At 71.8% G+C, this 112,908-nt stretch carries 98 protein-coding genes and 8 pseudogenes (1 of these 106 only partly in view); 54 read left to right on the plus strand and 52 right to left on the minus strand.

Annotated elements, in window-relative coordinates; genetic code table 11:
* From AB0M99_RS22100 to AB0M99_RS22115, 4 genes and pseudogenes are all read left to right on the plus strand, one after another.
* Nucleotides 1-384: pseudogene (locus tag AB0M99_RS22100) on the plus strand (ABC transporter); the annotation flags it as partial.
* On the plus strand, nucleotides 381-1,172 hold the full coding sequence (locus AB0M99_RS22105; protein ID WP_365922922.1) for an ABC transporter permease: 792 nt from the start codon (nucleotides 381-383) through the stop codon (nucleotides 1,170-1,172). The pseudogene AB0M99_RS22100 and the gene AB0M99_RS22105, both read left to right, overlap by 4 nt.
* Before the next feature lie 62 nt (nucleotides 1,173-1,234).
* Nucleotides 1,235-1,915 carry a helix-turn-helix domain-containing protein gene (locus AB0M99_RS22110; protein ID WP_365922924.1) on the plus strand — a complete coding sequence of 227 codons (681 nt, stop codon included), beginning with the start codon at nucleotides 1,235-1,237 and terminating at the stop codon, nucleotides 1,913-1,915.
* 32 nt (nucleotides 1,916-1,947) lie between these two features.
* Nucleotides 1,948-2,463: a DUF3291 domain-containing protein gene (locus tag AB0M99_RS22115; protein ID WP_365922926.1), complete on the plus strand. Its 516-nt coding sequence runs from the start codon at nucleotides 1,948-1,950 to the stop codon at nucleotides 2,461-2,463.
* An 82-nt stretch (nucleotides 2,464-2,545) separates the two neighbouring features.
* Here the strand turns inward: AB0M99_RS22115 and AB0M99_RS22120 are convergent, their stop codons facing one another.
* Nucleotides 2,546-3,298 (minus strand): DeoR/GlpR family DNA-binding transcription regulator, encoded by a 753-nt coding sequence (locus tag AB0M99_RS22120; protein ID WP_365922928.1) that lies wholly within the window; start codon nucleotides 3,296-3,298, stop codon nucleotides 2,546-2,548.
* A gap of 80 nt (nucleotides 3,299-3,378) precedes the next feature.
* On the opposite strand from AB0M99_RS22120, the gene AB0M99_RS22125 reads away from it, so the two are divergent.
* Nucleotides 3,379-4,206, plus strand: coding sequence for an HAD family hydrolase (locus AB0M99_RS22125; protein ID WP_365922930.1), 828 nt, complete (start codon nucleotides 3,379-3,381; stop codon nucleotides 4,204-4,206).
* 65 nt (nucleotides 4,207-4,271) lie between these two features.
* Here AB0M99_RS22125 and AB0M99_RS22130 read toward each other — a convergent pair whose 3' ends face one another.
* On the minus strand, nucleotides 4,272-4,679 hold the full coding sequence (locus tag AB0M99_RS22130; protein ID WP_365922931.1) for a RidA family protein: 408 nt from the start codon (nucleotides 4,677-4,679) through the stop codon (nucleotides 4,272-4,274).
* A gap of 74 nt (nucleotides 4,680-4,753) precedes the next feature.
* Between AB0M99_RS22130 and AB0M99_RS22135 the strand changes: the two genes are divergently transcribed.
* The 5 genes and pseudogenes from AB0M99_RS22135 (at nucleotide 4,754) to AB0M99_RS22155 (ending at nucleotide 10,049) form a co-directional block, all read left to right on the plus strand.
* A complete protein-coding gene (locus AB0M99_RS22135) occupies nucleotides 4,754-5,371 on the plus strand; it encodes a TetR/AcrR family transcriptional regulator (RefSeq protein WP_365922933.1) in 618 nt (205 codons plus the stop codon).
* Nucleotides 5,372-5,750: 379 nt separating this feature from the next.
* On the plus strand, nucleotides 5,751-6,329 hold the full coding sequence (locus AB0M99_RS22140) for a sigma-70 family RNA polymerase sigma factor (protein WP_365922935.1): 579 nt from the start codon (nucleotides 5,751-5,753) through the stop codon (nucleotides 6,327-6,329).
* Nucleotides 6,330-7,243: 914 nt separating this feature from the next.
* Nucleotides 7,244-7,960 (plus strand): annotated as a pseudogene (locus tag AB0M99_RS22145) (IclR family transcriptional regulator C-terminal domain-containing protein); the annotation flags it as partial.
* Between the two features lie 282 nt (nucleotides 7,961-8,242).
* Nucleotides 8,243-9,526 carry an NAD(P)/FAD-dependent oxidoreductase gene (locus tag AB0M99_RS22150; protein ID WP_365922937.1) on the plus strand — a complete coding sequence of 428 codons (1,284 nt, stop codon included), beginning with the start codon at nucleotides 8,243-8,245 and terminating at the stop codon, nucleotides 9,524-9,526.
* Nucleotides 9,527-9,608: 82 nt separating this feature from the next.
* Nucleotides 9,609-10,049 (plus strand): GNAT family N-acetyltransferase, encoded by a 441-nt coding sequence (locus AB0M99_RS22155; RefSeq protein ID WP_365922939.1) that lies wholly within the window; start codon nucleotides 9,609-9,611, stop codon nucleotides 10,047-10,049.
* On the opposite strand, the gene AB0M99_RS22160 is transcribed toward AB0M99_RS22155, so the two are convergent.
* Complete coding sequence (locus AB0M99_RS22160; RefSeq protein ID WP_365922940.1) at nucleotides 10,046-10,621, minus strand: hypothetical protein; 576 nt, start codon at nucleotides 10,619-10,621, stop codon at nucleotides 10,046-10,048. The genes AB0M99_RS22155 and AB0M99_RS22160 overlap by 4 nt on opposite strands.
* A 298-nt stretch (nucleotides 10,622-10,919) precedes the next feature.
* Here AB0M99_RS22160 and AB0M99_RS22165 point away from each other — a divergent pair, with 298 nt between their 5' ends.
* Complete coding sequence (locus AB0M99_RS22165) at nucleotides 10,920-11,588, plus strand: DUF4232 domain-containing protein (protein WP_365922942.1); 669 nt, start codon at nucleotides 10,920-10,922, stop codon at nucleotides 11,586-11,588.
* Between the two features lie 5 nt (nucleotides 11,589-11,593).
* Here the strand turns inward: AB0M99_RS22165 and AB0M99_RS22170 are convergent, their stop codons facing one another.
* On the minus strand, nucleotides 11,594-12,040 hold the full coding sequence (locus AB0M99_RS22170) for a hypothetical protein (RefSeq protein ID WP_365922944.1): 447 nt from the start codon (nucleotides 12,038-12,040) through the stop codon (nucleotides 11,594-11,596).
* 95 nt (nucleotides 12,041-12,135) lie between these two features.
* A complete protein-coding gene (locus AB0M99_RS22175; RefSeq protein ID WP_365922946.1) occupies nucleotides 12,136-12,747 on the minus strand; it encodes a GPP34 family phosphoprotein in 612 nt (203 codons plus the stop codon).
* Nucleotides 12,748-12,993: 246 nt separating this feature from the next.
* Here AB0M99_RS22175 and AB0M99_RS22180 point away from each other — a divergent pair, with 246 nt between their 5' ends.
* Nucleotides 12,994-13,401, plus strand: coding sequence for a YciI family protein (locus AB0M99_RS22180; protein WP_365922948.1), 408 nt, complete (start codon nucleotides 12,994-12,996; stop codon nucleotides 13,399-13,401).
* Between the two features lie 8 nt (nucleotides 13,402-13,409).
* Nucleotides 13,410-14,606 (plus strand): DUF6596 domain-containing protein, encoded by a 1,197-nt coding sequence (locus AB0M99_RS22185; RefSeq protein ID WP_365923112.1) that lies wholly within the window; start codon nucleotides 13,410-13,412, stop codon nucleotides 14,604-14,606.
* A gap of 19 nt (nucleotides 14,607-14,625) precedes the next feature.
* On the opposite strand, the gene AB0M99_RS22190 is transcribed toward AB0M99_RS22185, so the two are convergent.
* The 3 genes from AB0M99_RS22190 to AB0M99_RS22200 form a co-directional block, all read right to left on the minus strand.
* Nucleotides 14,626-15,993: a pyridoxal-dependent decarboxylase gene (locus AB0M99_RS22190; protein WP_365922950.1), complete on the minus strand. Its 1,368-nt coding sequence runs from the start codon at nucleotides 15,991-15,993 to the stop codon at nucleotides 14,626-14,628.
* Nucleotides 15,994-16,091: 98 nt separating this feature from the next.
* The gene (locus tag AB0M99_RS22195; protein ID WP_365922952.1) at nucleotides 16,092-16,454 is read right to left on the minus strand and encodes a hypothetical protein; all 363 of its coding nucleotides are present in this window, start codon (nucleotides 16,452-16,454) and stop codon (nucleotides 16,092-16,094) included.
* A 151-nt stretch (nucleotides 16,455-16,605) separates the two neighbouring features.
* Nucleotides 16,606-17,646: a sulfotransferase gene (locus AB0M99_RS22200; RefSeq protein WP_365922954.1), complete on the minus strand. Its 1,041-nt coding sequence runs from the start codon at nucleotides 17,644-17,646 to the stop codon at nucleotides 16,606-16,608.
* Between the two features lie 204 nt (nucleotides 17,647-17,850).
* Between AB0M99_RS22200 and AB0M99_RS22205 the strand changes: the two genes are divergently transcribed.
* The 4 genes from AB0M99_RS22205 to AB0M99_RS22220 all read left to right on the plus strand — a co-directional run bounded on the left by AB0M99_RS22205 (nucleotide 17,851) and on the right by AB0M99_RS22220 (nucleotide 21,906).
* Complete coding sequence (locus AB0M99_RS22205; RefSeq protein WP_365922956.1) at nucleotides 17,851-18,852, plus strand: hypothetical protein; 1,002 nt, start codon at nucleotides 17,851-17,853, stop codon at nucleotides 18,850-18,852.
* Nucleotides 18,853-18,950: 98 nt separating this feature from the next.
* Nucleotides 18,951-19,280, plus strand: coding sequence for a hypothetical protein (locus AB0M99_RS22210; protein ID WP_365923114.1), 330 nt, complete (start codon nucleotides 18,951-18,953; stop codon nucleotides 19,278-19,280).
* Between the two features lie 135 nt (nucleotides 19,281-19,415).
* On the plus strand, nucleotides 19,416-21,119 hold the full coding sequence (locus tag AB0M99_RS22215) for an amidohydrolase (RefSeq protein ID WP_365922958.1): 1,704 nt from the start codon (nucleotides 19,416-19,418) through the stop codon (nucleotides 21,117-21,119).
* A 31-nt stretch (nucleotides 21,120-21,150) separates the two neighbouring features.
* Nucleotides 21,151-21,906 carry a LuxR C-terminal-related transcriptional regulator gene (locus tag AB0M99_RS22220; protein WP_365922960.1) on the plus strand — a complete coding sequence of 252 codons (756 nt, stop codon included), beginning with the start codon at nucleotides 21,151-21,153 and terminating at the stop codon, nucleotides 21,904-21,906.
* 45 nt (nucleotides 21,907-21,951) lie between these two features.
* On the opposite strand, the gene AB0M99_RS22225 is transcribed toward AB0M99_RS22220, so the two are convergent.
* Nucleotides 21,952-22,992, minus strand: a complete 1,041-nt coding sequence (locus AB0M99_RS22225) for a vWA domain-containing protein (protein ID WP_365922962.1) — start codon at nucleotides 22,990-22,992, stop codon at nucleotides 21,952-21,954.
* 376 nt (nucleotides 22,993-23,368) lie between these two features.
* On the opposite strand from AB0M99_RS22225, the gene AB0M99_RS22230 reads away from it, so the two are divergent.
* On the plus strand, nucleotides 23,369-24,097 hold the full coding sequence (locus tag AB0M99_RS22230) for a sodium:proton exchanger (RefSeq protein WP_365922964.1): 729 nt from the start codon (nucleotides 23,369-23,371) through the stop codon (nucleotides 24,095-24,097).
* Here AB0M99_RS22230 and AB0M99_RS22235 read toward each other — a convergent pair.
* The 3 genes and pseudogenes from AB0M99_RS22235 to AB0M99_RS22245 form a co-directional block, all read right to left on the minus strand.
* Complete coding sequence (locus tag AB0M99_RS22235) at nucleotides 24,089-24,457, minus strand: ALF repeat-containing protein (protein ID WP_365922966.1); 369 nt, start codon at nucleotides 24,455-24,457, stop codon at nucleotides 24,089-24,091. The two genes, AB0M99_RS22230 and AB0M99_RS22235, sit on opposite strands and share 9 nt — an antisense overlap.
* Nucleotides 24,458-24,493: 36 nt before the next feature.
* Nucleotides 24,494-24,613: pseudogene (locus AB0M99_RS22240) on the minus strand (hypothetical protein); the annotation flags it as partial.
* A 35-nt stretch (nucleotides 24,614-24,648) separates the two neighbouring features.
* A pseudogene (locus AB0M99_RS22245) lies at nucleotides 24,649-24,702 on the minus strand (hypothetical protein); the annotation flags it as partial.
* A gap of 94 nt (nucleotides 24,703-24,796) precedes the next feature.
* On the opposite strand from AB0M99_RS22245, the gene AB0M99_RS22250 reads away from it, so the two are divergent.
* Both AB0M99_RS22250 and AB0M99_RS22255 read left to right on the plus strand, forming a co-directional pair.
* Nucleotides 24,797-25,132, plus strand: coding sequence for a hypothetical protein (locus tag AB0M99_RS22250; protein WP_365923122.1), 336 nt, complete (start codon nucleotides 24,797-24,799; stop codon nucleotides 25,130-25,132).
* A complete protein-coding gene (locus AB0M99_RS22255) occupies nucleotides 25,129-25,629 on the plus strand; it encodes a hypothetical protein (protein WP_365922968.1) in 501 nt (166 codons plus the stop codon). The genes AB0M99_RS22250 and AB0M99_RS22255 overlap by 4 nt, the downstream gene beginning before the upstream one ends.
* 90 nt (nucleotides 25,630-25,719) lie before the next feature.
* On the opposite strand, the gene AB0M99_RS22260 is transcribed toward AB0M99_RS22255, so the two are convergent.
* Both AB0M99_RS22260 and AB0M99_RS22265 read right to left on the minus strand, forming a co-directional pair.
* A complete protein-coding gene (locus AB0M99_RS22260) occupies nucleotides 25,720-27,261 on the minus strand; it encodes an FG-GAP-like repeat-containing protein (protein ID WP_365922970.1) in 1,542 nt (513 codons plus the stop codon).
* Between the two features lie 380 nt (nucleotides 27,262-27,641).
* Complete coding sequence (locus AB0M99_RS22265; protein WP_365922972.1) at nucleotides 27,642-28,499, minus strand: GntR family transcriptional regulator; 858 nt, start codon at nucleotides 28,497-28,499, stop codon at nucleotides 27,642-27,644.
* Nucleotides 28,500-28,735: 236 nt separating this feature from the next.
* On the opposite strand from AB0M99_RS22265, the gene AB0M99_RS22270 reads away from it, so the two are divergent.
* On the plus strand, nucleotides 28,736-30,325 hold the full coding sequence (locus AB0M99_RS22270; protein WP_365922974.1) for a beta-N-acetylhexosaminidase: 1,590 nt from the start codon (nucleotides 28,736-28,738) through the stop codon (nucleotides 30,323-30,325).
* Entirely contained in the window at nucleotides 30,295-31,743 is a 1,449-nt protein-coding gene (locus tag AB0M99_RS22275) for a cellulose binding domain-containing protein (protein ID WP_365922976.1), read from the plus strand. The genes AB0M99_RS22270 and AB0M99_RS22275 overlap by 31 nt, the downstream gene beginning before the upstream one ends.
* A gap of 111 nt (nucleotides 31,744-31,854) precedes the next feature.
* Here the strand turns inward: AB0M99_RS22275 and AB0M99_RS22280 are convergent, their stop codons facing one another.
* Entirely contained in the window at nucleotides 31,855-32,190 is a 336-nt protein-coding gene (locus AB0M99_RS22280) for a hypothetical protein (protein ID WP_365922978.1), read from the minus strand.
* 121 nt (nucleotides 32,191-32,311) lie between these two features.
* Nucleotides 32,312-33,265, minus strand: coding sequence for an AraC family transcriptional regulator (locus tag AB0M99_RS22285; protein WP_365922980.1), 954 nt, complete (start codon nucleotides 33,263-33,265; stop codon nucleotides 32,312-32,314).
* Nucleotides 33,266-33,370: 105 nt separating this feature from the next.
* Here AB0M99_RS22285 and AB0M99_RS22290 point away from each other — a divergent pair, with 105 nt between their 5' ends.
* Nucleotides 33,371-34,285: an MBL fold metallo-hydrolase gene (locus AB0M99_RS22290; RefSeq protein ID WP_365922982.1), complete on the plus strand. Its 915-nt coding sequence runs from the start codon at nucleotides 33,371-33,373 to the stop codon at nucleotides 34,283-34,285.
* Nucleotides 34,286-34,395: 110 nt separating this feature from the next.
* Nucleotides 34,396-35,208: a DUF817 domain-containing protein gene (locus tag AB0M99_RS22295; protein ID WP_365922984.1), complete on the plus strand. Its 813-nt coding sequence runs from the start codon at nucleotides 34,396-34,398 to the stop codon at nucleotides 35,206-35,208.
* Between the two features lie 22 nt (nucleotides 35,209-35,230).
* On the opposite strand, the gene AB0M99_RS22300 is transcribed toward AB0M99_RS22295, so the two are convergent.
* Nucleotides 35,231-35,863 (minus strand): pyridoxamine 5'-phosphate oxidase family protein, encoded by a 633-nt coding sequence (locus AB0M99_RS22300; protein WP_365922986.1) that lies wholly within the window; start codon nucleotides 35,861-35,863, stop codon nucleotides 35,231-35,233.
* Between the two features lie 453 nt (nucleotides 35,864-36,316).
* On the opposite strand from AB0M99_RS22300, the gene AB0M99_RS22305 reads away from it, so the two are divergent.
* From AB0M99_RS22305 to AB0M99_RS22320, 4 genes are all read left to right on the plus strand, one after another.
* Nucleotides 36,317-37,621 (plus strand): serine hydrolase domain-containing protein, encoded by a 1,305-nt coding sequence (locus tag AB0M99_RS22305; RefSeq protein ID WP_365922988.1) that lies wholly within the window; start codon nucleotides 36,317-36,319, stop codon nucleotides 37,619-37,621.
* A 21-nt stretch (nucleotides 37,622-37,642) separates the two neighbouring features.
* The gene (locus tag AB0M99_RS22310) at nucleotides 37,643-38,536 is read left to right on the plus strand and encodes an RNA polymerase sigma-70 factor (RefSeq protein ID WP_365922990.1); all 894 of its coding nucleotides are present in this window, start codon (nucleotides 37,643-37,645) and stop codon (nucleotides 38,534-38,536) included.
* Between the two features lie 48 nt (nucleotides 38,537-38,584).
* Nucleotides 38,585-39,388, plus strand: a complete 804-nt coding sequence (locus tag AB0M99_RS22315) for an NAD(P)H-binding protein (protein ID WP_365922992.1) — start codon at nucleotides 38,585-38,587, stop codon at nucleotides 39,386-39,388.
* 223 nt (nucleotides 39,389-39,611) lie between these two features.
* Nucleotides 39,612-40,175 (plus strand): hypothetical protein, encoded by a 564-nt coding sequence (locus AB0M99_RS22320; protein WP_365922994.1) that lies wholly within the window; start codon nucleotides 39,612-39,614, stop codon nucleotides 40,173-40,175.
* On the opposite strand, the gene AB0M99_RS22325 is transcribed toward AB0M99_RS22320, so the two are convergent.
* The 3 genes and pseudogenes from AB0M99_RS22325 to AB0M99_RS22335 form a co-directional block, all read right to left on the minus strand.
* Nucleotides 40,155-40,886: a DUF4232 domain-containing protein gene (locus AB0M99_RS22325; protein ID WP_365922996.1), complete on the minus strand. Its 732-nt coding sequence runs from the start codon at nucleotides 40,884-40,886 to the stop codon at nucleotides 40,155-40,157. The two genes, AB0M99_RS22320 and AB0M99_RS22325, sit on opposite strands and share 21 nt — an antisense overlap.
* A gap of 173 nt (nucleotides 40,887-41,059) precedes the next feature.
* A pseudogene (locus tag AB0M99_RS22330) lies at nucleotides 41,060-42,271 on the minus strand (alpha/beta hydrolase); the annotation flags it as partial.
* Nucleotides 42,272-42,299: 28 nt separating this feature from the next.
* A complete protein-coding gene (locus tag AB0M99_RS22335) occupies nucleotides 42,300-43,517 on the minus strand; it encodes an RNA-guided endonuclease TnpB family protein (RefSeq protein ID WP_365922998.1) in 1,218 nt (405 codons plus the stop codon).
* Nucleotides 43,518-43,543: 26 nt separating this feature from the next.
* On the opposite strand from AB0M99_RS22335, the pseudogene tnpA reads away from it, so the two are divergent.
* Nucleotides 43,544-43,958 (plus strand): annotated as a pseudogene (gene tnpA / locus AB0M99_RS22340) (IS200/IS605 family transposase).
* Nucleotides 43,959-44,523: 565 nt separating this feature from the next.
* Here the strand turns inward: tnpA and AB0M99_RS22345 are convergent.
* From AB0M99_RS22345 to AB0M99_RS22355, 3 genes are read right to left on the minus strand one after another with little or no spacing between them, the layout of a single operon-like run.
* Nucleotides 44,524-44,922 carry a VOC family protein gene (locus AB0M99_RS22345; RefSeq protein WP_365923000.1) on the minus strand — a complete coding sequence of 133 codons (399 nt, stop codon included), beginning with the start codon at nucleotides 44,920-44,922 and terminating at the stop codon, nucleotides 44,524-44,526.
* Nucleotides 44,919-45,257, minus strand: a complete 339-nt coding sequence (locus AB0M99_RS22350) for a metalloregulator ArsR/SmtB family transcription factor (protein ID WP_365923002.1) — start codon at nucleotides 45,255-45,257, stop codon at nucleotides 44,919-44,921. Before AB0M99_RS22350 ends, AB0M99_RS22345 begins: the two co-directional genes overlap by 4 nt.
* A 32-nt stretch (nucleotides 45,258-45,289) precedes the next feature.
* Nucleotides 45,290-45,793 (minus strand): Lrp/AsnC family transcriptional regulator, encoded by a 504-nt coding sequence (locus AB0M99_RS22355; RefSeq protein ID WP_365923004.1) that lies wholly within the window; start codon nucleotides 45,791-45,793, stop codon nucleotides 45,290-45,292.
* Between the two features lie 157 nt (nucleotides 45,794-45,950).
* Here AB0M99_RS22355 and AB0M99_RS22360 point away from each other — a divergent pair, with 157 nt between their 5' ends.
* From AB0M99_RS22360 to AB0M99_RS22370, 3 genes are all read left to right on the plus strand, one after another.
* Nucleotides 45,951-46,928: a DMT family transporter gene (locus AB0M99_RS22360; protein ID WP_365923006.1), complete on the plus strand. Its 978-nt coding sequence runs from the start codon at nucleotides 45,951-45,953 to the stop codon at nucleotides 46,926-46,928.
* Complete coding sequence (locus AB0M99_RS22365; protein WP_365923008.1) at nucleotides 46,921-48,141, plus strand: aromatic amino acid transaminase; 1,221 nt, start codon at nucleotides 46,921-46,923, stop codon at nucleotides 48,139-48,141. Before AB0M99_RS22360 ends, AB0M99_RS22365 begins: the two co-directional genes overlap by 8 nt.
* A gap of 115 nt (nucleotides 48,142-48,256) precedes the next feature.
* Nucleotides 48,257-48,598, plus strand: coding sequence for a DUF6422 family protein (locus AB0M99_RS22370; RefSeq protein ID WP_365923010.1), 342 nt, complete (start codon nucleotides 48,257-48,259; stop codon nucleotides 48,596-48,598).
* A gap of 24 nt (nucleotides 48,599-48,622) precedes the next feature.
* On the opposite strand, the gene AB0M99_RS22375 is transcribed toward AB0M99_RS22370, so the two are convergent.
* Nucleotides 48,623-49,693, minus strand: coding sequence for an NAD-dependent epimerase/dehydratase family protein (locus AB0M99_RS22375; RefSeq protein WP_365923012.1), 1,071 nt, complete (start codon nucleotides 49,691-49,693; stop codon nucleotides 48,623-48,625).
* Between the two features lie 183 nt (nucleotides 49,694-49,876).
* Here AB0M99_RS22375 and AB0M99_RS22380 point away from each other — a divergent pair, with 183 nt between their 5' ends.
* Both AB0M99_RS22380 and AB0M99_RS22385 read left to right on the plus strand, forming a co-directional pair.
* Nucleotides 49,877-52,450, plus strand: a complete 2,574-nt coding sequence (locus AB0M99_RS22380; protein ID WP_365923014.1) for a molybdopterin cofactor-binding domain-containing protein — start codon at nucleotides 49,877-49,879, stop codon at nucleotides 52,448-52,450.
* Complete coding sequence (locus tag AB0M99_RS22385; protein WP_365923016.1) at nucleotides 52,447-53,409, plus strand: FAD binding domain-containing protein; 963 nt, start codon at nucleotides 52,447-52,449, stop codon at nucleotides 53,407-53,409. Before AB0M99_RS22380 ends, AB0M99_RS22385 begins: the two co-directional genes overlap by 4 nt.
* A gap of 28 nt (nucleotides 53,410-53,437) precedes the next feature.
* On the opposite strand, the gene AB0M99_RS22390 is transcribed toward AB0M99_RS22385, so the two are convergent.
* Together AB0M99_RS22390 and AB0M99_RS22395 are read right to left on the minus strand one after the other, a co-directional pair.
* Complete coding sequence (locus AB0M99_RS22390; RefSeq protein ID WP_365923018.1) at nucleotides 53,438-53,674, minus strand: DUF2283 domain-containing protein; 237 nt, start codon at nucleotides 53,672-53,674, stop codon at nucleotides 53,438-53,440.
* 2 nt (nucleotides 53,675-53,676) lie between these two features.
* Entirely contained in the window at nucleotides 53,677-62,448 is an 8,772-nt protein-coding gene (locus AB0M99_RS22395; protein WP_365923020.1) for a SpvB/TcaC N-terminal domain-containing protein, read from the minus strand.
* Between the two features lie 253 nt (nucleotides 62,449-62,701).
* Between AB0M99_RS22395 and AB0M99_RS22400 the strand changes: the two genes are divergently transcribed.
* On the plus strand, nucleotides 62,702-64,321 hold the full coding sequence (locus tag AB0M99_RS22400) for an ATP-binding cassette domain-containing protein (protein ID WP_365923022.1): 1,620 nt from the start codon (nucleotides 62,702-62,704) through the stop codon (nucleotides 64,319-64,321).
* A 51-nt stretch (nucleotides 64,322-64,372) separates the two neighbouring features.
* On the opposite strand, the gene AB0M99_RS22405 is transcribed toward AB0M99_RS22400, so the two are convergent.
* Nucleotides 64,373-64,558, minus strand: coding sequence for a hypothetical protein (locus tag AB0M99_RS22405; protein ID WP_365923024.1), 186 nt, complete (start codon nucleotides 64,556-64,558; stop codon nucleotides 64,373-64,375).
* 10 nt (nucleotides 64,559-64,568) lie between these two features.
* Between AB0M99_RS22405 and AB0M99_RS22410 the strand changes: the two are divergent.
* Both AB0M99_RS22410 and AB0M99_RS22415 read left to right on the plus strand, forming a co-directional pair.
* A pseudogene (locus tag AB0M99_RS22410) lies at nucleotides 64,569-64,673 on the plus strand (hypothetical protein); the annotation flags it as partial.
* 37 nt (nucleotides 64,674-64,710) lie between these two features.
* Nucleotides 64,711-64,923 carry a CHAT domain-containing protein gene (locus AB0M99_RS22415; protein WP_365923026.1) on the plus strand — a complete coding sequence of 71 codons (213 nt, stop codon included), beginning with the start codon at nucleotides 64,711-64,713 and terminating at the stop codon, nucleotides 64,921-64,923.
* Between the two features lie 16 nt (nucleotides 64,924-64,939).
* On the opposite strand, the gene AB0M99_RS22420 is transcribed toward AB0M99_RS22415, so the two are convergent.
* Together AB0M99_RS22420 and AB0M99_RS22425 are read right to left on the minus strand one after the other, a co-directional pair.
* The gene (locus AB0M99_RS22420) at nucleotides 64,940-65,185 is read right to left on the minus strand and encodes a DUF6213 family protein (protein WP_365923028.1); all 246 of its coding nucleotides are present in this window, start codon (nucleotides 65,183-65,185) and stop codon (nucleotides 64,940-64,942) included.
* Entirely contained in the window at nucleotides 65,185-65,658 is a 474-nt protein-coding gene (locus tag AB0M99_RS22425; RefSeq protein ID WP_365923030.1) for a universal stress protein, read from the minus strand. Before AB0M99_RS22425 ends, AB0M99_RS22420 begins: the two co-directional genes overlap by 1 nt.
* Before the next feature lie 96 nt (nucleotides 65,659-65,754).
* On the opposite strand from AB0M99_RS22425, the gene AB0M99_RS22430 reads away from it, so the two are divergent.
* Both AB0M99_RS22430 and AB0M99_RS22435 read left to right on the plus strand, forming a co-directional pair.
* On the plus strand, nucleotides 65,755-66,993 hold the full coding sequence (locus tag AB0M99_RS22430) for a hypothetical protein (RefSeq protein WP_365923032.1): 1,239 nt from the start codon (nucleotides 65,755-65,757) through the stop codon (nucleotides 66,991-66,993).
* 484 nt (nucleotides 66,994-67,477) lie between these two features.
* A pseudogene (locus AB0M99_RS22435) lies at nucleotides 67,478-67,714 on the plus strand (hypothetical protein); the annotation flags it as partial.
* A 16-nt stretch (nucleotides 67,715-67,730) separates the two neighbouring features.
* Here the strand turns inward: AB0M99_RS22435 and AB0M99_RS22440 are convergent.
* Nucleotides 67,731-67,967: a hypothetical protein gene (locus AB0M99_RS22440; RefSeq protein ID WP_365923034.1), complete on the minus strand. Its 237-nt coding sequence runs from the start codon at nucleotides 67,965-67,967 to the stop codon at nucleotides 67,731-67,733.
* A 527-nt stretch (nucleotides 67,968-68,494) separates the two neighbouring features.
* Between AB0M99_RS22440 and AB0M99_RS22445 the strand changes: the two genes are divergently transcribed.
* The 5 genes from AB0M99_RS22445 to AB0M99_RS22465 all read left to right on the plus strand — a co-directional run bounded on the left by AB0M99_RS22445 (nucleotide 68,495) and on the right by AB0M99_RS22465 (nucleotide 73,105).
* Nucleotides 68,495-69,388: a ParA family protein gene (locus AB0M99_RS22445; protein ID WP_365923035.1), complete on the plus strand. Its 894-nt coding sequence runs from the start codon at nucleotides 68,495-68,497 to the stop codon at nucleotides 69,386-69,388.
* Nucleotides 69,389-69,689: 301 nt separating this feature from the next.
* Nucleotides 69,690-70,124 carry a hypothetical protein gene (locus AB0M99_RS22450; RefSeq protein WP_365923037.1) on the plus strand — a complete coding sequence of 145 codons (435 nt, stop codon included), beginning with the start codon at nucleotides 69,690-69,692 and terminating at the stop codon, nucleotides 70,122-70,124.
* A 284-nt stretch (nucleotides 70,125-70,408) separates the two neighbouring features.
* Complete coding sequence (locus AB0M99_RS22455; protein ID WP_365923039.1) at nucleotides 70,409-70,924, plus strand: hypothetical protein; 516 nt, start codon at nucleotides 70,409-70,411, stop codon at nucleotides 70,922-70,924.
* A gap of 218 nt (nucleotides 70,925-71,142) precedes the next feature.
* Entirely contained in the window at nucleotides 71,143-72,531 is a 1,389-nt protein-coding gene (locus tag AB0M99_RS22460; protein ID WP_365923041.1) for a helix-turn-helix domain-containing protein, read from the plus strand.
* On the plus strand, nucleotides 72,524-73,105 hold the full coding sequence (locus AB0M99_RS22465) for a DciA family protein (protein ID WP_365923043.1): 582 nt from the start codon (nucleotides 72,524-72,526) through the stop codon (nucleotides 73,103-73,105). Before AB0M99_RS22460 ends, AB0M99_RS22465 begins: the two co-directional genes overlap by 8 nt.
* A gap of 28 nt (nucleotides 73,106-73,133) precedes the next feature.
* On the opposite strand, the gene AB0M99_RS22470 is transcribed toward AB0M99_RS22465, so the two are convergent.
* On the minus strand, nucleotides 73,134-73,721 hold the full coding sequence (locus tag AB0M99_RS22470; RefSeq protein ID WP_365923045.1) for a hypothetical protein: 588 nt from the start codon (nucleotides 73,719-73,721) through the stop codon (nucleotides 73,134-73,136).
* A gap of 56 nt (nucleotides 73,722-73,777) precedes the next feature.
* Between AB0M99_RS22470 and AB0M99_RS22475 the strand changes: the two genes are divergently transcribed.
* Both AB0M99_RS22475 and AB0M99_RS22480 read left to right on the plus strand, forming a co-directional pair.
* Nucleotides 73,778-74,560: a response regulator transcription factor gene (locus tag AB0M99_RS22475; protein ID WP_365923116.1), complete on the plus strand. Its 783-nt coding sequence runs from the start codon at nucleotides 73,778-73,780 to the stop codon at nucleotides 74,558-74,560.
* Nucleotides 74,557-76,125 carry a HAMP domain-containing sensor histidine kinase gene (locus AB0M99_RS22480; protein WP_365923047.1) on the plus strand — a complete coding sequence of 523 codons (1,569 nt, stop codon included), beginning with the start codon at nucleotides 74,557-74,559 and terminating at the stop codon, nucleotides 76,123-76,125. Before AB0M99_RS22475 ends, AB0M99_RS22480 begins: the two co-directional genes overlap by 4 nt.
* A gap of 4 nt (nucleotides 76,126-76,129) precedes the next feature.
* Here the strand turns inward: AB0M99_RS22480 and AB0M99_RS22485 are convergent, their stop codons facing one another.
* From AB0M99_RS22485 to AB0M99_RS22520, 8 genes are all read right to left on the minus strand, one after another.
* Nucleotides 76,130-76,849 (minus strand): response regulator transcription factor, encoded by a 720-nt coding sequence (locus tag AB0M99_RS22485; RefSeq protein ID WP_365923049.1) that lies wholly within the window; start codon nucleotides 76,847-76,849, stop codon nucleotides 76,130-76,132.
* Entirely contained in the window at nucleotides 76,846-78,054 is a 1,209-nt protein-coding gene (locus AB0M99_RS22490) for a histidine kinase (protein WP_365923051.1), read from the minus strand. The genes AB0M99_RS22485 and AB0M99_RS22490 overlap by 4 nt, the downstream gene beginning before the upstream one ends.
* A 5-nt stretch (nucleotides 78,055-78,059) precedes the next feature.
* Nucleotides 78,060-79,925, minus strand: coding sequence for a nitrate- and nitrite sensing domain-containing protein (locus tag AB0M99_RS22495; RefSeq protein WP_365923053.1), 1,866 nt, complete (start codon nucleotides 79,923-79,925; stop codon nucleotides 78,060-78,062).
* A gap of 30 nt (nucleotides 79,926-79,955) precedes the next feature.
* Nucleotides 79,956-80,429: a roadblock/LC7 domain-containing protein gene (locus AB0M99_RS22500; protein ID WP_365923055.1), complete on the minus strand. Its 474-nt coding sequence runs from the start codon at nucleotides 80,427-80,429 to the stop codon at nucleotides 79,956-79,958.
* Nucleotides 80,430-80,464: 35 nt separating this feature from the next.
* A complete protein-coding gene (locus AB0M99_RS22505; protein ID WP_365923118.1) occupies nucleotides 80,465-81,028 on the minus strand; it encodes an ATP/GTP-binding protein in 564 nt (187 codons plus the stop codon).
* A 64-nt stretch (nucleotides 81,029-81,092) separates the two neighbouring features.
* Entirely contained in the window at nucleotides 81,093-81,362 is a 270-nt protein-coding gene (locus AB0M99_RS22510) for a DUF742 domain-containing protein (RefSeq protein WP_365923057.1), read from the minus strand.
* A 76-nt stretch (nucleotides 81,363-81,438) separates the two neighbouring features.
* A complete protein-coding gene (locus AB0M99_RS22515) occupies nucleotides 81,439-81,918 on the minus strand; it encodes a roadblock/LC7 domain-containing protein (protein ID WP_365923059.1) in 480 nt (159 codons plus the stop codon).
* Nucleotides 81,919-81,922: 4 nt separating this feature from the next.
* Complete coding sequence (locus AB0M99_RS22520) at nucleotides 81,923-84,295, minus strand: nitrate- and nitrite sensing domain-containing protein (RefSeq protein WP_365923061.1); 2,373 nt, start codon at nucleotides 84,293-84,295, stop codon at nucleotides 81,923-81,925.
* 722 nt (nucleotides 84,296-85,017) lie between these two features.
* Between AB0M99_RS22520 and AB0M99_RS22525 the strand changes: the two genes are divergently transcribed.
* The 3 genes from AB0M99_RS22525 to AB0M99_RS22535 all read left to right on the plus strand — a co-directional run bounded on the left by AB0M99_RS22525 (nucleotide 85,018) and on the right by AB0M99_RS22535 (nucleotide 87,414).
* Nucleotides 85,018-85,734 carry a response regulator transcription factor gene (locus tag AB0M99_RS22525; protein ID WP_365923063.1) on the plus strand — a complete coding sequence of 239 codons (717 nt, stop codon included), beginning with the start codon at nucleotides 85,018-85,020 and terminating at the stop codon, nucleotides 85,732-85,734.
* A 180-nt stretch (nucleotides 85,735-85,914) separates the two neighbouring features.
* Nucleotides 85,915-86,574: a peptidoglycan-binding protein gene (locus AB0M99_RS22530; protein WP_365923065.1), complete on the plus strand. Its 660-nt coding sequence runs from the start codon at nucleotides 85,915-85,917 to the stop codon at nucleotides 86,572-86,574.
* 291 nt (nucleotides 86,575-86,865) lie between these two features.
* Entirely contained in the window at nucleotides 86,866-87,414 is a 549-nt protein-coding gene (locus tag AB0M99_RS22535) for a hypothetical protein (protein WP_365923067.1), read from the plus strand.
* 90 nt (nucleotides 87,415-87,504) lie between these two features.
* Here AB0M99_RS22535 and AB0M99_RS22540 read toward each other — a convergent pair whose 3' ends face one another.
* Complete coding sequence (locus AB0M99_RS22540) at nucleotides 87,505-88,167, minus strand: response regulator transcription factor (RefSeq protein WP_365923069.1); 663 nt, start codon at nucleotides 88,165-88,167, stop codon at nucleotides 87,505-87,507.
* A gap of 274 nt (nucleotides 88,168-88,441) precedes the next feature.
* Between AB0M99_RS22540 and AB0M99_RS22545 the strand changes: the two genes are divergently transcribed.
* The 5 genes from AB0M99_RS22545 (at nucleotide 88,442) to AB0M99_RS22565 (ending at nucleotide 94,714) form a co-directional block, all read left to right on the plus strand.
* Complete coding sequence (locus AB0M99_RS22545; protein ID WP_365923071.1) at nucleotides 88,442-89,773, plus strand: choice-of-anchor A family protein; 1,332 nt, start codon at nucleotides 88,442-88,444, stop codon at nucleotides 89,771-89,773.
* A gap of 85 nt (nucleotides 89,774-89,858) precedes the next feature.
* Nucleotides 89,859-91,667: a chitinase gene (locus AB0M99_RS22550; protein ID WP_365923073.1), complete on the plus strand. Its 1,809-nt coding sequence runs from the start codon at nucleotides 89,859-89,861 to the stop codon at nucleotides 91,665-91,667.
* 188 nt (nucleotides 91,668-91,855) lie between these two features.
* The gene (locus AB0M99_RS22555) at nucleotides 91,856-92,113 is read left to right on the plus strand and encodes a PAAR domain-containing protein (RefSeq protein WP_365923120.1); all 258 of its coding nucleotides are present in this window, start codon (nucleotides 91,856-91,858) and stop codon (nucleotides 92,111-92,113) included.
* A gap of 207 nt (nucleotides 92,114-92,320) precedes the next feature.
* Entirely contained in the window at nucleotides 92,321-94,324 is a 2,004-nt protein-coding gene (locus AB0M99_RS22560; RefSeq protein WP_365923075.1) for an ATP-binding protein, read from the plus strand.
* A gap of 24 nt (nucleotides 94,325-94,348) precedes the next feature.
* The gene (locus tag AB0M99_RS22565; protein WP_365923077.1) at nucleotides 94,349-94,714 is read left to right on the plus strand and encodes a contact-dependent growth inhibition system immunity protein; all 366 of its coding nucleotides are present in this window, start codon (nucleotides 94,349-94,351) and stop codon (nucleotides 94,712-94,714) included.
* A gap of 230 nt (nucleotides 94,715-94,944) precedes the next feature.
* On the opposite strand, the gene AB0M99_RS22570 is transcribed toward AB0M99_RS22565, so the two are convergent.
* From AB0M99_RS22570 to AB0M99_RS22625, 12 genes are all read right to left on the minus strand, one after another.
* Nucleotides 94,945-99,306: an alpha/beta hydrolase gene (locus AB0M99_RS22570; protein WP_365923079.1), complete on the minus strand. Its 4,362-nt coding sequence runs from the start codon at nucleotides 99,304-99,306 to the stop codon at nucleotides 94,945-94,947.
* 144 nt (nucleotides 99,307-99,450) lie between these two features.
* Entirely contained in the window at nucleotides 99,451-100,521 is a 1,071-nt protein-coding gene (locus tag AB0M99_RS22575; RefSeq protein WP_365923081.1) for a lantibiotic dehydratase C-terminal domain-containing protein, read from the minus strand.
* Complete coding sequence (locus tag AB0M99_RS22580; RefSeq protein ID WP_365923083.1) at nucleotides 100,514-103,336, minus strand: lantibiotic dehydratase; 2,823 nt, start codon at nucleotides 103,334-103,336, stop codon at nucleotides 100,514-100,516. Before AB0M99_RS22580 ends, AB0M99_RS22575 begins: the two co-directional genes overlap by 8 nt.
* 177 nt (nucleotides 103,337-103,513) lie before the next feature.
* Nucleotides 103,514-104,245 carry a DUF4255 domain-containing protein gene (locus AB0M99_RS22585; protein ID WP_365923085.1) on the minus strand — a complete coding sequence of 244 codons (732 nt, stop codon included), beginning with the start codon at nucleotides 104,243-104,245 and terminating at the stop codon, nucleotides 103,514-103,516.
* A gap of 52 nt (nucleotides 104,246-104,297) precedes the next feature.
* Entirely contained in the window at nucleotides 104,298-105,626 is a 1,329-nt protein-coding gene (locus tag AB0M99_RS22590) for a hypothetical protein (protein ID WP_365923087.1), read from the minus strand.
* A complete protein-coding gene (locus tag AB0M99_RS22595; protein WP_365923089.1) occupies nucleotides 105,623-107,254 on the minus strand; it encodes a hypothetical protein in 1,632 nt (543 codons plus the stop codon). Before AB0M99_RS22595 ends, AB0M99_RS22590 begins: the two co-directional genes overlap by 4 nt.
* 35 nt (nucleotides 107,255-107,289) lie before the next feature.
* On the minus strand, nucleotides 107,290-107,937 hold the full coding sequence (locus tag AB0M99_RS22600; protein WP_365923090.1) for a hypothetical protein: 648 nt from the start codon (nucleotides 107,935-107,937) through the stop codon (nucleotides 107,290-107,292).
* A 26-nt stretch (nucleotides 107,938-107,963) separates the two neighbouring features.
* Nucleotides 107,964-109,943 carry a putative baseplate assembly protein gene (locus AB0M99_RS22605; protein WP_365923092.1) on the minus strand — a complete coding sequence of 660 codons (1,980 nt, stop codon included), beginning with the start codon at nucleotides 109,941-109,943 and terminating at the stop codon, nucleotides 107,964-107,966.
* Entirely contained in the window at nucleotides 109,930-110,379 is a 450-nt protein-coding gene (locus AB0M99_RS22610; protein ID WP_365923094.1) for a GPW/gp25 family protein, read from the minus strand. The genes AB0M99_RS22605 and AB0M99_RS22610 overlap by 14 nt, the downstream gene beginning before the upstream one ends.
* Before the next feature lie 79 nt (nucleotides 110,380-110,458).
* Nucleotides 110,459-112,231, minus strand: coding sequence for a VgrG-related protein (locus AB0M99_RS22615; RefSeq protein ID WP_365923096.1), 1,773 nt, complete (start codon nucleotides 112,229-112,231; stop codon nucleotides 110,459-110,461).
* Nucleotides 112,232-112,294: 63 nt separating this feature from the next.
* Entirely contained in the window at nucleotides 112,295-112,519 is a 225-nt protein-coding gene (locus AB0M99_RS22620) for a LysM domain-containing protein (RefSeq protein ID WP_365923098.1), read from the minus strand.
* On the minus strand, nucleotides 112,516-112,908 hold the 3' portion of the coding sequence (locus AB0M99_RS22625) for a hypothetical protein (RefSeq protein WP_365923100.1). The gene runs 108 nt beyond the window's last position; 393 of the gene's 501 nt are visible here — the last part of the coding sequence; the start codon falls outside the window, past its right edge — the gene reads right to left on this strand; the stop codon is at nucleotides 112,516-112,518. The genes AB0M99_RS22620 and AB0M99_RS22625 overlap by 4 nt, the downstream gene beginning before the upstream one ends.

Genomic DNA, 112,908 nt, shown 5'->3' on the forward strand with positions numbered 1-112,908 from the left:
GTCTTCCTCACCACCCAGTACCTGGAGGAGGCGGACCAACTCGCCGACCGCATCGCCGTCCTCAACGACGGCAAGATCGCCGCCGAAGGCACCGCGGAAGAGCTCAAGCGGCTCGTTCCCGGCGGCCATGTCCGGCTCCGTTTCTCGGACCCGTCCGCCTATCGGAGTGCCGCCCTCGCCCTGCGCGAGGCCACCCGCGACGACGAGGCGCAGTCGCTCCAGATCCCCAGTGACGGCACTCAGCGCGAGCTGCGTTCCATCCTCGACTGGCTGGACTCGACGGGCATCGAGGCGGACGAGCTGACCGTGCACACCCCGGACCTCGACGACGTGTTCTTCGCCCTCACCGGCGCCACCGACCAGCGCAAGGAAGACCTCCGATGAGCTCCCTCTCCCTCGCCGTACGCGACACGAACACGATGCTGCGCCGCAACCTCCTGCACGCGCGCCGCTACCCGTCCCTCACCCTCAACCTGCTGCTGACCCCGGTCATGCTGCTGTTGCTCTTCGTCTACATCTTCGGCGGCGTGATGAGCGCCGGCATCGGAGGCGGTGGCGCGGACCGCTCCGCGTACATCGCCTACCTCGTCCCGGGTCTGCTGCTGATGACCATCGGCAGCACCACGATCGGCACCGCGGTGTCGGTCTCCACCGACATGTCCGAGGGCGTCATCGCCCGCTTCCGCACCATGGCCATCCACCGCGGCTCGGTCCTCATCGGACACGTCGTCGGCAGCGTCCTGCAATCGATCGCCAGCGTGGTCCTCGTCGGCGCCGTCGCCGTGGCCATCGGTTTCCGGTCCACGGGGGCCACCGCCCTGGAATGGCTCGCGGCGTTCGGGCTGCTCACGCTGTTCGCCCTGGCGCTCACCTGGATCGCCGTGGGGATGGGCATGGTGAGCCCGAACGCAGAGGCCGCCAGCAACAACGCACTTCCGCTGATCTTCCTCCCGCTCATCTCCAGCACCTTCGTCCCGATCGACGCGATGCCGGGCTGGTTCCAGCCCATCGCCGAGTACCAGCCCTTCACCCCCGCCATCGAAACCCTGCGCGGCCTCCTCCTCGGCACCGAGATCGGCCACAACGGCTGGCTCGCGGTCGCCTGGTGCCTGGCCCTCTCCCTGCTCGGCCACTACTGGTCGAAGGCGACTTTCAACCGCGACCCGAAGTAGCCGAGGGACCGCGCGGGCGCCGCCCTTCTATCTCCAACACGGGTTGTTCATAGAATGACCGTGTGAAGGACATCGATGTGATCGCACTGCTGCAGGATCCGGTGCGCCGCCGCCTGTACGAGTACGTGGCCGCGCAGGGCCGGGAGGTCGGCCGCAACGAGGCTGCCGAGGCGGCCGGGGTGGCGCGCACCCTCGCCGCGCACCACCTGGACAGGCTGGCCGAGGCCGGACTGCTGGAGAGCGGGAGCCGCCGCCTGACGGGCCGCTCGGGGCCGGGGGCGGGCCGTCCCGCCAAGGTGTACACGCGGGCGCGGGTCGAGCGGTCGGTGTCGCTGCCCGCCCGCGACTACGGCACCGCCGCCGAACTGCTCGCCGAAGTCGCCGAGCAGGCCGGCCTGGACGCCGGGCTCTGCACGGCCGCGCGCCGCCGGGGCGAGGCCCTGCGCGGCTCGGCGGAGCCCTGCGGCGGCCTCGAAGAGGCCGTGGAGATGCTGGCCGCCCGAGGGTACGAACCACACCTGGAACACGCCGAAGGAGAGGGCGGGGAGCTCGCACCCGTCGTTCGTATGCGCAACTGCCCCTTCCATGCCGTCGCCGAACGCTTCCCGCCGCTCGTGTGCGGAATGAACCTCGCGCTGCTGGAGGGGCTGCTCGGCGCGGACGGTCCCGTCCGCGCCCGCATGGACGCCAGGCCGGGGGAGTGCTGTGTGGTGGTCGAGACTTCTAAAAACAATGGTGATTGACATAGAAAAGCGGGCCGTGCTGGGATGAGGCCATGACCGCATCCGCGCACCCCGCCCAGCACGCCGCCGCCCACCTCGCCCAGCTCAACGTCGCCACGCTCCGCCACCCCCTCGACGACCCGCGCGTGGCGCCGTTCGTGGAGATGCTCGACCCGGTCAACACCGCCGCCGACGGCGCGCCCGGCTTCGTTTGGCGGCTCGTGGAGGAGGGGGCGCCCGATGCCACCGGCCTGCGCCCGGCGGGCGAGCACGTCATCGTCAACCTGTCCGTGTGGGAGAACCAGGAGGCCCTGTGGGACTTCGCCTACCGCAGCGGGCACCTGGAAGTGATGCGGCGGCGCCGCGAATGGTTCGAAAAGCACGTCGAGGCGCACCTGGTGCTCTGGTGGGTCCCCGCCGGACACCTCCCGACCGTCGGCGAGGCCCTGGAGCGGCTGGCGGACCTGCGTGCGCACGGGCCGTCCCCGCGCGCGTTCGCCTTTTCCCCCTCCTACACCGCCGCAGAGGCGGCCCGACACCTTCAGGCGGGGGACTCGGCAGGGGTCTGAAGTCCGGACGCCCGAACCGATGGGGCCGCGCCGAGGCGGGGGCCGGGTTCCGGGCGCCGGCTTCGTCCGGCCGTCGCGCGCGTCAGCAGGTGATGACCTGAACACCCCGAGCGGTGAGCTCGTCGCGCTGGTCCGCCGGCGCCCGGTCGTCGGTCACCACGACCGTGACGCGGTCGACGGGGCAGACGTGGGCGAAGCCCCGGCGCCCCCACTTGGAGCCGTCGGCCACGACGATGACCCGGGCCGCCACGGCCAGCATCGCCTGCTTGATGTCGGCATCCGCCAGGTTGTCGGTGGCCAGGCCGTCTCCGACGGTGAACGCGCTCGGGCTCACCACCGCCGCGTCGAACCGAAGGGCCCGTAGCGACCGTACGGCCAGCGGCCCGCGCAAGGAGAGCTCCCCCGGCTGCGGTTCTCCGCCCGGGACCAGCAGACGGGCGGTCGGGGCGTCGGCCAGTGCCGTGACGGCGTGCAGGGACATCGGCATCACCGTCACCGGGCGCTCCCGCAGCCTCCGGGCCACCTTCAGGCAGGTGGTGCCGCTGTCCAGGACCACGCTGTCGTGATCGGCGAGGAGCTTTGCGACGGCGTCGGCGATCCGGGACTTGGCGTCCCCCGCCTCGGTGAGACGGTCGGGGAAGGGGGCGACGGCGTGGTGAACCGCCGCCGCGCCGCCGCGGACCCGGCGCAGCAGGCCGAGGGCGGCCATCTGGTCCAGATCCCGGCGCACGGTCATCTCGGAGGCGCCCGTGGTCGCGGCCAGTTCCGCGACCTCGACGTAGCCGTCCTCGCGCAGTCTCTCGGTGATCAGCTGATGCCGCTCGTTCCCTTTCACGCAACCAGGGTGCCACATAGTGTTCGAAATCAAACAATGTATGGTCGATAGCGAACATTCCCTGTGGAAATGAGGCCCCCGTGCGCTCCGAGTCGCTGCCCTACCGCCTGATCGCCACCGACCTGGACGGCACCCTGCTCGGTGGCGACCACGTCACCGTCTCCGAGCGGACCCGGGAGGCGCTGGCCCACGCGACCGCGCAGGGCGCCGCGCACATCATCGTCACCGGCCGTCCGGTCATGCTGTGCAAGGACGTGCTGGACAGCCTCGACTACCGGGGCCTGGCCGTGTGCGGGCAGGGTGCTCAGGTCTACGACGCGGGTGAGCACCGCCTGTTGACCTCCGTCGACCTCGACCGGCAGCGGGTGGGAATCGCGCTGGCCAAGATCGAGGCGGAGGTCGGACCGCTCTTCCTGGCCGCCGAGCGCTCGGGTCTCGACGGTGCGACGGTCTACGCGCCCGGCTACATGGACGGCTTCGACCTCGGCCTGGGCCGACTGGAGAGCGAGGAGGAGCTGTGGCGTACGCCGCTGAGCCGGGTCTACATCCAGCACCCGACCCTCGCCGACGACGTGCTCGTCGAGGCGGCCCGTCGGTGCGGGGCGGGCCTGGTCGACGTGGTGCTGGCCGGCGCCGGGATCGTGGAACTGCTGCCTCCGGGCCTGACCAAGGCCACGGGGCTGGCCGTCGCCGCCGAGCTGCTGGGGATGAGGGCGCAGGAGACCATCGCCTTCGGCGACATGCCGAACGACATCCCGATGTTCCGTTGGGCAGGGCACTCCGTCGCGATGAGCGCCGCCCACGATGACCTCAAGGCAGTGGCGGACGAGGTCACCGCGGGCAACGACGAGGACGGCATCGCCCTCGTCCTGGAGCGCCTCTACGGGCGGACGCCGGTCAGCCGCTGACGGCAGACACCGGTCAGCGCTGACGGCGGGCGGGCAAACGGAAGCCGGAGCCGGCGAGCCGGCGGCTACTCCAATACGGCGGTGGCTTCGACCTCGACGAGGAGGTCCGGTTCGCCCAGCGCCGCAACACCCAGCAGGGTGATCGGTTTGACCGGGTCGATGCCCAGTTTCGCCGCCGCCCGGCCCACCCCCTCGCCCAGCAGCGGCATCTTCTCCGGATTCCAGTCGACGACGTAGACGGTCAGCTTCGCCACGTCGTCGAACGAGCCGCCGATCGCGGTCAGGGCGGTGTTGATGTTGAGGTAGCACTGTTCGACCTGCGCGGCGAAGTCTCCGTCACCGACCGGCCGGCCATCGGCGTCGCGGGCGACCTGCCCCGCGAGGAACACCAGCTTCGATCCGGTGGCGACCGACAACTGCCGGTAGACATCGGGCTTCGGCAATCCCTCGGGATTGACCAGCGTCACGGACATGACCCCTCCTTCGTGTCCAGGGCGGCAAGAGCAGCAGCCCGCGAAAGCATAGCGATGCTATGTAATATGCCGCCATGGCGAGGGCGAAAGATCCGAAGGTCCGTTCCCAACTGCTGGACCGGGCGGCGCACATGCTGCGGATGCGGCAACCGGTCACGCTCCGCTCGCTCGTGGCCGACACGGGTGTGTCGACGATGGCTGTCTACACCTACTTCGGCGGCATGGACGGCCTGTGGAAGGCCCTGCGGCAGGAAGGCTTCACTCGCCTGGCCGTCAAACTCGCCGCGGTGTCGCAGTCCGCGGATCCGGTGCGGGATCTCGCCGCCCTGGGAGTCGCCTACCAGGCCAACGCCCTGGAGAACCCCGATCTCTACCGCGTCATGTTCGACGCGGGCTTCGAACTCGAAGACGCGGACGCGGCGGACGAAGCCCTGCACTGCCTCGTTCGCGCCATCGAACGGGCCAAGACGGCCGGTCGCTTCCGCGATGACGTCGACCTGTTGGAACTCGCGACGCGAAGCTGGACGATCGGCCACGGACTCGCCTCGCTCGTCGCCACGGGACCCTTGCCGCACGAAGCGCTCTCCCACGGCGCCCCCATGATGATCGCCTTGTTCGTCAGCGCGGGAGACGACCCCGACCGATGCCGCCGATCGGTCGAGCGAGGCTGGGGAAGAGGCGCTCAGCCGTAACCCTCGGGCCCAAGGCGAGGAGCGGGCAGTCCGGGCACGGGGCGTATGAGGACCCTGCGCCGGGGCGTGCGCGGGTGTGTGGGGGCGCGAGGGGAAGCGGATGCGACCTTTGCGAAAGATTTTTGGGTACCGGCGTGCACGATCGGGCGTGTTTTTCGATGGGGTGGTGTGTGGGAGCACTTGGTGTTCCGCGGCTGCCGGAGCCGGGGTAGGGCCCCGGCCGGTCCGTCCACTTCACTGGAAGGTTTCGCGTCGGCATGAATGTTGTTGAGATGGTCGCCTCCGTCCTGATAGTCGCCACTGCGCTCCGTGTTTTCGTCTCTGACCGTTTGGTACGAGCCGTCCTTGCGTGCGGCGGATTGCAGCCATGGGGGAGTGTGTGAGCGAAGGGGAGTTCGACCCATCGGGGGACCAGGCGGTCTCCAGCGAGCTGGCTGGTGTCCTGCCGGTGGAATTCACAGCGTTCCACTCCCAACAGCACCGCGCCTACCTGCGCTACGCGCACCTTCAACTGGGCTCGCGCCAGGATGCGGAGGACATCGTCGACGACGTGTTCACCTTCCTGCTGAAGGTGTGGCGCCAAGCGCTGAAGGAGGCGAGCCTCCACGGCTTCGCCTGGGCCGTGCTGCGTGAGCACGTCGAGCGGCGGCTGGCGGTCCTGGGCAGGCCGAGGGCCATGGTGGAGACGGCCTGGTTCGCCGCCCTGCGCCGCTCCTCCAGAGAGCGGATGGAACTGCTGGAGTCCAAACTCGGCCTGTACGCCGCCATCGCGGGCCTGCCCGAGCGGCACTACGACGTGGTGCTGCTCGCGTTCCTGCTCGGCTACGACTACGACTCGGTCGCCCGGATGATGGGGATCTCCCCGGCCACCGTGCGTTCACACATCCGGGGAGCGCGTCGAACCCTGTCCCAGAAATTAGGGGTGGCCTGGGCGCCTGGAGAGGAGAAGAACCAGTGAGCGACGTGACTCGCGACCGCGACGCCGTGATGTGGGAGCAGTTGGACGCCGCGCTGGAGGAGGCGCAGGTGCTGGTGGAGGAATACGCCGGCTACGACGAGGGCGCGGCCCGGCGCCGCATCGCCCGCAGGATCGCCGCCGACCGTACCCGCTCGGCGATCGGAGTCACCGGCCGCGGGGTTGCCCCGGTGGCGGGGCCGGTGGCGTCGGACGACCTCGTACTGGATGCGGCCTGCCACGTACGGGCCGCACGGTGCCTGGACGACCTGGCGTGGTCCCTGGTGGAGAGCAGGGCCTTCGCCGAACTGGCCCTGGACGCGGGCTCATGGCCCCACGGAGTGGACTCGGCGCTGCTGTTCGGATGCCTCCTGCACCTGGCCGATCAGATGGAGGGCGCACAGTTCTGGTTCCAGTACGCGGCTGGGGCGGGTTCGCAGACCGCTGCCCAGTGCCTCTACCTCCACCACCTCACCCGCGCCGAAGTCACCACGGCCCGCCACTGGGGGTGCCAGGCCAAGGAGTTGTCCCCGGACGAGCACCTGCCTCCGCTGCCGCCGATGCCGGCGGACCTGGAGGACGCGCTCGGGGCCTCGGTCATCTGGACCTCCCCCCCCATCACGACCCAGGACCTCACGTCCCTCGCCACCGGACCCGGCCGCGCGAGCCGGCCCCCGTACCGGCTGCCCGCGCGACTGCACCGCGCCGTCACCGCTCGCCTCTGGTCGGAGGACCCGGACTTCGGAGAGGTTCCCCTCCCCGGCCCGCAGATCGCGGTGGCCATCGCCCAGCACGCACGCCTCAACCCGCTGCACCTGACGGACGAGGCGAGCGCGTGGACGCTCGACGCACTGAAGCAGCCACAGCTGACACACGCCGCCCGCACCTCGCCCGAAGGGCGCCCGGCGCCGGCCGCGCTGGAATCCGTCCACCAGGCGCTACGGGTCCTGGAGGTCATCAACCGCTACTCGGGCGGCGTGAGCCTGACCCAGATCGCCCGCGAGACCCAGCTGCCCCAGCTGATCCTGGCCCGGACCATGGAACAGCTGATCAGGGCGAACCTGGCCACCCCGATCGGACCCGACGCATACGTCGCCGGTACGGCCCTGCTCCTGACCGAAGCGGTCAACGAGAACGGGCGGGGGCGCCTGCAGGAAACCCTCGCCTGGGTCCGGGACGCGGTCGGGGCCGCCGTCTACGTCGCCCGCTACACCGACGGCGAGGTCTCCATCACCCAGTACGCCGACGGCCCTGCCGCACCGGTGGTGGAGGAGTGGGTGGACTTCCGTGTCGCCGCGCACGCCTCCGCCGTGGGCAAGGCCCTGCTGACCCAGCTCGGTTACGACGGTCGCAAGGACCACCTGTCCCGCCACAAACCCGTCCGGTTCACCTCCCGCACCATCACGAGCCAGCAGGCCCTCTTCTACCAGCTCGACACACGACAGCCCAACGCCCCGCTGCTCGACATGCAGGAGTACGCGCTCGGCACGGTGTGTGCGGCGGTCCCGATCACCGCGGGCCCCAACCCCGAGTGCGTGGCCCTGTCCATTCCCGCCACGGACCCACGCCGTCTGAGGCAGGCCGCCCGGATCCTGCAGAGCGAAGCGGCCGCGGTCCTGCTCGCCCTCATCGTCACCGGCAGCGCCCAGCTGGCACCGCGAAGGGCGGACGAGGCCGAGGGCGGCGAGGCGCACCAGCGCCGGACACCGCAGGCAGGCGCGGGTGACCCGGGGAGCAGCATCCTGACCTCGACCGCCTAGGAACACCGCCCGGCAACGACAACTCGCCACGAGGACGGGCCCACCGCGCACGACGCGGTGGGCCCGTCCTTCCCTACAATTGGTCATGTGCCTGACAGAGTTGGCACTGCACCACTCCCATGAACGGCACCACACCCCAAAGGGAGCGACCAGTACATGACCAAGTCTGAGAGCACGGGATACGACTACGACGTCGTCATCAGCGGAGCCAGCCTCGCCGGTAGCGCCGCGGCGATCCTGCTCGCTCGCCGCGGCGTCCGCGTCGCCCTGCTGGAGCGCCGCTCGGACCCCGAAGCGTACAAAGTGCTCTGCACCCACTCCATCACGGCCAACGCCTACCCGGTGCTGGACGAACTCGGCCTCATCCCCGCCCTCGAGAACGCGGGCGCCGTGCGCAACGAGGCGCGCTGGTACACCCGCTGGGGATGGATCGAGCCGAAGGCCGCGCCGACGGGCCCCGAGCTGCCGTACGCGTACAACATCCGGCGCAGCACCCTCGACCCGCTGATCAGATCCAGTGCGGCGCAGACCCCTGGCGTCGATCTGCTCCTCGGTCACCGCGTGACCGGACTGGTCCGGGAAGCCGGGCGCACCCTGGGCGTACGCGTGTCGACACCGCAGGGCGAGCGCGAGATACGGGCCCGCCTGGTGGTCGGCGCCGACGGCAAGGACTCGGACGTGGCGAAGTTCGCCGAGGTGCCCACCCGGCAGTACGAGAACATGCGGTTCGGCTACCTCGCGCACTTCCGCAATCTCCCGCTGCCGGGCGGGATCGGCCAGACCTGGTTCCTGGAGCCCGACATGGCGTACGCGTTTCCGAACGACGACGGGGTGACGGTCCTCGCGGTACTCCCGGACAAGAAGCGGCTGCCGGAGTTCCGGGAGGACCTGGAGGGCAGCTTCCTCAAGTTCGTGCGCGCCCTGCCCGAGGCGCCGCCCATCGACTCCGCCGAGCGCATCACCAAGATCATCGGAACCGTCAACTACCCGCTGATCAGCCGCGATCCGACCGCGCCGGGCGTCGCGCTGATCGGTGACGCCGCCCTGACCGGAGACCCCCTGTGGGGCGTGGGGTGCGGGTGGGCCCTGGAGTCCGCGCAGTGGCTGGCGGAGGCGGTCGCCCCGGCCGCAGCCGGTCGCGGTGACCTCGACCGGTCGCTCGCTGCGTACTCGCGCACGCACCGGCGCCGACTGCGCGGCCACCAGAACCTGGCCGTCGACTTCGCCAAGGCCCGCCCGCTCAACCCCGGCGAGCGGCTGATGTTCTCGGCGGCGGCGCGCGACGAGTCGATGGCGCGGCACATGTACTTCTTCGGATCCCGCCTGATCGGGCCGCTGCGCTTCTTGAGCCCCGTGGCGCTGGCCAAGGCCTCGGCCGTCAACTTCAAGCACCGCGGGTCCGCAGTGCCACCCGCGAACCTGTCACGTACGGGGTCGTGACCCAGGGCCGATCCGGGGCGGCCGAAGGGCCGGGTTGCGATGTCTGGTGACCAGGCTCGTACGCGTGTGCCAAACTCTGCGCATGGTGCATGATCACACTGGCGCAGCGCTGAGCATCGGCCACCGTGACCCCGAACTCAACGAGAGCCTGTCCAGAGGGCTGGACGAGCTGAACTTTCCTGCCACCGGAACCACTGCCGCCGACCAGGGCGAGCTGTCGGTGAAGGCCGTCGACGACGCGGGCGAGCTCATCGGGGGGCTGACCGCCTGGACGTGGGGCGGGCTGCTCGGCATCGAGATGCTCTGGGTCCGGGAGGACAGCCGGAGGGACGGCTGGGGAAGCAAGCTCCTCCTCGCCGCGGAGGAGGAGGCGCGGCGGCGCGGCTGCGACCGCGCGAGCGTCTCCTCCTTCACCTTCCAGGCCCCCGCGTTCTACCAGCGCCACGGTTACGTCGAAACGGGCAGAACGCTGGGGATCCCCGGCGGCGCCGAGGACGTTCACCTGTACAAGACGCTGGCCTAGTGCCGGCTGTTCAGGAAGCCGATGGCGACCGCGCCCCACCAGGCGACCTGCGATACCGACGCCGTCACTGCGCCGCGGATCATCAGCGGGCGGGGGACGGGGCCGTCGACGGCGGCCAGTCGGCGGTGCAGGGCGGAGGCCTGGACACCGTTGAGGGAGAGCACCAGGACGAGGCCGAGTTTGACGCACGTCAGCGGTGAGCCGAGGTCGGGGTGGAGGAAGGCTCCACTGAAGAGCAGACCGCCCAGGCCGGCCCAGACGGGCAGGTGCAGGGGGGCGGTGAAGTCGAGAACCTCGCGGAGGGTCTTGCGGCCCGTGAGCCACAGGGCGCCGTAGTAGTCGATGGCGAGTACCGCGCCGAAGCCCACGACCAGGGAGGCGAGGTGCACGAACAGCGCCGCGGTGTGAAGCGTGACATCGGCGCGCAGGTGCACGGCGATCCACGTCGTGGCTGCCCACCCGAGGCATACGGCGAGGGACGCCGCCGCGTTCCCGCACCACGAGGGGAGCTGGAGGAGCTCTGCTTCCGCGCCTGGTCTCCGGCGGGTCGAGGCGGCGTCGGCGGTGGACATGGCGGTGCTCCAGGGATGGTTTCGCAGGGTGTGCCCACACCAGCCGGGAGCGAGCAAAGGTAAGGCTGACCTAAGGCCCGGAGGCCGTCAAGGTGACCGTCCGCACAGTGGACACCCCACCGCGTTGCCACGGGATGCACGCCTCCACGGTCACCGCCCGGCGCCGGTGATCGCGGGTCCGTCCCGGACCCGTCACGGAACCGCCACAGCGCGGCGGCCCGCAGAACCGGGCGCGATGCGGTGCTGTGTTCTGCGATGCGCGCCGGTGCGGGATCGGTCGTGGACCTCGGGAGAGCTCATGAAGTACGCAGCAGACATCGGCAGGACCGCGGCAGCGCTGGTCGTGGCGGCGGCGGTCACCGCCCTGGCCGGGGGCTGCACCCCGTCCGGGGACGACGGTGCGAACGCCCAGCCGCCGTCGCCGTCCGCGGGTACGGCGTCAGCGTCGCCGACGGCGAAGCCCACGCCGACCGCGACCGCGACCGCAGGATCCCCCTCCACAGGCGGCTCGGGCGGCGGCGCGAAGCCCTGCAAGGCGGACCAGGTCAAGGTCTCCGAGGCCCACCAGGCCGACGTCCGGCCGACGGGCACGGGAACCGGCGCCGCCGTCGTCTCGGTCACCAACTCCTCGGCGCACGCCTGCACGATCAGCGGATTCCCGACGGTCGCCGGAGCCGGCAACGGTTCCCCCGACCGAAACGTCCCGCTCGCCACCACCCACACCGGCTCGGCCTCCACGGTGTCCCTGGCCCCGGGCGCCCGTGCCTGGACGAAGCTGACCTTCGTCAACGTCCAGGGCGAGGCAGATGGCTACTGCGTATCCGGCGCCACGCCCGTCACCTTCCCCACGATCGTCCTCGGCGTCCCCGGCGCCGGCTCGCACCAGATCGCCATGGACGACGGGGTCTTCGCGGAGTGCGACAACAAGGTGACCGTCACCGCCTTCACCTCGGCCAAACCCTCCTGAGGCCGTTACCAGGAGCTCGAAGGAGCCACAGGCGATCCGGACTCGCCGGTGAGGCAGGCGTGGCACAGGCACCGGTCCGGGTGGGGACGGGACGGCGCGATCTCGGCGCGGTACTGGCGCGCGTACCGCTCCAGTACGGCGGAAGCCTCCGCCGCCCTGTCCGCGCCGAGCCCGGCTCCGTGCCGCCGCGTCTCACGCAGCCGCTCCAGGACGCGCGGGGTGTGCACGAGCTTCGGCCGGAAGCTGTGGAGGTGGCGCGTCGCGGTGTCGATGACGATCCACCGGCCGGTGTGCCGTTCGCGGCCGACCACCGCGACCCGGTCGCCTCCCGGACCCCAGTACGCGCCGGCCACGTACACCTTCGCCCCGCCTTTGAAGCACTTCGTGCCCGGCCGCAGTTCCTGGCCGCCGGTTCCGCACCGACGCCAGGCCACGACGTTCGCCGCTATCAACCAGACAGGCTCCCCCGGGACATCCGTCTCGCCCAACCGCCCCGCCCCCCCTTACGGATTCGCCGTACAGCCCAGAGCGGTCATGCTAATGGGGCCTACCCGGCGGCGCCCCGCCAGATGTTGTCGAAGGCCGCGTTCTCGACGGCCTTGCGCTGCCGTACGGACGCCAGTTCCACCACCGCGGCATTGACGGCCGCCAGCACCGCCGCGACGGCGTCGTCCGTCACGTCCGGTGAGTCCTCCGTCCGCTCGCCACGGACCCCCATGGCCTCCACGAGGCTGACGAGGACGGGTTCATCGGCAGCCAAGCGGTCAGCCGCCCGGCTGCGGGCGGGTGAATCGACCAGCACCAACTGACCGGCCCGGAAGGAGATCCCGCGCCGGGGCTGCCGGACGAGCTGCCCTTCCGCCTCCAGCGCGGCCTGGTAGGCCGCCGACAGGCCGCGGCCCCTGCGCCACAGCCAGTCACCGACCGTCTCGTAGGGCGCCTCCCGGACGAGCGACGCGGCTGCTCCACCCAGCAACTGATCGGCCGGCTCCGGCTGGTGGCCCGGCACGAGGCGATCCCCGTCCAGCGTGACGGCCCGGGCGGAGAGCAGATCGATCACCTCGGCCCCCGCGAGCGCGAGCGACAGGTCGCCCTGCTCCACAGGGGCACCGGACCCCGCTTCCATGGCGACGATCAACAGGTCCCGCGTGGTGGTCATCAAGGGCTCCTCTCAACTCTCAACCGTGACGGAAGGGCATCGATCCCCGATCCAAGAGGCCCGATCCCCGAGGCCCGCAGCTTACGGGCCAGGTGATCGATCGGGTCCACCCCGAGGCACGCCCGTCCTGCCTCATCGAAGAGACGCGAAAGAATTTCGGCTGACGATGTCGAGAAGCCGTGGCTGGCTCCGTCCCCGGAGTGAAGGCGGCCAGAATGGGTCGCACCCGCACCGAGGAGAGACATCATGGCCAAGTACCTGCTGCTCAAGCACTACCGGGGCGCCCCGGCCGCGGTCAACGACGTCCCCATGGACCAGTGGAAGCCGGAGGAGATTTCGGCCCACGTGCAGTACATGAACGACTTCGCGGCCCGCCTGGAGGGCACGGGCGAGTTCGTCGACGGTCAGGCGCTCGCCCCCGAGGGCGCGTGGGTCCGGTACGACGGTGAGGGGCGTCCGCCGGTCACCGACGGACCGTTCGCCGAGACCAAGGACCTCATCGCCGGCTGGATGGTGATCGACGTCGACACCTACGAGCGCGCGGTCGAGCTGGCCGGGGAGCTGTCGGCCGCCCCCGGGGCGGGCGGGAAGCCGATCCACGAATGGCTGGAGGTACGCCCCTTCCTGGCGGCTCCGCCCACCATCACGGAGTGAGCCCCGAGGTGAACGAGAGCCTGCTCCGGAGCCTCACGCCGAGCGTGCTCGGGGTCCTCGTCCGCCGCGGAGCCGACTTCGCGGCGGCCGAGGACGCCGTTCAGGACGCGCTGGTCGAGGCGGTCCGCGTCTGGCCGGCCGACCCGCCGCGAGACCCGAAGGGCTGGCTGGTCACCGTGGCCTGGCGCAGGTTCCTCGACGCGACCCGGGCGGACACCGCCCGCCGCCGGCGCGAGGACCGCGTCGAAGAGGAGCCGGCGCCCGGGCCGGCGCCCGCGGTGGACGACACGCTCCAGCTGTACTTCCTGTGCGCCTACCCGTCGCTGACGCCTTCCTCCGCGGTCGCGCTCACGTTGCGCGCCGTCGGAGGGCTGACCACCCGCCAGATCGCCCAGGCCTACCTGGTGCCCGAGGCAACCATGGCGCAGCGCATCAGCCGGGCCAAGCGCACCGTCTCCGGCAATGGGGTCTCCCCTGCTCGAGCGAAGCCGAGAGCTTGGGGAAGGCTCGACCGGCCCGGCGATGTCGCCACCGTGCTGCGCGTCCTCTACCTGGTCTTCAACGAGGGCTACTCCGGCGACGTCGACCTCGCCGCCGAGGCCATCCGGCTCACCCGGCAGCTCGCGGCCCGGGTCGACCATCCCGAGGTGGCGGGGCTGCTCGCCCTCATGCTGCTCCACCACGCCCGGCGCGCCGCCCGGACCACGGCCGACGGGCGTCTGGTGCCGCTCGCCGAGCAGGACCGCGGCCGGTGGGACACCGGGGCGATCGCCGAGGGCATCGGGATCCTGCAGGCGGCCCTCGCCCGCGACCGGCTGGGCCAGTTCCAGGCCCAGGCCGCCATCGCGGCACTCCACGCCGACGCGCCCACCGCCGAGGCCACCGACTGGGTGCAGATCGTCGAGTGGTACGACGAGCTCGCCGGCCTGACCGACAGCCCGGTGGTCCGGCTCAACCGCGCGGTCGCCGTCGGCGAGGCCGACGGTCCGCGCGCCGGCCTGGCGGCGCTCGCGGAGGTGGACGGCTCACTGCCGCGCCACGCCGCGGTGGCGGCGTACCTCCACGAGCGTGACGGCGACCTGGTGACGGCTGCGGGGCTGTACGCGGAGGCGGCCCGAACGGCCCCGAACCTTGCCGAACGCGACCACCTGACGCGCCAAGCCGCACGGCTCAACGCCGGCCGCCATGACCGACCGACGGCCTGAACGTCCCCTGGCCGCCGCATCAGGCCCCGGCGGAGGCGCGGCGGATCGCGTCGAGCGTGCGCGCCACGTCGTCGTCGGTCGTCGACCAGTTGCTCACCGAGATCCGCATGACACGGCGGCCTCTCCAGGTGGAGCCGCTGATCCAGGCCGTGCCGTCGTCGAGCAGTCGGGTCAGCACCCGTTCCGTGCGCTCGTCGCTGCCGAACTCCGCGCAGACCTGGGTGAACACCACCTCGTTGAGGACCGTCGCGCCGTCGATCTCCGCGATGCCGGTGGCGAACGCGGAGGCGTGGCGGCACAGCCGCTCGACGAGGTCGGCCACGCCCGAGCGGCCGAGCGCCCTGAGCGCGGCCCACACGGTGAAGGCCCTGCCCCGCCGGGAGAGCTCGGGAACCTTGTCGATGGGGTCGCCCTGCTCGTCCTGGATCAGGTAGTCGCCGCGCAGGCCCATCGCCGCGCGGACCGCGAGCGGGTCACGCACGACGGCGAGGCCGCAGTCGTAGGGGACGTTGAGGGTCTTGTGGGCATCCGTCGCCCAGGAGTCGGCGTCCGCGCAGCCCGCCGTCAGGTGTGCGTATGCCGGGGAGGCTGCCGCCCACAGGCCGAAGGCGCCGTCGATGTGCACCCACGCGTCGGCTTCGCGAGCCGCGCGGATCGCCGCGGCGAAGGGATCGAAGGCGCCGGAGTGGATGTCCCCGGCCTGGAGGACCACGATCGTGGGGGCCGGCCCGCCGGCCGCCAGAGCGTGCCGTAGGGCTTCGGGATCGATACGCCCTTGACCGTCCGCCCTGACCAGTTCGGGTCGGCCGAGCCCCAGGTAGCGCAGCGCCAGGTCAACGGCCATGTGGCGGTCCTCGCCGGCGAGGACGCGGACGCCGGGCCCGCCGGTGAGTCCGTCGCGGGCGACGTTCCAGCCGGTGCGCCGCAGCACCGCGTCGCGCCCGGCGGCGAGGCAGGTGAAGTTCGCCATGGTGGCACCTGTGGTGAAGCCGACGGCGCTGTTGCCCGGCAGGCCGAGAAGGTTGAGCAACCACGCGCCGGCAACCTCCTCCACCGCCGCGTACGCGGGTGAGGCTGCGCGCATCACGCAGTTCTGGTCCCAGGCGCTGACCAGCCAGTCCGCCGCCAGCGCGGCCGGCTCGGTGCCACCGACCACGAACCCGTAGAAGCGGCCACTGGGAAACGCGGTGAGCCCCGGCTCGCAGGCCGTCGCCAGCAGGTCGACGACGTCGACGGGCGCGCTGGGGCCGTCGGGCAGTTCGGCGCCGAGCGCGCGCACGATCTCCTCGACCGAGGCGCGGGCGGGAACCCCGCGGTCGGACAGGCTCGCCAGCCAACGGACGGCATGTCCGTATGCCTGCCGCAGCGCCGTCTCGCGCGCGTCCATACCTCGGACTATGGGACAGCCGCCACCACCCCGCAAGCCGCGGGCGGGATGCCCGGGGCCGTCGTCAGGGGCCACGGCCACCCCGCCGACGCCCAGGTTCAGCGCACCCTCGGCACCACGCGCGCGTTGTCGATCAGCAGGCGCCGCTCACCGTCGACCGGACACCGCAGGCCGACCGAAAGGCTGCGGACCCGCCCATCGGGCGCGAACGTGAACGTGACGGCCACGTGGAACACATCGTGTTCCGCAGGACAACCGACCGTGTCCGCCGGCGTGAGAGCGTCGGACGGCACGAGCTCCCACTCCGGGGCACCGGGGTACACGTCTCCGTCCTGGATGCCGAGCGCCAGGCAGCAGCCCTCGCAGAAGCATTCGTCCAGAGCCACCTGGAACCGGTCCCAACCGCAGTAGCGGCAGGCGATGGGCGCGCTCACCATCCGCCCCGCGTCTATGCCCTCCATGACCGGGATCCTCGCACGACCCTGGTCGGGTGCCCGGCGCGGGGCGGTCAGGCGGGACGCAGCCGGGCGGCGGCCGCGAAGCGGTGGGCGGCGTACGGCAGGAAGCCGCCCGCGTGGGGCCCGGTCGGCGATCGCATCCGGTGCCCGATGCCTACCCCCGGCTGCCGGCCAGGGCCTCTGCACCGGGGGCGCACGCCTCTCGCAGCGCCGCGAGTTCCGCTGCGGGCAGCCGGCGGGAGGCGCCCCGCCGACTGCCGTCCAGGCACGCGGCTCCGGCGTCGAGCCACTGGGGGAGCGGCTCGACGCCGATGAAGCCGGCCAGCCGGGCCAGCTCCTCGCGGGGCTCGTCGAGCAGATCCTCGTAGGCCAGCGTGGTCCGCAGCGGTTCGGGCAGCTCGCCGAGACGGGCCACGCCCTGGACGACGAGTTGCGACCACAGCGCCGCGAAGCCCGTCGACGGCAGGTCGCGGTCCAGCACCAGCGCGGAATCGAAGCGCTCGGCCAGCAACGGCGACAGCTCGGGCGGCAGGGAGCGGACCTGGTCCTCGGTCAGTTCCTCGACGCGCTCGGCGCCGGTGCGGGCGAGGATCTCCCGCAGCAGGAAGATCAGCCGGTAGCCCGTGTGCCGGCTCATGGACAGCGCGCAGTCGGGCCCGTCCCTGAACAGGTGCACGAAGCGCGCCCGCGGGAAGGCCTTGCGCAGGAGCGGCACCCGGTCCAGCGAATAGCCGGAGCGTTCAACCACCGCCGAACGCCCGAACCGCGTACACAGCAGGCCGAACAGAGCTTCGTAGTGGCCTGCGGCGGTTCGGTTCGGCCAGCCGCGCACCTGCTTCTCCAACTCGTCGAAGAGGCCGTCCGGGTCATCGGTCAGGTGGGGGAGCACCATCAGGGACAGAGAGGGGATGCCGGTGGTGTCGGTCGCGAAGCGTCCGGGACGGTGCGTGTAGACGAACTCCGGCATCGGCACCCCGTTGCGGATCATCCGCTCGAACAGCGGATTGGGATCGGCCAGCAGCCGCCAGAACTCCCCGCCGTCCAGGAGGCCTTCCGGGAAGCCGCGGCTCTGCACCGAGGCCAGGAGCTCGTTCAGACTGAGCACGTCCGGGTGCGCGTTGACGATGCCCGACAGCGCGGTCGAACCGCTGCGGCCCGTACCGACAACGAAGGTCAAAGTGCGCACGTCATCCATCTCCTCCGGCGACGACCGTAGCGATCGCGAACAGGCTTCCCGCAAGCGCGGAATTTGACGCCTCTCCCGCGCGGGGCTCCCGCGCGGGTCGAAGCCCCCGTCGTCCAGAGCGTGTTGGAGTCGCGCGGGACTCTGGGCAAAGCCGCGCCGGTTCCGTAGCGTCGGCGGCGCGCATGCCGACGGCCACGACTGCGGGGGCGGACGATGAGACGGACCGGGCACACCATCGCGGCCATGGCGCTCGCGGCACTCCTGGGGGTGACCGGGCTCGGCGCCCCGGCCTCCGCGGACTCCGGGAGCGGCACCGCGCGCGCCGCCGTGGGCGCCGAGCGCGCCGCGGGCGCTGTCGGCGCCGCCCCCTCCCAGCCCGCGTACGACGTCGCCCTGCGCGCGGACGCCACCGGCAGCCACTGGACCGGCCGCGAGACGGTGACGTTCGGCAACCTTTCCGCCCGCCCGCTGCGCGAGGTATACGTCCGCCTGTGGGGCAACGGAACCGACGGCTGCGGCACCCCGCAGACGCCCTCCCCGGTCCGGATCAGCCGGGTGACCGGCGGTGTGCAGGGCGCCTCGTCGGTCAGGTGCAGCGCGGTGCGGATCGTGCTGCCCGCCCCGCTGCCGCCCGGAGGCCGCGCCACCGTCGGCTTCGACGTCTCGATCACCGTCCCCGACCGCCTGCACCGCTTCGGCCGCGACGGCGCCCACCGCTACCTCGGCAACGCCCTGCCGGTACTGGCCGTCCGGGACGCGGGGGGCTGGCACCTGGACCCCGACGTCGGCCGCGGCGAGAGCTACTACACGCTGGCCTCCGACTTCCTGGTCGCCCTCGACCACCCGGCCGCGCTGAAGGTCCCGGCCACCGGTACGACCACCACCCGGCCGGGTGCCCACGGCCGCACCGTCACCACCAGCGTCGCCCGCCGGGTACGGGACTTCGCATGGGCGGCGGGCCCGTTCCGCAGCGGTGTGGCGACCTCGCCGGGCGGCGCACGGTGCGTTCCTACTGGACGGACGACACCCCGGACGCCTGGGTGGCGAGCGCCCGCGCCGAGGCGGTCCGCGCCATCGACGACCTCGGGGACCGGTTCGGCCGCTACCCCTACGGCGAGGTCGACGCGGTCGTCAGCCCACGGTTCGCGCCCATCGGCAGCATGGAATTCCCCGGCCTGGTCCTGGTCGCGCTGGACGAGACCGCCAGCGGCATGATCCACGAGCTGGCCCACCAGTGGCGGTAAGGGATCGTCGGCAACGACGAGTACGCGTGGCCGTGGCTGGACGAGTCCTTCGCCACCTACTCCAACGACCTGCTCATCGGCGACCACGGCGCATCGTGTGCGCAGGACGTCGTCTGGGAGGACGACACCGAGGCGGTCACCAACTCGATGGACTACTGGGCCGCCTACGGTCCGGGCTGGAGCCGCCTCGTCTACTTCAACGGCGCGTGCGTCCTGCACGACCTGGAGAGGGTGCTGGGCGGTCCGGCGATGGCCGCCATGCTCAAACGCTACGCACGCGACCACTGGTACGGGGTCTCCACGACCGCCGAGTTCCAGCAGGCCGCGCAAGCGGCGACGCCCACCGACCTCACGCCGTTCTGGCGCGAGCACCGCATCCGTACGGGAACGGCCCCGTGACGGCGGGAGGCTGACGGCGGATCCGTGCGCGTATCGGTGGGATGACCGATGTGCGGGGGGTGGGAGCGCGGACATAGTCCTCGGGAGATAGTTCGCGGGCGGCCGTGGTGCGCCCGGTTTCTGAGAGGACCCCCTATGGACACGTATGCGGATCTGGTGTTTGTCGGCGGGCGGGTGGTCACCGTCGATGCCGACTTCTCCATCGCCTCGGCCCTGGCGGTGACCGGTGGGGTCATCAGCGCCGTCGGTGGGCGGGAGGACGTCGCGCCGCTCATCGGGCCCGGCACCCGCGTCGTCGACCTGAAGGGGGCGACGCTGCTGCCCGGCATCAACGATTCCCATCTGCACGGGTGCGCCTTCGGCATGGCGACGCCGCCCCTCTCCCTCGACCTCGGCCATCCGGCCGTGTCCTCCCTCGCGGACGTGGCGCGGACGGTGCGGGAGGCCGTCGAACGGGTTCCGGACGGGCAGTGGATCACGGGACACGGCTGGGACACCGGATACCTCGACGAGTGCGTCTCCGATGCGTCGCGGCTGCCCTCGCGGCGCGACCTCGACGCCGTGAGCCCGGACCACCCCGTCGTCCTGTACTCCTTCTCCGGGCATGCCACCTGGGTCAACTCCAAGGCGCTGGAGCTGATCGGCATCGACCGGCACACCGTCGCGCCGCCCGGCGGGGCCATCGTCGTGGACGAAGCCGGGGAGCCCACAGGGCTGCTCCACGAAGGGGCCCAAGCCCTGGTCCAGAACGCGCTGCCGCCGCTCAGCCTGCGGGAGCGGACCGACGCGATCAGGTCGACCCTCGCCACGCTCGCCCGGCTCGGCATCACCAGCTACACCGAGCCCGGACTCGGCCCGGGCGGCGACGGCATCATGCGGGGCGCGCTCGGCACCCGGACCCTCGACGTCTACCGCGGGCTGCTGGCCGACGGCGAACTGACCGCCCGGGTCGGCGTCCTGCTCCTGCCCACCGGAATGGCCGGCACCGCCGAGGAGTTCGGCCGGGCCCTGACCGCCCTCGGGGAGTCCGGCGGGGCCGATCCACGCCGCCTCGCCGTGCACGGCGTCAAGATCTTCGCCGACGGCATCGTCCCCAACAAGACGGCCTGGATGCACGATCCGTACGTCGGCGGCGGCTGCGGCTCCCTGTGCGTCGGCGGCGAGAGCGACACCGAACGGACCGCCGAGATCGAAACCATGATCCGCCTCGCACACGCCGCAGGGCACCAGTTGGGCGTCCACGTCACGGGCGACCGGGCCATCGACACCGTCGCGGACGCCTTCGCGGCGGCCATGGCCGAGCACCCGCGGCCCGATGCCCGCCACTACGTCATCCACGGCGACTTCCTCACCGCGCACAGCATGAAGGTGCTGGCCGCCCACGATTTCGGCGTCAACATGAACCCCACCATCAAGTGGACCGTCGCCGACATGGAGGAGGAGTTCGTCGGCGCGGAACGGGCCGCCTACGCATGGCCCTACCGCGACGCGATCAATGCCGGAGTGCGGGTCGCGAGCGGGTCCGACGCCCCCGTCACGCACCCGGACTGGCGCCAAGGCGTCGCCACCATGATGCTGCGCGAGTCGAAGGCCGCCGGCCGGGTCAGCGGCCCCGAGCAGTGCATCGGCCTGGCGGAGGCGATCCGTACGTACACGATCGCCGCGGCCTGGCAGGACTTCGCCGACGACTGGAAGGGCTCCCTGGAGCCGGGCAAGGTCGCCGACCTCTGCGTGCTCGACGGGGACCTGCTCACCGCCGACCCCCACGACATCCCGCGGATGCCCGTCGTCCTCACCGTCGTGGACGGGCAGGTGGTGCACGACACCCTTCGCGATTGACGTACTCCGGGTACATGATCATCCTGGGGGAATGGCAGCGGAGCGGAGCACGGCGGACATCCTGGACGCTGCCGTCCATGTCCGCGAGGCCGCGCGGAGCGCCACGAGCGGCGCGACCGGCGTGGAACCGGTCCTGGCGGCGCTGTCGGAGGTCATGGAGTACGACCACGCGTCCTTGACCCGGTGGGATCCGCTGCGCAGGCGCCACACCACGCTGGCCGGGAGCTACCCGGATGACGCCACGGCCTACATCGAGACCCGCCTCCACCACGATCCGGTGTTCCCCGTGCTCCGCGGCCCGGCCAGGGGAGGCCTCTGGCTCAGGGACGTCCCCGGGCAGCTCCTGGCGGCGTCCCCGGGCTTCCAGGAGGTGCTGCGTCCCCTCGGCATCGAGGACGGCGTGGCCCAGTGCCTGTTCACCGCCGATGGCCGGTACGTCGGCATGCTGAACGTCAGCACCCGTCGGCCGCGGCGCGCGCCCGATCCGGCGCGCGCCGTGGTCACGCTGCTGACCGAGGCCCTCGCCGCGGCCGTCGCCCCCCACCCGGGCCCGCAGGTCGAGGAAGCCGCCGCGGTTGCGCGGCGGCCCGGCGGACTCTCCCCGCGGGAGTTCCAGGTGCTGGGTGAACTGACCGCCGGGCGCACCAACCGGGAGATCGCCGAGCGGCTGTACATCACACCGCGCACGGTAGGAACCCACATCGAGCACATCCTCGCGAAGCTCGGCCTCCCCAACCGTGCGGCAGCCGCTGCCCGGGCCGCTGCCTGGGGAATCGAAGCCTCCTGAGGTGACGGAGGCCCCGCCGGGTGGACCGGCGGGGCTTCCAGGGCGTCAGGTCATGAGCAGCAGCCGCGTGTTCGCAACCAGCTTCCGGTTCACGCTGGTGCTCTGCACGAAGATGGTGAAGTCGTCGTTGTGGTCCGGCTTGACCCGGACTTCGGTGCCGGGCAGGCCGAGGAGGGCCCGGGCCTGCGGCCCCGTATACACCTGGTCCGTCTTCATCTCCAGTACCGCGATCTGCTTCTGCGGCTGGATCTTCTCCGTCTTGCTCAGCTGGTAGAACGCACAGCCGGTTCGGTAGGTGTGCCCCGACTCGACGACCCAGTCCCGGATCGCCGTTTCGCGGGCCACGGGAATCAACTCGTACTGCGACGGGCTGACCGGGGTGAGGCCGGCTGCCTCGATCGCGTCCTTGTTGACCGTCTCCCCACCGGTGGAGAACACTGCCCGCGATCCCCGGATGCCCTTGGAACGGCCCACCATGAAGTCCTCGGTGGCCTTCAGGATGACCTGTCCGGCTTCCTCCAGGCCCCGTGTGCTCGTGGCGTCCCAGATGGCGATGTTGTCCTTCGGGAAGCCGCACTGCATGGCCTCGCGCTTGCCCATCTGGTCCGGTACGAGAACCGCCAGGGTCCAGTTGTCCTCCTGCGTCTCGATCATCGTGGCCACGGCCTGCACCAGTGCACGAGGGTCCCGGGCAGGGGCGTCGGGGCAGCGGTGGCTCGCGTTCTCCTGACCGTCGGTCAGTACGAACGTGAGGAAGCTGTGGTCGCCGTAGAGCTGGGCGGTCTGCGCCAGCTCCCGCTGTGACTTCAGGGTGGCCGCCAGCAGGGCGGTCATTCCACCCGCCCGGTACATCTGCTTCAGGGACGGCATGCGCAGCACGTCCTTGTCGTAGATGACGCACTCCACCTTGTCGGCGAAGACGTACACCGTGACGCGGGTTTCCTGGTCCAGTTCCTGCGACCGGCGGGCCAGATAGGCGATTTGCTGGTCGGCGACTTCGACGACCTTGCCGCTCAGGTGCGACATGGACGAGCTGGCGTCCAGCACGAGAGCGACGTGATTGATGTAGTTCTGGTTTCCGGGCATGACGGCCATGACGGTTCCCCCGCTTTCCGACTCGATGCTTCGATCCTCCCACCCGCCACTGACAATCGATCTTGGACTCGGGGCGCGCCGAGGGCGAAGGCGGGTAGGGTGGGTGACTGCGAAGGGGAGTAGCCCTGCGATACCGGTCGTCGACACACTGGAACCCCCGGGTTCCCGGTGGCCGGGCCCGCGTTCTCGATGAGCGGGTGGGCGAGACCTTCGGCCCATTTGTCGACGACGCATGTCAGCGTGTCGGCGGGGTCGAAGCCGTCTGCCGCGCCTCCCACGCCGGTCGTCCTCGAAGCCCCGCCGACGCGGCAAGCGCCGCAAGGACCGTGCGGCCGTCCTCGCGGGTGCCGCCGGCTCCGGCGGGGGCTTGCCGCAGGGCGGTGGGGCGCTCGGCGACGCGAAGGACATGAAGCGCCTGGCCAGGGACCAGAAGTGGTTCCTGCCGATCTTCGTGGTGAAGGTCGGGCTCGGTCTGGCCGCCTTCGCCTTCAAGCCCGCCCTGGGCGTACTGTTCTTCGCCGCCTACGCGGTCTACTTCGTCCGCGAGATCCGCAGCAGTCGCGCGGACGGCGCCGATGGCGCCGATGGCGCGGACGAGGAGGAAGAGGAGCTGGAACCGCTCAAGCTCCAGCCCGGGACCGCCTCTCCGGCCACCTGGGCCGTGGTCGTCCAGACCCTGGCCGCACTCGTGGTGATCTTCTTCGCCGCGCACTTCTTCGTGAAGCAGCTGGACGTGATCGGCCCCATGCTGGGGCTGTCCGCGACGGTCACGGCCCTGCTGCTGTCCCCGATAGCCACCGAACTCCCCGAGATCATGAACGCGGTCATCTGGATCCGTCAGGGCAAGGTCAGGCTGGCACTCGCCAACATCTCCGGAGCCATGATGATCCAGGCCACGGTCCCCAGCGGGATCGGCCTGTTCTTCACGAGCTGGCACTTCGACGGCGCCCTGCTGTGGTCGGGGATCGTCACCACGGCCGCGATCGCCTACCTCCTGCTCACCATGCGCGCCCACAAACTCACCCCCGCCCGCCTCGCGGTCGCCGGCGCGTTCTACGCCGTCTTCGCCATCGGACTCGTCCCCCTCCTAGGCTGACACCCGCCGGAACCCCCGGAACGACGAGACGCCCGGCCGGGCCGCCGCGATGTCCGCCTCGGCCTTGGCCGCGGCGGCCTTGGCGGCGGCCTCGGCCGCGCGCCAGCGGTTCTTGTTGGCCTTCGCGGCGATCCCCGAAGCCTCGGCGATCAGACGGTCGACCTGGTTCTTGTGGTGCTCGGCCAGCTTGTCCTTGCGGTCGGCCATGAACTGGCCGACGGCGATGAAGTCGTGGAGCTGGTCGGCGGGGCCGGCGAGTGCGATCTTGGCCGCTGCCTTGACCTCGGGGCCGCCGGTGTTGACGAGCAGGGAGGCGATGACCTGCTCGTCGCTGTTGCGCGCCGAGTACTGGCCGACCATGAGGAACGTGGCCAGGGCCTTGCCGCTGCCGTTGGCGAGGGCCTTCTTCGAGGCGTCCTTGACGCTCGGGCCACCGAAGTTGTTGTACTTCGAGACCTCGACGGCGAGGTCATCGGCGCCGGCCAGGGTACCTCGTCCTGTCCGGCCTGCTTCCAGCGGGTGCGCAGGTAGGTCAGGACGTCCTCGTCGGTGCCGGTCAGGGCGGTGGCCGCGGCTTCCTGGCTCCAGGGGCCGCGCAGCTTCATGGCCAGGGCACGGCCCTTGACCGCGGTGGCCTTGACGTCCACGTCCGGCTTGGCCGCCTCGGAGGCCAGCGCCGCGGCGGTGGTGTCGAGGCCGATGACCTCGACCTGCTGGGCCGCGGTGGCCGAGACCAGGGCATCGGTCTGCGTCTTGCGGGACTTGGCCCGCTCGATCGCGGCCTCGGTCCGGTACGCGAGGTCGGCGGCCTCGGTCTCGCGGGCGATGTCACGGACCTTCTTGGCCGTCACCACCGCGGCGTCGGCTGCCTCGGCGGCCACCTTTGCCGCGTCCGCGTGCTTCTTCGCCTCGGCGGCCGCGCGGGCGTGCCGGGCGGCGGAGCGGGCCGCGTCACGTGCCTCGAAGGCCGCGTTCGCGGAACGCTGGGCCAGCGCGGACGCCTGGTCGGCGGCGCGGTTGGCGGCATTGGCGTGACGACGGGCCTCGACGGCGGCCTGAAGGGCCTCGGCGGACGAGTTGCCTGCCGCGTCCGCGTAGTCGTTCGCCTGCTCGGCGGCGGCGGCGTCGGCCGCGGCATTGGCGTTGTCGCCCGCGTACCGTACGGCCCCGGCTGGGCGCTGGTCGGAGACGCCGGGTACCTCAAGGACTTCATCACCGCACAGGGCATCCAGGAGGCCTTCCGGGACGCGGAACTGTGTGCGCAGGCCCTCGACCAGACCTTCGCCGGCAGACGGACCTTCGACACGGCCATGCAGGAGTACCAGGAGCGCAGGGACAGCCAGGTCATGCCGATGTACGAGTTCACCGCCCAGCTCGCCGCACTGGACCCACCGCCACCGGAGATGCAGCAGCTGCTCGCCGCCGTATCGCGCAGCCGTCCGGCCATGGACGGGTTCGCCAGGCTGACGGCGGGGGTCACCTCGCCCTCGGAGTTCTTCTCGGAGGCGAGCCCGGAACGGCTCCTGGCGTAGGGGCTCCGGCCCCGTAACGCCGAGAACACGGAACGGCGAGGCCCCGGACCGTTGAACGGTCCGGGGCCGGTCGCAGCCGTGGCTGTGTGGTTACACGCCGCTGGCGATCTGGCCGATGCCGCTCCAGGCGTTCGCCGTGCCGTTGCCGAGCCAGGCGCTGAAAGCGGTGCTGTTGCCGGTGCCGCGCAGCAGGTAGTCGGTGTGGGTGTCGCCGTTGAAGTCCACGAAGTGGACGCGGAGGTGTTCGGTGGTCACGCCCGAGGCGACCTGGCCGAGGTTCTGCCAGCCGCCGTGGCCGTCACCGCCGTTGTTGATGTGGACGTTGACGGAGCCGTTGGCGCTGATGGCCCAGTAGTCGGCCTTGCCGTCGCCGTTCCAGTCCGTCAGGCGTACCCGTGAGCGGTCGGTGGTCGTACCGGAGGCGATCTTGCCTACGGTGGCCCAGGCGTTGGGGCCGCGGTTCAGCCAGACGCTGACGTTGCCGTTGTCGGCGATGGTGATGTAGTCCGAGCGGCCGTCACCGTCCCAGTCGGCGAAGCGGACCTGATTGTGGTTGCTGGTGATGCCCGACGCGATGATGCCCAGGTTCTTCCAGCCGCCGTGGCCGTCGCCGCCCTGGTTGATGTGGACGTTGACGGAGCCGTTGGCGTTGATGGCCCAGTAGTCGGCCTTGCCGTCGCCGTCGAAGTCGGCGAGACGCACCCGTGAGCGGTCGGTGGTCGTACCGGAGGCGATCTTGCCTACGGTGGCCCAGGCGTTGGGGCCGCGGTTCAGCCAGACGCTGACGCTGCCGTTGTCGGCGATGCTGATGTAGTCGGGCTTGCCGTCACCGTCCCAGTCGGCGAAGCGGACCTGGTCGCTGCCGCCGATCTCGTTCACGGCGGCGGAGCGCCGCGGTTCGGTGGTCTTCGCGATCCACTGGGCGAGGTCGTCGGTGCGGGCGGCCACGGCGCCCGTACGGGTCTCGGCCGGGTCGGTGCCGAGGCAGCCGCCCTGCCAGGACCGGCTGTTGACGCCGACGAGCTCGCCCGCGGCGTTGAGGAGCGGGGCGCCGGTGTCGCCCTTGCAGATCGCGTCGGTGCCCTTGCCGGTGACGGAAAGGGTCGTGGCGTCGGACGTGTTGGTGGTGAAGGTGCCGGTGTGCAGCTTCCCGGGCACCCACTCGCTCTTCGTGCGGCCGAAGCCGGCGGAGGCGAGGTCCGTACCGGCTGCGGGGGCCGTGGCGGAGACCGGGGTCGTGGTCGCGCCCCTGGCCGGCAGTACGAGACGGGCCAGGACCAGGTCGCGCTCGGCGCGGGGGGCGAGTTCGGTCACCGCGCGGGTCTCGCCGTTGGCGAGGGTGACGGTGGCCTGCAGAACGGGCTTCCCCGCGGGAACCTGCTCGCCCGCGGTGGTGGCGAAGCAGCTGGCGGCGGTGGCGATCCACCACTCGTCCACGAGCGTGCCGGTGCAGGCACGGCTGTTCGCCTCGTCGCCGATGTTCAGCTTGACGACGGAGGCGTACTGGCCGGCCGGGGCCTCCGGGCCGGTGAGGGCGTAGGCCGGGGCGACGGCGACGAGGCCGGCGGCGACTGCGGTCGCAGTCACCACGAGGCCGGCCGTCCGCGCCGGACGGGGGCGGAGAACAGACATGCAGAGCATCCTTACTGACTGGATCGGGTGCGCGCGCGAGAGCGCAGACGCGCGAGGGCCCGGGTGGACCTGGCCGGGGTCCGGCTCGCGGCGACTGCGTGCCGGCTACGGCAGGCACGGTCGTCCGGACCGAGCGCGGCCCCCGTCTCGCGCGGCGTGGAAAGCAGTTCCTCCGCACCGGTTATCTGGGCATCGGCGTGGTCAAGGCCAATGGCGGGCTCGCCTCGAGAGGTTTGCCCGACCGCACCATGGAAGCCTTCTTGTTGATCTTTGTCTACTGCGCGAAACATCCAATAGCGGGCATATGGCTGGTTGCTTATGTGAGGCTTGACACGCTTTGCGGAGGTCGTGATTCCGCGGCGCCAACCGCTCGCCTGTCCTCACGTGTTCGTGTGGACGTCCCCCGTGGTCGTGGAGGTGATGACCGCTCGGCGGCCCAAGTCGCCCGGCGGGATCCCCGGATGGTGACCGCCCGGCCCCCCGCCTCCCGGGAGCGCGTCAGGGTTCGCCCCGAGGGCGAGGCGCGAGACGATGCGGTAGCGGTCGCCCCGGTAGACGGAGTGTACGTACTCCACCGGGCGGCCGGTGGAGTCGGTGGTGAGCCGCTCGATGAGCAGGGCGGGGGAGAGCAGCGGCACGTCCAGCAGGCCCGCCTCCGCCTCGTTCACCACCGTCGGCTCGATGGACTGCTGCGCCTCGTGCACGTACACGCCGTGATGGTCGCGCAGATGCTCGTAGAGGTCTCCGGCCTCCAGCTCCTGCGGGGTCAGGGCCGGCACCAGGTCGGCCGGGATGTGCAGGTGCTCGATCGCCATCGGGGCCCCGTCCACCAGGCGCAGCCGGGCGACGTACAGGAGCTGGGCGCCGGGGGAGATCCGCAGCCGGCGGCCGATGCGGGCACCCGCCGCCGCGGTGCTGTGCTCCAGGACCCGGCTGGACCAGTGCCCGGCGGCCCGTCGCATCGCGAACGCGGCCTCGGCGGCGGCCAGTTCCTGGGTGATCTTGGCCGGGGCGACGAACATCCCGCGCCCGTGCTCGCGTACGAGCAGGCCGGTGGCCACGAGCTCGTCCACGGCGGCGCGCAGGGTTGGCCGGGAGACCTCCAGGGCGGCGCACAGGGTGCGTTCGGAGGGGATGGCGTCGCCGGCCCGCCGGACGTCGATGAGGCCCAGCAGGTGTTCGCGGACCCGCTCCCGCTTGAGCATCGAACCCGACGCGTCGGACGCGTCCTTCGTCATGGCCCGCCCCCCACTTCTTCTGGATGCCTGCCGACTGTCCAACTGGTCATGCGCATCTAACCACTTAGATCGGGTTGATGCGAGGCGTCCGCTGGATTTCGTCAGGACTCGCGGGGTTGACGGCGAGCACGGGTCATGTCACCTTCGAGCCACTCAGATAACCAATTGGTCAGGTGGTCAACTCCGTTGTGTATGAGGAGAGTTGTCTCCGGGACCAGGTGAGGAATCCCGACGCCGTGATCGACGCCGCAGCCCGCCCAGTCCCCGACCTCGCGCTCGTCCCGCGCCCCGACTCGCTCGTCGTCCTGCCCGGCCGGTTCACCCTGGACCACCGCACCGGCCTGCGCGCCGGCCCCGGCGCCGAGACGGCGGCCGCACTCCTGCGCGAACTGCTCACCCCGGCCACCGGATTGGCCCTGCCGGCTCACTCCGACGGGCAGGTCGCCCTCCTCCTGGCCCCGGGGGAGGGCGACCTCGGCGCCGAGGGGTACGCCCTCACCGTCCGCCCCGACGCGGTCCTGCTGCGCGCCGCCCGGCCCGAAGGGCTGCTCCGCGGGATCCAGACCCTGCGCCAGCTGCTGCCGCCCGAGGCGCTGGCCGCCGAGGGCGCGCAGACCCGTATGCCCGCCGTCGGCTGGCCGGTGCCGTGCGTACGGATCACCGACCGGCCGCGGTTCGCCTGGCGCGGGGCCATGCTGGACGTGGCCCGGCACTTCCAGCCCGTGGCCCATGTGCGGCGCTTCGTGGACCTGCTCGCCCTGCACAAGCTCAACGTCCTGCACCTGCACCTCACGGACGACCAGGGCTGGCGGATGCCGGTCGCGGCCTACCCCCGCCTCACCGAGATCGGTGGACGGCGCGCCGAGAGCGCCGGGGACGGCATCCCGCACGAGGGCGCCTACACCCGGGCGGAGCTGGCCGGACTCGTCGCGTACGCGGCCCGGCGCGGGGTGAGCGTGGTGCCCGAGATCGAGATGCCCGGACACGCGCGCGCCGCCCTCGCCGCCTACCCCGAACTGGGCAACCGGCCCGGCGTCCGGCTGGAGCCGTGGACCCGCTGGGGGGTCTGCGAGAACGTATTCGGGGTCCACGACGCCGTGCTCGACTTCTGCCGAGGCGTGCTGGACGAGGTCGCGGACGTGTTCCCCGGGCCCTACGTCCACCTCGGCGGCGACGAGTGCCCCGACGCCGAATGGGAGCGTTCACGGGCCGCCCGCGCGCGGATCGCCACCGCGGGGCTGGCCGGACCGGGTGCGCTCCACGGCTGGTTCCTGGCCACCGTGGCGGCGCACCTGGCCGGGCTCGGCCGCCGTCCCCTCGGCTGGACCCGGACCGGCGCCGAACTGCCCGCCCCCTTCACGGCCATGGCCTGGCTCGACGCGGAGCACGGGCGGACCGCCGCGCTGCGCGGGCACGACGTGATCATGGCCCCGTACCGCTCCACCTACCTCGACTACCCGCAGTCCGCGGACCCCCGCGAGCCGCGCGGCCAGGACGGCGTGCTCGACCTGCGCGGGGTCTACGACAACGAGCCCGCCCCCGCGCACTGGGAGCCCGAGGCCGCCCGCCACGTACTGGGAACCCAGGCGCAGTTGTGGACCGAGTACGCGCGCACCCCGGCGGAGCTCGACTACCTGGCCTTCCCCAGGCTGTGCGCCCTGGCCGACACCGCCTGGTCGGCGCACCGCGACTGGCCGGACTTCCGCCGCCGGCTCGGCCACCACCAGACCCGGCTCGCCGCCCTCGGTGTGCGCGGCCGACCCCTTCCCTCCCCCCACCCCGAGAGGACCGCAGCATGCGAACCCACAACCGCCGTACGGCCCTAGCCCTGGCCACGGCCCTGACCGCAGGCCTCGGCTCGGCCGCCCTGACCGCCCTGCCGGCCACCGCCGCGGACGACTCCGTCAAGGTCCAGTACCGCACCAGCGCCGCCGGGGCCACCGCGGACCAGGCCGAGCCCTGGTTCAAGGTGGTCAACAACGGCTCGGCCGCCGTCTCCCTGAACCAGGTCAAGTTCCGCTACTACTTCAAGGCCGACGGCCCGGACACCCAGTACCGGTACGCCTGTTCGTGGGCGGTCAGGGGCTGCGCGAACATCACCGGCACCTTCGGCACCCTGGCCGGCCCGACGGCCACCGCCGACCGCTACCTGGAGATCGCCTTCACCGCCGGCGCGGGCACCCTCGCTCCGGGCGCCGACACCGGAGACATGCAACTGCGCTTCCACCGCGCCGACTGGCAGCCGCTGCGGCAGTCCGACGACTACTCCTTCGACGGATCCCGCACGGCATACGGGGACTGGGACAGGATGACCGCCCAGTTGGGCACCGCCACCGTCTGGGGCACCGCGCCCGGCGGCAACACCCCCGACCCGACGCCGACCCCGACTCCGACCGACCCCACGCCCACGCCGACCCCGACCGACCCCGGGCCGGCCGGTGCCACCCTCTTCGACGACTTCACGTACACCTCCTCCACGGACCCGGCGATGGCGGCCCACGGCTGGAGCGTCCGCTCGAACCCCGGCGGCCCCGGCGTCCCGGGCGCGGCCTGGTCCCCCGAGAACGTCACCTTCGCGGCGGAGGGCGGCAACTCCATCATGAACCTGGAGACCTCCACCGCCGGAACGGGCGAGAGCACCAAGCACACCGAAGTCCTGACCAGGGCGACGAAGTTCAAGAACGGCACGTACGCGGCGCGGGTGAAGTTCTCGGACGCCCCCAAGTACGGTCCGGACGGCGACCACCTCGTGCAGACGTTCTTCACCATCAACGACCTCAAGGCCCCGATGGCCGACGACTACGCCGAGTACGACTTCGAGTACCTGCCCAACGGCGGCTGGGGCGAGCCCTCGAACATCCTCTACACCACGTCCTGGGAGACGTACCGGCCCGACCCGTGGGAGGCCGTCAACCAGCACACCGAATCGCGGATCAGCTACGCGGGATGGCACGACCTGGTGCTCACCATCGACGACAACGCCATCACCTACTACGTCGACGGCCAGGTCTTCGGCACCCACGACGCGAGGTACCTGCCCGAGCGGCCCATGTCGATCAACTTCAACCAGTGGCTGATCGACCTGAACGGGCAGCCGGGCTCGTCGCCCCGCGCCTACGACCAGAAGGTCGACTACGTCCTGCACGTCAAGGACCAGGTCCTCAGCCCGGCCCAGGTGGCCGCCAGGGTCGGCGCCTACCGCACCGCGGGCACGGCCTTCGTGGACGAGGTCCCGAACGGCTGACCCGTGACCCGTGACCCGTGACCCGTGACCCGTGACCCGTGACCACGGCAGCGCGGCTGTCGTCGCTGTGCCCCGCCCCGGCGGGGCACAGCTTCCCGGCGCTCGGGTGACCTAGGAGGACCTGCGGCGCAGGGCGCGGCGGATCCCGTACAGGACCACAAGCAGCACGATGACGACGACCGCGACGATGAGGAGCTTCTTGAAGAGCCCGCCGCTCTTCTTCTTTTTCTTCTTCTTGCTCTTGTCGGACTTCTTGTCCCCGGCGACTGCCTGCTCCGGGTACGACACCGGCGCCTGGACACCGGTCACCGACCCGGCGCCCGCCGCGGGGAGAGCACCGGGCACGAACGCCGTCGCCGCGACGGTCGACTGCCGGGCGACCGGCACGGCTGCCGCGACGGGCGCCGTGGGACCGAGCAACAGCCCTGCCACTACGAGGAGCGGCACGAGAGCCGAGGCCGACGCCGATCTCCGGACCCGGAACGTCCTCGGAACGTGGTGTCTCTTCACTCTTTCCCCTGTCCAGCGTTGTCCTGACCGGGCCCGGCGGATCCGGACGGCCGGAGCCTCAGAGCATCGTCGGGGACTTCGGACGCCCGGGCAAGGACTTCGAGCGCACGGCCGATGCCCGGTACTGGCCCGGGGTGGTGCCGAATTCCCGGCTGAAGGCATGCGAGAGGGCGTACGGGGTGCTGTAGCCGACGCGGCGGGCGACGGTGGCCAGTGGGTGCGGGGTGTCGCGGAGCAGGGTGGCGGCGAAGGTCAGGCGCCACCAGGTGAGGTACGCCATCGGTGGACGGCCGACCAGAGTGGTGAAGCGGCGGGCCAGGGTGGCGCGGGACACGCCTGCCTCGGCGGCCAGCCGGTCGTTGGTCCACGGCGCGGCCAGGTCCGAGTGCAGCGCCCGCAGGGCGGCGGCCGCCACCGGGTCGCCCAGTACGGTCGGCCAGGTGCCGCTCCCTCGGGCCGCCCAGGAGCGGATCATGTAGACGAGGAGGAGGTCCAGCAGGCTCGGCACTGCGACGCAGGCGCCGGGCCTCTGTGCGCCCACCTCGTGGCCCAGCAGGTCGACGGCGGCGCGCAGTTCGACGTGGGCGCCCACCCGGTTCGGCAGATGGACGACCTCCGGCAGTTCCGCCATGAGCGGGTGCATCCGACTGCGGTCGAGCCGGTACTTGCCGCACAGCATCTCCACGTGGCGGGATGCGGCCCGGGCCGGGTCCGGCCCGTTCCCGCCGAGCCACCGCTCGAACGGCAACGCCCGGCTCACGGTTGCGGCATCGGCCGGGGCGTCGGCGATCACGTGCCCGGTGCCGTGCGGCAGCAGCACCACGTCGCCCGCGCCGAGCGAGACCGGGGAGCCGCCGTCGGGAAGCAGCCAGCAGCTGCCCTCCAGCACCACGTGGAAGCCCGCACCGTCGTACGGGGCGATGCGCGTGCACCAACTGCCGCCCACCCGCACCCGGTTCGAGGAGGGCTGCCCGATGCGTATCGCCGACACCGCGTCGCTCACCACGTCCATCGGGTCAGGATATCCGCCCGCAGCAGCAGAGATGAGACGCTCACGTATCCGAATGAGGCCAACAGGCATTGAGCGCCTCATCCTGCCCGTCCTAGGGTCGAGGACATGAAGAGCGAGAGCAGGCAGAGCATCATGCTCGGTGATGTCGAGGTCATCCGAGTCGTCGAGTGGCAAGGGGAGTTCGCACCCGCGCGCGGCCTGGTTCCGGAGTCCGGTGCCGAGGTGTGGAAGGGCAACGAGGACTGGCTGGCGCCCGACCACTGGGACGCGGACAGCGACAGGGCGGTGATGGCCCTCCAGACCTGGGTCCTGCGCAGCGGCGGACGGACCGTCCTGGTCGACACCGGCGTCGGCAACGGCCGCGAGAGGCCCGGCTCGCCGCAGTTCCACCACTGGCAGGGCGACTTCCTGGGTGCGCTCGCGCGGGCCGGTGTCCGGCCGCAGGACGTCGACGTCGTGATCAACACCCATGTCCACGGCGACCACGTCGGCTGGAACACCACCGGTGTGGACGGAGGGTGGGAGCCGACGTTCCCCAACGCCCAGTACCTCATCCCGGCCGCGGACGACTTCCACTTCGGCCCGAGCAACGCGTACGGGAACGGCGTACGGGAGGACGACCGGCTGATCTACGAGGACAGCATCGCGCCCGTCCACCGGGCCGGGCAGGCCGTCCTGTGGGACGGCGCCCACCGCATCGACGAACACCTCACCCTGGAGTCCGCGCCCGGCCACACACCCGGCTCGTCCGTCCTGCGGCTCACCTCCGGGGGCGACCGGGCGGTCTTCGTCGGCGATCTCCTGCACAGCCCGGTCCAGATCCTCACGCCCGCCTGCAACAGCTGCTTCTGCATGGACGCGGAGCGGGCGGTGGCCAGCCGTCGCCGGATTCTGGAACGGGCCGCCGCCGAAAGGGAACTGGTCATACCCGCACACTTCGGCGGGGCGGGCGCCGTGGAAGTCCGGCAGGAGGGTACCGGGTTCACGCTCGGGCGGTGGGCTGCCTACGGTACGCGGTAGGAGGCAGGGAGGCAGGGAGGCAGGGAGGCAGGAGGCAGGGAGGCAGGGAGGCACCCATCAGAATCCGGACCGCACCGAACCGCACCCGTCCCGCGCGCGTCGTGAACAGCATGCCCGCCGCGACAGCCGCCGCCATCGCCGCCCGGCTGGCGCACGCCATCCGTCAGCTGGTCCGCTTCGGCCTGCGCCAGGCGGCCAGTTGTGCCTTCGCCGTGGCCCTGCTCGCCGGGGTGGGCCTGTCCGGCGTGCTCCCCGAACTGCCGGTGGCACGGTACGACCTGCTGTTCGGATACGGGGTCCTGCTCAGCCTGTGCTTCTACCTGATCGGCTGGGAGCGCGGCCGGGACCTCGCGGTGATCGCCGGCTGCCACCTGCTGGGCCTGGTCTTCGAGTACGTGAAGGTGGCCCTCGGCTCCTGGTCGTACCCCGAGCCGGCGCTGCTGAAGTTCGGTGGCGTTCCCCTCTACGGGGGGTTCCTCTACGCGGCGGTCGGCAGCTACATCTGCGCCGTGTGGCGACTGCTCAGGATCGACCTGAGCGGATACCGCCCGGCCGCCACCGCGGCGGTGGCCGGCGCGCTGTACGTGAACTTCATCAGTCACCACTGGCTGCCGGATCTGCGCTGGCCGCTCGCCGCCCTGCTGGTCGTGGCCACCGCCTCCGCCCGGGTGCACTACACCGTGGGGAAACACGCCTACTGGATGCCGATGCCGGTGAGCTTCGTCCTGATCGGCTTCTTCCTGTGGGTCGCGGAGAACATCGCCACCTACGCCGGCGCCTGGCGCTACCCGTACCAGCTCGACGGCTGGCAGCCGGTGTCGATGCAGAAGTTCGGCGCCTGGGCGCTGCTGGTCAGCGTCCTGTGCGTACTCGGAGCCGCCGCGCAGCACCGCGACCGCCCCCGGGCCGACAGGACCTCCTGAACCCTGCCCGCCCCGACGACGGTCAGATGTACATGTTCTTGTTGTCGTACGAGGGCCCGTAGTAGCGCTCCAGCTCTTCCAAGGACTCGTGCGTGCGCTCCAGGCTCTTCGAGATCCTCGCCCTGGAGGGGGCTGCCTCGGGGTTCCAGCTCGCCGGCTTCCACAGGGCGGATCGTACGAAGGCCCGGGAGCAGTGGAAGTAGACCTGCTCGACCTCCACGAGGAGGGCGAGCGTGGGGCGGTGCCCCTTGACGGTCAGGTCGTCGAAGAAGGGCGCCTCGCGGAGCAGCCGGGCCCGGCCGTTGACGCGGAGGGTGTCGCCACGGCCCGGGATCATGAAGAGCAGGCCGACGTGGGGGTTGGTGAGGACGTTGTGGTAGCTGTCCGCACGGCGGTTGCCGGGGCGGTCGGGGATCACGAGGGTGGTGTCATCGAGGACCTTGGCGAAGCCGGGCGGGTCGCCCTTGGGCGAGACGTCGCAGGTGCCGTCGGCGGCGGAGGTGGAGATCAGGCAGAGCGGGGACGCCGCGAGCCACTGCTTGTGGTGGTCGTGGAGGGTCCGCCGTTCCTTGCTGACGGCCACGGGGCCGGGCTCGCCGAGCAGCGCGCGCAGCTCCTCCGCGGTAGTGATCTCCTCGAACGCCTCTGTGCTCACTGCCTGCCCCCGTCTTCCCGTGCACGGCCGGACGGCCGCCTCGCCGCGACTATGCCACGGCGGTCCGGACACCAGCTGCTCCTCGGAGGGTGACGTCGATCATGGGGAGCCGTCGGCGCCCTGCGCCGTGGACGCGGCTGCCGGGCAGCGCCGCCCGGCGGTGCTCCAGCCAGGTGCGGCTCAGGTCGTCCCGATCGGGACCGACACCTGCGCCACTGCTCGACTGCACTGCGCCCCCCAAAGCTCTGTCGTCATCGTACGGCTCGGGCACCGTCGGACTGCTGGCCTGTCTCCCCGACCCTTCCCTTGTCGGCCCGTCCTGCGTAGTTTCGCCGCTGCCGGGCAGCACCGCCCGGCGGTATCGACACGGGGGAGTGCCATGCGAGGCATGCGCAGAACACGCACCACACGGAGCCGCCTGCTGGCGGCCGCCGCGGCCTTCCTGTCGCGGTCATGGGTACACCGGCCACGCCGGCCGCCGCGCACGACAGCCACGAACCACTCCTCGCCGCCATGCGCGCCGAGACGGGGACCGCCGTCGGCGGCGACGGCATCCCCGGGGTGATCGCACGCACCTACAAGGACGGCGTCTCGTGGACCGGTACCGCGGCCACGGACGCGGGAACGCCCGTACGCAACCCGGACAACCCCTTCCGGGCCGCATCGATCACCAAGATCTTCACCGCGACGACCGTGCTCCAACTCGTCGCCGAAGGCCGGGTCCGCCCCGACGACGACGTGTTCGGCCTGCTGGGCCCCGTCCTGAAGACCAACCCCGTCGCGGGCTGCAACCCGGGCACCGGACAGTGCTTCAACCCGCCGCCCGGCAGCCCGCCCATCACCGTACGGAACCTGCTCCAGCACTCCAGCGGCGTCTTCAACTACCTCGGTGACCTGGGGGTGCTGGCGAGCGCCGGCAGCAGCTTCCCCAACCTGCCCGACTACCCCGCCCAGCAGCTCGTCGACGAAGGCGCCTCCCACGGACCGCAGTTCGCGCCGGGTGCCGGGATGCACTACAGCAACACCAACTACGTCCTGCTCGGCATGGTCATCGAGCGGGTGACCGGAAACCCGTGGGCCGACGAGGTGACCCGCCGCGTCATCCAGCCCCTCGGCCTCACCCGCACCGTGCTCCCCGGATCCACGTCCACCCTGCCGACGCCCCACGACCAGTTCTTCACCAACTACATGCGGCCCCGCGGGCTGTTCGGCCACCTCTCCCGTCCGGCTGCCGACTGGAACCCCTCCATCGGCGGTGCTGCCGGAGCCATCGTGTCCACCAGCGGCGACCTGATGACCTTCATCCGCGCCCTGCTCGGCGGCCGGCTCCTGCCCCCGGCGCAGCTCGCGCAGATGATGACCGACCTGAACCCCGCCGTGACCGGCACCCCCGGCCCCCAACTCCCCGGCATCCCCTGCGACCCTGCCCGGACCTGGCCCGAGTGCATGGTCAACCCGGCCATCAGCACGGCGAGTTCGGGAGACAAGGCCACGCCCGGCTACTGGTACGCGAGCCGCCCCTGGAAGGCCGTCCAGGCCGACTACGGACTCGGTCTCACCCGCCGCACCATCACCTGCGCGGACGGCTCCACCGTCGTCCTGTACGGGCACAACGGCGGCGGATTCGGCTCGCTCAGCTACCTCTACTCCACTGCGGACGGCAGCCACGCCATCGTGCTCAACATGAACGGCGACTGGCCGCTCTGGGAGCTGTACAGCCTGAGCGGCATGCTGGCGGCCGAGTTCTGCACCGCCTGACGCGGCACTAGCGTGTGACCCATGCACAAGGCACAGGAGTTTGAGGCGCACCGGCCCCGGTTGTTCTCGTTGGCGTACCGGATGCTGGGGTCGGCGACCGAGGCGGAGGACGCCGTACAGGACGCCTACCTGCGGTGGCACGGGGCCGAGAGGGGCCAGGTCGTAGCGCCGGCGCCCTGGCTGGCGAAGGTGCTCACCAACCTGTGCCTGAACCGGCTGACCTCCGCGCGGGCCCAGCGCGAGGAGTACGTCGGGCCGTGGCTGCCGGAGCCCGTACGCACCGACGGCGGGGCGCTCGGGCCCATGGAGACGGCGGAGCAGCGGGACGCGGTGTCGCTGGCGGTACTGGTCATGATGGAGCGGTTGACGCCGCCGGAGCGGGCCGCGGTGGTGCTGCGCGACGCCTTCGACTACAGCCATCGGGAGATCGCGGGCGTGCTCGACTGCTCGGAGGCGAACGCGCGGCAGCTGTACCGCAGGGCCAAGCAGCATCTGGCGGACGGCCGGCCGAGGTTCGCCTCCGCGCAGGAGCCGGGCGGGGAACTGCTGTCCCGGTTCCTGGAGGCGGCGGCGGAGGGGGCGATGGCGCAGCTGGAGGCGCTGCTCGCCGACCAGGTGGTCGCGTGGTCGGACGGCGGGGGCAAGGTGACCGCGGCGCGCCGGCCGGTCGTCGGCCGGGAGATGGTGGCCCGGTTCCTGGCGGGTCTGTTCGCCCGGTGGGTGAACGGGGTGCGCATCGAGATCGTCGAGGCGAACGGCACTCCGGTGGTGCTCGGCTGGGAGGACGGCGAGCTGACCTCGTTCGGTGCGCTGGAGGCCGGCGAGGGAGGGATCACCGGCGTCCGCATCGTCCGTAACCCGGACAAACTGGCCTTCCTGGCGAAACAGCTGCCGGGGCTGTCACAGAACGCATGAGTCGTCGGTTCTTCATGGGTGACGGCAACACGAGAAGGGCTGTGACTGATGAAGAACGACGCGATCATGGTGACCGGTGCGACAGGGGTGCTCGGCCGCCAGGTCCTGGACCGGGCGCGCCGCACCGGGCTGCCGGTGCGGGCCCTCACCCGCAGGACCACGCTGCCGGACGACCCGGGAGTGGCCTGGTTCACCGGTGACCTGGCAGCCGGTACCGGTCTGGACGAGGCGTTCACCGGCGTCGGCACGGTCATCCACTGCGCGACCGACATCCGGCACTTCAAGAACGACGTCCCGGCCTTCGAGCACCTGCTGGAGGCCGCGGGACGCGCCGGGGTCGAGCACATCGTCAACGTCTCGATCGTCGGCATCGACCGCATCCCGTACCCCTACTACCGGATCAAGCTGGAGGGGGAGCGGCTCCTGGAGGCCTCGGGCATCGGCTGGACCAATCTGCGGGCCACCCAGTTTCCCGAGCTGCTGAACATGGCCTTCGGGGTCCTGTCGAAGCTGCCGGTGGTCATCGTGCCGACCGGCACCGTCTGTCAGCCCGTGAACCAGGGCGATGTGGCGGACCGGCTGATCGAGTTGGCCCTGGGAGAGCCGGGCGAAGGGGCGCCGCCGGCCGGAGGCTGGGGCAGGGTGCCGGACCTCGCCGGGCCCACGGTGTACACGGCCGACCGCCTGGCGAAGGACTGGCTGCGAGCAGCGGGCAAGCGCCGCCCCGTCCTCCCGGTCTTCATCCCCGGGAAGATCGGTGCGGGCTTCCGGTCCGGCGCCCTGACCGCGCCCGACCGGGCGGCGGGCAAGCGGACCTGGGAGGAATACCTGGCCGAAAACGTCGCCCACTGAACGGTCAAGGGAACCGGTGGGCCACTCCGGCCCGGTCGAGGACGCCGCGCACACCCGCCGGTCCGCCGTGCTGAAACGATCGTCGCGCGCTGCTCGTCGCCCCGGCCCCGTCCGGCAGCGGCAAGAGCGCCGTGCGATCGGTGATGTGGCCCGAGGTGGTCCAGTACCCCGACGTGCCGACCGACGTCGACAGGGGCAACTACCGGAAGCTGTGGGGCTGAACGTGAGCGTGAAGGCACGGATCGGCGGGTGCCTCGCCGCCGGCGCCCCCGCCGCAGGTGCGGCCTGGTTCACCGTGGCCGCCCAGGGGCCCGGGGCGCACGCCGTGTGCGGCCCGGACCTGAGCCGGGACGAGGTCGTCGCGGCGAAGTCCCAGGGCGTGGCCGTCGTAGAGGCCGTCGAGAACGCCCGCTACCGGGAGGAGGGCGGCAGCGCCTACCTGACGACCCGGGTGAAGACCCTCGACACCCTGAAGGGCGAGTTCGGAGCCGCCCTGGACGTCACGCAGGGGGTGAAGAACGGTGGCGCCCCCGGCCGGTACGCCACGGAGGACCCGGACCGCTACGCCGTCCTGGAGCCCGGCAGCCAGTACGTCATCGCGGTGCAGTCCGGATCGACGACGGGCACCGCGGGCACCGAGGCCTGGGCGTGGTACGCCGAGCCTGCGCAGCGTGGCCTCGCCGGCGAGCGGGAGCAGTGGAAGCAGGTATTGGCCACGGGGCCCGAGGACCCCGTGACCGGCGGCTGTGAGGACGTGAGCGCGGGCTCAGTGGGCGAACAGCGGTGACACGGCAGCCTCCGAGCTGCTGTTCCAGTACGTCACGCGGGCCTTGTCGTCCACGTACACACCGCCCTGAGGCATCTGCAGGAGCAGGCCCTCGCCCGTGTTGTTGTCGGGGCGCTGGCCGTGCGGCGCGAACGCCATGTTCTTGACGAAGGTGCTGACCTCCTTGTTGCTCTGGCGCAGGAGCAGACCCGCGTACGCCTCCTTGCCCGGGGCGAGGGTCACCCACTGCTGGGGCTTGGAGTTCGCGAACACCCCCACGAGCCGGCCGTTGCCGTCATTGAGCCGGAGCACCGGGTGGCTCTTCAGCGTGCAGGGCTTGTCGCCGACGTTCTTGACGCTCAGCAGGAGCTTCGAGTCGTCCTTGGCGGGCGGCACGGCCCACTCCACCGTGACACGGGTGTTCTCGTCGGCGCAGTTGCCGTCGATGCCCGTGGCCTCGCCCTCGGCCTCGCCCGGACGGGCCGGCCGGGAGGAGGAGGCGGAGGGCCTGGGGGAGGACGGCGCGGAGGTACGGGGCGTGGCCGGCGCGGACGCGGAGGGAGACGGAGACGAGGAAGGGGATGCGGACGGGGAGGCGGAGGACTTCGGCGGCGGGGTCGGGCCGGGCTTGTCGTCGCTCGGCCCGCAGGCCGCGGTGGCCAGGAGCGTGGCCGCGGCGAGGCCGAGGGCGCCGAGCGTCCGGGCGTGGGTGGTCTTGCGGAAAGCGCGCATCGTGAGCCCCCGTGGCTGCTGACGAACTGGGATCGGTCTCGTCAGGATGCCCGCTCCGGCCCCTGATTCACGTACCCGCGAAGACCGTTACAGCTCGCTCATGCGGCGGTCACGGTTCCGTCGTCAGGGCGGGTTCGGGCGCTGGTCCCGGGGCCGCGCCGGTGCCGCCGGGCTCACCGGCCGGCCGCCTCCCGGTGATGCTCCGAGGGCCTGACGGCCTCATGGCCCTCGGCGTCGACCTCCTCGGCGGGGCACGCCGCCGTAGAGTGCGGCAGCCTGCCCTCCAGGAGGTAGCGCTCGACGTACTGGTTCACGCAGTCGGAGCGGGTGAATCCGGTGTGCCCCTCGCCCTTGTAGTCGAGGACGACGGCATTGCCGAGCACGCGCGCGGTCTGCTCCGTCCACGCGTACGGGGTGGCCGGGTCGCCCCGGACGCCGACCAGCAGGATCGGCGGGCCGTCGACGTGGCGGATGTCGGCCGTGGGGTCGACGGGCGCGGGCCAGCTGTGGCAGTAGGCGATCTCGGTGAGCTGAGCCGGTCCGAAGATCCTGGAGACACCGAGGAACTCGGGCCGCAGGGCGTCGAGTTGCCGCTGGAACGCCTTCGGATCGCCGCCGACGCCCCGGTCGGGGTAGTCGGCGCAGCTCACGGCCGCCCAGGCCGCGGCCTCGTTGTCGGCCTCGGGCTCGGCGGATTCGAGCAGCCCCGAGGGGTCCCGGTCGCGTACCAGAGCCCCGAGCCCACGGGCCAAGTCGGGCCATTGCGCCGGTGCGTACAGGTTGTTCACGAGCGCGAGCGCCAGGTCCCGCCCGTCGAACTTCCCACCGCCCTTCGCGTCGCCCTTCGTACCGCCCTTCGCATCGAGCGGCTTCTCGTCGAGCTCCGCGACGAGCGCCTCGGTCCGCTCGTTCGCCTCCGCCCGGTTCGTCCCCGCGAACACGCAGCCCTTCAGGCCGGCGCACCAGGCGAGGAAGGCGTCGTACGCGCGCTGGCGTCCCCGCGCGGTGTCCAGCGCCTGTTCGGCCAGGGAGTCGGAGAGGGTGTCCACCCCGTCGAGCACCATCCGCCCGGTGCGCTGCGGGAACTGCGCGGCGTACGTGACACCGATCCGCGTGCCGTAGGACCAGCCGAGGTAGTTCAGCTTCCGGTCCCCGAGGGCCTGGCGCAGCACGTCGAGGTCCCGGGCGACGTTGACCGTGCCGACGTACGGCAGGACGGGCCCCGAATGCTCCTGGCAGGCGCGCCGCGCCGCCTCCGTGGCGCGCAGCAGGCCGGCTCCGTCGGCGGGGTCGGAGTCTTTCAGCGGGAGCGCGCCACCGCAGCTGATCGGTGCGCTCTGGCCGATTCCCCGGGGGTCGAAGCCCACCAGGTCGTAGGACTCCGCGAGGTCCCGTTGACTTCCGCTCCTCTCCCTAGCGGGAGGGGATTCCTGCCACGGTCGTCTGACCGTCTCGGTGGGTTCCTGATTCTTCGCGCTGTGCCGGGACGAGTCCCGGTCTTACCTGCGCTCCACAGGCTGGCACCGCCAGTCCGGCGGCCTTGGCGACGTTGACCGCCGCGTTGATGTCCCTGTCCAGGACGGCCCCGCACTCTCCGCACGTCCATTCCCGGATGTTCAGGGGCTTGGGGCCGTCCTTGGCGCCGCACACGCAGCAGACCTGCGAGGTCGGTTGGAACCGTCCGATGCGGTGGAAGGTACGCCCGTACAGGGCAGCCTTGTACTCCAGCATCGCGACGAATGCCGACCATCCGGCGTCGTGGACGGACTTGGCCAGCCTGGTGCGGGCGAGCCCCTTGACCGCCAGGTCCTCCACTGCCACCGCTTGGTTATCACGGATCAGCTTGGTGGAGAGCTGGTGGTGGAACTCGCGCCGCGCATCGGCGGTCCGTGCGTGGGCGCGGGCAACCTTGATCCGGGCCTTCGCCCGGTTCGCAGATCCCTTCGCCTTCCGGCTCAGGTTCTGCTGTGCCTTCTTCAGCTTCTTCTCGGCCCGGCGCAGGAAGCGGGGGCTTTCGATCTTAGTGCCGTCCGAGAGGATCGCGAAGTGAGTCAGGCCCAGGTCGATGCCGACCACCGCGTCCGTTTCTGGCAGTGCAACGGGGTCGGTCTCGACGACGAACGACGCGAAGTACCTGCCGGACGCGTCCTTGATCACGGTCACCGTGGACGGGATCGAAGGAAGCAAACGGGACCACTTCACCCGCACATCGCCGATCCTCGGAAGCGACAGGCCTCCGCCGCGCGTGATCTTCCAGCGGGCGTTGGCGGTGAACCGAACGGCCTGGCGGTTGTCCTTCCGGGACTTGAACCGGGGCGCGCCCATACGCGGGCGCTTGCCCTTGAGGCCGTCGAAGAAGTTCCGGTACGCGGTGTCCAGGTCCCGGAGGGACTGCTGGAGAACTACAGCGGACACCTCGCAGAGCCAGGCCCGCTCCTCGGTCCTCTTCGCTTCGGTGATCAGCAGCTTGGACAGGTCTCCCGTTTTCGGGAATGCCTCACCGCCCGCACGGGCGGTCTCACGAGCGCGCAGCGCGTCGTTGTAGACCACCCGCGCACACCCGAACGCACGGGCCAGCGCGCTGCGCTGGGGCCCGTTCGGGTAGAGACGGAAGGAATACCGAAGCTGCATGTGGCTCACCGTACTGCAGTTGGTTTATGGATGAAATGCAGAACATCCGTACAGGCAAGCGCTGCATTTTCGCGCTTGATGCCCACTTGGTTTTCACAACGCAGCACCGGCACCCGGTCTTCAACGACGCGCATCTCAAGCGGATGGAGGAGATCGTGCGCACCGTCTGCGAGGACTTCGAGTGCGAGCTGATCGAGTTCAATGGTAAGAACGGCCACGTCCACCTTGTGGTGAACTTCCCGCCGAAGGTGGCCCTGTCGAAGGTGGTCAACTGGCTCAAGGGCGTCAGTTCCCGCAGGCTCCGCCAGGAGTCTCCGGAGCGTATCCGGCACTACTGGCGGGCTCAACGACTGGTCCGGCTCACGCTTCGCCGGGCCGGTCGGCGGGGCGAAGCTGTCGATCGTCCGTCAGTACATCGAGCAGCAGAATCGTCCGCTCTGACGTGCGGTCAGAGCACTTCTGAGAACCGCTTCACCACCTGGCTAAAGCCCGATGCACTGCGACCCGGCAGCCCCGTGCCGGTCCGGCGCGACCCGGAGCCCGAGCGGCGCAGGCGCGGTGGCGACGGCGTCGGCGTACCCGAGGGCCACCCGCTCATCGGCCGTCCGGGCCCTTCCTCGTCCGGCTCCGGTCGCGGGCCCAGGTCCCCGCGCCCGGGCGTCCACTCCGGGCGCCCCCGAAAGGCGAAGATCACCGCGAGCAGAGTCGCCCCGATGTACGTCGCGAACCACTGCCAGGAACCCTGCGCGAGCGAGAACGTCAGCACGGCGGCGAGTCCGATGCCGATGACTCCGGCCTGACCGGTGGTGTCACCGCCGGCTCCGGCGGATCCGGGGCTACGGGTTCCTCGGGGGCTGGGGTGGCTCACGGGCCTCTCCTGCGGGGTCGGAGGCATCGGCGCCGGCATCCACCGTGGGCCGCCGCAGGGATCGGGCGCCATGCCGGACGGGTGCGGAGGGCGCCCGGATGGGGGAGACGGCAGGCGGGTCCGAGCCGGTCCGGCCGCCTACTGCGGCTTCGGCTTCGTGGCGATCTGGATCAGGTTGCCGCAGGTGTCGTCGAAGACGGCGGTGGTGACGGGGCCCATGGCGAGCGGATCCTGGGTGAAGCGCACGCCGAGGCCGCTCAGGCGCTCGTACTCCGCTTCCACGTCGTCGACGGCGAACTGGGCGAGCGGGATGCCGTCCTCGACGAGCGTGTCGCGGTAGGTCTTGGCGGCCGGGTGGCCGCAGGGCTCCAGGAGGAGCTCGGTGCCGCGGGGCTCCTCGGGCGAGACGACGGTCAGCCACCGGTCCGTCTCACTCACCGGGACGTCGTGCTTCTTCACGAAGCCGAGGACCTCGGTGTAGAAGTGCAGGGCCTTGGCCTGGTCGTCGACGAAGACGCTGGTCAGGTGGATCTTCATGGAGCGCTCTCTTCCGGTACGAGCGGATCGGCTGGGGCGGACGGGTCGGATGGGGCGGACCGGTCGGGGACGGGCCACCGCTCGGCTATCTGCCGCAGCGGTTCCGTGTTCAGGTCGTGGAACTTGCAGCGGCCCTCCCGCCTGGTCTCGACGAGTCCGGCGGCCTCCAGCACGGCCAGGTGCTGGGAGATCCCCTGGCGCGAGATGCCGAGCCGGTGCTTCATGCTCAGTCGCGCGCAGATCTCGAACAGCGTCAGTCCGGACTTCTCCGCGAGCTCGTCGAGGATGGTGCGCCGAGTGGGGTCGGCAAGGGCTTTGAAGAGGTCGTCGGCCACGACCACAGGATAGGCAAGTGGCCGCTTGCCTATCAAGTCGCAGGGTTGGCCGGACCCCCCGGGCGTCCCGTCCCGCCCCGGGCGGGGCGCGGGTACGTACGGGACTGCTTGACGCTGCCGTACGCGAAACTCGATTCGATCGAGGCGATGCCGGGGATGGCGTGGATCCGGTGGCGGACCAGGGCCTCGTACGCCGCCAGGTCCTCGATCACCACGCGCAGCAGGTAGTCGCTGCTCCCGGCCATCAGGTAGCAGTCCTGGATGTGCTCGATGACCGCGACGTGCTGCTCGAAGAGCGCGACCGCCTCCGGCGTGTGGCGCTCCAGGCGGATGCGGACGAAGACCGTGACCGGGAGCCCGAAGGCGACCTGGTCGACCATGGCCGTGTAGCCGCGGATGAGGCCCGCCTCCTCCAGGCGCCGGACCCGGCGCAGGCAGGGCGACGGGGAGAGCCGGACGCGGTCGGCCAGGTCCTGGTTGCTCAGGCGGCCGTCGGCCTGCAATTCCCTGATGATCTGCAGATCGACTGCGTCCACGGCCACTCCTCGGTGGATCCCGCGGGATCCTTGGCAGATTCTGCCCCAAACGTATGTCCGAGAGGCAGAACTGGCAATCGGCTGCCCCGGCCGAAGCCCTAGCGTTGCCAGGGAACGGACCAGACCGGTCCGGACCCATACGGCTGGAGCAATATCCGTGGTCGCGACGAACACCACCGGGGCGACCGCGCCTCCCGATACGGCGGCCCCGCCGGCCGGAAACCCCGGCCGGCTCCGCCTCTCCCCGCAGACCGAAGGCGTACTGGCACTGGTCGTGACCGTGTCGATCTGGGCCGCCTTCGCGCTCAGCGCCCGGGCCCTCAGCACCTCCACCCTGCTGCCGGCCGACGCCGCCCTGCTGCGGTTCGGCGTCCCGCTCGTCGTCCTGCTCCCCGCGCTCTGGCGCAGGCGCCACCGCATCGCAGCCGTCCGGCCGGGCCCCGCGATAAAGATCATCTGTGGTGCCGGAGTGCCGTTCTTCCTGGCGGCCATGCACGGCGGCGCCCTGACCTCGGCCGCCTTCGTCGGCTCGATCGTGCCCGGCATGGTCCCGCTGTTCGTCTCCGCGCTCATGGCCGCCCGCGGGCACGGCGCCCCCCGGGGCACCCAGACCGCCGGGCTCGCCCTGATCGCGGTCGGCGTCGCCGCCCTCGTCTGGCGCTACGTCGTCCCGGTGGACGCGGACGTCCTGGAGGGGGCCGGCACGCTCCTGGTGGCCAGCGGACTGTGGGCCCTGTACACGGTGGGGCTGCGGGACGTGGACCTCGACCCCGTCGGATCGATCGGCCTGCTGTGCCTGCCCTCCTTCGCGGTCATCGGGCTCCTGGTCCTGACCGGAGTGCTCCCGACGGGCCTCGCGCACGCGGCGGGCAGCGACATCGCCCTGTTCCTCGTCGTGCAGGGGCTCGGAGTCGGGCTGTGCGCCGGCCTGCTCTACGCCGTCGCCATCCGCAGGCTCGGCGCCGAGCGCAGCTCCGTCGGCGGCAGCCTCAGCCCCGCGGCCGTCGTCCTGCTGGCCATCCCCCTGCTCGGGGAGACCCCGACCTTCGCCGTGCTGATCGGCGTTCCCCTCATCACCGCCGGCGTCGTCCTCGCCAACCGCCGCCCACGACCCAAGGTTCCCGCACATGCTTGAGCTCCTCCCGCCGCCGCCCACCGACCCGCTGTGGGACCTGACCGCGGAGTTCGCCGCCGACGAGCGGCCCGAGCGCCTCGGCCTCGTACTCGGCGTCTACCGCGACCACACGGGCCGCACGCCCGTCATGGCCGCCGTACGCGAGGCCGAGACGCGCCTGGCGGAACGCGCCGAGTCCAAGGAGTACCGGGGACTCTCCGGCAACACCGGCTTCAACCGCGCGATGCAGACCATGGTCCTGGGGCCCGAGGCGCCGGCCGACCGGGCCGTGACCGTACAGACCGTCGCGGGCTCCGGCGCGCTGCGGCTGCTGGCCGACCTGATCCACCGGACGCGCCCCGGCACCACGGTGTGGATCAGCGACCCGGCGTACGTCAACCACCGGCCCATCCTGGAGGCCGCCGGGCTGAAGGTGCGCACCTACGGCTGGCGCGACGCCGAGGGCGACTTCGACGCCGAGGGAGTGCTGCGGGAACTGGGCGGGGTCCGGCGCAACGACGTCGTCCTGCTCCAGGGGTGCTGCCACAACCCGACGGGAGCCGACCCCACGATGGACGCGTGGGAGGCGATGGCCGAGCTGGCCGCCCGCGACGGCTGGGTCCCCTTCGTCGACCTCGCCTACCACGGGCTCGGCGACGGGCTGGAGGCAGACCTGCTGGCCACGCGCATCCTGGCCGCGCGCGTGCCCGAGATGCTGATAGCCGTCAGCTGCTCCAAGAACTTCGGCCTCTACAGCGACCGCACCGGCTGCGCCATCGTCCTCGGCACGTCCGGCCGGGCGCTGAGGAACGCGGAGACCGCCCTGCAGAACGCCGCCCGCACGCTCTACTCGATGCCGCCGGAGCACGGCGCAGCCGTCGTGACGACGATCCTGGAGGACACCGGGCTACGGGCCGCATGGCGGGCGGAACTGGAGGTCATGCGGGGCCGGATCGTCGCCAACCGGACCGACCTGACGAGCCACCTGGGCGCCCTGGGGCACGAACCCCGAGCCCGGGCACTCGCACGGCAGAAGGGCATGTTCTCCATGCTGCCGCTCACCGCGCAGGACATGCTCGACCTGCGCCTGCGGTTCGCCGTCTACGGCACCACCTCCGGCCGGATCAACATCGCGGGGATCCCCGCGCACCGGATCCCGCAGCTCGCGCAGGCCGTCGCCGCCGTCCTGGACACGGCGCACGCGTCCCGCCCCCTCGAAGGCCTCGCGCGGTAGTTGCTCCGACCGGCTCAACACGGACCGGGGCGCGCGCCGGCTCGGGCGCGCCCCGCCCGATCCGGCGCCGGCTCTCTGGTACGACGTTGGCCTCGACCACTCGGAGGAGGGCACGGTGTCCGACGACGCGAAGCCGGACCAGCGGACCGACGGGCAGATGAAGGCGCTGGCGGAAGCCTCGGCGCTGGTCGCCGGGGCGCAGCACGAGGCCGCGGAGATCCTGCGGAGGGCCGGCACGGAGCTGCTGCCCGAGGAGCGTGACTGGTTCGTGGGGGACCGGTGCATGGGGCAGCAGAATCCGCCGCCGACCCCTCACTTCTGCCTCTGCCCGCGCTACCGGGGCAACAGCCACGAGGTGTGTGTGAACACCTTCATCGATCACACCGGCCCCGATCTCGGCACGGGATCCCCGCGCGTGCGCTGCGGACACCCGAAGGACCAGCACGGCCAGATCTGAGCGACGAGAACCGGGTGGTACCGGCTATGCCTCCGGGGAGACGCCGGACGAGGCGCGCTGCCGCGAACGCGCGAACTCCGCCATCCCCTCGGCGAAGCCCACCCGCGGCAGCCACCCGAGCTCGCGCCGCAGCCGCCCCGAGTCGGCGGTGATGTGCCGGACGTCGCCGAGCCGGAACTCACCCGTGACCACCGGCTCGGGACCACCGTGCGCGGCCGCGAGCGCCGAGGCCATCTCGCCGATCGTGTGCGGCTCGCCGCTGCCCGTGTTGTACGCGGCGAAGGAACCCGCCGGGCGGCCTCCCACCGCCTCCAGCGCCACCGCATTGGCCGAGGCCACGTCCCGTACGTGAACGAAGTCCCGGCGCTGGGCCCCGTCCTCGAACACCCGCGGCGCCTCGCCCCTGGCCAGAGCAGACCTGAAGAAGGAGGCCACCCCCGCGTACGGGGTGTCGCGGGGCATGCCGGGCCCGTACACGTTGTGGTAGCGCAGCGACACCGCCCGTCCGCCGACGCACCGGGCCCAGGCGGCCGCCAGGTGTTCCTGCGCCAGCTTCGTCGTCGCGTACACATTGCGCGGATCCGCCGGGGCGTCCTCGGCCACCAGGCCGGGGGCCAGCTCGGCCCCGCACACCGGGCAGCACGGCTCGAACCGGCCCGCCTCCAGATCGCCGACCGCACGCGGCCCCGGCCGTTGGACCCCGTCGCGGCCGCACTCGTACCGTCCCTCCCCGTAGACCACCATGGACCCCGCCAGCACCAGCCGGCCCACCCCCGCATCCGCCATCTGCGCCAGCAGCACGGCCGTCCCCAGGTCGTTGCAGCCGACGTACGCCGGCGCGTCGGCGAAGTCCTTCCCCAGCCCGACCATCGCCGCCTGATGGCACACCGCGTCCACCCCGCGCAGCGCCGAGCGCACCGCCTGCGCGTCGCGGACGTCCGCCCGCAGCAGTTCGGCATCGGGCAGGTCGGGCGGCCCGGGGTGCGCGGCCGGCAGCAGTACGTCCAGGACCACGGGCTCGTGGCCGGCCCCGGCCAGTGCCGTGACGACGTGGGCGCCGATGAACCCCGCGCCTCCGGTGACGAGTACTCGCATGACACGGACGCTACGCAACCGCCCCGCCCGCGCACCCGCTCCACGCCCGGACGTAAGGCTTCCGTCATCGCCCGTACGGACGCGCCTGCCGAACTGCGCCGCCCCCGGGATCGGGATATCAAGGACCGTGAAGGCGAGCGCGAGGCCCAGCGGTCGCCGCCCCACGGCTGAGGAGTACGTCTCGTGGAGTTCGAGGTCAATGGCGCCCGGCGCGCGGTGGACGTGGAGGACGACCCGGCCGCCGTGGAGGTGGTGCGCGACCAGTTGGGCCTGACCGGCACCAAGCTGGTCTGCGCGGGCGGGGTGTGCGGGGCCTGCACGATCCAGGTCGACGGCGAGCCCAGGGTGTCCTGCCTGACGCCGGCAGTCGTGCTCGCCGGCCGACGGGTGACGACGGTCGAGGGCCTGTCCGGCCACCCGGTGACGCGTGCCTTCGCGGGCGAGGACGCCCTCCAGTGCGGCTACTGCACCCCCGGATTCGTGGTCGAGGCGGCGGCCTTCCACGAGCGGTGGCGGGCCGCGCACGGCCGCACCAGGCCGGGACGCGAGCAGATCGCCGACGCCCTGGCCGGCCACCTGTGCCGCTGCGGGGCGTACGAGGCGATCTTCAACGCGGTGGCCGCCGCCTGCGCGGGCGACTACGACACGGCGCCGACCGGCGCCCAGGAGCCGTCGGTACCCCGCGCCGAGGCTCCCGAGAAGATCGACGGATCGGCCCGCTACACCACGGACCTGCGCCCCGAGGGACTGCTGGAGGGGGTGATCATCCGCTCGCCGCACGCGCACGCCCACGTACGCTCACTGGAAGCCGGAGACCTCCCCTTCGTCCCGCTACTGCCTCCCGACGGAGTGGTGCGGTACGTCGGCCAGCCCGTGGCAGCCGTCGCGGCGCCGGACCGGGCTTCCGCGCGGGCCGCCGCGGCGCGCGTGAAGGTGGACTACGAGGTGCTGCCGGCGGCACTCGACGTGGGCCGGTCCCGGGCCGGCGAGGGCCCGCTCGTCTACGAGGACAAGGCGGCGCGCAAACGGGCGCCGGGATCCGGCGAGACCCCCCAACTGGTGCCCGCCCGCTGGCGCGGCAACCGGCGCGGCCCGTCCGCCATGAGCAAGCGCCCCGCCACCGCCGTACGCCGCATCATCCAGGCCCGCGAACGCAGCCCCGAACGAGTGGTGGAAGGCGTGTTCACCACCGCCGCGCAGACCCACACCCCGCTCGAACCGCACGCCTGCCTGGCCCAGTGGATCGACGGCGCCCTCCACCTGGAGGTGTCCACACAGTCCGTGAAGCAGACGGCCCAACTCGCCGCCGAGCGCTTCGGCGTACCCGTCGACCAGGTCGTGGCGCGGGCCGTCCACGTGGGCGGCGGCTTCGGCTGCAAGATGGGACTGACCCCCGACGTCGTCGCCGCGGTCGAGCTGGCCCGGCTGCACGGCGCCCCGGTGCGCGTGGTGCTGGAGCGGGACGAGGAGCTCACCGACGGCGGATACCGGCCCGGGACCCGGATCCAGCTGGCCATGGTCGCGGACGGGGCCGGCGACCTGAGTGCGCTGGCCATGGACGCGGACAGCGACGGCGGGGTCTCGATCGGCGGCACCGTGGCGGCACTGGCCCGGTTCATGTACGGCAAGGCCCCGCGCCGGCTCCGCGACTTCGACACCGTCACCCACCGCCCGGCGGGCGCCCCCTTCCGCGGCCCGGGCGGACCCACGATGTGCTGGGCCCTGGAGCAGGCCGTCGACGAGATGGCCCTCCGGCTCGGCCAGGACCCGATCGCCCTGCGCCGCCGCTGGGACGGCAACCCCAAACGGCACGCCCTGTACGACCACGCCGCAGCCCTGCCCCTCTGGGCGGGCACCCGCGGCGGCACCGGGCGGTTCCGCCGCGGCGTCGGCGTCGCGGCGGCCAACTGGCTGTACTTCGTCGACCCCGTCACCGAGGTCGAGCTCACCGTCGAGGACGGCGTCGTCGTCGCCCGCTGCGCCGTGCAGGACATGGGTACGGGCTCGCGCACCGTGCTGCGCCGGGCCGTCGCCCAGGGGCTCGGCGTACCGGAGGGCAGGGTCCGCGCCGAGGTCGGCCGGAGCGACGCCGTCCACGGCCCCACCTCCGGAGGCAGCCGCACCACCCCCTCCCTCGTGCCCGCCGCCGCGGACGCCGTCGCCAAGCTCCGCGACGCGCTCGGCGGCGGCCAGGACATCGCCGCCCGGCTGGACACGGCGCACGGCATCCGGGTGACCGGCCGACGAACCCGCGACCACCGGGGCTACGTGACCCCCTTGAACTTCACCACGGGCGGTGTGGCCATCGGCCGCGGCTTCACCGGATCGGTGCAGGTCGCCGAGGTCGAGGTGGACACACGGCTCGGCCGGATCCGCCCGCTGCGGGTGTGGAGCGGCATCGCCGCCGGCCGCATCCACGAGGAGCGGCTCGCCCGCAGCCAGTGCGAGGGCGCCGTCATCCAGGGCATCGGCTACGCGCTGTTCGAGGAGCGGCGCGTCGACCCGGCCACCGGCCGGGTGCTCACCGACAACCTCGAGGACTACCGCATCCCCGGCATCGGCGACACCCCCGAGATCACCGTCCACTTCCATCAGGAGGGCTTCGAACACGTCCCCGGCGGCGGTGTCGGCCTCGGCGAGATCGCCACACTGCCCACCGCGGCGTGCCTGGCCAACGCGGTCCACGACGCGACCGGCTGGCGCCCGTACGACATGCCCATCCGCCCCGACCGGCTCCTGGAAGGACTGGGTACGTGAACACCGAGCCCGCCCTCACCGACCTCTCGGCCGCCGTCCAGGCCCGCGGCGGGGAACTGCGCGCCGGCGGTACGGACACCACCGCCCGGCAGCGCAGCGGCCTCTCCCCGGGCCCGTTCACCGACCTCGACGGCGCCGACAGCCTGCGCGGCTGCACACCGCTGCCCGGCGGCGGGCTGCGCGTCGGCGCCCTGACCACGCTCGCCACGCTGGCCACCGATCCGCGGGTGCGCGCCGGCTGGCCGGCGCTGGCGGCGGCGGCCGGGAGCGCGGCGACCCCGCAGATCCGTGCCGCGGGCACGCTGGGCGGCAACCTGCTGCAGCGCAACCGCTGCTGGTACTACCGCAATCCGCACGTCAGCTGCTTCCAGAAGGGCGGCACCGGCTGCCCCGCGCGCGAGGGCGACCACCATTTCGGCGTGGTCAGCGGCGACGGCCCGTGCGTCGCCCCGCACCCGTCCACCCTCGCGATGGCCCTGCTCACCTACGACGCCGAGGCCGAGGTCCACGGCGAATCCCCGCGCACCGTAGCCGACTTGTACGGGGACGGCGACCGGCTCTTCCGCGCCGACCACCTGCTGGCGCCGGACCGCATCCTGACCGCGGTCCGGCTGCCGGCGCCGCTGCCCGGCGAACGCGCCGCCTGCCACCGGACCATCAGCCGGGCCCACGCCGAATGGCCCCTGGTCGAGGCCACCGCCCGCCTCGCGCTGGACGGCGCCACCATCACGCACGCCGCCGTCGCGGCGGGCGGAGTCGCCCGGGTCCCGCTGCGGCTGCCCGAGGTCGAGGCCGCCCTGATCGGCCGCGAGGCCACCCCCGCGACCCTCGCGGCCGCGGCCGCGACGGTACTCACCCGCTGCCGCCCCCTGCCGCAAACCGCCTACAAGGCCACCCTGTTCCGCGACACGGTCCTGGAAGCCCTGGAACTGGCCACGACCCCGCCCGCTGCGGACTAGCCGAACACCGCACTCGACCCCGCCGGATTCATCTGTCGACTCGCTCCGCCGCATCGAGTACGTACTGCGGCAGCTTTGAACTGGCCGCCAGCACTTCGAGGCCGATGAGGCACCCGTTCTCGTCGAAGTCGAGGTTGATCATGCCTCCGACCTCAACCGGATCGCACGGGTACATGCGTGCCACCCTCGGGCGCGCATGCGGTTCGGTGAAGTAGAGGTACGCCGCATTCGCCCCCTCGTCATATGTGATCCTCACGTCTGCCACGGTCAGCGCTCTCTCTGGTTCTGGAGGCGGTTGATGTAAGCCTTGTCCACATTGGTCATCACTGTGTTCACGTTGCCGTCGATGGTCTTACCGACGAACACCTTTGAATTGGGATCGTAGTAGCCCGACTTCCATTGGCCTTCGTGGAAATAGGAGAAGGGCTCTCTCCCGAGAACACTCCGAGCGTCCTCCTCCGAGACCCCGCGCCGCTCCAGTCGCTGCATGGCGTGACCCGTAAAGGTGTCGCCCGGAGTGGTGGCCTTGGGGGTCGTCGCCTTTGGCGTGATGTCGCCGATGCCCTCACATGTGCATGAGTCGGCGTGTCCCGGGAAGTAGCCGGCGCAATTGTGGACCAGTACCGAACTATTACCCGCCAGCACATAGTACGTGTGGATGTCGTCGACGGTGAGGTTGTGGACGCGCTCGACCTCGGTCCATGCGCGGACCGCGGTGACCTGCACGTACGTGCCGCTGCCGGTCTGGAGGAGGGTGCCGGGGGTGATCTTGCCGGCGTCCACCCAGCGGCCGAGGGCCGGGATCCAGAACGGGTGGCCGTCGGTCGCGACGACCTTGCCCGCCGAGCCGTCCGGGTTGGCAACGGCGATCTCCACCAGGGACTTCTCGCCGTAGCCGGTGATCAGACGGGTGACCGTGCGGGGGCCGCTCTCCCCGGTCTGCGGGTCGGTGGCGATGACCTGATCGCCGATCTCGACCTCGTCGATCCGTTTGCGGGCGCCGTCGGCCATCAGGACCGGAGTGTCACCGGTGAAGCTGTTCGTGATGCACGAGGTCGGTGTGTCCGGCTTCGGGGCGGGCGGCGCGTCGGCGGCCTTGGCTGTTGTCGCCAAGTCGGCGGCGTTGTCGGCGTTCTTGGCCGCCTGGACGGCGTCGATGGCCCTGTTGCCGAACTTGGCCGCGTTCGCCATGTAGCCCAAGCCCGGGATGGCCGAGGCGGCGGACAGGGTGGCGTTGCCGTAGTCGCCTTCCGCCGCGTACCAGCCCGCGTTGCCCAGGTCGGCGACCTCACCGACGACCGGGACCATGCCGACCACGTCCAGGGTGGTGTGGCCGATCGTCTTCCACGACGGCATCTTCGGCCACTTGCCGGTCGGGTCGGTCAGCTTGACCGGGTTGTTGTGCGTGTACGTGTAGGCGGCGAGGTTGCGCGGTTCGCCGATGCCGCCCGCGAGGTCTTTGTCGAGGTAGTCGGGCAGCGCCGGGTCGGCGCCGGCCCACAGCTGGGTTCTCGGGTTGTAGTAGCGGGCTCCGTAGTAGTACAGCCCGGTCTCGGCGTCGAGTTCCTTGCCGGTGAACCGGTACGGGGTGTCCGCCTGCCCGGTCCGCTCCTCCACCCACGTCTCCCCGAACGGGAAGTACTCCAGGTGCTCGTTGACCGCGCCCTGCTTGTCGGTCACGTACCCCGACGAGCCGATGTGGTCGGCGTGGTAGAACGACTGGGCGTCCTCGGTCCCGGTGGCGGCGACCGTCTTGGTCGTGAGCCTGCTGTCGCCGACGAAGACGTGTTTGTAGCCCGTGGCGTCGCGTTCGCTGTAGTTGCGGTTCGGGTACAGCGACAGTCCGTCGCCCTTCTTGACGACGCGGTCGCCCTTGTCGTCGTAGGTGTAGGCGACGGTGGCGTCGGTGCAACCGGTCGGGTCCTGCGGGACGGTGGCCGTCGCGGCGTCCTGGTTGCAGGCGAGGCGGTTCTCCTCGTCCCACACGAACTGCCGCCGCTTGCCGCCGGCGGCGGTGTTGACGGTGTCGGTCAGGTTGCCGTTGGCGTCGTAGGCCTGGGTGACCGGCCCGACCTTGCTCGGCGCGTGCGGCTTGGTGCCGTCGTAGGCGTACGCGTAGTCGTAACTGGTCCTGTCCTGGACGTCGACCGGGTTCGACGGGTCGTCCACCGGCTCGATCGGGCCGGCGGACCCGCCGCCCGCCGCGAAGGCCGGGATGCCGCCCGCGACCTCGTGGCGCTGGGACTTGCTCGTGGTGTTGTGGATCGAGTCGTAGCCCAGGGTCAGCGTGTACTTGTTGACCCGGTTGTTCTTGTCGGTGTACTGCCCGGACGCCGAAGTCAACCGGTACTGGTCGTCGTACCCGTAGGTCTGGGTGCTGGGACCGCCGATCTCCCCGCCCTGCGGCGCGTTGTTCGCCAGCCCGGTGATGTTGCCGATGTTGTCGTACGTGTAGCCCAGGTTCTGGAACGCGGTCCCGTTCGGAGCCACCGACTTCAGCGCCGCGAGCCTGCGGTCCTCGGCGTCGTAGGAGTAGGTCGTGCGCACTCCGTTGCCGGTCTGCTGCAGGACCTTCTGCCCGAACTTGTCGTAGTCGAGCCGGTCCAGGTACGTGTACCCGGTCCCGTTCTTGACCCCGGTCGCGCGCGTGACCTGGCCGCCGGAGTCGTAGTCGTAGCTCAGGACCTCGCCGTCCGGGTAGGTCAGCTGCAGCACGCGGTTGAACGCGTCGTAGCGCCACGACGTGGTGTAGGTGCGCGGAGCGCCGCCGGCGGCGGTGATCGTACGGGTCTCCTTGACCACCTCGCCCAACGCCCCGTAGGCGCGGGCCGTCGTCCCCGACGCGTCGCGGACCTCGGTGACCCGCGACGCCGCGTTGTCCGGCGCGCCGGGCGCGCCGTAGGCGTAGGTGACGTTGTTGCCCGGGAACGTCGGGTACCGGATCGACTTCAGCCGCGAGTGGTCGTAGTCGTACTCGACGGTCCTGCCCACGGCCAGCAGGTTCGCGGTGGTCTTCGCCGTGATGTTCCCGGCGAGGTCGTAGCGCGTCTCGGTGCGCCCGGCGTCCGGACTGTCGAACACGGTGCGGCGCCCCATGCCGTCGTACTCGGCGCGCGTGACGTTGTTCTTGTCGTCGGTGATCGCAGTGACCTGCTTCAGCGGGTTGAGCTCGTAGCCGGTCGCGATCACCGTCGGACCGTTGAACTCCTTCACCGACGTGGTCGCGCCGCGGACGTCGGTGTAGGTACGGCGCTCCTTGCCGTTGCCGTCCGTCACCGTCCGCTCGAACCGGGTCGTCCCCGCCCGGTCCAGGCCGAACGCGTACCCGGTGCTCGTGGTGACCCCGTCCGGCTGGACCGTCTTCACCGAGCGGTCCAGCACGTCGAAGGTGTCCCTCGTCGGGGCCACGGTGTCGAACGTGGCGTTGAACGCGGTGTTCGCGGAACCCTTGGCCTCCGTGACCGGGTAGTACTTCTCCACCGCGCGGCCGAGGGCGTCGAACTTCAGCCGGCCGGACACCGTCATCACCTGGGCGGGCGCCGCCCCCGGCGACGCGGCCACCGAGGCGTCCTTCTTCGTCTGCAGCACCCGCCCCAGGCCGTCGCCGAAGGTGACCGTGTCGATGGTGTCCGCGCGCACGTCCGTCGCCGTGCGGTCGAGGTGCCTGGTCGTGGCGTACGGGACCGCCGCCTCGGGGTGGTAGTCGAAGTCGATCGTTGCCCGGCCGCCGCCCTTCTCGTACGGCCCGGTCACCGTGTCCAGGCGCCCGGCGCCGTCGTAGGACATCAGGACCGACTGGTTGTTCTGGTCGGTGTTGCGCTCCGGAAGGCCGTACTTCAGGTTGTGCGACGAGGACGACCGGTACCCGAAGCTGTCCACGACCGACTCGACGTGCACGCCGACGACGGTGTCGTAGCCGTACTCCAGCCTGTACCGCTGCCCGGTCGCGTTCGCCGGACCGGTCACCGACTTCAGGTTCCCGTCCGGGTGGTACTCCAGGTCCGAGACCGCCGGGGTGTCGTCGGTGAGGTAGTCGCGGACCTGGCGCACCGAGGCGGTCGCGCAGTCGACCGTGGACTCGCGGTGCCGCAGCAGCGCACCGGTCGCAGCCGCCTTCTGCCGCAGCACGTCGGCGATCCCTGTGATGCCGCGGTCGCGGCACGCCGGGTCGGACGCGCTGTACCGGTAGGTGGTCTCCAGGTCGTCCGCGGCGCCCTCGTCGGCCGCGTCGAAGGTGCGGACGACGTTGCCGTACCCGTCGTACGAGAGGTCGGTGTACGTGGTCTTGGCCGCCGTGGCCGCGCCCTCGTAGAACTTCTCCTCGACCCGGGTGAGTTGTGGGAACACCGTGGCGGTCAGGCTCTTCGGGTCGGCCTCCGCGCCCGAGGAAGTGTCGTGCAGCCGGTGGGTGTTGACCGTTTCGCGGTACGGGCGGCCCGCGCCGTCCGCGGTCAGCGTACGGGCGAGCAGGCCGCGGCCGTAGTAGCCGTCGGTGCGGTACTCGTCGGTCACAGTGCGGCGCACGGCGTCGCCGGCACCGGGGTCGCGGTCCTCGGTCACGACGCGGCCGAAGCCGAGGAACTCGCGCTCCAGCCGGTCGTAGCGGCCCTGCTCGTAGCGGTGGGTGGTCAGGCGCGTGTCGGCACCGTCGCCCGCGAGGCCGTCGAACACCGTGGTGCGGGAGAGCACCCAGCGGCTCTGCGGCACGGCGGTGGTGTTGCCCGACCGGCTGTAGTCGAGGTCGATGCGGGCGCCCATCGGGCGGCTGACCGAGCGCAGCAGGTTGGTGCGGCCGGTCTTGTTGACCGCGACCAGCAGTTCGTTGTCCCGGGTGGACTTGACGTGGTCGGCCAGGCCGTCGCCGTTGACGTCGCGCAGGCTGGTTTCGGCCCGGCTGATGCCGGTGGACGCGTTGACGCCGGGATTGAAGACGAAGACGCCGACGGGAGTGGGCAGGCCGACGGTGAAGTAGACGCCCGCGCCGAGACTGGCGTTCTTGTCGACGGCGATCTCGGGGAAGCTGCCGCGGAAAGGGGCGGGCGCGGTGAAGCCGGTGCCGGTGTTGAGCGCGACCTTGATCGGGTTGGCCCCGTCGGTGAACACCCGGTCGGTGAGGCCGTCGCCGTTGACGTCCGTCATGCTCGCGTTGGTGAACGAGGTTCCCAGCTCGGCGGAGACGCCGCCCGCGAAGCCGTAGCGGTCGACGTTGAAGCCGAGGTTGACGCCGACGTTGCGGGTGGACGCGTCGTTGATCGGTCCGGCAGACCAGGGTTCGCGGCCGGCGAAGGAGTAGCCGAGGTTCAACTGGATGTCGCCGTTGCCGAACACCTTGTCCGGCAACCCGTCCCCGTTGATGTCGATCAGGTCGACGCGGACGTCGGACTCGCCGCCGCCGAGGCTGCCGCCGATGCCGAGCGACGGTTGGACCGAGCCGGTGGTGGCGGTGTTGGCGCTGGTGCCCGCGTCGGGCGCGGCCATGCCCAGTGCGCTGGCGATGGTGGCGGTCTCGCTGCCCGCGGAGAACGACACGTTGCCGGAGACGTTGTCCGCCTCGCGGACGTTGCCGCCGAGGGTGCCGCGCGTGGCGCCGAGCGCGCCGGTCGTGTCGGAGAACTGGATCTCCTTGGCGCCCACGACGTCGGGGTAGCCGTCGCCGTTGAGGTCGAGGTAGTCGACCGAGCCCGCGGTGATCCCGCCGACCACGGTGCCTCCGAACGGGCCTGCCGCGAGGGTGGCCGACACCTGGCCGGTGACGCCGCGGCGCATCACCGCCCGGTCGCCCGCTACGTCGGCGTCGGTGACGATGTCGATGGTGTCCGCGCCGAGGCGGGAACTGGTCGCCATCGCGGCGGTGACCCAGGAGGACTCGTCCTGGGCGGCCCAGCCGCCCTTGGCGGGAACGGGGGCGAACACCGCGAGGCGCGGCATGGTGAGCCGGGGATTCGCGGCGAAAGGCGCGACGTCCGCTTCCTTGGGTTCCTTGGGAAGCGCGTCCTTGAAGCTCTGGTCCAGTGTGAGTTCGGCCTGCTTGAGCGGTTGGGTGGCGCGGTCGCGGTTGCCCTGGTAGCCGATCACGCCCCAGCCGCGGTAGGGCTGGGCGAAGGCGCCCTGCCCGACGGAACCGTGCATGGCGCTGGGCGCCGGGGTGAAGGCCGGCCAGCTCGACGTCACGTCGTAGGTGACCGACGCGGACTGCTCGATGAGCGCGCCGAGCAGTCTGGTCTCCGTCGTGGAGTAGTCGACGTAGAGCTCGTCGCCGGCGGTGACCGGCACGGTCAGGTCCAGGTTCTTCCTACTGAAGGGGGAGGCGTCCTTGGCTTCGAAGACCCGTTTGCCGACCAGCTGCCCGCCGCGCTTCTTCACCGTGAACGCGATCTTGGCATCACCGAAGAAGTTGAAGTTGAGGGACACCTTCGGCCGCACCTTCAACTGGCCGGTCTTGGTCGCCTTGTAGGACTGCTGCGGCGCGGCGAGGGTGTTCGCCGGGTACATGTCCAGGTCGTACGGCGGGGTGATCACCAGCGTGGGATTGCCCGCGGCGTCGACGACCGACTCGACTCCCTGCGCGGCCGTGTAGTGCGCTTTCGGAGCCCAGCTCACCGCCGAGGCGTCGATCGGGGAGTCGGTCTTCAGCTTCCACGACATCTTCTCGAACGTGCTGACCGGAATGCTCACGTCGATGGCGGAGGTGCCGGTCGACGCGGCGGGCAGGACCTTGCGGAACACCTCCGTGCCGGCGTGGACACCATTGCCCTTTTCGATCACGACGGTCACGTCGTCCGAGGTCGCCTTGGACTTGACCACGTCACCGGTCAGCCGCAACGTGCCGTTCACCGGCACGGTCACCAAGGACGGCCTGCCGCCGAAGGTGAAGTCGGCCGACGCGCGGAAAACGGTGTTCGCCAACCCGTTCGCGTCCGTGCCGGCCGGCAGGTTGGTGTAGGTGATCGCCGGGTCCCACGCCACGGTGTCGTACTTGCCGTCCAGAATGGACTGGGTGCGGAAGTAGAGCGCGTCGCCCTTCTTCACCGGAATCGACGCCACATTGCCCGGGGCGAACTCGGTGTGGTCATCGGGGCCGATCCGCTGCGCCCACAGTTCGGCGTCCTTGTGCTGGATGGTGACCCGTACGCCGTCGGCCTTGGTGTAGGCAGCCCGCGCCGGGGAGGCGTCCTGGGTCAGCTGCACGAGGCCGTCCACGCGGACGTTGCCGTCGAACGGCGCGACCCAGCGGCGCACCGAGTCCAGCAGCGGCGAGTTGTCCACCTGCTGGTTGAACTGAGCGGTCTGGTCCCCGACGATCTCGCCTGTCACCGCGCCGCCCCCGACCGGCGCCGGGGTGCGGGCGGAGTCCGCGCTGTAGGCGGGTTGCCCGTTGGCGTCCAGGTAGCCGAACAGCACGCCGCCGTTGTTCACCAGGTCGGTGATGCCGTCGCCGTTGACGTCGGTGAAGAACCGGTCCGAGGTGGTCGTGGTGCCCACGAAGTCCAGCTGGGCCGAGGTCGTGAGGACGTACGCCTCGGCGCCGATGGTGCCGGACAGCGTGCGCTCGGTCGAGATTCCCGGAAGGTTGGTGAGCTTGACCGGCGTGTCGCCGAACTTCGCCTCACCACCCGGTCCGGCCAGATTGGGCCGGTAGAACACGTCGTTGTTCTTGCGGAACACCTTGTCCGGCAGGTTGTCGCCGTTCACGTCGACCAGCGTCGACAGGCCGTCGGACTGGCCCGCGCTGAACCCGACCTTCAACCCGACCGAGCCCTCCTTGGTCGGCAGCCCCTGCACGTTGTAGCCCGCGAACAGGTGCGCGCCGAAACTGGCCGACGTGTTCGCCGAGATCGCGCTGGCCTCGCCCTCGCGGATGTTCACCCCGAGGTCGTCGTCCGGCACCGACCAACCCGCCGCATCGGCGAAGGCGTTGTAGTTGCCCGACTGGTCGCGCACGTCGTCGAAGTAGTCGAACGTGTGGGTGTTGAACAACTGGTTGCTCTCGCTGAACTGCGACACCGAGGTGAGCAGCGTCTTGGCGAACGCGCCGGCCTTGTAGTTCAGCTCGTAGGCGCGGATCAGCTGGCCGTCCAGCTTGACCTCGATGCGCCGCAGCAGGTCGGCGGTGACCCTCTTGAAGCCGTACCGCGCGTCGATCTGGACATCGCCGCGGCGCGCCTCCCCGCGGTCGCGGTCCCGGATGAAGGTGACCGAATAGCGGCCCTCGGCGGCGCCGTGCCCGGTGTAGGTGATGCGCTGCGGGTAGAGCGCCCGACCCGGGACGGAGGCGTTCGCGACGCCGCCGTCCTCGACGCGGACGTGGTGGTAGCGCAGCAGGTTGTCGTGGCCGTCGCGCACCTCGCGTACCGCCCACACCGCGATGTTGCCGGACGCGTCGGCGAGCGTGGTGTTCTCCGCCCCGCCGAAGACGGTACGGGTGCCCTGCTTGTCGGTGACCTCCCACCAGTAGTTCGACGGCTTGTCCCCGTGCCGGACGATCCGGTCGAACCGGCCCTCGACCCGGGAGTGGAACACCTTCTCCGCCGTACGCGCCTGGAGTTCGCCGCGGTGCGCCACCGGGGTCAGCTGCTCCCCGTTCAGTACGTACGACTCGGTTTCCTTGCCGCTGTCGTAGCGCGGCACACCCCACCGGGTGTCCACCGTGATCGACGGCGTGGCCAGGTCCCAGCCGACGCCCGTCCAGCCGCCGCCGCCCGCCGAGTTGTAGGCGACCGACAGCTCGGGTTGCAGGCCGGCGCGGCCCTTGGGTATCTCCAGCGGGTACGTCAGCCGTGCGTCGCCCGTGCTGTTCGCCGTCGGGGCCTGGATCAGGTTCACCCCGGCGCCGGGGTCGGCCGCCTTGATGTCCTTGATCTGGTTGGGGTTGAAGGAGGTGCCCTCCGGCCCCTCCGGCCCGGTGACCGCCGACCCCGCGTCCGGTCCCGCCGCGGCGCTCTGGAACCGCACGGGGGAGGTCAGCCCGAACATGGAGAGCACCATGACCAGGAAAACGATCACGCCGGTCCGGCCGCGGAACACGCGCTGGACAGTCACAAAGAGCCCCCACACCGTCAAACGCCCCCGGAGCGCGGGTCCTTCGACGACCCCGGCCCCCTTCGGTACCGAACGGTAGATCGGGAACCGGATCGTCCGTACGGCTTTTCGAGACAAGGTCATCTCGGGCGGTCACGATCCTGCAACGCGTGCCCGGCGCGACCGACGGCCCGGCCCGGGCCATGCCCAGTCCCTGCTCAGGCGGCCTTAATTGCCTTGCCGGTCGTCCGGGCACGAAGAAGAATGCCGCCTCATGGGACATATGGAAGCCGCACACCTGGAGTACTACCTGCCCGACGGGCGGGTGCTGCTCGGGGACGTGTCGTTCCGGGTGGGCGAAGGCGCGGTCGTGGCGCTCGTCGGGGCGAACGGTGCGGGCAAGACCACGCTGTTGCGGCTGATCTCCGGGGAGCTCAAGCCCCACGGAGGTACGGTGACGACCGGAGGCGGCCTCGGGGTGATGCCTCAGTTCGTCGGCTCCGTACGGGACGAACGGACCGTACGGGACCTGCTGGTCTCCGTGGCGCAGCCCAGGATCCGGGCCGCCGCCCAGGCCGTCGACGCAGCCGAGCACCTGATCATGACGGTCGATGACGAGGCCGCCCAGATGAAGTACGCGCAGGCGCTCAGCGACTGGGCGGAGGCACGCGGCTACGAGGCCGAAACCGTCTGGGACATGTGCACCACCGCTGCGCTCGGCATGCCGTACGAGAAGTGCCAGTGGCGCGAGGTGCGCACCCTGTCCGGCGGCGAACAGAAGCGGCTGGTGCTCGAAGCGCTGCTGCGGGGGCCGGACGAAGTGCTGCTGCTCGACGAGCCCGACAACTACCTCGACGTGCCCGGGAAGCGATGGCTGGAGGAGCAGCTGGCCGAGACCCGCAAGACCGTGCTGTTCGTCTCGCACGACCGCGAGCTGCTCTCCCGCGCGGCCCAGAAGATCGTGGCCGTCGAGCCGAGTCCGGCCGGGTCCGAGGTGTGGGTGCACGGCGGCGGCTTCAGCACCTTCCACGAGGCCCGGCGCGAGAGGTTCGCCCGCTTCGAGGAACTGAAGCGGCGCTGGGACGAGAAACACGCCCAGCTGAAGCGGCTCGTCCAGGACATGCAGCAGTACGCGGCCCGCAGCGACGTCATGGCCTCGCGCTACCAGGCGGCGCAGACCCGGCTCAGGAAGTTCGAGGAGGCGGGCCCGCCGCCCGAGCCGCCGAGGGAGCAGGAGATCCGGATGCGGCTGCGCGGCGGCCGCACCGGCGTCCGGGCGGCGACCTGCCAGGACCTGGAGCTGACGGGCCTGATGAAGCCGTTCGGCCTGGAGGTCTTCTTCGGCGAGCGGGTCGCGGTCCTCGGCTCCAACGGCTCCGGCAAATCCCACTTCCTGCGCCTGCTCGCGGGGGAGGACGTCCGGCACACCGGCCGCTGGAAGCTCGGCGCACGCGTCGTGCCGGGCCACTTCGCCCAGACCCACGCCCACCCCGAGCTGCTGGGGCGCACCCTGGCCGACATCCTGTGGACCGAGCACGCCAAGGACCGCGGCGGGGCCATGTCCGTCCTGCGGCGCTACGAACTGGAGCGCCAGGGCGACCAGCCCTTCGAGAAGCTCTCGGGCGGCCAGCAGGCCCGCTTCCAGATCCTCCTCCTGGAACTGGCCGGCACCACCATGCTGCTGCTCGACGAGCCGACCGACAACCTCGACCTGGAGTCGGCGGAGGCGCTACAGGAGGGCCTGGAGGCGTACGAGGGCACGGTCCTCGCCGTCACCCACGACCGGTGGTTCGCCAAGTCCTTCGACCGGTTCCTCGTATTCGGGTCCGACGGGGTCGTACGGGAGACGCCGGAGCCCGTGTGGGACGAAGCCCGGGTGGCCCGGGCCCGCTGAGCGGCACCGGGCGGGGTGGGCCGCGGGGCCGGATCGGCGTACGGGCGCGGCTCAGCCCGCCGCCGGCGGCATCCGGACCTGGAGGTGGTGGGGGAGGGCATCACCCAGGACGGGGGTCAGGGGTCCCGTGTGCTCCAGGCCGAGGTGGCCGGCCAACGTCGTCGCATGCAGCCGGGTGACGCTCTCCAGCAGTCCGGCGTACGTGTCGGCCGAATCCCGCACGCGGTGGCGGGCCAAGCCCCTCACCGTGGCCGCCCTGAGCGAGGTACGGCTCGACCACGCCCGACTCGCCTACCTGTCGGCGTGCAGCACGGCCCTCGCCACCCACACCGGGCTCATCGACGAGGCCATCCACCTGACCTCCGCCTTCCAGCTCGCCGGATACCCCCATGTCATCGGCACGCTCTGGCGGATCGCGGATCGCGGATCGCGGATCGCGGATCGCGGACCGCGAGGCAGTCGACATCGCCCGCGCCTTCTACGCGGCCCTGCCCACCGCGCCGGGCCCGGCCCACGCCCTGCACGAAGCCGTCCGCGTCCTCCGCGACCGCGCCCGTACCGCGCCCTCCCTGTGGGCCGCCCACCTGCACGCGGGAGCCTGAGGGAGCCCGCGCCCCGTCAGGGTGGCGGGGGCCCGTCTTCCGCGTCGCGCAGCGGAACGAAGGCGATGCATTCGACGTCGATCTGATCGGCGACCTCGGCCAGCGCTCCGGCCAGGACCTCCACAGTCTCGGGATCCAGATCCGTCTCGCCGGCATCCGTCGCCCGCACCCACCTCGCCGCGATGAGCCGCAGCAGATCCGAGACCTCGTCGGCGGGGACCAGCAGATGGCCGTCCAGGACCAGGGGTATCGACACCCGCATCAGGACGCCTCCGCAGCCGCCGTGGCGTCGTCGACCGTCCCCTGCCGCACGATGACCACCGGGCACGGCGCGTACAGGGCGCACTGCTGGCTGACCGAGCCCAGCAGGAGACTGGCGAAGCCGCCGCGGCCCCTGCTCCCCACCACCAGCACCTCGGCGCCGACCGAGGCCTTCGTCAGCACGTCGGCCGCGTTCCCCCGCACCACGTGCTGCACCAGCGGCACCTCACCGACCTGGAGGAGCACGGTTCCGATCTCGGCGGTCAGGTCCTGCCTGGCCCGCTCCTCGTCGAAACCGGTATCGACGGTCGGCGCGGACCAGCCGTCCGCCGCAGGTACGTCATAGGCCGCGACGGCGTCCACCGTCGCTCCGACGAACCGTGCGTGGCGCACCGCCCACCGCAGCGCTTCGTATGAAGCCGGTGAGCCGTCGACGCCCACGACCACGCGCGAGATCCCCTCGCTGCCGTTCATGACCGGGTCCTTCCTGCTACTAGTCGCATACCCGGACAAAAGGTCCCTACGCGCCGGGGTCGCAGGCACCTGGCGACGGGTGAAATGCTGAAGCCCATGCTGATGCCCACGGACGATGCGGAGGATCGAGTGCTGGGCCGGGAACTGCTCGCGGCGGCGGCTGCAGAAGTGGCCGGATGGCCCTCCACCAGCAAGTCCCGGGCCCGTCAGGTGACCTGGGTGGCGGGGGAGTACGGCCGGGCCCTGGAGCGGCCGGAGCACCCGCTGGGCCAGGACGCGACGGCCGAGGACCTCTTCGCCCGCGAGCACGTCGAGACGTACCTGGAACTCGCCGGGGCGGGGGCACTGCGCCTGCGAGCGGCCCGCGATCCGAAGAAGGACTCGGGCCACAGCGCGAAGATCCGGCTGGAGGTCCTGCACCTGCTGGTGAAGGCGCTCGGGGCCGAGGCTGCGGCCGACCTGCCGCCGCAGCCCGACCCGCCGGACAAGGAACCCGTCGCCGAGCGGCCGCGTGCACTGCTGCGGGAACAGCTCCGCCGGCTCGCCGACGCCCCGGGCGCCGGCGCGGGCCGGATCCGCATGCTCGCGATCGGCGCGACCGTCTGCGACACCGGGGTCCGCGCCGGGGAGCAGTGCGCCTGCACGGTGGGGGACCTCTCGCCCACGATCGAGGAACTGCGGGTCGTACGCCGCCCCCAGGGCGCCGGTGAGCCGGAGGCCCATACGGAACTGCTGGCCCTGTCGGACCTGTCACGGGACGCGGTACGCCGCTGGCTGCCCGAGCGGCGGGCACTCATGGCACGGGTCGGCGGCACGGCCACCGCGCTGTGGGTGTCCCTGCACGGCAACCACCGCGACGGGCAGCGGGTCCCCGCCGGTACGCCGCTCCAGCCGAGGGGCCTCGCGCGTGCCTGGACCCGAGCGGTGGCCGAGACCAACGAGGCGATGGCCGGGGAGCCGGGATGGGAGCCGCTACCGACGCGCATGGAACGGCTCCGGCGCGGGGTGGTCCCCGAGGCGACCGCGGCCGCGATGCAACCGGACGCGGAGAAGGCCGCAGCGCTCTTGGACCTCGTCGCCACCCGGGCGGCGGCGCTGTCGGCGCTGCGGATCGGCCAGGAGGGCACCGCGGGGGAGCGGGCCGCGCGCGTCGCGCTCCGTCAGGCGGTGCGCGACGCGTGGGCCGAGGGTGTCGAGCACGGGGTGCAGCTGGCCGTCCTGGCCGATGCGGGCCTGACCGACAACGCCTCGCTCGCGGCCGCCGGATGGGAACCGGCGCTGCTCGCGGCCGTCGACCGGCAGGAGGGCTGGGGCCGCCCGTCGCCCACTGGATGAGCGTCGGCGGTGGTGCCGGCCGTGCCGGTGTATGAGCGGTGGCCCCTAACAGGCCCTTGCGCCTCGGCGCTCCTGCGCCCGGGCCCGGGCCCGGGTGCCGGCACCCACTTCCAGGGCCGGCCGGCACAAGGCCCGGGGGGGATGAGCGTTCAAACGTTCCCCGCGCAGCGGGTGACCGGCCCGCTCCGCGGCCCGCGACGGTGGGCGCTGCGCGCCCACCCAGAGAACAGCGGCCCGCTCCGCGGCCCGCCCCCAGCGCCCACCCCGCCGCTCCGCGGCGGGCACCCGGAGGCCGGCGCCGGACGCTGCGCGCCCTTGGCGTCGAAGGGGAGGGAAGCGGGCAGCCCGGCCGGGCGCGCCGGGTGAGGCTGCTCCGACCGGTGCCCTGCCCGCCGACTGCGGGGGCGCTCAGCTCCCGCAGCCGGCGGGCAGGGGCAATCAGGGTTGCGCGCACCGGGGAGTCGGGCAGCACGGCGGTGTGCCCGAAGTGCTGGCGAACTTCCGTTTCCGTGACGACGAGGTCATCGACTTCGACGTCGACCTACGGGAGTTGCAGGGTCAGGAGCGGCTCGACGCGTTCTGCGGGTTCCTGCGGGAGATCGGGCGTCGCCTGGGCAAGCCCGTCCTGATGGATCCGGAGGGTGACTCCGGGCATCCGGTGCTCGGGTTCGGTGCCGACGCGGATCGGGTCGTCCTTCTGGCCGAACCACGGGTGCGGTGAACCCCGCGCTCGGCGCTCAACTACGGCCCGGCGCGTGGCGGTAGGGGGAGAGGCGGCGGGTGTGCAGGGCGCGGCGGACGAAGTGGGCCGTCGTCAGGGAGACGCCGTACAGGCGGGCGATCTCCGGTGCGGAGGGGACGGGGGCGTGCAGGCGGGCGATTGCGTCGGCGATCGTCAAGTAGCGCGGGCCGGCGCCCTCGTGGGGCGTCCTGCGCGGGACGGCGGGCCGCCGGGGGACGGGGGGTGTGGGCATGGTCCTCCTCCGGGGCTCGCTGGGCGTGCGTCATTGCGGCTGCGACGTTCTTATCCACTCGCAGCCTTCCGTTGGGCGTGCGGCGGTCGACAGGGTCTTTGGTCCTGTATGGGCGGGCCGAACGGTCCTCCGGGCGCAGGTCGGCCGGAAGTGCAGACATCGTGTGTGCGGGCAAGGGCCGTTGGGCCCGTGCCCTGGGATTTCGTAGGTCCTCATTCCTCTGGCCGATATTGGCTGTGTGATTCGTTGTGAACGGGAGGCTCCCAGGCTCATCAGTTCCTCCGAAACACCTGCTCTGACCAGGGGTGTCATACCCTTCGTTCGTGTCCTACGGGTGCTGTGGCGTACTTAAGGAGTGCTGTTATCGTCCTGTTTGACATTCCCGCGTCACTCGAACATCCGTGGACATTCGCCCGCTCCGGGGCGTCGAAAGTCCCGGAATCGGGCCGCGGCCGGCGATCGTTGCCCCGAGGGTGCTCTTGTGACAGGAGAGTGCCGGGGGCGGCGTCAGACACTCAAGGGCGCCCGTGAAGATCATTGCTGTTGCGACGCAGAAGGGAGGCGTCGGCAAGACCAGTTCCACCGTCAACATCGGTGCGGCCCTGGCCCTGGCGGGGCAGCGCGTGCTCATCGTGGACCTCGACCCCCAGGCCCAGGCCGGCACGGCCCTGGGCCTCAACCTCTCCAGCGAGGACCAACTGGCGCGCTCCCTCGGCTGGGTCATCCAGGGACGGCTCCAGGGCATGCGGATGGACCTGGCGTCGATCTGGTTCGACCGCAGCGAACTCGTCGCCGAGTTCGACGGCGCCGGTTCCGTGCACCTGCTCGCCTGCGAGGAGTCGACGATGACGGCTGCTCAGGACCTGATCCACAAGAAGGGCTACCAGGCCACCCCGGTGCTGCGGCGGATGCTGCTGGAGGTGGCCTCCGAGTTCGATTTCGTGGTCATCGACACCCCGCCGGCCGTGTCCTCGATGTCGGCCACCGCGCTCGCGGCCGCCGACCACGTACTGACCGTGTGCGTGCCGGAGTACCCCTCGCTGAAGGGGGCGGCCGCGACGCGCGGCACCGTGCGGTACGTCAAGGACCGCACGGGCGGAGAGTGCGACCCGCAGTACCTGGGTGCGATCGTCAACCGCTCCAATCCGCCGTCCAAGTGGCGCATGCAGGAGGTCAACATCCGCAACGGAATGCTCGACGCGGACCTCGCGCCCTTCCGGACCGACATACGCCTGGACAACCGCATCAGCGACTCGTTCGCCTTCGGGGTCCCGGCGGTCGTCCGCTTCGCCAGCCACGCCCCGGGGAAGATGTACGGCGACCTCATGTGCCAGGTGCTGACCCGGATGCGCCAGCCCCGCGACGCGTGGGAGACCCCCGCGCGCATCGAGGGCATCGAGAGCGAGGCCGCCGGTGTCTGAGGAACCCGAGCCGCAGCGGCCAGCGGCCAAGGAGGTCCGGCGCAAGACGCCGGCGCACTTCCGGATCGACGGATCCTCGCTGGTGGCGGATCTGTTGACCGGGGCGGAGGAGGTGGCCGACCGGTCGTTCCTCGGCGCGGGCGGTGGGCAGTCCGTCGGGCCCCGGCCGGAGGACTCGGACGGCCGAGCCGCGGATCGGGCACCGTCATCCGCCCCGGCACCCGGGCCTTCATCGGAACCGGCGCCCGCGTCAGCATCCGCGCCCGATCCTGCTTACTCCGGGGCCTGGGCCCACGCCGCGGTGCACGAGAGCTTCGCCGATGCCAGGCTCCGCTCCGCGAAGTGGAAGTCGTACGGGTTCCGGATCGCGCCGGAAGTGCTGACCCGGCTCAAGGCACGGGTGAACGCGGACCGCCGCGCGACCGGCAACGCCAACCTGGCGATCGGCCACTACGTCGACGCCGCGCTGCGGCACATGCCCCACGAGGTGTCCGAACTCATCACCATGGCCGAGGACTTCGGCGCCGGGCAGCTGTGGGACTCCGAGAAGACCCAGCCCTCCACCTACCGCGTGGGCGAGTCGGCGTACGGGCTCGCCGCGGGCCTGAAGATGATGCTCCAGGAGGCCGACTACGGGCGGCGCGGCACCCTCGTGGTCTCGGCGGGCGTGGAGGCGTTCCTCGACGCCCTGGAGGCCCAGGGGCCCCTGTCGAGGCCCGAGCGCCGCCGCCGCTGAATTCGCCTCCCGCCGACCGGCTGCAACGATGGATATCGCGACGGGTATCTCAATGGATATCTTGACGGGTATTGCGCTGCGACCAACGATGTTCCGGTCGATCTGTCGAGCTCGCTGTGTAATTGAATTCCGATCCTTGTAACACTAGAAAGTAGCTGCGGTAATCCCCGGAGAGTGCCCGCCAAAATGGCTGTCGGGCTCTAGTGACGCGAGATCCGTCCCCTTTTGCTGCGGTAATATGATCCGCGTATCGATCCGCAGACTTGTGACGGAGAAACCGCTCCATGTCCCTGCACACCGAGAAGAAACTCAGCACCAGCGCGGTCGCGGCCGCCGCCGGCCTCAGTGAGTCCTGGGCCTGGAAGGCCAGGGACCAGGGAGTGCTGAGCGAGCCCCACTTCGAAGAGGACATCGTCGCTCTTCGCGTCTACGCCTTCGTGTCCCAGATCGGCTGGCCCGGCACTCGTCGGCCGCGCAGCGCCCGTCAGGACCTTGAGCTCTGGCAGCAGTCGGCCGTGGAGGCCGCGCGCCAGGCGGCCACCGACGCGGGTACGACTCCGGACACCGCGCTGTGGGTGCTGGAGGACTCCGTCCACCTCATCACGACGCCCGACCAGCGGGCCGCGTTCGACCTGAAGTGCCTGGGCGGACGGGTCGCGTTCCGCATCCCGGTCGGCCTGTGGATCTCGGAACTGCCCGATGCCGTGGCCATGTTGTCCGCCCGGCGGCGCCGCAGTGCGCGCAAGCCCGGCGGTATGCCATCCCGGGGCGCCCTGCAACGAGAGGTCGGGATGACATAGGCCAGGCGGCGGCAAGGCCGCCGGGGAGATGCCGCGGGCCGGGGTGATTCGCACTCACCTCGCGCGGCGACCCCCTGACACCGGAGGGGTCCAGCCCTCCGAGGGGAACGGTCCGACCGGCTGACCGCCGGATGCGGGCTGCTCCGCCATGCCCTCGTTCACGCAGAAGGCCTCGTCATTTTGCACTACATCCATGCCTTTTTCCAGTTTGACTGCCTATGGTCAACCCCGTTGCGTGCGCCCGCACCCGGGCGGTGCCGCCGGTGAACGCGGTCGAGGAGCTGTGGGTCCCCGAGCCGCGGCAATGGCTGTCGGAGACCGCCGGCCGGACCGCTCCCGACGGCTACTCCTGGCTCCAGGCCGTGCACTGGGCCGCCGACTCCGGGCTCTACCGGCCCCGCCGTGCGCACGGCCCGCGCTTCGGCGAGACCACGGTGCGGATCGCCCGCGAGCTGAGCCGGCTGTCGCCCTGCCGCCCCGGTGTGGCCCATCTGGAGCGCGTGCTCGGGGTGAGCGAGCGGACCGTCCAGTACCACTTGCAGATGCTCCGTCAGGCCGGGCTGCTCGCCTACGTCCGGCGCGGCAGCCGTGTACGAGGGGTGGGGGCACGGGCCAGCGAGTTCGCCCGGATGATCCCGGAGGGCTTCGACCGGGCGCTGGGGATCCGTACGGCCGGGGAGGGCGTCCGGCGCCGGATGGTGGGGATCGACGGACACGGGCCCGGGCGGGAGCGGATCGCCGTCCTCGCGCGGAAGGCGGCGCGCACGCTCGGCCGCCGGGGCGGCGGGCGTCGTGGCCCGGCGCGGCGCCAGGACGCCCGCCGCCCCCGAGGGGATGTCCGTTGCACCCCAATGTGGGTGGCTTCCTCTCGTCCTTCCGGTGCGGGTGGTTCTCTCCTTCCCCCTGAGGCCGAGCTCGCGGGCGGGAAGCGGATCGGCAAGCGGGGTTCGGGGCGCGGCGGCAGGCTCAACGTCGTGGGGCGCAGGCACCAGCTGGCCGGAGAGCTCATCCGTGAGGTCGGCTGGCTCGGCCGCTGCCAGGTGCCCCGGATCGCCTGGATCGTGCGCCACGTCGCCGACGCGGGGTGGACGGCTGCCGAGGTGCGGGCCTGGCTGCACCTGCGCGGTGAGGCGGATGCCGTACGGCGGCCCTCCGGGCTGCTGGCGACGCTCCTGGCCGGAGCCGAGCGGCTGTTGGACACGCCGGCCAAGCGCGCGGACGCCGTGACGGCCTGGCGGGACTCGCCCGCAGCGGCCCGGCGCCGCCACGGGTCGTGGGCGCCCGCGCCCTGCGGGCCGCGCGGGCTCGCTGTGCGCCGCCTGGTGGCCGCGGCCCGGAACGCTCGGACGGTGGGTGCCGCGGAGTGCGGCGCTGTGGTGGCGGCGCCCGTCGCGGGCACGTTGACAACGCTGTCAGACGCCGACCGCACAGCCCTGCGGGAGACCGCCCGGGGCGAGTTCCTGCGCGGCGAGACCACCCTGATCGCCTCGGCCGTACGGGCCTGGGGGCGGGCGGCGGCCGAGGAGTTCTACGGCGCGGAGCTCGTGCACCGCGCGGCCCGGCTCGCCTCCGGAACCGCGCTGATGGCGGTGGGCAGCCGTGCCTGACGGCGGCCGGGACCTCGCCCGGGTCGTCCTCCAGGCGGCCCGCGCGGCCGCCCGGGCCGGGCGTGACCCCGAGTCGGCCGCCCGCGGTGCAAGGGCGCCCGGCCCGGCGGTGCCCGGCGGCCGGGACCCGCACGAACTGGGGCTGGTCGTCGCCGTCGTGGTCGCGGAACGGGCCTGGGACACCGCGCTGCCCTCGGACGGGGTGCTCGAACGGTGGCCCGCGGTCGTCCCGGAGCTGGCCGGACACGTGCGGGCGGTGGCCTTCGTCGAGGCCGAGGGCCGGCTCGACCTGCTGCCCGACTCCCGGGCGTACGCGGTCCAGCTGGGCCTGACCGGGGACCAACTGGCCGTCCGCCTCAACCGGACGCTGGGCGGAGAGGTGGTGCGGGCCATCCGCGTCCTGTCCCCGAGCCCCGAGGGCGTACGGATGCCCCCTGAGGGCGTACGGGCGCCCCCCGAGCCCGCCGGTCCGCCGGACCCCGCCCGGCCCGCCGGGCCCGCGCCCCGCTCGGCCGGGTACCTGCGGGCCCTTGAGGCCCACAGGGCCGCGCGCGCGGGGCGCCGCCCGGGCTGATGTCGCAGGGACCGGCTGAGCGACTCGCTCAGAGACCTTCGATCTGGATCCGGGGTGCCTGGTCGTGCCAGACGCAGAACACCGATATCTCCTGCGACCCCTTGGTGAAGGTCACCCGTATGTACGTGCTCTGGTGCCAGGTCTGCATCTGCCAGCCCGAGGCAGGCGTGGCCGAGACCAGCGAGGCCGAGCTCTCGCCCATCTCGAACACCACCCGGCCGCCCGGGACGCTGACGGGTTCGACCTTGCCCGTGGGCCGGTCCGGCGGGGGAGTGGTGTCCGGGACCGGCCTGCCCCCGCCCGCGGGCGTCCGCGGCGGCGAGGCGGGCGGGGTGTCGCCGCCCGGCGGACGGGTCTGCGGAGTGCCGGACGGCGCAGGAGGGGAGTGCCCGCCGGCGCCCGGGGACGGCGGCGGCGAGGAGACGGGCGGCGGCGGGCCGGAGGACTCCCCGTCCGACGGCGCCGGGGCGGGATCCTGCGAGCCGCCGAGCACGATCGCGCGCGGGGCGTCGCCGAGCGGGCCGGACATGACGCTGCGTACTCCCCACCAGGAGACGGCGACGGCGACTCCCATGGCCAGCAGCCAGACCGATCCGTGCATGAATCCTCGTCGCATTTTCCGGAGCCTATCCGCGAGGGTTCGCAGTCGGCAAAAGAGGATTCGGGAATTCGATCGGCCTCGGAGAATGCGGTACGGGAATGTCGCGTAGACTCCGGAGCATGGCAAGTGTGCTCGTAGTCGAAGATGATCCGGCAGTACGCTCGGCGCTCATTCGGCACCTTTCCGATGCGCGGCACACCGTCCGCAGTGTCGGCACGGCATTGGAAGCACTGCGGGAAGTTTCCTCGCAATACCTCGACGTCGTCATTCTGGATCTGGGCCTTCCCGACCTCGACGGATCGGAGGCCCTGAAGATGATGCGCGGCATCACCGACATCCCCGTGATCATCGCGACCGCGCGGGACGACGAGGCGGAGATCATCCGACTGCTCAACAGCGGTGCGGACGACTACCTCACCAAGCCGTTCTCCGTCGAGCAGCTTTCCGCCCGGCTCGCGGCGGTACTGCGCCGGTGCCGGCCGACAGCGGTCGGGCAGGGCGAGGACGGCACCGGGCTGATCCGGGTGGGCGAACTGCGCGTCGACCCGCTGCGCCGCAAGGCCGCCCTGGCCGGCACACCCCTGGAGCTCAGCCGCCGGGAGTTCGACCTGCTGGCCTTCCTTGCGCAGCGGCCGGGCGTGGTCGTCTCCCGCCGCGCACTGCTGTCGGAGGTGTGGCAGCAGGCGTACGGCGACGACCAGACGATCGACGTCCACCTGTCCTGGCTGCGCCGCAAACTCGGGGAGACGGCGGCCAGCCCGCGCTACCTGCACACCATCCGCGGAGTGGGCATCAAGCTGGAGGCACCCGCCCCGGACGGACCGTACGCGGTAACGGTGGCCCACAGCGCATGAGATGGGCGCTGGTCCGGGTGTGCCTGGCGGTGACCGTGATGGTCGTGGCGGCCTTCGCCGTGCCGCTGGGCGCCGCCGTGCAGCAGATGGCCAGGGACCGTGCGTTCACCGGTGCCGAGCGGCAGGCCGCCACGATCGGGCCGGTGCTGACGGTCACCACCGACCGCGGACAGGTGGAGAAGGCGGTCGCCTCCACGCAGCCGGGCGCCGAGTCCCGGATGGCCGTGCACATGCCCCGCGATCCGTACGGGGCGCCCGACAGCGGCTGGGACATCGGCGAGGGCCGGGCTCCCGCCTCCGACGTGGCCGCGGTCCGCGACAACGGCCAGGTGTCCCGGGCCGCCGTGCGGGGCGGCTGGGTGGTCCTGCAGCCGACGGCCCTCGGGGCCGGCCGGATGGCGGTCGTGGAGGTGTTCGTGCCGCAGGACGCGGTCGGCGAAGGAGTCGCTACCGCCTGGCTGGTGCTCGGCGCGGTGGCGGCCGCCCTGCTGCTCGGCTCTGTCGCCGTCGCCGACCGCCTCGGCGTACGGGTGGTCCGGCCCGCCGAGCGCCTGGCGCGGGCGGCGCACGAGCTGGGCGAGGGCAGACTCGCCGCACGGGTCGTGGCGGGCGGCCCGGCGGAACTACGGGCGGCCGGGGTGGCGTTCAACTCGATGGCCGACCAGGTCGTCGCGCTGCTGGAGGCCGAGCGCGAACTCGCGGCGGACCTCTCGCACCGGCTGCGCACCCCGCTGACCGTACTGCGGCTCAACGCCGCCTCCCTCGGCGACGGGCAGGCCGCAGAGCAGACCCGGGCGGCGGTGGAGCAACTGGAACGCGAGGTCGACACCATCATTCGCACCGCGCGCGAGCAGCGACCTCGGACCAGTGCCGCGCAGGGCGGGGAGATCCCGGGCTGCGACGCGGTGGAAGTCATCCGGGAGCGGATGGAGTTCTGGTCGGCCCTGGCCGAGGACGAGGGCCGCGAGGCGCGTCTGGCGGGTGTGGCTGAGCCGGTGCGCCTGCCGGTGGCGCGCGCCGAGCTGACGGCCTGCCTCGACGCGATGCTCGGCAACGTCTTCCGCCACACCCCGCTGGGCGCGGCCTTCGCGGTGGACGTGCACCGCGGGGAGGACGCCGTCATCGTCATGGTCTCGGACGCGGGCGGGGGGATCGCCGAGCCGGACGCGGCGCTGAGCCGCGGCAACGACGGGGAGCGGCAGGGCTCCACGGGACTGGGCCTGGACATCGTGCGCCGGCTCGCGGAGTCCACCGGCGGCGACGTCAGCGTCGGCCGCTCGGTGCTGGGCGGCGCGGAGATCCGGGTCCGCTTCCTGCGCGATGCGCGCCAGGCGGATGCGCGTGCGCAGGGCCGTGCGCGAGGCCGGCGCCGTGCCGGGGCGCAGTCCCCGCCCTCGGCCGGGGCGCCGTCGAAGGGAGCCGCGGCCCGCGCGCACCGTGCCCGGTCGGGCGCGGGCGAGGAGCCGGCCTCCGTGGCCGGTTCCGCAGGTGCCACTGCCTCCGGTTCCCCGGGCGCCTCCGGTTCGGCGGCCCGGCGCGGGCGTCGGCGGGCCGCCCGGCCCTGACCGGTCAGGCCGAGGTGTCGGCACCGCGGTTGCCGGGGGCAGCGGGCGCGCCGGGTGCGGCCGGGGCCGGGTGGCCGACCAGGCCCAGGGTGTACGCCACGACCGCGGCCTGCGTGCGGTTGCCCAGTTCCAGTTTGGCCAGGGTGCGCGAGACGTAGGTCTTCACGCTCGCGCCCGCCAGGTGGAGTTCCCGGGCGATCTGCTCGTTCGTCATTCCCATGCCGATGAGCCGGAGCACCTTGTGCTCGCTCTCGCTCAGCGCCGCGACCTTCGCATCGACCCCGTTGACCTGTACCGGCATCCGGCGGGCTGCCTGGCGGACCAGGTTGCGCAGGAGTTCGGGGGCGAAGACCCGACCGCCGGAGGCGATGACGTGCAGTGCGGAGAAGAGTTCCTCGCAGCGCAGGTCCTTGAGGAGGAATCCGCTGGCCCCCGCGTCGAGCGCCTCGAGGACCTGGCTGTCGCTGTTGTAGGTGCTGAGCACCAGGACCTTGGGCGGATCGGGGAGCTCCACCAGCTTGCGGGTGGCGCACACGCCGTCCAGGTTGGGCATGCGCAGGTCCATCAGGGCGATGTCCGGGCGGTGCAGTTTGGCCTGGATGATGGCGTCGGCGCCGTCGACGGCCTCGCCGACCACTTCGAAGTCGTCCGAGGACTCGATCATCATCCGAAGACCCGACCGTATGATCGCCTGATCGTCGACGATGATCACTCGAATGGTCACAGTGCCGGTTCCTTCAACTCGTGCTGGGGCAGCGGAATGACGGCCCGCACCTCGTAGCCCCCGCCCGGCACCGGTCCGGCCAGGAAGCGGCCGCCGGCCGCGGTGAGCGCCCTGCGCAGCCCCGCGTGGCCCAGGCCGCCGGAGTCGTGGGTGAGCGGCCGCTGGAGCGGGCGGCCGTTGCGGACGACAAGATTCACCGTACCGTGCCCGTACTCCAGAGCGATCCGGACGGCGGCGCCCGGAGCGTACTTGGCCGCGTTGGTCAGCGACTCGCGGCTGACCCGGTACAGCAGCCCCTCGCCGGCCGGGCCGATGTCGCACGGGGTGCCGCCGACCTCGTACCGCGCGTCCATTCCGATCGCCCGCATGTTGCGGGCCAGTCCCTCCAGGAACTCGTGGCAGCTCAGGCGCCCGCCGAGCGGTTCCTCCTCGTCGTCACCCTCGCGCAGCACGCCGATGACGCCGCGGAGTTCCTGCATGACGGTGATCGCGGCCTCCTGGATCTCCTCGAAGTCCCGGGCGACCTCGGGGGGCAGGCCCTTGCGCCGCTGGGCGGCCCCGGCCCGCAGCACCAGGTACGTGGTGTGGTGGCCGACGGTGTCGTGGATCTCGAAGGCGAGCCGGGTGCGCTTCTCCATGATCGCGAACCGTGCCGCGTGGTCGGTGGCGGCCTCCGCCCGCGCGAGGCGCTCGCGCAACTGCTCCCTCAGTCCGCGCTGGCGCCGTACGAAGGCACCGTAGAAGGCGGGCGCGACGAGGTTCAGGACCGCGCCGTAGACCCGCCAGTTCGGGTCGTCGATCAGCCCGCCGGTCAGCGACCGCGTGCCCAGGAACGCCAGCGTCGCGGCGCCAACCACCAGCGCGCGGTGGCGCCGCCCGTACAGGCCCACCGCGTACGAGGCGGCGATCATCGCGGTGCCCTCGTCGGAGGCCAGCGTCGCACCGAACGCGACGGCCACGCAGAGCTCGGGACGGGTGCGCCGCCACATCAGAGCGCCCGCGGCGATCAGTGCGCACAGGCCGCTGACCGGGTAGCTGTGGAACAGGCCGGTGCGGTAGACGGTGGACAGGGCGATCAGGGAAGCCGCGGCGACCAGGGCGACCAGCGCGGCGTCCATGACGCGCTCCCGGTGCACGGAGGGCGCGTCGCAGACCGTCAGGTAGCGCAGCCTGCGCCTGATGAGCCTGTAGGTGTGGGCCGGCATGGGGGTCACTCCGCGTGGACGGTGGCGGGCCCGCTCACCACGAGGTCCGCCGGGAGGGCCACGACGACGGTGGTGCCGTGCGGCGAGGAGTCGAGGTAGACGCGGGCTCCGTGCAGGGCGGCCAGGCAGTTGACCACGTACAGGCCGGAGCAGTCCGAGCGGACCCAGTCCACGGGCAGCTCGCTCTGCAGGGCGACGTTGAGGGTGTCGAGCTGGCCGCCCGGGATGCCCGCCCCGAAGTCGCGTACGCGGACGACGACCCCGCCGTCGGCCGCCGGCTCGGCGGACAGGTCCACGGAGCGGTCGGGCGGCGAGAACTTCAGGGCGTTCTCGATCAGCTCGGCCATCATGTGCGTCAGGCCGTGCACCGCCCGCGCCCGTACGAACACCTCCGGGACCGCCGGGTCGACGTCGGCCCGGGTGTAGTCCTCGACCTCGGCGGCCGCCGCGCGCAGGACGTCCACGAGCGGGGCGTCCTCCCGGTACATCCGCCCCGGATCCTCGCCCGCCAGGGCCAGTACGGTCTCGCCGTGGCGGCGCATCCGGGTGGCGAGGTGGTCCAGGTGGAACAGCGCCTCCAGGGCGCGGGGCTCGTGCTCGGACATCTGCAGCCACGACAGCACGTCCAGCTGCCGGTGGACCAGGACATGGCCGCGGCGGGACATCGACGCCAGCTTGGCGTGGACGGCGGCGCGCAGGACCGCCTGCTGCGAGGTCTGGTGGACGGCCTCCTTGACGACGGAGTCGAAGGCGCGGGCCAGGTCGCCGACCTCGTCGCGCGCACCGAGGTCGACGGGGGCGAAGTCCAGGGTCAGCCGGGCCGGGTCATGGGTGCTCGCCATGCGGCGGCCCAGTACGGGCAGTTCGTTCTGGGCCTTGAGGGCGGCCCGGCGCAGCCGGTGCAGGCGCCGTACGAGCCGCCGTGCCGCCAGTGCGGCGACCACCGCACACACCACGAGCGCGGCGAGGACCGCGGTGATCCGCGTGACGAGTGCGCTGCGGGCGTCCGCGTGCGCGGCGGCGGCAGCGCGCAGCGCCTCGTTGAGGAGTCCGGCCTCGATCCCGTGCATCCGGTCCAGGACGCGGGAGCTGCACGGCACCCAGTCGGCGGGTGCCGGGCGGTGGCCGGCCAGTGCGCCCGCGACGGGGCCGGCCACACAGCCGTCGTCCACGGCCGTGTCCGCGCCCGGGTCCGAATCGGCGGCCGCCGCGCGGTACTCGCCGAGCATGTGCCGCCGCACTCCCTCCTGACCGGTGAGGAAAGCCTTCTCCTCGTCGGTGAGCGAGGCAGTCGTCAGCGGGGAGTTGAGCAGCGAGCGCTGCGCCGACAGGGCCGAGCTGCCGGCGGCCAGGCTGTACGGGGCCCAGGACGCGCCGGAACCGCGTGCGCCCGGCCCGTCGGCCGGCACCAGCACGTCGACGGCCTCGATCACCGACGCGTACGCCTCGATCGCGGGCAGCAGCGCGGAACGCCGGGTCATGTCGCCGCCGCGCGCCTTCGGCAACCCCTCCAGTGCCTGACCGGCCCGCTCCAGCCGGCCCGCCAGGCGCGGGTCGGCGGCGCTGCGGGCGGCAGCCGTGCGGAAGTCGGCGAGGGCCGCGTCGGTGGCCGCCCGCCGTTTGCCCACGTCCTCGGTGGCCTTGCCGCCGGCCAGGGAGTAGGCGTCCCGCTCGTTCTCCAGGGCGCGCGCGAGACCGGCGGCCGCCACCGAGAGCAGCGCGTGCTGCTCGGCGGTGGCCGCCGCGGCGACCCGCGCCCGGCCGTCCTGCGCCTGCGGGAGGGCGAGCGCGAGGGCGAGGGTGACGGGCAGGGCCAGTACGAGGGCCAGTTGGGTGCCCAGTCGCCGCTGTCGCAGCCAGTTCATGCTCATGGGTGTGTCCGTGGGGTCATGGCGCCCGGGCTAGCCCGGCTGGAGGAAGAAGCGGCCGAGGTGCTCGCGGGTCTCGCCGTCGAGGAGGGCGGAGATCTCCGCGGCCAGCACGGCCGCGACGTACGTGATCTGGCCGGTGTCCGTACCGGAGTCGGCGAGCAGCACCAGGCCGGTGCGGTCGTCCACGGGCGCCATGCACAGGTGGTGGCGCTGCATGGTGACGACGGCGGCGCCCAGCCCGCCGCTGTCGTACGCCTGGGCGGCGGCCTTGGTCAGCGACATCAGGCTGGACGACAGGGCGGCGAGCCGCTCGGCGTCGTCCTTCGGGGCGGCGGCGTCCGTGCACAGCACCAGGCCGCCGGCCGACAGCAGCACGGCGCGGTGGATGCCGGGGGTCGCGGCGCAGCGGTCCTGGATGGCGCGGGCGATGTCCGCGGCCCGGTGCGCGGCCGGCTGCACGGCCGGCGGGATCGGCGGGGCCGGCGGGGCTTGAGTGGGGTCCATGGGGAGTCCCTCCGGGTCGGGTGTCGGGGGTCGGGTCACAGGGCGGCGGTCGCGGTCATGCGGCCCGCGGGCGCGGCGAGCCGGCGCTCCAGGGCGTGCTCGACCATCCGGATCAGCACCTCCCGCACCGCGCCCCGCTGCCGGGCGTCGGTGAGGACCACGGGCACGTCGTCGCCGATCCGCAGCGCGCTGCGGACCTGGTCCGGGCTGAACGGCTGGCGCCCGTCGAACGCGTTGAGCGCGACGACGAACGGGACGCCGCACTCCTCGAAGTAGTCGACCGCCGGGAAGGAGTCCGCCAGGCGGCGGCTGTCCGCCAGGACGACCGCCCCGATCGAGCCGGTGACCACGTCGTCCCACAGGAACCAGAACCGGTCCTGTCCGGGCGTGCCGAAGAGGTAGAGGACGAGGGAGTCCTCCAGGGTGACCCGGCCGAAGTCCACGGCCACGGTGGTGGTCCGCTTGGCGGGCACCCGGGCGGTGTCGTCCATGTCCTGGGCGGCCGTCGTCATCACGGCCTCGGTGCGCAGCGGCGGGATCTCGGAGATGCTGCCGATGAGCGTGGTCTTGCCCACCCCGAAGCCGCCCGCCACGACGATCTTGGCGGAGGACGGCCCGGCGGGGACGGCCCCGCGGCTTCCGGTGGCGAGGACGGGCGGTGGCTCAGATGCTGTGAAGTCCACTGAGGACCCTTTCCATCAACGCGGTGGTCGGCTGTTCGCCGGCGGGATCTATGACCGAGACCAGACCCGTCCCGCACAGGTCCGACAGGAGGATGCGGGCCACCCCGAGCGGCACTTGCAGCCGCGCCGACACCTCGGCGACCGAGGTGGGCCGGGCACACAGGGCCAGGATCCGGTCGTGCTCGGGCTGTCCTGTGCCGGCCTGCGGGCGGCGGCCGGTGACGACCAGGGCCTCCAGGGGGAGTTCCATGCGGATCACGGTCCGCCCCGCCGTGATCGTGTAGGGGCGGGGGGCGATCGGTGCGGGGCCGGCGGATCTGGACGGCTCATTCGGCGACCGTGGCATGGTCCCTCAGCGTGGAGCGGAGCTCGGCGGTCAGGACGTGGCCGACGCGTTGGACGAGCCGGGTCATCTCGTAGCCCAGGACGGCCCGGTCGGTGCCCTGGTCGGCCGCCACCGCCAGCAGGGAGCCGTCGGAGACCGCCACCACGGCCAGGACCCCGTGCCGCATCTCCAGGACGGTACGTCGCACCGGACCCGACCCGTGCAGCGAGGACGCGGCGAACGCCAGTGCCGCCAGGCCGCTGGTGATCGGGGAGACCAGTTCGGGGGCGGGTGCCCGGGGCGCCGAGCAGCGGGCCAGCAGCACCCCGTCGGCGGATACGACGGCCACGTCGAAGACGCCGGGCAGGTCGGTCTGGAACTTCTGGAGCAGCCATCGGAATTCGCGGACCTTGTCGGCGGCGGCGCCGCCGGGGGACTGCTGATGGGGGCGTGCGGCCTCGATCGCGTACATCGGGCTCATGGGTCTACTCCTCCTCCTTCTCGTTCTGCTTCCGCGGCCCGGCGCCGGTTTCGGCGGCCTGGGCGATGCCGTTGTCCAGCCCGCTCATCCGGCGCAGGATCTCCGCCGGGTCGGGGAACGCTGCGGCCTCCGGTGCGGGCGCGGGGGCGGGGGCGGTGATGCTTCCGGCGCGCGGACGGCGCCGGCGTACGGGCAGGCCCGCGCTGGTCGACTCGTGGACGCGGGGATCCTCGGGCTGCTGCTGCTGCGGGGCGGCGTGGTGGGCGGGCGCGGGCGCGGCGGCGGTCGTGTCCGGGTCCACCGCCCGGATGGCCAGGGTGGGATGTTCCTCGCCCGCCCGGTGCGCGTCCGGCCGGGGGGCGTCGGCATGCCCGCGGACGACGCGCCGGCCCGCTCCCGCTCCTGCCCCCGGGCCCGGGCCCGGGCGGCGGCGCGGCGCGGGTGCCGGCGCCTGCTCCGGCGCCGTCGGCGCCGCCGGCCCGAGCAGCGCCTCGGGCAGGACCAGCGCGGCCACCAGCCCGGCGGGGGAGTTCGGGTAGAGCCGTACGTCGACCCCGTGCTTGCGGGCCAGGGCCCCGACGACGTACAGGCCCATGGACTCGCTGAGGTCCGCCCGGCCGCCGGCCGACCGGTGCAGCACCTGCCCGGCGGCGGCGAGCTGCTCCTCGCCCATGCCGATGCCCGAGTCGCGGATCTCCAGCAGCACGCGTCCGTCGGGCATCCGCTGGCCGCTGACGACGACCCAGGTGTCGGGGCTGGAGAAGGAGGCCGCGTTGTCGAGCAGCTCGGCGATCAGGTGGACCAGGTCGTCGGCCGCGTACCCGACGATCGACACGGGCGGCACGGTCCGGTACGTCACCCGCTGGTACTCCTCGATCTCCGAGGTCGCCGTCCGTACCAGGGGCAGCAGTTCGGTGCTCTCGCGGCGCTCGGCGGTGATCTCCGCACCGGCCAGCACCAGCAGGTTCTCGCTGTTGCGCCGGATCCGGGTGGCCAGGTGGTCGAGGTGGAAGAGGCGGGCCAGCCCGTCGGGGGACTGCTCGTGGCCCTCCAGCTCGGTGATGACGGCCAGCTGGCGCTGGATGAGGCCCTGGTTGCGCCGGGAGAGGTTCTGGAAGAGCTGGTTGACCTCCTCGCGCATGGCGGCCTGCTGCCGGGCGAGCCCGACGGCCTCCAGGTAGACGCGGTCGAAGGCGCGTGCCACGTCGCCGATCTCGTCGCGGGTGCGCGGGGCGAGGACCTTGCCCTCCAGTGCGGCCGGCAGTGCGCTGCCCCGGCTCAGGTGGCGGGTCACCTCCGGCAGGTGGTCGTCGGCCACCTTGGCTGCGGAGCGGCGCAGCCAGCCCAGTCCGCGTACGAGGTGCCGGGAGGTGGCGAACACCAGGGCCGAAGCGAGAAGCAGCACCAGCGCGGCGAGCACCACGTCGACGACGACCTGATCGCGGGCCCGGTCCTTCTGCTGCGCGGCGCTGGCCAGCACGCGCCGCTCCACCTTCTCCTGAAGCTGCGCCAGCTGTTCGCTGACCCGGGTCAGGTCCTCGTACCAGGTCTTCGGCAGCGCCTTGGCCGGGTTGGTCTGGCCGGTGGAGGCGCCGAGGGCGGAGATGGCGGCGGTGAGGTTGCGGGCCGGCTCGTCGGCGAGGATCCGCTGGAAGGACTCGGCCTCGTGCGGGTCGGCGTACAGGCCGAACTCCATGCCGGTGATGTCGCGTACGAGCTGGGAGGCGAGGATGTTCCCCTGCTGGCCCGTGCTCAGGGAGCCGGACTGCGCCGCGCTGGCCAGGACCGAGCGCTGGCTGGTGACCATCACATTGTTCAGGGCGACCGTGTAGAGGGTCCAGCCCGCGCCGCGGGCCTCCTCGCCGATGCCGCCGACCTGGTTGTAGAGGCTGGCGATGGAGACGATGACGCCGCCGTAGTCGTGTTCGACCTCGGCGGGGGAACCCTGTGCGTCGGCCATCTTGCGGATCTTCGCCAGTGATTCGAGGCCGGCGCCGGTCACCTTGCGCTGGCGTTCCATGCCCGAGTGGGCGGGGAGGCCGCCGAGCTCCTTCAGGAACTGCCGTGCCCTCGCGTCGGTCTCGTCGCGGCCCTTGGCGTCCGTGCCCCGGGGGCGGGCGCGCGGGTCGACCGCGAGGTCCCGTTCCTGGGCGAGTGCGGCGATGAGGGCCGTTCCCGTTCGGCTGGTCTGCGCGATGCGCTCGGTGTCGCCGTACTGGCCCGCGGTGCGCAGGGCGTCGTCGATGCGTAGACCGGCGAAGCCGAGGGCCGCCAGCAGCGGGACGAGGACCACGATCAGCATGCGGGTCGGCACCCGAAGGTCGGCGAGTACGCGCTTGCGCCAGGGCAGGGGCGGACGGAAGCCGGCTGATATCACGGGAGGACCTGGTTTCGGGGGAGTGGAATAGGGCCGTCCCAGCGTACGTAGGAGGTGTACTCCTTTTACCTGACCAAAAGGCTACCGTCATCGGCCAAAGGTTGATTTCGGACGCGGAGGGGGCGGCCGTCCTGCCGAGTTGGTGAAGGCGTGCTCCGGTATCACAGAACTGGATCCAGGGACAAGGTTCTTGTGGAGTGAATCGGCCGCCAGAGGTCCCGAATGGTCGAAGTCCTGAAACGCGCGGTGATCACCTTTTCGGTGAGACTGCTCGCCCTCGGCCCGACCCGATGATTCCTGACGAGGAATCAGGAAAAGGTTTTCCTGTGTCATTGGCGGACGAATTCAGCAGAGTAGGCCTGACGGGATCCTTCGTCCCCAGTGGGATGGGCTAAAGTCCCCTCAGGCCGGGAGGTAGCCGAGATGCTCCTCCCAGAGCAGCTCCGGGGCTTCCGGTACGACGAAGTCTGTCGTCGGAGTTCCCAGATCTGCCACCACGGCGTCATAGACGGGGGTATCGCTCGCGGCGGCACGGGAATGCCGGCCGCTGCCACGGTCCGTCAGGCTGTGGGAAACGTGCATGGTGTCGGCTCGGCCTTCTGTCGGGGGATGGAAAGAAGCGGCATCGCTTCTTCGGCCCACACCATAACTCGGCTGTAGGGTTAAGGTGTTTTAAGAATTCATTACGTGACTCATAAGTCGCGATGCGCGAACATATGATCATGAACTTGACGGCGGAACTCCACGGCACGGTTACGGACGTGAGGCAGGACGCGTGCCGAAGTGCCGTTCTCATCGCGGACGGAGAAGCGATATTCCGAACGGGACTGCGGCGCGTACTCGAAAGCCTCGGCCGGTACGAGGTGGTCGCCGAGGCCTCCACCGCCCAGGAGGTGGCGCGGCTGCTGCGCAGCACCGAACCCGAACTCGTGGTCATGGACCTGGCCCTGGCCCGGCAGGTGGGCCTGAACTCCGACCGCCTGGGCGGACTCCTGCCCCGGCCGCCCAAGGTCGTCCTGCTCACCGGGGACGGCGGTCACGAGGGGCTGGAGGAGGCCCTGGACGCCGGTGCGCGAGGGTTCGTCACCCGGCAGTTGGACGCGGGCCTCCTCGACGCCGTCCTCGGTCACGTCCTGGCCAACGGGTGCGCGATCGCGCCCGAGGTCTTCGGCGGCCTGATGGACCGGCCGGCCGCGTCCCGGGCGCAGTTCGCCCGGTCCCACCACCGGATCGGCCTGCTCAACGACAGTGAGCGCCACGTCCTGGAACTGCTGGGCCACGGCTTCGAGAACGCCCGGATCGCCGAGGAACTCCATCTGTCCCGGGCGAGCGTGAAGACGTACGTCTCGCGGCTGCTCAGCAAACTCCACCTGGACAACCGCACCCAGGCGGCGCTCATCGCCAACGAGACCGGGCTGACGCTGTCGGGGCGGGCGTAGCGCTCGGAGCGGGTAGCCTGTGCGACCAATGGCCCATTGAGGCTTATTTACTGATAAAGGCGGTGATCTGACGTGCCCGGCCAGCCCAGGCCCGTGCCCACGCCCACAGCAGCATCCGCGCCCGTGACTGCGCCCGTGACTGCGCCAGTGACTGCGCCCGCGCCCGGCGACGGTGAAACGGTGGTGCTCGACCTGGGTGGGCTCACCAGCCGGCGGCGCCCCTCGCGCGCCCGGCGCTGGCGGATCCCGATGGCCGCCGCGGGCGTCCTCGCGGCCGCCGGAGCGGGCCTGTTCGCACTCGGCGGCACCGGCGACGGCCTCGCCTCCCTGATCGGCCCCGCCGGACGCGGCGCCGGCGCGCCCGACGCGCTCCCGGACGCCGGTTCCGAGGGGCCCGGCGCCGAGCACTCCGCCAACGGCTCGCGCGGGCCCGGTGCCTCGCCGTCCACGCCCGGCGGCGCCGTCCCGCCCGGCAGCACCGACCCCTCGCGGTCGCAGTCCCCGTACTCCGCGCACGCCGACGCCGACGGCCAGGGCTCCGCGACCCCCGGCCGGCCGGGCGGCGGTTCCTCCTCCCCGGCCGCCCCGCCGGACCCCTCCACCCCGAGCCCGCCGCCGCCCACCCCGGACGGCGCCTTGCGCCCCGGCGACCGCGGGGCCGAAGTGCGCACGCTCCAGCAGCGCCTGTACGGGCAGGGCTTCACGTACGTCACCGTCAACGGCGTCTACGACGACGACACCCGTCGCGGTGTCGCCCAGCTCCAGAGCGACCGCGGCCTGTCCGGCGACCCCTCGGGCATCTACGGCCCGCACACGCGGGCGGCCTTCGGCCTGGGCTGACTGTTTCGCGCCACCCGCCCGGGGTGGCCGTACGGGCGGGGTCGGAGCCTTGTGAACGCGCACGCCAGGGCGCGAAGAACCGTTGCCCCTTACACCGAGATGCGCGTACGGGCGTGCGAGACGCCTGGGGCGGATGAGGTCGGGAGATATGGGGGTTAAGCGCGAAAGAGTGGTATCACGACCGATTCCGCCCTTCATGGGTGGCGCGGCCTTCGAAAGGATGGACCGCGACAGCAGGTCGCCCGTCACGAGCGGGCGGCCCTCCGGTCGCCGAAGCAGAGGGGTACCACCATGTCAGCGCGCAAGACCCTGGCGATCACGGCCGCGGCCGCGGCCCTGTTAGCGGGGCCCGTCCTGTCCGCCCACGCCTCGACCGCCACCATTCCGACCGCCCAGCAGAGTGCCTACGGCACGCAAGTGCGGGCCGCCGGACTCACCGACGTCCAGGCAGGACAACTCCAGCAGCAGGTCGACGCCGTCCTCGCCAAGGACCCGCAGGCCCGCCAGGTTTCCGCGAACAAGCTCACCACCGCCGGCGGCAGCATGGTCCTCGCCGTCCCGGGCCGGACCGAAACCCGCGACCTGGCCGCTCCGGACGCGGCCCTGGCCTGCAACAACGGCCACCTGTGCATCGTCGACGGCCGCGGCGTCAACTATGACTACTACCGGTGCGGCTACTACAACTTCGACGGTGTCGGCAACGGCACCTTCAACAACAACCAGACCTCCGGCACCCGGGCCCGCTTCTACAACCACGACGGCAGCGAGCGCTGGTCGAACGTGGCCAAGGACACCGGCACGGCCAACTGGGACCCCGTCTTCCACATCCGCCCCTGCTGACGACCGTCCGCCGGCCCCCGTCCCGCCCCGGGACGGGGGCGCCCGTCGTCCCGTACCGTCGTCCCTTACCGGCGGCTCGGGACGCGCAGCTCAGTCGGCCGGCAGGCCGAGCTCGTGCGCCAGGACTGCCGCCTGGGTGCGGTTCTCCAGGGCCAGCTTCTGCAGCACGCGGGAGACGTGCGCCTTCACGCTGGACACCGAGAGGTAGAGTCGGCCCGCGATCTGCGCGTTGCTCAGGCCCGCCCCGACCAGGGCCAGTACGCGGTGCTCGGACTCGCTGAGGCGTGCCAGGAGTTCTTGCCGGTGGTGCGGCCGCGCGGCGGCAGCCGAGCCCCGGGAGGCCTGGGTGACCAGGAAGCCGAGCATCTCGGTGGAGACCAGGCTGCCGCCGTTCATGACGCTCTCCATCGCGAAGTGCAGTTCCTCGGGGCGGATGTCCTTCATCACGAAACCTCGGGCGCCCGCTTCCAGGGCCTCCAGTGCGTGCTCGTCGACGGCGAAGGTCGTCATCGCGATGACGGGCGGCGGGTCGTCCATCCCCATCAGCCGCCGGGTCGCCTCCACCCCGTCGACGCGCGGCATCCGCAGGTCCATCAGGACCAGGTCGACGTCGTGCTCCCGGACCTTCGCCACCACCTGGGTGCCGTCCTCGGCCTCGGCCGCGACCCGGTATCCCGGCAGGGACTCGATGATGCAGGTGAGTCCGGAGCGGGTGATCGGCTGATCGTCGACGATGAGGACGCCTGCGCCCATGCGCGCGGTCCCTTCTGTGTGTTGGGGGAGGAGGAAGGAAACGGGAGGATCGGACATTCGGATCAACTGTTATCAGGATTCGGCCTCTTCGGCGAGTGGGAGCGGCGGTCGGGAGTGATGTTGATCACCCTTTAGATCTACTTAAGGAACTTAAGGGGTCGATGTCTGAATTGTTCATAAATATCGGTAATTGACGTTGTGTTCGTGCGTGGGGGAGGGTCGGAACCAACCACCCCAATCCCCCTACTTCCCCTGTCTGATCGGGAGTTGTCGCATGCGCACGTCCGCAGTCCTCGCCGTCGCCGGAGCCGCCGCCGGTTCGCTGGCTCTGCTTCCCGCAGCCCCCGCCTCCGCGGCGCCACGGTGCGGCGACGGCAACCCCCTGGGGGCCGCGGGTGCGTACGCCGAGTTCGTCGAGGGCGACTCCACCCGGTACTCCGACTCCGAGGGGGCCGTCGCCGTCGGCGGCGAGGCGAAGTTCGGCGACAGCGCGAGCGGCCACGGCTTCTCCGTCGGCGACAAGCTCTCCCCGGGCGAACTCGGCGCCCTGCCCGGCGGCAAGTCCCTCGTCGTCGGCGGCAGGCTGAACGCCAACCAGGTCGTCATCTCCAAGGGAGAGGGCGTCTACCGGGAGCTGAAGGACACCAGCCGCCGCGGCGGCTTCGCCGTCGACGGCCGACACGCCAAGGGCTCCTCGCCCGTCGACTTCGCCAAGGAGTTCGCCGCCCTGCGCAGCGCCTCCCGCTCCTGGGCCCAGGTCCGGGGCAACGGCACGGTGGCCCGCCCCGAAGGAGGCAAGGCACTCCTGCTGACCGGCGCGGACGCCGAGCTGAACGTCTTCTCCGTCGACGCCTCCGACCTCCAGCAGACCGACCGGATCTCCCTCAAGGTGCCCGCCGGCTCCACGACGCTCGTCAACGTCCTGGGCAGCTCGTACGACATGATCGGCTCGCCCCTGTACGGGGTGGAGCTGTGGGACCCGCAGACCGGCGAGTTCGTCCTCGACGACTACGCCGCCGGCTCCGCGAAGTTCAAGGACGTCCGATCCAAGCTGCTGTGGAACTTCCCCCAGGCCACCTCGGTCAAGAAGAACCACGCCTCGTGGCCGGGGACCCTCCTCGCCCCCGACGCGGCGGTGGAGCTCGGCGGGAAGGGCGCGGGGCCGGGCCACGTCAACGGCGGCGTCATCGCCAAACGGCTCACCTCGGTGCCCGGTGCGGAGACGCACCAGATGACCTTCGCCGGCTGCCTGCCCGCCACCGGTGGTGGCGGGGGTGGTGGCGGTGGGACCGCCCAGCCGATCCCGCCGGCGCCCAGGCCCACCCCCGTCCCGCCCCAGCCGTCCACGCCCGCGACGGGCTCGCCCGCCGGCGGTACGGGCGGTGCCGGCGGCAAGGGCGGCGCCGGGGACAAGCCCTCGGCCACGCCGTCGGCGCCGCCCGGCAAGGCCTCCTCCACCGCCCAGCCCGAGGACGTGAGCGGTCGGCTCGCCGCAACCGGCGGCAGCGCCGACTCCCGGATCGTGCTCGGCGCGGTCGCAGCCCTCGCCATCGGCGGAGCCTGCGTCGCCTCGGCCGCCGTGCGCCGCCGCGCGTCCCGCCGCTGAACGGCCCCCGGCCCAGCCCCATTCCCCGTTTTCTCCCCCGTCCCCCCACCTTTCCCCCCACCCCCTCATCGGAAAGCTGAACCGCATGCGCAAGCGCACCGGCATAGCCCTCGCCACAGGACTGGCCACCGCCGGACTCATGGTCCCCGTCTCCGTCTACGCCACCGACGCCTTCACCAACGCCTCCGCCTCCTCCGGGCAGGCGGTCAACGTAAGCCTCACCGGAACCACCTGGTGGCTCAGCGGCAGCGTCAAGATCCCCGGGGCGGAGCCCGGCTGGAAGCTGGAGTTCGAGGTCCCGTCCGGCCCGATGCCGCAGGTCTACACCGGCAAGACCGAGATCTCCGGCCGCCACGTCACGGTCACGGGCGACGCGTACCAGGGCGGCGAGTTCACCTTCGGCGTCGACCTCGGCGGCAAGCAGTCCTCGTACGAGCTGAAGAACTTCAAGCTCAACGGCAAGGCCGTCGACGCCCAAGGTGCCTCCTGGAAGGACGGCGACAGCGGCTCCAAGCCGCCGGTCCCGCCGACCCCCACGCCTCCGACGCCGACCCCGACGCCGCCCACTCCCACGCCGACGCCCACCCCGGACCCGGGCGGGCTGAAGCCCGGCGAGAGCTGGGTCTCGGACAAGGGGCTGAAGCTGACGGCCGAGTTCAAGGACTGGGGCACCTCCGGGCAGCTGGACTTCACGATCACCAACACCGGGACCAAGGACATCGCCTCCTGGTCCGCCCTCTACGGCCTGGAAGCGTGGCTGCTGCCGGGCGACTCCTGGGGCGACGGGAACGTCTCCGCGCAGAAGGAGCAGAAGCGGCTCCAGATCACCGGCAAGGGGGCCCTGAAGGCGGGCGCCTCGGCGAAGGTGTCCGTGGCCACCACCCAGCCCGGCCCCGACGGGCGTCCCCCGGTGGACGCGGGCAAGCCCGCGGCCGCCTGGCGCGGCGCGAGCCCGTTCATCGACGCCGCCGCCTACCCGGTGCCCGACCTCGCGCAGATCTCCAAGGACACCGGGGTCAAGCAGTTCGTCCTCGGCTTCATCGTCGGCGACAGCCAGGGCAAGGGGCTCCCGCGCTGGGGCAGCGACGCCATCACCCCCAGCCAGCACCTCGCCAAGTCGATCGCCGAGCTGCGCGCGTCGGGCGGTGACGTGGCGGTCTCCTTCGGCGGCGAGAACGGCCACGAGCTGGCCGTGGACCACAAGTCCGCGCAGGAGCTGGCCAAGACCTACCAGGGAGTCATCGACCGCTACGCGATCAACAAGATCGACTTCGATGTCGAGGGCTCCATCCAGACCAACGCGGCCGCCAACAAGCGGCGCGCCGAGGCCGTGAAGATCCTCCAGGAGAACGCGAAGAGGAACGGCAAGCAGCTGCACGTCTCGCTGACCCTGCCGAGCCTGGCCACGGGACTGGTCCAGGACGGCAAGAACGTGCTGAAGTCCTTCACGGACGCGGGCGCCCAGCCCGACGTCGTCAACGTGATGGCCATGATGATGGGTCAGTCCGTGCCCGACATGGGCAAGTACGGGGACGCCGTCATCTCGGCGGGCGAGGGCCTGCACAAGCAGCTGAAGGAGTTCTTCCCGAACAAGTCCGACGCGGACCTGTGGCGGATGGTCGGCATCACGCCGAACATCGGCAAGAACAACGGCGACGGCGGCCAGGGCGTCGGCGACAAGGGCGTGGTCACCGTCGCCGACATGAACAAGATCCAGAAGTTCGCGGCCGAGAAGAACATCGGCATGCTGTCGATGTGGTCGGTAGGCCGCGACCAGCAGTGCGCGGGCGGCGCCGTCCAGTTCGACAGCGGCTGCAGCGGGGCCAAGCAGGAGAAGTACGACTTCTCCAAGGCCGTCTCCCAGTACAAGAAGGAGTGGCAGCTCGGCAAGTGACCGCCGACGCCGCCGCCGGAGAGGACCGGGTGTCATCCATCGGGGACACCCGGTCCTCTCCGGTCCACTGGCGTCCCGTCGGGCACGACGTACGTTCGGTCCTGACGAACCCGTACCCCGGCAAGCCGAGCCAAGGAGCCGCGCCCATGCCCCCAGCAGCACGGGTGGGTGACATGCACACCTGCCCCATGCAGTCGCCCGCCGTACCGCCTGTCCCGCACGTCGGCGGCCCGGTCATGCCGCCGGGCGCGGTGAACGTGCTCATCGGCGGCCTGCCCGCCGCCGCGGTCGGCAACATGTGCACCTGCGTGGGCCCCCCGGACAGCATCGTCAAGGGGAGCGCGACGGTCCTGATCGGCGGCCGGCCGGCCGCACGCATGGGGGACACCACCGCACACGGCGGAGTCGTCGTCGCCGGCCTGCCCACGGTGATGATCGGCGGCTGACGGGAGCCGCGGTCGCCTCGGCCACCGTGGCCACCGCGGTCACCTCCACGCGTTGTCAACCTTCGCCGGGAACCGTCCACCCGGGCCGACGGCCGCGCCACCCGCCCCTGCCTAGGGTCGAAGTGGGCCGGTCCGGCCCGCGGCCCCGGGGCGGTGCATCCCGCGCCCCGCGGCCCCGCCCCGCGCAGCGAAGGAAACCGCCCCCGCATGACGCCGACGCCCACCCCCACCCCCACGCCCCTGTTCGGGCAGCGCCTCGACGTCGTGGAGGAGCGACTGCGGCGGCTCTACCTGCGCCACGAGTCCGGCGATCCGACGGACCCGGGCTGCGGTCCGGACGGCCTCGACGATCCGGAGCCGGACGACGAGCACGGTTCCCCGGACGGCCCCCGAGCCACATCGGCCGCACCCCGATGGCCCGACGCAGGGCAACTGACGGAACTCGACGGGCAGGGCGACCGGCTGGCCCGGCTGGTTCGCGAGTTCGGCCTCACCGAGCGCGAGACCGACATCCTGCTCACCTGCCTCCTCCCGGAGATCAACCCCGTCTGCGGCACCGCGTTCCGGTTCCTGAGCGGGCGGACCTCCTCCCGTCCCACCGTCGCCGTCGCCCTCTCCACCCACGGCATCACCGTGCCCGAGGCCATCGCGGCCGGCCTGCTGCGGCCCGGCTCACCCCTGCTCGAGGCGGGCCTGCTCTCCTACGAGGACGCCGCCGAGGCCTTCCCCGACCGGCTGCTCAACGTCCCCGGCCGCCTCGTCGACTTCCTCGCCGGCCGCGACGGCGGCCCCGGAGCCGGCGGCGCCGCCTGGCTGCGGGTGCTGCCCCCGCACCCCGAAGCCGCCCACGGAGCCGACCCCGACCGCCTCGCCGCGCTCCACGAAGCGCTCGCCACCGACCCCGGCCGCACCCGCTACCTGCGCCAGGGCATCCGCGGCGAAGCCCTCCCCGCCGCCTGCGGAGCGCTCGCCGCGCGTGGGCTCGTACCCCTGCTCCTCGACCCGGAGGCGTTCCTCGCCGCCGCCACCGACACCGCGCCCGCGCTGCTGGCCGAACGGACCGCGCTCGAGGCCCGGCTGCTGGGCGCCGCCGTACTGCTGCCCGTACCGCCGCCCGGAACCGCCACCCCCGAACGCGTCGACCTGCTGCGCGGCGTTGCCGCCCGCCTGGACGCGGCGCAGCCGCCGCTGCTGCTCTACGGGGCCCAGCCCTGGTCCGCGTACGAGTGGGACGCGCCGATGCCCGACGAGACCGACCTGCGCTCCGCCGCGGCACGCCACCCCCGCGACCAGCTCGGCTCCGCCGCCTCCGCCGCCGTGGAGCGCGTGCACCGCGGCTGCGCCCTGCGCGCCGCCACCCCCGCCATGCCCGAGGTACGGGCCGCGGCCCGGCTGCGGTCGGCCGCAGAACTCGGTGCTCTGGCCCGGCACATCGAGCCCGCGGTGGGCTGGGAGGACCTGGTCCTGCCGGGGGCCGTGCGCCGCCGCCTGGACATGCTGGTCGCCCGGGTCCGCCACCGGGAGGAGGTCTTCCAGGACTGGGGCATGCGCCGGGGCGGCGGCCGCGGCCAGGGCACTGCCGCCCTCTTCGCGGGCGAGTCCGGTACCGGCAAGACCATGGCCGCCGAGGCGCTGGCCTGCGAGCTGGGCCTGGACCTCTACGTCATCAGCCTGCCGTCGATCGTCTCGAAGTACATCGGCGAGACGGAGAAGAACCTCGAACGGGTCTTCTCCGCAGCCGAAACGCTCGACGCCGTCGTCCTCTTCGACGAGGCCGACTCGATGTTCGCGAAACGCGGCGAGGTCAAGGGCTCCAACGACCGGCACGCCAACATGCAGAGCGGCTACCTCCTACAACGCCTGGAGGCCTTCAACGGGCTGGCCATCCTCACCACCAACCTCCGCTCCAACATCGACTCGGCCTTCACCCGCCGCTTCGACGAGGTCGTCCACTTCGAGAGCCCCGGCCCGGACGTCCGCGCCCGCCTGTGGCGCTCCCTGCTCGGCACCTCGGCCCCCGACGACCTCCCGATCGACACCCTCGCCCAGGCCTACGACCTGGCGGGCGGCAGCATCCGCGCCTGCGTCGAGAGCGCGGCCTTCGAAGCGGTGGCGGCAGGCCGCAAGGTCACCGCCGAGGACCTCCTCGCCGGCATCGAGACGGAATACACCAAACTGGGCCGCCTCTTCGATTTCTCAGACCGTGTGTGAGATCTGACATGGGACGATCGGCCGGTGACTCGACCCGTAAACCGTGACCGTTCCCTTGAGGAGCTTGAGCGTGACCGCTGGTCGGCCCCGTCGGACGGCGAAACCCGGCTGATGGCGACCGTGCGCGAGCTTCGGCGCAAGCCGATCGGCGGGTTGTCGGTCGAGGACCTGCGGTTGTTGATCGGGCAAGACGTCGGCCTTGCCCATCTCCTGCCCTTGGCGGTGGAGGTCCTTCAGGTCGCCCCACTGGCGGAAGGCGAGATGTACGAGGGCGATCTGCTGGCCGCCGTGCTCACGAGGAGTGCGGAGGTCTGGAGCGAGTCCCCCCGAACTGGGGCGGGACGTCCGCCTGATCGTCTCGGGGTTGGCCGACGTGCCCGCCTGCCATGAAGCACGCGATCGCGGGGCTCCTGGCCCCGTAGGCCGCCGACAACGGCTGCCGTCGGCGCCGGGCCGGGCCGACGGTCTACGGGGAGTGCCGCACGAGCGGTCGGGCGGAGCGTGTCGGTGGAGATGATCCTCCCGACGCCCGCCCTTCGGCTCCACCCGCACGGGCGGGAGCCGAAGGGCGGGCTCAACGAAGCGCCTCAACAACGGGACGCAGCAGATGAAAAACGGTCTCAGAGACCCACGACCCCCGGCTTTATGTAGCTCCTCCGGTACTCCGCCACCCATCGCTGCCCTTCGTGGGTTGCCAGCCATCCCCTGAAGGAGAACGACAGCCGATTCAATGCGTCGGGCGAAGTGTTCTGCATCTTGTTGATGCAGTACTTTGTGAGTTCATCGTAGAGCTTCAGCAGGACCCTTTCCGGAACTCGGAATCGCACGGAGGCCGGGTATCCCGAACGGTTGGGAACGACCGCTTCTATTTGGTCCTGGATATCGCTCTGGTTGGCCAGTGAAAGCCCACTGGTGACGGGTGACGAGGTGACCTGCTTGTTGAAGTTTTCGATGAGGGCCTTCGACGTGCGTGACCGCTCGGTGCTGTTCCACAGTCCCGCGATGTCGCGATCCGAGCATCCCGTGCCCTTCAGCACTTGATGAAGATTGACCCTGTGGTCCTCCAGCGAAGTGGTGACCCCGGCCACCAGTTTGCTGCCGAGAGCCTGCGCAAAATCATCGGGGTGAGGGAGTTTATTTCCCCAGTGATAGAGCATGTAAGCGATGCTCGGAATGGCGAGGGCCATGCCCAGCCCCGTGGCCAGGGGAGACAGGGCGGCAAACTTCAGGGCAAGGAGTGCCAGGACGTCTGCAGAGATGCCCATGAGGTCGAAGGATACGGCCCACCCGTCGATAACGTCGGCTCGTAGGTTGTTGGAGAGTGACAGGACGTTCGCGACGAGAGACACGACCGGCGCGGCCTTGGCGACCTTCCCGGCCGCCGCGGTCTTGCCCAGTGCGGTCAGGGAGTTTTCGATGAGCGGCATGGCGACTGCGATGCTCGATCCTGCCGCCACGGCATGGTGAAGGGTGTCTCCCTCTGCTATGCCACCGCCGAATATGGATATCCCGAGGTTTGCGGCAAGTAGGACCATGAATGCACTGTTGAAAGCCCTTGACGGACTCTTGGTCGGAACCGAGATGTCGTCGGTCCTTACCCCGGCCCCGGCCCTGTTGGCGCTTGTCTTCAGCTCGCTGTTGAGGAGGACGACAGCCTTGTCGAAATCCTGTTGGGCGTTGCTGACGGCCAGCTTTGCCTTCGCCCACTCCTTTCGGTAACTGACTGTCCAGGCGTCGGGATTCAGCGTCTTGAGGTCTTCAATTACCTCTGTGTCGAGCGGAATCCGTCCATCCGCATACTTGGTCGGGTGTACGTGACGATGGAACGGCCTCACGCGGTTGATCGAGCCCACGTACTCGCGACTCGCGGCCATGGCCTTGGCCGCGGCATCGGTGAGTGGTGTCTTCTCCGCGGTTTCGATCGTCTTCAGCATCACCTTGGCGACCGGTACTGATTCGTCGGGAATCCCCAGGTCCTTGAGAACCGCGAGGGTGGGATCGGTGGAACGGGCTAGACCCCTCCAGTCGAAGGAAGCGTCGACCATGGGGTTCGGGCCGTGCTCCAGTTCGGTGAACCATTTCTCCGTCACGGCTATCTGGTCGTTTTCGTCGGACCTGATGTCGGCGGAATACGGGAGGAGTTTCTCACCTCGGATACCGGGAGGCAGGGCGCTTGCTTCGGAACGGCTGGTCACGATGGCGCCGAAAATGCTCTGTCCGGCCTCGATCAGACTCTTCGTGTCAAAGGTGATCGAATGCCATTTGTTATCCATCGGGATGATGCCGATGAGCCTGTGATCGCCGAACAGGGCCAGTATGGGAAGGCGGTCACCCGATGTGGAGAGGGGTGGCGGGCACTTCACCCTCCCCCCGATGGGAGTCTTCTTGAAATCGGATGCCGGTGGAAGGTGCAAGAACGAACAGGCGGGATCATTCAAGGCGAATGCTTTACCCGAGCCGGTCTTCGTCTCGATTTTCATTCCCGACGTGCCGGCGTCGACGAGGTAGACTTCGCCAGAATTGAAGTGCTGACCTGTCTTTGAGCGGGCACTGCCGAAGACCTTCAGACTTCGTCCCTCGGCGAGCGCGTTGGCGTAGTTCTCATCGGAATATGTCTGTTCCGTCGACCGCTGGGTGTGCTTTCTGACTGCATCGATCGTTTGTTTCGTGGCCGCTGCGGAGCGGCCGATTGTGAACTCCGTCTCGTTTCGACGCATTATCTTGTTGAGATCGTCGAAATCGGTGGCGGCGGCCGGGAAGGAGTTCCAGAGCTCGTCCGTCACCTCGGCGAAGAGCCAGTCGTACGACATGCTGCCCATGTCGAGGTCGTTCATCGGGCCGTGCCATGTGTCAGATATCAGGGCTACGATAATGAAATTTGGTTTCCCGTGCGTCAGGATCTTCGTAGGGTCGGCCCATTGGTCGATGTCCTCGAAGTGGAAATCAACGGAGCCATCGTCGTGGTGCTCGGATACGAGGACCCTCCGCTTGTTGACGCCATCGAGGGGATCCAGCCTGGACTTGAGGTGTACTTCGTCGCCGTCCGTGAGGATATCCATGAATTCCGAGGTGAAGAACCCGATGCCATTGGCGACGGAAAACTTCCCCTTGCCTCTGCCCTCCAGCATCATCCGGGAGAAATCACTGTCGCCGGTCAGCTTCGGGAATCCGGGGTAGCACATCCCGGTCTCCTGAGCGGGAAGCATGGCGGATTCGCCCCGCAGGCTTCGGCGGTTGCGCTTCAGGACCGTGGCGCCCCCGGCTTTCGTGGTCTTCTTGGCAGTGGCCTTCACCGGCAGCGGGGAGTTGGTCGGGGGGTTGGTGAAGGGGCGGGCGAACAGGCTCTTGTGGCCTTCGACGATGAAGCCGGACCGCTTGTTCTTGGTGGTGACCTTGTGGCGGTTCCCGGTGACGATGCGGGCGAGGTTGGTGAGGGACTCCCGAGCGGGCTGGGTCTCGGTGGCCGCGTCGTAGTAGCTCGTGTGGGCCCGTTCCCGCTTTTCCTTCCAGCTGAGGGTGGGGTCGGGGATGTACTCGGACTTGAGGCGGGTGACCCTGCCGGTGAAGTTGTCGTACTTGGAGTGGGTGGGGTCGATGCTGAAGTAGTTCAGCTGGCTGATGGTGTCGTGCTTGTGGGCGGCGGCGAAGATGCGGGTGGCGGGGATGTTGAGGTGCTGGGCGCGGCGGCCGGTGCCGGGGCTGCCGAAGAGGACGAGGTAATCGGCTTCTCCGCCGCCGAGGGGCTCGCTCTTGTAGGCGGCGCGGGCCTGGTTGACGGAGCGCATCACGGTCGCCTTCGCGGGGGCGTACGCGTACGCGGCGGCCGAGAGCAGAGAGGGGTCCGCGGCGAGCTCGGCGATGGGCAGTGTCTTCTTTGCGCCTTCGGTCACCGCTTGTGTCCAGGTGCCGCCCTGCATCCGCTTCTTGGCGACGGCGGTGGGAGGAAACAGGGAGACGAACTGGCGAAGGGCTTCCCGGGTGGTACCGGTCAGAGCGCCCTTGGCCCCGTCGGTGATGCCGCCGTGCTCGGTGCGCCGCATGAGGGCGTAACCGGCCACGACGCTTCCGTAACTGAACCCGTTGACGGTGATCTCGGGTTGTGCCCGCAAGCCGGCGCTCTTGCGGGCGGTGCTGTTCTTCCACAGGGCGCGCCAGTGGGCGAGGTCGATGTTGAGGAGCCGGGAGCCGTCCTTGGCGGGCTGGTCGTTGCCCACCTCGCCCTTGCCCGCGCGGATGTCGCGGGGAGCCTTGTAGCCCTGCCAGGCGATGACGGCCACCTTCGCCGCGGGGCCGACCCTTCCGCATTCGTCGTAGACGGTGCGGGTGCGGCGGACGAGTTCGTCGAAGTTCGAAGGATCGCTGCCCATGCCGGGGACCAGGACGCAGACGTGGGTGGCGGTCTCGATGTCACCCAGGGCGACGGCCATCCGGCCCACGCCCTCGAACTCCGGATCGTAGGACAGGACGTGGCAGGGGAGCCCGGACCCGGCCGCGAGGCCCTTGACCAGGTGGTAGGCGTTGGCCCTGCGCAGATCCTTCAGTGCCGGCTTCGAGGTGGTGGTGGCGATCCGGGACATGCTCTGGAACGGGTCGCTCTCGCCGCCCTGGAGCGCGTCGGTGAGGGCGGAGCCGGCGGCTTCCGCGTCACGGCGGGAGACTTCCGGCGTGACTTCGGCGGGGCCCTCCGGTCCGGGCGCCGGGCGGTCCAGGTCCGCCGCGAGCTCCCGCCTGTTGGCCGTGTCCGCCTGGGCGAAGTCGTGGGGCTGGCCGGCGTCGAGGGAGAGTTCCGGTGCCGGATCAAAATCCTCTGCCGCTGCCAGCGGTGCGGTGGGTGTTGCCCGGGGCTCCGCCCAGGCCCCCAGGGCCGCTTCCGCCCCCGTCGGTACGGAACTGCTCGGCGCGGACGGGAGGACGGGGCGTTGGACGCGCCTGCGCTCCGGGCCGGGGGACGAATGCGCGGGGGCGTAGGGACCGAGGGTCATGTCGTGGCTGTCCTAGCTTCGGACCGCGAAAGCGGAGGGAGACCTGTCACATGGCACCGCCAACCTATGAAGGGGCGGGCGCGCGGCCCCGCATATTTCGAGGACAGCCAGGTGCCAAAGGTCGACAGTCGGCGCGGCCCTGCCTCAGACCCGGTGCGGCCCGCCCGGGCGGGCCAGGTCGTGGAGGGTCTGGGCCAGGAGGAGGCGCAGGTACGTTTCCTGGCGGCGGCCGATGCCGACCCGGTTCGCGAACTGGTGCGCGGCGCCGTTGAGTGCGTGGTGCGCGGCTATCGCCGCGTCCGGGCGGCGGCGGGGGCCCGGCCAGGCCGAGTCCGGGTACAGGTCCGCCAGGCCGGCGGGCGCGTACGAGCCCTCGGCGGCCAGCGCCGTCAGCCGCGCGGCCAGGGTCCGTACCGAGTGCGACCAGGCGGCGGCCGGGCCGGTGCTCCGCGGGGCGGTGCCCGGGGACCACAGCCGGCGGGTCTGCTCGCGCAGGCTCGCGCCCCGGGCCCGGTAGGTGGCCTGGGCCTCGCTCGCGATCCGGCGCCGCTCGGACGGGCGCGGGCGCGCCAGTATCACCTGGGGGTCCGTCAGCCGGGCGCAGTCGACGATGCTCAGCCCCGACGCGGCGAGCGCCATCGTCAGGTGCGCGAGCACCACGTTCATCCGGGCCGGCCGGGCGGCGGTCCCCGACAGCAGGGACAGCGCCAGGTTGCTGGACTGGGCGAAGTGCCGCTCGACGGCCGTGACCGCCTCGCCGTGGCCGTACCAGTCCGGCTCGCGGACGTACGGGACCTCCTCCAGGGTGTCCGCGGCCCGTACCGACCGGGCGGTGGCGTTCAGCCCGTGCGCGCGGGCGTACGCAGTGACCGAGGCGGCGTACGAGGAGGCCGTGACGGGGGCCGCCGTGGGATGCGCGGCCAGGTGCGCGGACAGCCGCCCCTCGGCGGCGCGGCGCACGGCGCCGCTCTGCACGGGGTGGGCGGGCAGCAGCCGCAGCCGTACGTGCGGTCCGCCCTCCCAGGAGCGCTGGAAGAACCAGCCGCGCAGCAGCCCGGCCTCCTCCAGCCCGCGCACCAACGGGGTCACGGCCCGGGACAGCAGCAGGTCCTGGTCGCCCCAGTGGTAGACGTGCAGGCTCACCCAGTCGTCGGCGGCGGCCCAGCCCCGGCTGGGCAGGGGGCCCTTGTGCCCCGTGTGTTGACTGTTACTCACCACATCGCACCTCCGGTCCGTTGATCTCCAGGGCGTACTCGGTCACCCTGCTCTGCCCCTCCGGGGCGGGCAGCGCCTCCTGGAGGACGAGGACCGCGTCCGCGGCCCGGGTCCCGCACGGCAGTGAGCGGGTGAACGAGGCCAGCAGCGGCCGTACGGCCACGTCCACGTACAGCGGGCGGGTACCCGCCTCCCCGCCTCCGTCCGGCACCACCCGGGCGAAGAACTCCCGCGGCAGCCCGTGCTCGTCCAGCCAGGCGGCCAGCCGCACCAGGTAGGTGTGCTCGGGCTCGGTGGGCCGACGGACCGGGAACAACCGGGCGGGCAGCCGCCAGGCGGCCCGGCGCAGCGTCAGCAGGCCCAGCTCGACGCGCGGCTGGAACCCCACCGCGTCGGCCGTGGTCAGCGGGCCCGGGGCGTCCCACGGCAGCCGGTCCGGCGCCCCGTGCACGCCGAAGCCGCGGACCAGGAACCGCAGCGCGGGCGGCAGCAGCAGCACGGCCATGTTGCCCAGGTGCAACGGGACCACGACCGAGTCCAGGCGCGCCGAGCGCAGCACCGGCAGCCCGGTGTCCGGGTCGAGGGCCGCGCGCAGGTCGGTGAGCTGGATCCGCCGGTCCTCGGGGCAGTCGGCGCCGGTGGTCGTGAACGGGTAGTCGATGCGGTGGGCCACGCCGGGGGCCCGCAGGTTGAGGTTCGAGCCGAAGACTCCGTCGGTCTCGGCGTAGACGCGGCCCGGCGCGGTGGCGGTGTAACGGGGCCGGGGCGCGGGCGCGTCGGCCCGGTCGCCGCTGCCGCGCCGGGCCGCGTCCTGGGCGCGCAGCCGGTCGTACCGGGCCCGGCCCGCGCCGAACCCGGTGCCGAGGCCCGCGAGGACGAGCCTCTGGGCGTGGCCGTACGGGGTGCGGGGCGCGGGCTCGCCGGTCGGATCGGCTTCCAGCGGCTGGACGAGGCAGGTCAGGGACTCGGGCGCGCGCACATGGGCGGGCAGCGCCGCCAACAGCGCCTCCAGCCGCTCAGCTTCGACCCGCATCGGCGCCGCGTCGCCCGGCCGGCCCGCGCCGCGCGGCCCGTCGCCGAGGAGGTCCAGGGCGCGGGCCCGCAGCAGCGCGAGCTGCCGGAGCGGGCCGAGCGCGCTGCCGGCCGGACCGGCACCGGGGCCGGCGTCCGGCGCCGGTGGCCCGGCGAGCAGGGACCGCAGCTCGGCCGCCCCGATCCGGCCGGGCGCCGGAGCGTGCACGGCGTGCGCGGACTGCTGGACGTAGCGGTAGAACGACAGCAGCGGGAGCCCGTCGGGGAACCGGTCGCGCAGCACCGAGGCCAGCGCCAGCTTGAGCGGCAGGTCGGCGTCGAAGAGCCCGGCGAGGCGGCGCACGGTCTGAAGGTCCTCGCAGACCGGCCGCCACCGCTCCCAGGACAGTTCCACGGCGGTGTCGGACAGCAGGTTCTCGTGGAAGGTGGTGCGCGCGGCGGTCCGGGTCCGGGTCCGGAGCCGGGCGGGGGTCCGGACGGGCCCGCCGGGGGCCGGCGCGAGTTCGGGGCTGCGCAGCACGGCCCGCGCGGCGGAGCGGGCGGCGGCCCGTTCGGCGGGGCTGTCGGCGGCCTCGTACGCCCTCAGCTGCCGGCGCAGTTCGCGCAGCGGGGCGGCGACGCCGCGGCCTCCGGCGGCGGCGGTGCTTCCCGCGGCCGACGGCCGGCCGCCCGTCGGCCCGGCCCAGGCGAGCAACCCGCCCAACTGGTCGGGGGCCTGGTCGGCGAAGGGCAACCGCAGTTCCAGCAGGCCCACGGCCGCCAGCGCGTCGACGAGCGCATCGGCCTGCTGCGGGGTCCGCCCGCCCAGGGCCAGCAGATCGGCCCGCAGCCCGCCGAGGGTCGCCCCGCCGGGTGCTTCGCGCACCAGCCGCAGGCAGCTCCGTACGGCCTCGTCGGCCGGTGTCCGGGAGACGGGCTCACCCGTCTCGGAACTGAGGAACCACAGGTGGCCGTCCTCCTCCACGGCGCTCGGGTTGACCCGCACGCCGAGCCGCGGGGCCAGCTCGGGCCGCGTGGCGAGCTGCCAGCCGAGCTGCCGGAGCATCCACACACTGGGCTCGACGACCCCCCGGGCGGCGCCGCCGGGCACGTCGAGGTCGGGCCGGCCGAGGTCCAGCCGGTCGTCGTCGGGCCGGCTGAGGTCGGGGCGGTTGCCGGACTGCCGGCCCGTCGGGGTGTCCCCGTGCGGTCCCCGGCGGAAGGTGCCGGCCGCCGTCACGGTGAAGGTCGAGTACCGGCCCGGGCGGGTGGCCGCACGGGCCACCTGGCGGACCAGTAGGCGTAGCTCGGCGTCACCAGGTATCGCCGCCGGGTCCTGGAGCCAGCGGTCGAGCTGTTCGAAGACCTCGGGGCTGCCCTGGACCAGGCCGCGCCGGAAGGTGCGGCCGCCGACCGCGGTGCGCAGCGCGGCCGTCGTGGCGGGGGCCTCGGCGGCGTGGATTCCGGCGAGTTCGGCCGCGCAGAGGCGGTAGCGCTCCAGTTCGCCGAGCCATCGCTCGATGCGTTCGCACACCTCCCCGGGCAGCGCCTCCCACACCCGCTGGTCCCACACCCATTCGCCCGGTGGCACCAGCCCTGCCAGCGCCGAGCGGACCGCGGCGACGGCGGGCCGCAGCCCGCCGGTGGCAACGGCACGGTCGGACGGCCGGGGGAGCAGTGCGGACAGCCGCCGCCCCTCCTCGGCGAGCCAGCGGTGCGCCGGTACGAGGGAGTCGACCGCGGCCCACGTGCGGGTCGCGCGCAGCGCGGTCAGCTCCGCGGCCGGGACTCCGGCGGCGCGCACCGCGAAGGTCGGTGCGACCCAGTGGCCCGGTACTGGACCCGTCCCAGTCCCATTCCCAGTCCCAGTCCCCGTCCCCGTTCCCGGGCCGGTGAACTGCCACGCCGCCTCGCACAACTGCCGCACTGTCCTGCCCGCCTCGCCCATGATCCGAGAATCCCGAAGGTGCCGGGATTCAATCTAGGTGCCGGTTTTCTCCGCGTGTGGGGCAGAAGATGACGGTGTGTATCCACTGGAGGACTTCCGGCTGATCTCCTCCACGTTGCGCCGGGGCCGGACAGTGCCCCGGGGCCGGGGCGGGCGGTGCGGCGGCTCCGGCGGCACGACCGGCGGATCGAGCGCGGCGGCCCGCAGGCCGAACCCCCGGATCGGTTTGGTCGTGACCTGCGTGTCCGGGCGGCCGACGGGCACGGTCACCAGCAGGTCGAGGACGGGCCGGGCCGGAGTTCCCAGGCCCGACCAGAGCTTCGCGGCGGGAGACTCGGCTCCGTCGGGGACCTCGCGCAGCGCGAGGAGCGGTCGCTCCTCGAGCGGGGTGCCGGGGTGCACGGACGGGGCCGGCGTCAGCCGCTCGGTGGCCACGCACCACTCCAGCAAGGTACCCAGCAGCCGGTGCTCGTCCCGCGGGCTGTGGCCCCACACCGTCATGGCGTACCCCAGCCGGAAGGACCGGGCCGGCTTGCTGCGGCCGACGACGACGCCGTTCTCATCGATGATGTTGGTGTCGCCCGACTGCCGCTTCGTCGTGTCCTCCTCGATGCCGTGCAGGAAGAGGTTCACGCACAGTCCGGAACGCCGGGCGGCCCAGTCGGAGTTGGGTGTCTCGAACGCGATCTCCGCGTTCACTCCGCTCAGCGGGCCGGCGCGCAGTTCGCGCTCCAGGGTGTCGTCTACGTGCTGGACGATGCTCATGGGACGGTCGGCTCCTTCTTGAGGACGGGCGCGGGGGGCGCGGTGGACGGGGTCACGGGTTGGGTTTGATCTCTTCGGCGTTCGGGCCGGTGAGCGGGATCAGCTCGCCCACGATCAGCGCGGTCGCCGTGCAGGTCGTCGGGGCGGCCGGCGGGGCGGGCGGCGAGGAGGGAGCGCCGGAGGCGGGCGGAGGGGTGACCGGGCTCCCGGAGGGCGGGGCGGGGCAGTCCAGTTCGAGGCTGAGCTTCTCCTTCTCCTTCGGCGACAGCGTGGGCGGCACGGTGACGTCCTTGACGCTGTTGACCCCGACGCTCGCCAACTGCACGCCCGCCGCCCTGAGGAAGAGGAAGCCGGTCGGCGGACCGCCCGCGGTCAGCTGCACGCTCTTGACCGCCAGCCGGTAGTCCTTGGGGATCGTGTACTCCGCGATCGGCCGGCCGGTCTTGGTGTCGGCCACCAGGGACTCCTGGAAGGGCTTCTTCTTCGGGGCCCCCGCCGAGTCCTGGTCCTTCTTCTCCTTCTCCGCCTTCTCCTCCTCCTGCTTCTTCGCGTCGGCCTCCTTCTTCTGCTCCTCCTGCACCGCCTCCACCTGCGAAGGGCCCTTGGCGGACTCGGTCTCGGCCTTCGGCTTCTTGCCGCCCACCGGGGAGATCCACAGCACCGCGAACGCGACCAATGCCGTCACCACCGCGATCAGTGCCTTGAGCACCGGCTTCGGCAGCAGCGGGCGCTGCCGGTGGGTGAAGGAGGCGGATCCTTCCTCCGCGTGCTCCTGCTCGACGTGGATCACGACCGGCCAGTTGGCCGCCGTACCCGTGAACATCGGGTTCAGCACCCGCGTCAGCAGGCTGACCCGGGCCTGCTCCCCGGGCTTCAGGACCAGCCGGGAGCGCCGGAGCGACACCTTCAGCGGCGCGTCCTTGGCCTCCGGCGCGACGCGCAGCCGCACCGTCGCCGTCGCGTTGCCGGTGTTCTCCACCACGACCAGGTTGCTGCTCCACAGCGCCCCGCCGACCCGCAGCCGGTCCGGCTCGATCTCCGCGTCGTGGAACTCGCCGACCTGGATCTCCGCCTCCGGCACGGCCACCGCGGCCGGGTCCTCCACGGAGGCGACCCGCACGGCGAAGGTCAGCGGGCCGGGCGCGAGGGCGCTGTCCCGAGGCAGCGAGATCGGGATGTTGATCTTCTCGTGGTTGCCGGGATAGACCGACAATTGCCCCAGATCGGGCTCGGCGTCCGGCCACCACGCGGGCGCCCCGACCAGCCGCAGCCGGTAGGCGTCCACGATCCGGCTCTCGTTCCACACCCGCAGGTGCGCCGTGAGGGCCTCGCCCGGTGTGATCACATCGGCGGGGACGGTGAGTTCGGCTCGTACGCTCATGCTCCCTGCCGGCTGAAGAACTGGATCTCGGCCATGGCGACCGGCATGTTCGGCTTGAGGCCCTTCTGCACGGCCTCGATCTTCACCTGGACCGACATCACGTTGTCGATGCCCAGGTCGAAGCGCTGGGGGCCGGGCTGGCCGCCCAGCTTGATCTCCTTCTCCACCAGGCCCTGGTCCGTGGTGGTCACCGTCACCGTGATCTTCGAGGGGCGGCCGGTCTCGTAGAACTGCCCCGGGGCCTTGGACGCGCCGTTGACGATGAGCAGGGACGTCAGCCGGAACGGCGCGTTGAACTGGGCGGTCCAGTACTGGCCCACCGCGTCCTGACCGGTGCCCTTGGGCGCCCAGGCCTTGTTGTCCACCCCGTCCGAGGCCAGGTTCGCCTCGAAACCCTTGGCCGCGCTCGACGCGGACACCTTGTCCGGGGCGACCGCGTACTGGGAGAGGAACCGGTCCTTGACCAGCGGTACGGCCCGCTGCGCGGCCGCCGCCGCACTGCCCATCGACATGCCCGCCGTAAGACACAGCGGCAGAGCCACGGCCAGGACGCCCCAGCGGCGGTCCCAGTGCCAGACGTCCGGACGCTCCAGGTACTCCTGGCGGATCCGCCGCCAGCGGGTCGGCTCCGGCGGTTCGGGCTCGGGCCGCAGCAGCGACCCGCAGGGGTGGCAGAAGGTACGAGTATCCGCGTTGGGCTCGCGGCACTCGGGACACAGCATCAGGTGGGGGATGCCGCCGGCGGGGGTCGCGTCGGCCGGGGGCGCCTCGGGCAGGGTGGTCCACAGCACCACCTCGCCGCTGATCACCTGGGTCCGCTCGGCGGCGGACTCGGCCGCCGGGGTCACGTACCCGACCGGGGCCGCCGGGTACCCGACGGGCGCGGCCGCGTACCCGACAGGGGTGCCGGCCGCGGCGCTGGTCTCCGCAGGGCGCCGCGCGGCTTGCGGCCGCGCGGGCGGGGTCGGCGCCCGGTCGAAGAGCGGGTCGGGCCGGAACAACTCCCCGGTGAGGTCGGTGGTCCGGCCGCTCCGGTCCCGGCGCAGCCCCTCGGGCCAGCCGCCCTGCCCGGTCGGCGCGGCCTCGTACGGGGTCCCGTACGCCGCCCCGTACGAGGGCGAGGGTGCGGGCTGCGGGTAACCGGCCCCGGCGGTGGGGTACGCGGATCCCGTACCGCCCGCAGGACCGGCCGCGGCGGAGCGGTACGGGTCGCCGCCGGCCGGAGCGGGGTCGGCGCTACGGCGCCGGCCGGTGGCTCCGGCCGAGCGGAGCGGACCGGTATCCGCCGGAGCCGGCCCGGCCGTCGGGCCGTGGTCGCCGCTGCGGCCCCGGTGTGCCCCGCGCCCAGCCGTACCGGCACCGCTGTCCGGGGCAGGTGCCGGTGCTGGAGCCGGAGCTTGAGCCGGAGCCGGCCGCGCCGCAACGGGGTCGGGCCGTACCGGATCCGGCCGTACCGGATCCGGCCGTACCGGATCCGGCCGCCGTACCGGATCCGGCGTTCCCGGGTCCACCACCCGGCTGCCCCCGGTGAGGTCCCACCCCATGTACGCGCCGCAGGACACGCAGAACATCTCGCCCGGGTACGCCACGACCCCGCAGCTGGGGCAGACGTCCTGTTCGGTCTGCACGTGCCACCCGCGCCGTCCCGACTGGGCCGATCCCATCAGTACGAGCCCCCCGCCGCGCCCCGCACGAGCAGCGGGTCCTCGTCGTCCTCGACCACGACATCGGCGCTGACGTGCGCCGGGATCCACTCCCGGACCAGCTCCGTCACGTCCTCGGCCACCCCTGCCCGCCCCCGTGACGTCCCGTACGGCAGCAGCAACCGCAGCTGCGCCCGCGCCGTGCCCGGTACCGGGATCGACGGGTCGTCGGGGCCGGCGGCGCAGTGCGTGCCTCCCGACTCCGTCAGCTCCAGCCGCCCGCCCAGCACGTAGCGCACCAGCAGGTCGAGGCCGGCCCTGGTGCCGCGCAGCCCGTGCAGCCGGTGGCCCAGCAGCAGCGCGTTGCGCCGCCCCTGCGAGCCCACGCAGGCGGGCAGGGAGGTCAGGCTCCAGTCCAGCATCCACGTCACGAAGGTGTCGGGCGCGGTGCGAGGGTCGAAGTAGGCGTCCAGGCAGTCCAGCGCGGTGATCAGCGGTGCGAGCGCGTCGTCGAAACCGGCCAGGTACCGGTCGGCGAAGTCGCCCTGCCGGTAGCTCTCCGGCAGGATCGCCCGCAGCGACCTGCTGCCGTGCACCAGCGGCGGCACCTCGGCGACGGCCTGGGTGATCGCCGGGTGCAGTGGTGCCCCTGAGGGCAGTCTCTCCATGTGTTCAGTCCCCTCCCTTGCTTCGGCTAGCGGGCGTTCTTCACGGCGACCTGGTGGCGGAAGGAGAGGAAGAGCGTCGCGGGGCCGATCTCGATCCGGTCGGACGCGGGCATCCGCTCTCCCGTGCCGATGTCGGCGGGGTACATCTCCAGCTTCACCACCGACTCGACGTCCTCGCACCGCGCGGCCACCGCGTACAGGTCGCTCAGCCGCAGCGCGCGGCCGAGCGGCCAGCCCGACCGGCTTCCCGCGCCGGTGCCGATGCCGTCGGGGTCCGTCGTGGCGGGCAGCGGGCTCAGACACTCGTACAGCGAGCGCAGCACCCGCTCCTTGACCTCGGCCCGGTCCGCGCCCTCGGCCGCCTCGACCTCGGCGACGACCGTCACGCCCTGGTAGGCGGGCCCGCTGACGGACACCAGCACGCCCAGCGGCCGGGCCGCCTCCACGGCGCGCGCGGCGGCGGCCAGCATGGGCTCGGGGGGCACCAGCTCGCGCCAGCTGTCCTCCTCGCGCACGTCCCGTACCCGCGGTACCAGCAGCACCCGTACCAGACCTGCGCGTTCGGAGCCCTCGGCCTCGGCCACGCACTCGACGCGGCCCGCGTCCCGGCAGGCCGCCTTCGCGATCGCCTCGTAGTCCTTCGCGGTCACGGCCCGGTCCTGGGTGCGCAGCCAGTGTCCGGCGCGCTGCTTGAGGCCCTCCACCGATTCCACGTCCACCCCGCCGGTCGCGGGGATCCGGTTCTCCACCCGGGACACCAGTGAGACCGGCGTGCGCAGCACGGTCAGCGTGGACGCCGCCACGTTGCCACTGCGGCCACCGCCGCGCCGGTAGCCGCCCGCGGTGATCCGGGCACCGATCTCGGGCACGGCCCCGTACTGGCGCACCGTGCCGTCCGGCTGGCGCACGGCCGGACCGAAGCGGACCGTACCGTTAACCTCGTCGACGGTGACGTGCCGGTCGCGCGGCCCGGACTCGGCGAACGAGGGCACCGCCTTCCACACCCGTCGACCCGCCGCGGTCTCCACCGCCACCGCGCGCAGCGATCCGGCGACCACCGGAATGCGGTGCACGGTGAAGGACTGCCCGGGGGTGCCGTCGGAGACGCCCAGTTCGTCGCGCGCGACGCCCTCGCCCTCGACCGCACCGGTCGTCCCGCCCACGGTGTAGGCCTCCAGGGCCGACACCTTCGGGGAGGAGGAGTACGCCGGCTGCCCCGGGGCCGCCTCGACGATCTGGCAGCGCAGCCAGCCCGCCTTGCGGCGACCGAGGAGCGAGGCGGTGTGTCCGTCGGGCAGGTGCAGCACGATGTCCCCCGGCCGGTTCAGCCCGCCGGTGGCGTCGCTCTCCACCTCACAGGGCACCCAGCTCTCCCCGCACCACGCCTCCCACACCCGCGGGGGGCGCCGCGGGTCCACGCCGACGCCGTCCATCCGGCAGTCCACGCGCAACGTCACCGCGCAGCGTGGGGCCGCGTTGTCCAGGCCGACGAGCAGGACGTCGCCCGGGACGGGCGGCGTGGAGAAGCAGGTGACGCTCTCGCCCGACAGGAACCGCTCGGTCACCAGCTCGGGCGGCTGCCCGGCCCCCGCCGACCCGATGTGGGTCAGGGCGGTGGGGACGATCGTGAGCTCCCGGTCCGCGGTGAACACCCGCGCCGGGGCACTGCCGGTCCGGACGCTCGCCACCTCCGTCCCGGCCTCGATGACGACCTCCGCCGACTGCGGCGCGGAGAGGGTGAACGTCACCTCCGTCCTGGCCGCTTGAGGGGCCGTCAGCTGCATGCCGAGCAGGTCGAGGAAGCCGAGCTGGACCTTGTCGGGTATCCGGTTGACCCGGTACGAGAGCTGGTCGACCATCTGCGCGAAGGCCTCGACCAGCGCCACGCCGGGGTCGGACACGTTGTGGTCGGTCCACTCGGGGCAGCGGCGCTGGATGAAGCGCATCGCGTCGTCGACGAGGTCCTCGAAGCGACGGTCGTCGAGGTGGGGGCTAGGCAGAGACATTGCTGTCCCTCCTCTGTGGCTCGGTCTGCTGACCCGTGGTATTGCGAGTGGGGATCAGGTAGAAGGGGTGGACCAGGTTGTGCGGGCTGTTGGTGCCGGCGAGGTGATAGGCGACGTGGATGTCGACCACCTCCTGGTGGTCGACGGTCCGCACCACGCGCACGTCGTCCACGACGATCCGCGGCTCCCACCGCTCCAGCGCCCTGCGCACCTCTTGTGCGAGCGCGGCGCTGGTGGAGAAGTCGAAGGAGTCGAAGACGTAGTCGCGCACCGCGCAGCCGAACTCCGGCCGCATGGGCCGCTCACCCGGCTCGGTGTTCAGGATCAGCCGGACGGACTGCTCCACGTCCGCGGGGCCTGCGGCCATCGCGATCCCGCCGGATGGGCTCACGCCCAGGGGGGAGGACCAGCCGTGGCCGAGGAAGAGATTGGTCATGGGATCAGCCGCCGGTCTTCGGGTCGGGGACGTGTGGGGTAGGTGTGGGTGCGGGCGGGGTACGTGGGGCGGGCCGGCATCAGTTGATCTTGACGAGGGGGCCCTGGAGCTTCGCGTTCACGGGGTCGAGCGAGAGCTCGGAGTTGCCGCCGCTCGCGGTGAGCTTCGTCATTGCGCTGAGGCTGAGGTTCTGGCTGTTGACCTTGATGCCCTGGGTCGCGGTGATCTTCACCGAGTCGCCCTTCAGGTCCAGGGGTCCGGTACCCGCGTCTATCGAGACCCCCTTCGCTCCCTTGATCTCGACTTTGCCGGCACTGTCGACGGAGATCTCGGTCTTGTACTGGTCGAGCAGGATCTTCAACTTGCCGTTGCCGGTGACGAGGGTTGCCCCCATACCGGCGCGGTTCTCGTCGTTCAACTCCACCCGGTGGCCCTGCTTCGAGGCGAAGGTCCGCAAATTGGTGCGGCCCGCGCTGGAGTCGACGAGCTCCGTCGTGCGCTTGATCTTGTCCAAGGGGTCGTCGACGCCACCGACCACGAGCGGACTGTCCAGACAGCCCTGTTCGAACACGACCGCCACCACGTCGCCGACCTCCGGTAGGACCACACCGTGGCCGCGGCTGCCACCCAACTGGACGGTCTCCGCCCAGGTGGTCTCGTACGCCGCGTCCAGACAGTCCAGCTTCACCCGCACCCGGCCGAGCTTCTTCGGATCCTTGATGTCGACGACCTTGCCCCGCACGAACCCCGGGATGCGACGCAGCCCCTCCTCCGCGTTGCCGAGCTGTCCGACCACCGCCCGGTCGGTGCCCTCGTCGACCGTCAGCTCGGTCCGATAGCCCTGTACCGGGTGGAAGTGGTGCCGCACCTTCGTCACGGTGAACCGTCCCTCGAACTGCTTGCCGAGGCCCGTCAGCTTCACCTCGGAGCGCAGCCGCAGCCTGGGCTCCCCCCGTACCACGGCGTGCAGCCGCACGAGACCCGCCCCCACCTCCTGGGCCATGCTCTCGGCCACGGCGGCGGCCTCGTCGTTCTTCGTGCGCGGCAGACCTGTCAGCACCATGGGCGCGTAGTGGGCGGAGGAGGCCGACGACTGCCGTCCCCACGCCCCGTCGCCGGATGTCTTCTGCTCGGAGGTGACCGGCACCTTCTTCTCCCGGTCCCAGCCGCGCACCTCCACCTTCGGGACCTGGTGGGCCAGCGACGCGGCCGTCCGGACGCTGATCAGGTTCTGCCCGAAGTGCAGGTCGAGCGGACTGCCTCCGGCCGTCGCCCGCTTGTTGAAGTGCAGCTTCCCGGCACGGAAGTACAGGTCTCGTCCGTTCTCCCGGGCCAGGTGGCTGAGGAAGTCCCAGTCGGACATGGCAGGCTGACTGAGGTATTCGTAGGCGAACTTGGTGTCGTCGACATCCAGCGAATTGATTCCGGCCCGCCTGGCAACCGCCTTGGCGATCGCGCCCGCCGTCCTGCCCTCGTACGCGGCCGTCCGCCGGCCCAGGCGCAGCCGGTGGGACAGGTCCCGCGCCCGGATGACGGTCAGTACGCCACCGGTGTGCCCGGCCGCACCTGAGGTGTCGGCGGAGGCTCGGGCCTCGCACTCGGTCACCTCGCCGTCGAAGACAGGCACGGGGCCCGAGGCGGTGATCACGATGACTTCGATTCGGCTGCTCAGCTCGACACCGGACCCCTTGAACAGCGACGCGTTGCGTGGGTCCCGGAAACCGATCTCGGCCTTGGCGGAGGTACGCCCGTCCTCCTCCACGGAGACCCATGCCAGGGCATTGGCTATTTCGGGCAAGATGGACATGCCATCCACGATGATGTCCAGCCCGGCGGTGTGGCGCCCGGTCATGTGTCTGTCCTTACGCGTTCGGAGGGGCGGAGGCGGCGGCTGCGTTCCAGGTCGCCTCGGAGGTCAGTACTCGGCGGGGCCGGGAAGGAGCAGCGTGCTGCCCGGCCGTAGTTTCGCCGGGTCGTCGATCCCGTTCAGCTCGGCGATGCGCCGCCAGTCGGTGGCGCGACCGCTGTGGCGGACGGCGATCGACTGCAGGGAATCCCCCCGCACCACGACGCAGAACTGCCGGGCCGACGGCGATCCGGGAGCCTTTCGGACCGTCGGAGCCGGCAGGTCTCCGGTCATTTGTCGACTCCGACCTCTTCGAGGGTCAACTCGCATACCGCGCGCAACAATTTGCCCTGTTCGGAGAAGCGGGTGATCCGTATCGACAGCCTTTGCAGGACCATCCATTCGAATGTCGGGGCCTCGCCCCACAAGAGCTTGATCCAGGGCGGAGAGGACTCGTTGGCCTTGAGGGCCTCCGGATGAGGCTCGCACCACGTCCTGAGCATGGCGATCCGCTCTGCCACGGAGGCGCGAGAATCGGCGTTGGAACCATCGGAGGTGCTGTCCGGTTCGCTGAACAGCAGCGACATGGTCAGAACCTGTGGCTGGCTGCCGAGAAACTCTGGCGTGGATGTATGCGGCGCCAATCGAGTGGAATGGCGCGCCCACCGCGTCTCCTTGACCAG

The sequence above is a fragment of the Streptomyces sp. NPDC051183 genome (assembly GCF_040682455.1).
Lineage (GTDB): Bacteria > Actinomycetota > Actinomycetes > Streptomycetales > Streptomycetaceae > Streptomyces.

What these genes read in the sequence shown, in the direction of transcription:
- AB0M99_RS22295 (WP_365922984.1), top strand. Translation starts at nt 34,396, where the DNA reads ATGCCCGCCGCGACAGCCGCCGCCATCGCCGCCCGGCTGGCGCACGCC.
- AB0M99_RS22275 (WP_365922976.1), top strand. Translation starts at nt 30,295, where the DNA reads ATGCGAACCCACAACCGCCGTACGGCCCTAGCCCTGGCCACGGCCCTG.
- AB0M99_RS22135 (WP_365922933.1), top strand. Translation starts at nt 4,754, where the DNA reads ATGGCGAGGGCGAAAGATCCGAAGGTCCGTTCCCAACTGCTGGACCGG.
- AB0M99_RS22490 (WP_365923051.1), bottom strand. Translation starts at nt 78,054, where the DNA reads ATGCCGGCCCACACCTACAGGCTCATCAGGCGCAGGCTGCGCTACCTG.
- AB0M99_RS22180 (WP_365922948.1), top strand. Translation starts at nt 12,994, where the DNA reads ATGGCCAAGTACCTGCTGCTCAAGCACTACCGGGGCGCCCCGGCCGCG.
- AB0M99_RS22610 (WP_365923094.1), bottom strand. Translation starts at nt 110,379, where the DNA reads ATGACCAATCTCTTCCTCGGCCACGGCTGGTCCTCCCCCCTGGGCGTG.
- AB0M99_RS22470 (WP_365923045.1), bottom strand. Translation starts at nt 73,721, where the DNA reads ATGCGACGAGGATTCATGCACGGATCGGTCTGGCTGCTGGCCATGGGA.
- AB0M99_RS22165 (WP_365922942.1), top strand. Translation starts at nt 10,920, where the DNA reads ATGAAGTACGCAGCAGACATCGGCAGGACCGCGGCAGCGCTGGTCGTG.
- AB0M99_RS22365 (WP_365923008.1), top strand. Translation starts at nt 46,921, where the DNA reads ATGCTTGAGCTCCTCCCGCCGCCGCCCACCGACCCGCTGTGGGACCTG.
- AB0M99_RS22345 (WP_365923000.1), bottom strand. Translation starts at nt 44,922, where the DNA reads ATGAAGATCCACCTGACCAGCGTCTTCGTCGACGACCAGGCCAAGGCC.
- AB0M99_RS22500 (WP_365923055.1), bottom strand. Translation starts at nt 80,429, where the DNA reads ATGGACCCCACTCAAGCCCCGCCGGCCCCGCCGATCCCGCCGGCCGTG.
- AB0M99_RS22315 (WP_365922992.1), top strand. Translation starts at nt 38,585, where the DNA reads ATGAAGAACGACGCGATCATGGTGACCGGTGCGACAGGGGTGCTCGGC.
- AB0M99_RS22305 (WP_365922988.1), top strand. Translation starts at nt 36,317, where the DNA reads ATGGGTACACCGGCCACGCCGGCCGCCGCGCACGACAGCCACGAACCA.
- AB0M99_RS22225 (WP_365922962.1), bottom strand. Translation starts at nt 22,992, where the DNA reads ATGCCCGGAAACCAGAACTACATCAATCACGTCGCTCTCGTGCTGGAC.
- AB0M99_RS22480 (WP_365923047.1), top strand. Translation starts at nt 74,557, where the DNA reads ATGAGATGGGCGCTGGTCCGGGTGTGCCTGGCGGTGACCGTGATGGTC.
- AB0M99_RS22250 (WP_365923122.1), top strand. Translation starts at nt 24,797, where the DNA reads ATGACCTCGACCTGCTGGGCCGCGGTGGCCGAGACCAGGGCATCGGTC.
- AB0M99_RS22310 (WP_365922990.1), top strand. Translation starts at nt 37,643, where the DNA reads ATGCACAAGGCACAGGAGTTTGAGGCGCACCGGCCCCGGTTGTTCTCG.
- AB0M99_RS22570 (WP_365923079.1), bottom strand. Translation starts at nt 99,306, where the DNA reads ATGACCCTCGGTCCCTACGCCCCCGCGCATTCGTCCCCCGGCCCGGAG.
- AB0M99_RS22620 (WP_365923098.1), bottom strand. Translation starts at nt 112,519, where the DNA reads ATGACCGGAGACCTGCCGGCTCCGACGGTCCGAAAGGCTCCCGGATCG.
- AB0M99_RS22290 (WP_365922982.1), top strand. Translation starts at nt 33,371, where the DNA reads ATGAAGAGCGAGAGCAGGCAGAGCATCATGCTCGGTGATGTCGAGGTC.
- AB0M99_RS22160 (WP_365922940.1), bottom strand. Translation starts at nt 10,621, where the DNA reads ATGTCCACCGCCGACGCCGCCTCGACCCGCCGGAGACCAGGCGCGGAA.
- AB0M99_RS22285 (WP_365922980.1), bottom strand. Translation starts at nt 33,265, where the DNA reads ATGGACGTGGTGAGCGACGCGGTGTCGGCGATACGCATCGGGCAGCCC.
- AB0M99_RS22515 (WP_365923059.1), bottom strand. Translation starts at nt 81,918, where the DNA reads ATGAGCCCGATGTACGCGATCGAGGCCGCACGCCCCCATCAGCAGTCC.
- AB0M99_RS22420 (WP_365923028.1), bottom strand. Translation starts at nt 65,185, where the DNA reads ATGCGGGTGTCGATACCCCTGGTCCTGGACGGCCATCTGCTGGTCCCC.
- AB0M99_RS22215 (WP_365922958.1), top strand. Translation starts at nt 19,416, where the DNA reads ATGGACACGTATGCGGATCTGGTGTTTGTCGGCGGGCGGGTGGTCACC.
- AB0M99_RS22150 (WP_365922937.1), top strand. Translation starts at nt 8,243, where the DNA reads ATGACCAAGTCTGAGAGCACGGGATACGACTACGACGTCGTCATCAGC.
- AB0M99_RS22560 (WP_365923075.1), top strand. Translation starts at nt 92,321, where the DNA reads ATGACGCCGACGCCCACCCCCACCCCCACGCCCCTGTTCGGGCAGCGC.
- AB0M99_RS22195 (WP_365922952.1), bottom strand. Translation starts at nt 16,454, where the DNA reads ATGGAGGGCATAGACGCGGGGCGGATGGTGAGCGCGCCCATCGCCTGC.
- AB0M99_RS22555 (WP_365923120.1), top strand. Translation starts at nt 91,856, where the DNA reads ATGCAGTCGCCCGCCGTACCGCCTGTCCCGCACGTCGGCGGCCCGGTC.
- AB0M99_RS22425 (WP_365923030.1), bottom strand. Translation starts at nt 65,658, where the DNA reads ATGAACGGCAGCGAGGGGATCTCGCGCGTGGTCGTGGGCGTCGACGGC.
- AB0M99_RS22585 (WP_365923085.1), bottom strand. Translation starts at nt 104,245, where the DNA reads ATGAGCATCGTCCAGCACGTAGACGACACCCTGGAGCGCGAACTGCGC.
- AB0M99_RS22550 (WP_365923073.1), top strand. Translation starts at nt 89,859, where the DNA reads ATGCGCAAGCGCACCGGCATAGCCCTCGCCACAGGACTGGCCACCGCC.
- AB0M99_RS22605 (WP_365923092.1), bottom strand. Translation starts at nt 109,943, where the DNA reads ATGTCTCTGCCTAGCCCCCACCTCGACGACCGTCGCTTCGAGGACCTC.
- AB0M99_RS22325 (WP_365922996.1), bottom strand. Translation starts at nt 40,886, where the DNA reads ATGCGCGCTTTCCGCAAGACCACCCACGCCCGGACGCTCGGCGCCCTC.
- AB0M99_RS22375 (WP_365923012.1), bottom strand. Translation starts at nt 49,693, where the DNA reads ATGCGAGTACTCGTCACCGGAGGCGCGGGGTTCATCGGCGCCCACGTC.
- AB0M99_RS22260 (WP_365922970.1), bottom strand. Translation starts at nt 27,261, where the DNA reads ATGTCTGTTCTCCGCCCCCGTCCGGCGCGGACGGCCGGCCTCGTGGTG.
- AB0M99_RS22205 (WP_365922956.1), top strand. Translation starts at nt 17,851, where the DNA reads ATGAGACGGACCGGGCACACCATCGCGGCCATGGCGCTCGCGGCACTC.
- AB0M99_RS22155 (WP_365922939.1), top strand. Translation starts at nt 9,609, where the DNA reads ATGGTGCATGATCACACTGGCGCAGCGCTGAGCATCGGCCACCGTGAC.
- AB0M99_RS22495 (WP_365923053.1), bottom strand. Translation starts at nt 79,925, where the DNA reads ATGAGCATGAACTGGCTGCGACAGCGGCGACTGGGCACCCAACTGGCC.
- AB0M99_RS22600 (WP_365923090.1), bottom strand. Translation starts at nt 107,937, where the DNA reads ATGGAGAGACTGCCCTCAGGGGCACCACTGCACCCGGCGATCACCCAG.
- AB0M99_RS22265 (WP_365922972.1), bottom strand. Translation starts at nt 28,499, where the DNA reads ATGACGAAGGACGCGTCCGACGCGTCGGGTTCGATGCTCAAGCGGGAG.
- AB0M99_RS22460 (WP_365923041.1), top strand. Translation starts at nt 71,143, where the DNA reads ATGGTCAACCCCGTTGCGTGCGCCCGCACCCGGGCGGTGCCGCCGGTG.
- AB0M99_RS22440 (WP_365923034.1), bottom strand. Translation starts at nt 67,967, where the DNA reads ATGCCCACACCCCCCGTCCCCCGGCGGCCCGCCGTCCCGCGCAGGACG.
- AB0M99_RS22190 (WP_365922950.1), bottom strand. Translation starts at nt 15,993, where the DNA reads ATGGACGCGCGCGAGACGGCGCTGCGGCAGGCATACGGACATGCCGTC.
- AB0M99_RS22335 (WP_365922998.1), bottom strand. Translation starts at nt 43,517, where the DNA reads ATGCAGCTTCGGTATTCCTTCCGTCTCTACCCGAACGGGCCCCAGCGC.
- AB0M99_RS22545 (WP_365923071.1), top strand. Translation starts at nt 88,442, where the DNA reads ATGCGCACGTCCGCAGTCCTCGCCGTCGCCGGAGCCGCCGCCGGTTCG.
- AB0M99_RS22535 (WP_365923067.1), top strand. Translation starts at nt 86,866, where the DNA reads ATGTCAGCGCGCAAGACCCTGGCGATCACGGCCGCGGCCGCGGCCCTG.
- AB0M99_RS22130 (WP_365922931.1), bottom strand. Translation starts at nt 4,679, where the DNA reads ATGTCCGTGACGCTGGTCAATCCCGAGGGATTGCCGAAGCCCGATGTC.
- AB0M99_RS22220 (WP_365922960.1), top strand. Translation starts at nt 21,151, where the DNA reads ATGGCAGCGGAGCGGAGCACGGCGGACATCCTGGACGCTGCCGTCCAT.
- AB0M99_RS22235 (WP_365922966.1), bottom strand. Translation starts at nt 24,457, where the DNA reads ATGGTCGGCCAGTACTCGGCGCGCAACAGCGACGAGCAGGTCATCGCC.
- AB0M99_RS22590 (WP_365923087.1), bottom strand. Translation starts at nt 105,626, where the DNA reads ATGAGCGTACGAGCCGAACTCACCGTCCCCGCCGATGTGATCACACCG.
- AB0M99_RS22430 (WP_365923032.1), top strand. Translation starts at nt 65,755, where the DNA reads ATGCTGATGCCCACGGACGATGCGGAGGATCGAGTGCTGGGCCGGGAA.
- AB0M99_RS22115 (WP_365922926.1), top strand. Translation starts at nt 1,948, where the DNA reads ATGACCGCATCCGCGCACCCCGCCCAGCACGCCGCCGCCCACCTCGCC.
- AB0M99_RS22510 (WP_365923057.1), bottom strand. Translation starts at nt 81,362, where the DNA reads ATGGAACTCCCCCTGGAGGCCCTGGTCGTCACCGGCCGCCGCCCGCAG.
- AB0M99_RS22105 (WP_365922922.1), top strand. Translation starts at nt 381, where the DNA reads ATGAGCTCCCTCTCCCTCGCCGTACGCGACACGAACACGATGCTGCGC.
- AB0M99_RS22540 (WP_365923069.1), bottom strand. Translation starts at nt 88,167, where the DNA reads ATGGGCGCAGGCGTCCTCATCGTCGACGATCAGCCGATCACCCGCTCC.
- AB0M99_RS22455 (WP_365923039.1), top strand. Translation starts at nt 70,409, where the DNA reads ATGTCCCTGCACACCGAGAAGAAACTCAGCACCAGCGCGGTCGCGGCC.
- AB0M99_RS22400 (WP_365923022.1), top strand. Translation starts at nt 62,702, where the DNA reads ATGGGACATATGGAAGCCGCACACCTGGAGTACTACCTGCCCGACGGG.
- AB0M99_RS22175 (WP_365922946.1), bottom strand. Translation starts at nt 12,747, where the DNA reads ATGACCACCACGCGGGACCTGTTGATCGTCGCCATGGAAGCGGGGTCC.
- AB0M99_RS22615 (WP_365923096.1), bottom strand. Translation starts at nt 112,231, where the DNA reads ATGACCGGGCGCCACACCGCCGGGCTGGACATCATCGTGGATGGCATG.
- AB0M99_RS22525 (WP_365923063.1), top strand. Translation starts at nt 85,018, where the DNA reads ATGAACTTGACGGCGGAACTCCACGGCACGGTTACGGACGTGAGGCAG.
- AB0M99_RS22200 (WP_365922954.1), bottom strand. Translation starts at nt 17,646, where the DNA reads ATGGATGACGTGCGCACTTTGACCTTCGTTGTCGGTACGGGCCGCAGC.
- AB0M99_RS22415 (WP_365923026.1), top strand. Translation starts at nt 64,711, where the DNA reads ATGTCATCGGCACGCTCTGGCGGATCGCGGATCGCGGATCGCGGATCG.